General features: G+C 62.3%; 111 protein-coding genes and 2 pseudogenes (1 of these 113 cut by a window edge). 91 read left to right on the forward strand and 22 right to left on the reverse strand.

The features are described from left to right. Positions 1 to 374: the 5' portion of a flavin reductase family protein gene (locus tag AB1E34_RS05435; protein WP_372571319.1), read on the reverse strand. Its footprint begins 232 nt before the window's first position; the window shows 374 of its 606 coding nt (coding positions 1–374); the start codon lies at positions 372 to 374; the stop codon falls past the left edge of the window. An 82-nt stretch (positions 375 to 456) separates the two neighbouring features. Between AB1E34_RS05435 and AB1E34_RS05440 the strand changes: the two genes are divergently transcribed. The 4 genes from AB1E34_RS05440 to AB1E34_RS05455 all read left to right on the forward strand — a co-directional run bounded on the left by AB1E34_RS05440 (position 457) and on the right by AB1E34_RS05455 (position 2973). After that, positions 457 to 945, forward strand: a complete 489-nt coding sequence (locus AB1E34_RS05440; protein WP_372571320.1) for a GNAT family N-acetyltransferase — start codon at positions 457 to 459, stop codon at positions 943 to 945. A gap of 53 nt (positions 946 to 998) precedes the next feature. Beyond that, positions 999 to 1763, forward strand: a complete 765-nt coding sequence (locus tag AB1E34_RS05445; protein ID WP_372571321.1) for an EcsC family protein — start codon at positions 999 to 1001, stop codon at positions 1761 to 1763. A 111-nt stretch (positions 1764 to 1874) separates the two neighbouring features. Continuing rightward, the gene (locus AB1E34_RS05450; RefSeq protein WP_372571322.1) at positions 1875 to 2333 is read left to right on the forward strand and encodes a DUF1178 family protein; all 459 of its coding nucleotides are present in this window, start codon (positions 1875 to 1877) and stop codon (positions 2331 to 2333) included. Position 2334: 1 nt separating this feature from the next. Continuing rightward, positions 2335 to 2973, forward strand: a complete 639-nt coding sequence (locus AB1E34_RS05455) for an SDR family oxidoreductase (protein ID WP_372571323.1) — start codon at positions 2335 to 2337, stop codon at positions 2971 to 2973. Here the strand turns inward: AB1E34_RS05455 and AB1E34_RS05460 are convergent. Further along, on the reverse strand, positions 2967 to 3323 hold the full coding sequence (locus tag AB1E34_RS05460) for a hypothetical protein (RefSeq protein ID WP_372571324.1): 357 nt from the start codon (positions 3321 to 3323) through the stop codon (positions 2967 to 2969). The genes AB1E34_RS05455 and AB1E34_RS05460 overlap by 7 nt on opposite strands. Positions 3324 to 3513: 190 nt before the next feature. Between AB1E34_RS05460 and AB1E34_RS05465 the strand changes: the two genes are divergently transcribed. The 5 genes from AB1E34_RS05465 to eda all read left to right on the forward strand — a co-directional run bounded on the left by AB1E34_RS05465 (position 3514) and on the right by eda (position 11093). Beyond that, positions 3514 to 4752 carry an aspartate kinase gene (locus AB1E34_RS05465; RefSeq protein WP_372571325.1) on the forward strand — a complete coding sequence of 413 codons (1239 nt, stop codon included), beginning with the start codon at positions 3514 to 3516 and terminating at the stop codon, positions 4750 to 4752. A gap of 48 nt (positions 4753 to 4800) precedes the next feature. Further along, positions 4801 to 7044 (forward strand): phosphoenolpyruvate--protein phosphotransferase, encoded by a 2244-nt coding sequence (gene ptsP, locus AB1E34_RS05470; RefSeq protein ID WP_372571326.1) that lies wholly within the window; start codon positions 4801 to 4803, stop codon positions 7042 to 7044. Between the two features lie 152 nt (positions 7045 to 7196). After that, complete coding sequence (gene zwf / locus AB1E34_RS05475) at positions 7197 to 8648, forward strand: glucose-6-phosphate dehydrogenase (RefSeq protein ID WP_372571437.1); 1452 nt, start codon at positions 7197 to 7199, stop codon at positions 8646 to 8648. A gap of 1 nt (position 8649) precedes the next feature. Then, on the forward strand, positions 8650 to 10461 hold the full coding sequence (gene edd, locus AB1E34_RS05480) for a phosphogluconate dehydratase (RefSeq protein ID WP_372571327.1): 1812 nt from the start codon (positions 8650 to 8652) through the stop codon (positions 10459 to 10461). Then, positions 10461 to 11093 (forward strand): bifunctional 4-hydroxy-2-oxoglutarate aldolase/2-dehydro-3-deoxy-phosphogluconate aldolase, encoded by a 633-nt coding sequence (gene eda / locus AB1E34_RS05485; protein WP_372571328.1) that lies wholly within the window; start codon positions 10461 to 10463, stop codon positions 11091 to 11093. The genes edd and eda overlap by 1 nt, the downstream gene beginning before the upstream one ends. 7 nt (positions 11094 to 11100) lie before the next feature. Here eda and AB1E34_RS05490 read toward each other — a convergent pair whose 3' ends face one another. Further along, positions 11101 to 12957: an ABC transporter ATP-binding protein gene (locus tag AB1E34_RS05490; protein ID WP_372571329.1), complete on the reverse strand. Its 1857-nt coding sequence runs from the start codon at positions 12955 to 12957 to the stop codon at positions 11101 to 11103. A 165-nt stretch (positions 12958 to 13122) separates the two neighbouring features. Between AB1E34_RS05490 and AB1E34_RS05495 the strand changes: the two are divergent. Then, a pseudogene (locus tag AB1E34_RS05495) lies at positions 13123 to 14331 on the forward strand (pyridoxal-phosphate-dependent aminotransferase family protein). Here AB1E34_RS05495 and AB1E34_RS05500 read toward each other — a convergent pair. Both AB1E34_RS05500 and AB1E34_RS05505 read right to left on the reverse strand, forming a co-directional pair. Beyond that, on the reverse strand, positions 14328 to 14510 hold the full coding sequence (locus AB1E34_RS05500; RefSeq protein ID WP_372571330.1) for a hypothetical protein: 183 nt from the start codon (positions 14508 to 14510) through the stop codon (positions 14328 to 14330). The pseudogene AB1E34_RS05495 and the gene AB1E34_RS05500 sit on opposite strands and share 4 nt — an antisense overlap. Positions 14511 to 14552: 42 nt before the next feature. Then, positions 14553 to 15674: a pyridoxal phosphate-dependent aminotransferase gene (locus tag AB1E34_RS05505; RefSeq protein ID WP_372571331.1), complete on the reverse strand. Its 1122-nt coding sequence runs from the start codon at positions 15672 to 15674 to the stop codon at positions 14553 to 14555. Between the two features lie 100 nt (positions 15675 to 15774). On the opposite strand from AB1E34_RS05505, the gene AB1E34_RS05510 reads away from it, so the two are divergent. Genes AB1E34_RS05510 through AB1E34_RS05520 form a run of 3 tightly spaced genes read left to right on the forward strand, consistent with a single transcriptional unit; the run spans position 15775 to position 18068 of the window. Continuing rightward, a complete protein-coding gene (locus AB1E34_RS05510) occupies positions 15775 to 16851 on the forward strand; it encodes an SMP-30/gluconolactonase/LRE family protein (RefSeq protein ID WP_372571332.1) in 1077 nt (358 codons plus the stop codon). A gap of 57 nt (positions 16852 to 16908) precedes the next feature. Next, positions 16909 to 17691, forward strand: coding sequence for a crotonase/enoyl-CoA hydratase family protein (locus AB1E34_RS05515; RefSeq protein ID WP_372571333.1), 783 nt, complete (start codon positions 16909 to 16911; stop codon positions 17689 to 17691). Between the two features lie 11 nt (positions 17692 to 17702). Next, positions 17703 to 18068, forward strand: coding sequence for a VOC family protein (locus AB1E34_RS05520; RefSeq protein WP_372571334.1), 366 nt, complete (start codon positions 17703 to 17705; stop codon positions 18066 to 18068). Here the strand turns inward: AB1E34_RS05520 and AB1E34_RS05525 are convergent. The 4 genes from AB1E34_RS05525 to AB1E34_RS05540 all read right to left on the reverse strand — a co-directional run bounded on the left by AB1E34_RS05525 (position 18065) and on the right by AB1E34_RS05540 (position 24479). Further along, positions 18065 to 18397 (reverse strand): DnaJ family domain-containing protein, encoded by a 333-nt coding sequence (locus AB1E34_RS05525; protein WP_372571335.1) that lies wholly within the window; start codon positions 18395 to 18397, stop codon positions 18065 to 18067. The genes AB1E34_RS05520 and AB1E34_RS05525 overlap by 4 nt on opposite strands. Positions 18398 to 18474: 77 nt before the next feature. After that, positions 18475 to 21630, reverse strand: coding sequence for a valine--tRNA ligase (locus AB1E34_RS05530; protein WP_372571336.1), 3156 nt, complete (start codon positions 21628 to 21630; stop codon positions 18475 to 18477). A gap of 143 nt (positions 21631 to 21773) precedes the next feature. Further along, a complete protein-coding gene (locus AB1E34_RS05535) occupies positions 21774 to 24011 on the reverse strand; it encodes a xanthine dehydrogenase family protein molybdopterin-binding subunit (protein WP_372571337.1) in 2238 nt (745 codons plus the stop codon). Positions 24012 to 24014: 3 nt separating this feature from the next. Further along, entirely contained in the window at positions 24015 to 24479 is a 465-nt protein-coding gene (locus AB1E34_RS05540; RefSeq protein ID WP_372571338.1) for a (2Fe-2S)-binding protein, read from the reverse strand. A 98-nt stretch (positions 24480 to 24577) separates the two neighbouring features. On the opposite strand from AB1E34_RS05540, the gene AB1E34_RS05545 reads away from it, so the two are divergent. Further along, on the forward strand, positions 24578 to 25156 hold the full coding sequence (locus tag AB1E34_RS05545; protein ID WP_372571339.1) for a TetR/AcrR family transcriptional regulator: 579 nt from the start codon (positions 24578 to 24580) through the stop codon (positions 25154 to 25156). A gap of 1 nt (position 25157) precedes the next feature. On the opposite strand, the gene kynU is transcribed toward AB1E34_RS05545, so the two are convergent. Further along, a complete protein-coding gene (kynU, locus tag AB1E34_RS05550) occupies positions 25158 to 26351 on the reverse strand; it encodes a kynureninase (protein ID WP_372571340.1) in 1194 nt (397 codons plus the stop codon). Positions 26352 to 26490: 139 nt separating this feature from the next. Here kynU and AB1E34_RS05555 point away from each other — a divergent pair, with 139 nt between their 5' ends. The 8 genes from AB1E34_RS05555 (at position 26491) to AB1E34_RS05590 (ending at position 36698) form a co-directional block, all read left to right on the forward strand. After that, on the forward strand, positions 26491 to 26940 hold the full coding sequence (locus tag AB1E34_RS05555) for a methyltransferase family protein (RefSeq protein WP_372571341.1): 450 nt from the start codon (positions 26491 to 26493) through the stop codon (positions 26938 to 26940). A gap of 127 nt (positions 26941 to 27067) precedes the next feature. Then, entirely contained in the window at positions 27068 to 28639 is a 1572-nt protein-coding gene (locus AB1E34_RS05560) for a Re/Si-specific NAD(P)(+) transhydrogenase subunit alpha (RefSeq protein WP_372571342.1), read from the forward strand. Positions 28640 to 28652: 13 nt separating this feature from the next. Further along, positions 28653 to 30107 carry an NAD(P)(+) transhydrogenase (Re/Si-specific) subunit beta gene (locus AB1E34_RS05565; RefSeq protein ID WP_372571343.1) on the forward strand — a complete coding sequence of 485 codons (1455 nt, stop codon included), beginning with the start codon at positions 28653 to 28655 and terminating at the stop codon, positions 30105 to 30107. A 242-nt stretch (positions 30108 to 30349) separates the two neighbouring features. Then, entirely contained in the window at positions 30350 to 31627 is a 1278-nt protein-coding gene (locus AB1E34_RS05570) for a DUF3422 family protein (RefSeq protein WP_372571344.1), read from the forward strand. A 115-nt stretch (positions 31628 to 31742) separates the two neighbouring features. Next, the gene (locus AB1E34_RS05575; RefSeq protein WP_372571345.1) at positions 31743 to 32843 is read left to right on the forward strand and encodes an MFS transporter; all 1101 of its coding nucleotides are present in this window, start codon (positions 31743 to 31745) and stop codon (positions 32841 to 32843) included. Positions 32844 to 32924: 81 nt separating this feature from the next. Next, positions 32925 to 34091, forward strand: a complete 1167-nt coding sequence (argE, locus tag AB1E34_RS05580) for an acetylornithine deacetylase (protein WP_372571346.1) — start codon at positions 32925 to 32927, stop codon at positions 34089 to 34091. After that, complete coding sequence (locus AB1E34_RS05585) at positions 34088 to 35434, forward strand: NAD(P)/FAD-dependent oxidoreductase (RefSeq protein WP_372571347.1); 1347 nt, start codon at positions 34088 to 34090, stop codon at positions 35432 to 35434. The genes argE and AB1E34_RS05585 overlap by 4 nt, the downstream gene beginning before the upstream one ends. A gap of 100 nt (positions 35435 to 35534) precedes the next feature. Further along, positions 35535 to 36698, forward strand: a complete 1164-nt coding sequence (locus tag AB1E34_RS05590) for a M20 aminoacylase family protein (RefSeq protein WP_372571348.1) — start codon at positions 35535 to 35537, stop codon at positions 36696 to 36698. Positions 36699 to 36760: 62 nt separating this feature from the next. On the opposite strand, the gene AB1E34_RS05595 is transcribed toward AB1E34_RS05590, so the two are convergent. Both AB1E34_RS05595 and moaA read right to left on the reverse strand, forming a co-directional pair. After that, complete coding sequence (locus AB1E34_RS05595) at positions 36761 to 38077, reverse strand: 3-deoxy-D-manno-octulosonic acid transferase (protein WP_372571349.1); 1317 nt, start codon at positions 38075 to 38077, stop codon at positions 36761 to 36763. Between the two features lies 1 nt (position 38078). After that, positions 38079 to 39086, reverse strand: coding sequence for a GTP 3',8-cyclase MoaA (gene moaA, locus AB1E34_RS05600; RefSeq protein WP_372571350.1), 1008 nt, complete (start codon positions 39084 to 39086; stop codon positions 38079 to 38081). 93 nt (positions 39087 to 39179) lie between these two features. Here moaA and AB1E34_RS05605 point away from each other — a divergent pair, with 93 nt between their 5' ends. Together AB1E34_RS05605 and AB1E34_RS26115 are read left to right on the forward strand one after the other, a co-directional pair. Beyond that, complete coding sequence (locus AB1E34_RS05605) at positions 39180 to 39614, forward strand: hypothetical protein (protein ID WP_372571351.1); 435 nt, start codon at positions 39180 to 39182, stop codon at positions 39612 to 39614. Positions 39615 to 39659: 45 nt separating this feature from the next. Further along, positions 39660 to 39881: pseudogene (locus tag AB1E34_RS26115) on the forward strand (GFA family protein); the annotation flags it as partial. A gap of 232 nt (positions 39882 to 40113) precedes the next feature. Here AB1E34_RS26115 and AB1E34_RS05610 read toward each other — a convergent pair. The 5 genes from AB1E34_RS05610 to glmU form a co-directional block, all read right to left on the reverse strand. Continuing rightward, on the reverse strand, positions 40114 to 40878 hold the full coding sequence (locus AB1E34_RS05610; protein WP_372571352.1) for a nuclear transport factor 2 family protein: 765 nt from the start codon (positions 40876 to 40878) through the stop codon (positions 40114 to 40116). 97 nt (positions 40879 to 40975) lie between these two features. Then, positions 40976 to 41653 (reverse strand): DNA alkylation repair protein, encoded by a 678-nt coding sequence (locus AB1E34_RS05615; RefSeq protein WP_372571353.1) that lies wholly within the window; start codon positions 41651 to 41653, stop codon positions 40976 to 40978. Between the two features lie 8 nt (positions 41654 to 41661). Next, the gene (locus AB1E34_RS05620) at positions 41662 to 42204 is read right to left on the reverse strand and encodes a pyridoxamine 5'-phosphate oxidase family protein (protein ID WP_372571354.1); all 543 of its coding nucleotides are present in this window, start codon (positions 42202 to 42204) and stop codon (positions 41662 to 41664) included. A gap of 3 nt (positions 42205 to 42207) precedes the next feature. Next, a complete protein-coding gene (gene glmS, locus AB1E34_RS05625) occupies positions 42208 to 44031 on the reverse strand; it encodes a glutamine--fructose-6-phosphate transaminase (isomerizing) (RefSeq protein ID WP_372571355.1) in 1824 nt (607 codons plus the stop codon). 2 nt (positions 44032 to 44033) lie between these two features. Continuing rightward, positions 44034 to 45386 carry a bifunctional UDP-N-acetylglucosamine diphosphorylase/glucosamine-1-phosphate N-acetyltransferase GlmU gene (glmU, locus tag AB1E34_RS05630; RefSeq protein WP_372571356.1) on the reverse strand — a complete coding sequence of 451 codons (1353 nt, stop codon included), beginning with the start codon at positions 45384 to 45386 and terminating at the stop codon, positions 44034 to 44036. A gap of 133 nt (positions 45387 to 45519) precedes the next feature. Between glmU and AB1E34_RS05635 the strand changes: the two genes are divergently transcribed. The 5 genes from AB1E34_RS05635 to AB1E34_RS05655 all read left to right on the forward strand — a co-directional run bounded on the left by AB1E34_RS05635 (position 45520) and on the right by AB1E34_RS05655 (position 49728). Then, a complete protein-coding gene (locus tag AB1E34_RS05635; RefSeq protein ID WP_372571357.1) occupies positions 45520 to 46215 on the forward strand; it encodes an HAD-IA family hydrolase in 696 nt (231 codons plus the stop codon). 31 nt (positions 46216 to 46246) lie between these two features. Continuing rightward, the gene (locus tag AB1E34_RS05640; RefSeq protein WP_372571358.1) at positions 46247 to 47440 is read left to right on the forward strand and encodes a DegT/DnrJ/EryC1/StrS family aminotransferase; all 1194 of its coding nucleotides are present in this window, start codon (positions 46247 to 46249) and stop codon (positions 47438 to 47440) included. Positions 47441 to 47491: 51 nt separating this feature from the next. Then, positions 47492 to 47971 carry a hypothetical protein gene (locus AB1E34_RS05645; protein ID WP_372571359.1) on the forward strand — a complete coding sequence of 160 codons (480 nt, stop codon included), beginning with the start codon at positions 47492 to 47494 and terminating at the stop codon, positions 47969 to 47971. A 90-nt stretch (positions 47972 to 48061) separates the two neighbouring features. After that, a complete protein-coding gene (locus AB1E34_RS05650; protein WP_372571360.1) occupies positions 48062 to 49222 on the forward strand; it encodes an isovaleryl-CoA dehydrogenase in 1161 nt (386 codons plus the stop codon). Next, the gene (locus tag AB1E34_RS05655; RefSeq protein WP_372571361.1) at positions 49222 to 49728 is read left to right on the forward strand and encodes a lysozyme inhibitor LprI family protein; all 507 of its coding nucleotides are present in this window, start codon (positions 49222 to 49224) and stop codon (positions 49726 to 49728) included. The genes AB1E34_RS05650 and AB1E34_RS05655 overlap by 1 nt, the downstream gene beginning before the upstream one ends. A gap of 30 nt (positions 49729 to 49758) precedes the next feature. On the opposite strand, the gene AB1E34_RS05660 is transcribed toward AB1E34_RS05655, so the two are convergent. Next, positions 49759 to 50364: an OmpW/AlkL family protein gene (locus tag AB1E34_RS05660; RefSeq protein WP_372571362.1), complete on the reverse strand. Its 606-nt coding sequence runs from the start codon at positions 50362 to 50364 to the stop codon at positions 49759 to 49761. 139 nt (positions 50365 to 50503) lie between these two features. Here AB1E34_RS05660 and AB1E34_RS05665 point away from each other — a divergent pair, with 139 nt between their 5' ends. The 42 genes from AB1E34_RS05665 to AB1E34_RS05870 all read left to right on the forward strand — a co-directional run bounded on the left by AB1E34_RS05665 (position 50504) and on the right by AB1E34_RS05870 (position 84200). Then, positions 50504 to 52030 carry an AMP-binding protein gene (locus tag AB1E34_RS05665; RefSeq protein WP_372571363.1) on the forward strand — a complete coding sequence of 509 codons (1527 nt, stop codon included), beginning with the start codon at positions 50504 to 50506 and terminating at the stop codon, positions 52028 to 52030. Then, positions 52027 to 52506, forward strand: a complete 480-nt coding sequence (locus tag AB1E34_RS05670) for a hypothetical protein (protein ID WP_372571364.1) — start codon at positions 52027 to 52029, stop codon at positions 52504 to 52506. The genes AB1E34_RS05665 and AB1E34_RS05670 overlap by 4 nt, the downstream gene beginning before the upstream one ends. Positions 52507 to 52511: 5 nt before the next feature. Beyond that, positions 52512 to 54116, forward strand: a complete 1605-nt coding sequence (locus AB1E34_RS05675) for a carboxyl transferase domain-containing protein (protein WP_372571365.1) — start codon at positions 52512 to 52514, stop codon at positions 54114 to 54116. Between the two features lie 10 nt (positions 54117 to 54126). Then, positions 54127 to 54552, forward strand: coding sequence for an ASCH domain-containing protein (locus tag AB1E34_RS05680; RefSeq protein ID WP_372571366.1), 426 nt, complete (start codon positions 54127 to 54129; stop codon positions 54550 to 54552). Positions 54553 to 54597: 45 nt separating this feature from the next. Further along, positions 54598 to 55101 carry an O-acetyl-ADP-ribose deacetylase gene (locus AB1E34_RS05685; protein ID WP_372571367.1) on the forward strand — a complete coding sequence of 168 codons (504 nt, stop codon included), beginning with the start codon at positions 54598 to 54600 and terminating at the stop codon, positions 55099 to 55101. Then, entirely contained in the window at positions 55094 to 57025 is a 1932-nt protein-coding gene (locus tag AB1E34_RS05690; RefSeq protein ID WP_372571368.1) for an acetyl/propionyl/methylcrotonyl-CoA carboxylase subunit alpha, read from the forward strand. Before AB1E34_RS05685 ends, AB1E34_RS05690 begins: the two co-directional genes overlap by 8 nt. 85 nt (positions 57026 to 57110) lie before the next feature. After that, positions 57111 to 57965 carry a hydroxymethylglutaryl-CoA lyase gene (locus tag AB1E34_RS05695; RefSeq protein WP_372571369.1) on the forward strand — a complete coding sequence of 285 codons (855 nt, stop codon included), beginning with the start codon at positions 57111 to 57113 and terminating at the stop codon, positions 57963 to 57965. A 63-nt stretch (positions 57966 to 58028) separates the two neighbouring features. Continuing rightward, entirely contained in the window at positions 58029 to 58817 is a 789-nt protein-coding gene (locus tag AB1E34_RS05700) for a crotonase/enoyl-CoA hydratase family protein (protein WP_372571370.1), read from the forward strand. Positions 58818 to 58874: 57 nt separating this feature from the next. Then, positions 58875 to 59312: a VOC family protein gene (locus AB1E34_RS05705; protein ID WP_372571371.1), complete on the forward strand. Its 438-nt coding sequence runs from the start codon at positions 58875 to 58877 to the stop codon at positions 59310 to 59312. A 241-nt stretch (positions 59313 to 59553) separates the two neighbouring features. Then, a complete protein-coding gene (locus tag AB1E34_RS05710) occupies positions 59554 to 59919 on the forward strand; it encodes an NADH-quinone oxidoreductase subunit A (protein ID WP_306193327.1) in 366 nt (121 codons plus the stop codon). Beyond that, positions 59910 to 60443 (forward strand): NuoB/complex I 20 kDa subunit family protein, encoded by a 534-nt coding sequence (locus tag AB1E34_RS05715; RefSeq protein ID WP_306193328.1) that lies wholly within the window; start codon positions 59910 to 59912, stop codon positions 60441 to 60443. Before AB1E34_RS05710 ends, AB1E34_RS05715 begins: the two co-directional genes overlap by 10 nt. Then, positions 60440 to 60763, forward strand: a complete 324-nt coding sequence (locus AB1E34_RS05720; protein ID WP_372571372.1) for an antibiotic biosynthesis monooxygenase — start codon at positions 60440 to 60442, stop codon at positions 60761 to 60763. Before AB1E34_RS05715 ends, AB1E34_RS05720 begins: the two co-directional genes overlap by 4 nt. Beyond that, positions 60760 to 61368, forward strand: a complete 609-nt coding sequence (locus AB1E34_RS05725) for an NADH-quinone oxidoreductase subunit C (protein ID WP_372571373.1) — start codon at positions 60760 to 60762, stop codon at positions 61366 to 61368. The genes AB1E34_RS05720 and AB1E34_RS05725 overlap by 4 nt, the downstream gene beginning before the upstream one ends. Then, the gene (locus tag AB1E34_RS05730) at positions 61368 to 61541 is read left to right on the forward strand and encodes a hypothetical protein (RefSeq protein ID WP_372571374.1); all 174 of its coding nucleotides are present in this window, start codon (positions 61368 to 61370) and stop codon (positions 61539 to 61541) included. The genes AB1E34_RS05725 and AB1E34_RS05730 overlap by 1 nt, the downstream gene beginning before the upstream one ends. A 190-nt stretch (positions 61542 to 61731) precedes the next feature. Beyond that, positions 61732 to 62946, forward strand: coding sequence for an NADH-quinone oxidoreductase subunit D (locus AB1E34_RS05735; RefSeq protein WP_372571375.1), 1215 nt, complete (start codon positions 61732 to 61734; stop codon positions 62944 to 62946). After that, positions 62943 to 63392 carry a hypothetical protein gene (locus tag AB1E34_RS05740; protein WP_372571376.1) on the forward strand — a complete coding sequence of 150 codons (450 nt, stop codon included), beginning with the start codon at positions 62943 to 62945 and terminating at the stop codon, positions 63390 to 63392. Before AB1E34_RS05735 ends, AB1E34_RS05740 begins: the two co-directional genes overlap by 4 nt. A gap of 28 nt (positions 63393 to 63420) precedes the next feature. Further along, entirely contained in the window at positions 63421 to 63690 is a 270-nt protein-coding gene (locus tag AB1E34_RS05745; RefSeq protein WP_372571377.1) for a hypothetical protein, read from the forward strand. Beyond that, the gene (locus AB1E34_RS05750; protein WP_372571378.1) at positions 63690 to 63956 is read left to right on the forward strand and encodes a hypothetical protein; all 267 of its coding nucleotides are present in this window, start codon (positions 63690 to 63692) and stop codon (positions 63954 to 63956) included. Before AB1E34_RS05745 ends, AB1E34_RS05750 begins: the two co-directional genes overlap by 1 nt. After that, positions 63957 to 65093 (forward strand): NADH-quinone oxidoreductase subunit NuoE, encoded by a 1137-nt coding sequence (gene nuoE, locus AB1E34_RS05755; protein ID WP_372571379.1) that lies wholly within the window; start codon positions 63957 to 63959, stop codon positions 65091 to 65093. Positions 65094 to 65114: 21 nt separating this feature from the next. Then, positions 65115 to 65627, forward strand: coding sequence for a hypothetical protein (locus tag AB1E34_RS05760; RefSeq protein WP_372571380.1), 513 nt, complete (start codon positions 65115 to 65117; stop codon positions 65625 to 65627). Positions 65628 to 65641: 14 nt separating this feature from the next. Continuing rightward, entirely contained in the window at positions 65642 to 65863 is a 222-nt protein-coding gene (locus AB1E34_RS05765; protein WP_372571381.1) for a DUF5337 domain-containing protein, read from the forward strand. A gap of 6 nt (positions 65864 to 65869) precedes the next feature. Then, complete coding sequence (gene nuoF / locus AB1E34_RS05770) at positions 65870 to 67168, forward strand: NADH-quinone oxidoreductase subunit NuoF (RefSeq protein WP_372571382.1); 1299 nt, start codon at positions 65870 to 65872, stop codon at positions 67166 to 67168. 68 nt (positions 67169 to 67236) lie between these two features. Continuing rightward, positions 67237 to 67572: a hypothetical protein gene (locus tag AB1E34_RS05775; protein ID WP_372571383.1), complete on the forward strand. Its 336-nt coding sequence runs from the start codon at positions 67237 to 67239 to the stop codon at positions 67570 to 67572. Between the two features lie 4 nt (positions 67573 to 67576). Continuing rightward, positions 67577 to 67993, forward strand: coding sequence for an MAPEG family protein (locus AB1E34_RS05780; RefSeq protein WP_372571384.1), 417 nt, complete (start codon positions 67577 to 67579; stop codon positions 67991 to 67993). Further along, positions 67993 to 68493 (forward strand): DUF3291 domain-containing protein, encoded by a 501-nt coding sequence (locus AB1E34_RS05785; RefSeq protein WP_372571385.1) that lies wholly within the window; start codon positions 67993 to 67995, stop codon positions 68491 to 68493. Before AB1E34_RS05780 ends, AB1E34_RS05785 begins: the two co-directional genes overlap by 1 nt. Before the next feature lie 9 nt (positions 68494 to 68502). Continuing rightward, positions 68503 to 68868, forward strand: a complete 366-nt coding sequence (locus AB1E34_RS05790; protein ID WP_372571386.1) for a hypothetical protein — start codon at positions 68503 to 68505, stop codon at positions 68866 to 68868. Between the two features lie 98 nt (positions 68869 to 68966). Then, complete coding sequence (locus AB1E34_RS05795) at positions 68967 to 69371, forward strand: DUF5333 domain-containing protein (protein WP_372571387.1); 405 nt, start codon at positions 68967 to 68969, stop codon at positions 69369 to 69371. 32 nt (positions 69372 to 69403) lie between these two features. Further along, positions 69404 to 69817: a DUF5333 family protein gene (locus AB1E34_RS05800; protein WP_372571388.1), complete on the forward strand. Its 414-nt coding sequence runs from the start codon at positions 69404 to 69406 to the stop codon at positions 69815 to 69817. Positions 69818 to 70088: 271 nt separating this feature from the next. Then, the gene (gene nuoG / locus AB1E34_RS05805; RefSeq protein ID WP_372571389.1) at positions 70089 to 72122 is read left to right on the forward strand and encodes an NADH-quinone oxidoreductase subunit NuoG; all 2034 of its coding nucleotides are present in this window, start codon (positions 70089 to 70091) and stop codon (positions 72120 to 72122) included. Next, on the forward strand, positions 72119 to 72505 hold the full coding sequence (locus AB1E34_RS05810; RefSeq protein ID WP_372571390.1) for a YNQ4 family lipoprotein: 387 nt from the start codon (positions 72119 to 72121) through the stop codon (positions 72503 to 72505). The genes nuoG and AB1E34_RS05810 overlap by 4 nt, the downstream gene beginning before the upstream one ends. A 6-nt stretch (positions 72506 to 72511) precedes the next feature. Next, positions 72512 to 73549: an NADH-quinone oxidoreductase subunit NuoH gene (gene nuoH, locus AB1E34_RS05815; RefSeq protein ID WP_372571391.1), complete on the forward strand. Its 1038-nt coding sequence runs from the start codon at positions 72512 to 72514 to the stop codon at positions 73547 to 73549. A 1-nt stretch (position 73550) separates the two neighbouring features. Then, positions 73551 to 74045 (forward strand): NADH-quinone oxidoreductase subunit NuoI, encoded by a 495-nt coding sequence (nuoI, locus tag AB1E34_RS05820; protein WP_372571392.1) that lies wholly within the window; start codon positions 73551 to 73553, stop codon positions 74043 to 74045. After that, positions 74042 to 74452, forward strand: coding sequence for a carboxymuconolactone decarboxylase family protein (locus AB1E34_RS05825; RefSeq protein ID WP_372571393.1), 411 nt, complete (start codon positions 74042 to 74044; stop codon positions 74450 to 74452). The genes nuoI and AB1E34_RS05825 overlap by 4 nt, the downstream gene beginning before the upstream one ends. Next, on the forward strand, positions 74449 to 75051 hold the full coding sequence (locus tag AB1E34_RS05830; RefSeq protein ID WP_372571394.1) for an NADH-quinone oxidoreductase subunit J: 603 nt from the start codon (positions 74449 to 74451) through the stop codon (positions 75049 to 75051). Before AB1E34_RS05825 ends, AB1E34_RS05830 begins: the two co-directional genes overlap by 4 nt. A gap of 2 nt (positions 75052 to 75053) precedes the next feature. Then, positions 75054 to 75440: a hypothetical protein gene (locus tag AB1E34_RS05835; RefSeq protein WP_372571395.1), complete on the forward strand. Its 387-nt coding sequence runs from the start codon at positions 75054 to 75056 to the stop codon at positions 75438 to 75440. 4 nt (positions 75441 to 75444) lie between these two features. Beyond that, the gene (nuoK, locus tag AB1E34_RS05840) at positions 75445 to 75750 is read left to right on the forward strand and encodes an NADH-quinone oxidoreductase subunit NuoK (RefSeq protein ID WP_024090650.1); all 306 of its coding nucleotides are present in this window, start codon (positions 75445 to 75447) and stop codon (positions 75748 to 75750) included. 7 nt (positions 75751 to 75757) lie between these two features. Then, positions 75758 to 77944, forward strand: coding sequence for an NADH-quinone oxidoreductase subunit L (gene nuoL, locus AB1E34_RS05845; RefSeq protein WP_372571396.1), 2187 nt, complete (start codon positions 75758 to 75760; stop codon positions 77942 to 77944). Beyond that, on the forward strand, positions 77944 to 79485 hold the full coding sequence (locus AB1E34_RS05850) for an NADH-quinone oxidoreductase subunit M (RefSeq protein WP_372571397.1): 1542 nt from the start codon (positions 77944 to 77946) through the stop codon (positions 79483 to 79485). The genes nuoL and AB1E34_RS05850 overlap by 1 nt, the downstream gene beginning before the upstream one ends. 11 nt (positions 79486 to 79496) lie before the next feature. Then, complete coding sequence (gene nuoN, locus AB1E34_RS05855) at positions 79497 to 80939, forward strand: NADH-quinone oxidoreductase subunit NuoN (protein ID WP_372571398.1); 1443 nt, start codon at positions 79497 to 79499, stop codon at positions 80937 to 80939. Positions 80940 to 80993: 54 nt separating this feature from the next. Then, entirely contained in the window at positions 80994 to 81743 is a 750-nt protein-coding gene (locus tag AB1E34_RS05860; protein ID WP_372571399.1) for a biotin--[acetyl-CoA-carboxylase] ligase, read from the forward strand. A 13-nt stretch (positions 81744 to 81756) separates the two neighbouring features. Continuing rightward, a complete protein-coding gene (locus tag AB1E34_RS05865) occupies positions 81757 to 82536 on the forward strand; it encodes a type III pantothenate kinase (RefSeq protein WP_372571400.1) in 780 nt (259 codons plus the stop codon). Beyond that, a complete protein-coding gene (locus AB1E34_RS05870) occupies positions 82533 to 84200 on the forward strand; it encodes a ribonuclease J (protein WP_372571401.1) in 1668 nt (555 codons plus the stop codon). The genes AB1E34_RS05865 and AB1E34_RS05870 overlap by 4 nt, the downstream gene beginning before the upstream one ends. 116 nt (positions 84201 to 84316) lie before the next feature. Here the strand turns inward: AB1E34_RS05870 and AB1E34_RS05875 are convergent, their stop codons facing one another. Together AB1E34_RS05875 and AB1E34_RS05880 are read right to left on the reverse strand one after the other, a co-directional pair. After that, on the reverse strand, positions 84317 to 85039 hold the full coding sequence (locus AB1E34_RS05875; protein WP_372571402.1) for an NUDIX hydrolase: 723 nt from the start codon (positions 85037 to 85039) through the stop codon (positions 84317 to 84319). Positions 85040 to 85061: 22 nt separating this feature from the next. Next, positions 85062 to 85463: a DUF983 domain-containing protein gene (locus AB1E34_RS05880; protein WP_372571403.1), complete on the reverse strand. Its 402-nt coding sequence runs from the start codon at positions 85461 to 85463 to the stop codon at positions 85062 to 85064. 232 nt (positions 85464 to 85695) lie between these two features. On the opposite strand from AB1E34_RS05880, the gene AB1E34_RS05885 reads away from it, so the two are divergent. Genes AB1E34_RS05885 through AB1E34_RS05900 form a run of 4 tightly spaced genes read left to right on the forward strand, consistent with a single transcriptional unit; the run spans position 85696 to position 87603 of the window. Continuing rightward, the gene (locus AB1E34_RS05885; protein WP_372571404.1) at positions 85696 to 86157 is read left to right on the forward strand and encodes an EF-hand domain-containing protein; all 462 of its coding nucleotides are present in this window, start codon (positions 85696 to 85698) and stop codon (positions 86155 to 86157) included. 14 nt (positions 86158 to 86171) lie between these two features. After that, positions 86172 to 86777 (forward strand): RNA polymerase sigma factor, encoded by a 606-nt coding sequence (locus tag AB1E34_RS05890; RefSeq protein WP_372571438.1) that lies wholly within the window; start codon positions 86172 to 86174, stop codon positions 86775 to 86777. Then, positions 86770 to 87129, forward strand: a complete 360-nt coding sequence (locus tag AB1E34_RS05895) for a hypothetical protein (RefSeq protein WP_372571405.1) — start codon at positions 86770 to 86772, stop codon at positions 87127 to 87129. Before AB1E34_RS05890 ends, AB1E34_RS05895 begins: the two co-directional genes overlap by 8 nt. After that, entirely contained in the window at positions 87130 to 87603 is a 474-nt protein-coding gene (locus AB1E34_RS05900; protein WP_372571406.1) for a periplasmic heavy metal sensor, read from the forward strand. Positions 87604 to 87605: 2 nt separating this feature from the next. Here AB1E34_RS05900 and AB1E34_RS05905 read toward each other — a convergent pair whose 3' ends face one another. Next, positions 87606 to 88991, reverse strand: coding sequence for a diguanylate cyclase (locus AB1E34_RS05905; protein ID WP_372571407.1), 1386 nt, complete (start codon positions 88989 to 88991; stop codon positions 87606 to 87608). A gap of 96 nt (positions 88992 to 89087) precedes the next feature. Between AB1E34_RS05905 and AB1E34_RS05910 the strand changes: the two genes are divergently transcribed. The 16 genes from AB1E34_RS05910 (at position 89088) to AB1E34_RS05985 (ending at position 110480) form a co-directional block, all read left to right on the forward strand. Beyond that, positions 89088 to 89372, forward strand: a complete 285-nt coding sequence (locus AB1E34_RS05910) for a DUF3572 domain-containing protein (protein ID WP_372571408.1) — start codon at positions 89088 to 89090, stop codon at positions 89370 to 89372. 24 nt (positions 89373 to 89396) lie between these two features. Beyond that, positions 89397 to 90086, forward strand: coding sequence for an HAD family hydrolase (locus AB1E34_RS05915; protein WP_372571409.1), 690 nt, complete (start codon positions 89397 to 89399; stop codon positions 90084 to 90086). Between the two features lie 120 nt (positions 90087 to 90206). Further along, the gene (locus AB1E34_RS05920; RefSeq protein WP_372571410.1) at positions 90207 to 91766 is read left to right on the forward strand and encodes a trimethylamine methyltransferase family protein; all 1560 of its coding nucleotides are present in this window, start codon (positions 90207 to 90209) and stop codon (positions 91764 to 91766) included. An 88-nt stretch (positions 91767 to 91854) separates the two neighbouring features. Next, positions 91855 to 92442, forward strand: coding sequence for a heme NO-binding domain-containing protein (locus tag AB1E34_RS05925; RefSeq protein WP_372571411.1), 588 nt, complete (start codon positions 91855 to 91857; stop codon positions 92440 to 92442). Next, positions 92439 to 93458, forward strand: coding sequence for a diguanylate cyclase domain-containing protein (locus AB1E34_RS05930; protein WP_372571412.1), 1020 nt, complete (start codon positions 92439 to 92441; stop codon positions 93456 to 93458). Before AB1E34_RS05925 ends, AB1E34_RS05930 begins: the two co-directional genes overlap by 4 nt. Positions 93459 to 93614: 156 nt before the next feature. Continuing rightward, positions 93615 to 94322, forward strand: coding sequence for a hypothetical protein (locus AB1E34_RS05935; protein WP_372571413.1), 708 nt, complete (start codon positions 93615 to 93617; stop codon positions 94320 to 94322). A gap of 4 nt (positions 94323 to 94326) precedes the next feature. Beyond that, positions 94327 to 96000 carry a S1 family peptidase gene (locus AB1E34_RS05940; RefSeq protein WP_372571414.1) on the forward strand — a complete coding sequence of 558 codons (1674 nt, stop codon included), beginning with the start codon at positions 94327 to 94329 and terminating at the stop codon, positions 95998 to 96000. A gap of 6 nt (positions 96001 to 96006) precedes the next feature. After that, the gene (locus tag AB1E34_RS05945; protein ID WP_372571415.1) at positions 96007 to 96927 is read left to right on the forward strand and encodes a hypothetical protein; all 921 of its coding nucleotides are present in this window, start codon (positions 96007 to 96009) and stop codon (positions 96925 to 96927) included. A 21-nt stretch (positions 96928 to 96948) separates the two neighbouring features. Further along, positions 96949 to 100023 carry a virulence factor SrfB gene (locus AB1E34_RS05950; RefSeq protein WP_372571416.1) on the forward strand — a complete coding sequence of 1025 codons (3075 nt, stop codon included), beginning with the start codon at positions 96949 to 96951 and terminating at the stop codon, positions 100021 to 100023. A gap of 9 nt (positions 100024 to 100032) precedes the next feature. Further along, positions 100033 to 102636 (forward strand): virulence factor SrfC family protein, encoded by a 2604-nt coding sequence (locus AB1E34_RS05955; RefSeq protein ID WP_372571417.1) that lies wholly within the window; start codon positions 100033 to 100035, stop codon positions 102634 to 102636. Beyond that, entirely contained in the window at positions 102633 to 103619 is a 987-nt protein-coding gene (locus AB1E34_RS05960) for an SEL1-like repeat protein (RefSeq protein WP_372571418.1), read from the forward strand. Before AB1E34_RS05955 ends, AB1E34_RS05960 begins: the two co-directional genes overlap by 4 nt. After that, complete coding sequence (locus AB1E34_RS05965; protein WP_372571419.1) at positions 103603 to 105516, forward strand: vWA domain-containing protein; 1914 nt, start codon at positions 103603 to 103605, stop codon at positions 105514 to 105516. Before AB1E34_RS05960 ends, AB1E34_RS05965 begins: the two co-directional genes overlap by 17 nt. After that, positions 105513 to 106232 carry an ABC transporter ATP-binding protein gene (locus AB1E34_RS05970; protein ID WP_372571420.1) on the forward strand — a complete coding sequence of 240 codons (720 nt, stop codon included), beginning with the start codon at positions 105513 to 105515 and terminating at the stop codon, positions 106230 to 106232. The genes AB1E34_RS05965 and AB1E34_RS05970 overlap by 4 nt, the downstream gene beginning before the upstream one ends. After that, positions 106226 to 107422, forward strand: a complete 1197-nt coding sequence (locus AB1E34_RS05975) for an FtsX-like permease family protein (protein ID WP_372571421.1) — start codon at positions 106226 to 106228, stop codon at positions 107420 to 107422. The genes AB1E34_RS05970 and AB1E34_RS05975 overlap by 7 nt, the downstream gene beginning before the upstream one ends. Further along, positions 107419 to 108987, forward strand: coding sequence for an SUMF1/EgtB/PvdO family nonheme iron enzyme (locus AB1E34_RS05980; protein WP_372571422.1), 1569 nt, complete (start codon positions 107419 to 107421; stop codon positions 108985 to 108987). The genes AB1E34_RS05975 and AB1E34_RS05980 overlap by 4 nt, the downstream gene beginning before the upstream one ends. Positions 108988 to 109184: 197 nt before the next feature. Further along, positions 109185 to 110480 (forward strand): peptidoglycan-binding domain-containing protein, encoded by a 1296-nt coding sequence (locus AB1E34_RS05985; protein ID WP_372571423.1) that lies wholly within the window; start codon positions 109185 to 109187, stop codon positions 110478 to 110480. Between the two features lie 199 nt (positions 110481 to 110679). Here AB1E34_RS05985 and AB1E34_RS05990 read toward each other — a convergent pair whose 3' ends face one another. Continuing rightward, complete coding sequence (locus tag AB1E34_RS05990) at positions 110680 to 111381, reverse strand: CbiX/SirB N-terminal domain-containing protein (RefSeq protein ID WP_372571424.1); 702 nt, start codon at positions 111379 to 111381, stop codon at positions 110680 to 110682. Positions 111382 to 111444 lie beyond the last annotated feature (63 nt).

Below are 111444 nucleotides of genomic sequence, written 5' to 3' on the forward strand. Positions count from 1 at the left end.
GCGCAGTCGATGGTCTCGCAGGGCTGAGCAATCAGGCCCGCATGGGCGAACTCATCCACATCATGCGGCAGTGCTGCGGAACTGGCATTCATGGCGTCGCGGGACGCGTACTCGACGATGTTGACACAGAACACGCCCGTCTGGCGGATGTTGGACAGGCTGTCCTTGCCCTGTTCCTGATCTTGCTTGCTGCCGGTTGACGCGAACATCACCTGTGGCGGTTCGTACGCGACACCGTTGAAGAAGGAATAAGGCGCGAGGTTGTTCACGCCCTGAGCATCCCGGCTGGAAATCCAGCCGATGGGGCGCGGTGTGATGATGGCATTGAACGGGTTGTGCGGCAGACCGTGGCCATCTTCGGGGCGATAGAACATTGTGTGCGTCTCCAAGCATTTGCCCAAGGGGTAGCGAAGTGATAGGGCGATTGCCACCGTTGAATGAGAGGCGCGCGGGCAGGTGATCGAAGTCAGGCCGGAACAACCCGATGACTGGTGGGAGGTCGAGGCTCTGCTCGACCTCTGTTTCGCGCCGGGCCGCGAGGCGCTGTCCTCGTACCGGTTGCGCGACGGGGTCGAACCGGTGCGCGGGTTGTCGCAAGTGGCGCGTGATTCTGATGGCACGCTGGCGGGCGCAATCCGGTTCTGGCCGGTGCATGTGGGGGCGGTGGATGCGTTGCTGCTGGGGCCGATTGCGGTGCACCCGACCCGCCAGGGCGAAGGTCTGGGCGGCTTTCTGATTCAGGAAGGGCTGGAGGCCGGGCGCGACAAGGGCTGGCAGCGGGTGATGTTGGTAGGCGACGCGCCTTATTATGGCCGCTTCGGCTTCGGCAGACTTGAGGCGGTAGAGATGCCGCCACCAACCAATCCGGAACGGGTTCTTGGTCATGATCTGGTTCCAGATGCGTGGCGGGGTATTTCTGGCATCGTTTCCCGCTGGAGTCGGTGAAGCATTGAATTCCGCAGGCTCACCCCCGATCTTTAGGGGCAGGAGAGTTTCGGATGCATGATGTCATTATCCCCGCACCGGTCGATCTGGATGCCGAACTGGATCGGATCGCGGCGCGGTACAAATCTGCCGGCGGGGCCGGGGTGCAGATGCTCAACCTCTTGGGCGGCAAGGCCGAAGGGTTGCTGGGCCGGCTGCCCGGACCGGTGCGCGCTGGGCTTTATGAAGGCACGGAACAGGCGCTCAAGGTGGCGATGCAGGCTGCGCAGGGCTCGCGCCGGGCGGTGCCGGACCAGAAACCCTGGGTCAATACCGCCGTGACCACCGCCATGGGCGCGGCAGGGGGCTTGGGCGGGATGCCGTCTGCTCTGGTGGAACTGCCGCTGACAACCACCATGCTGCTGCGCGCCATTCAGGGGGTTGCGGCGGCCGAGGGTTTCGATCCCGCTGCCGAAAATGTGCGGTTTGACTGCGTGCGCGTCTTTTCCGCCGCCGGACCGCTTGAGGTTGATGATGGGGCCGATCTGGGTTTCCTCTCGGTCCGTCTGACGCTGACCGGCACGGCGATGCAAAAGCTGATGTCGATGGTTGCGCCGCGGCTGGCGACCGTTCTGGGGCAGAAACTGGCGGCGCAGACCGTGCCGCTGCTTGGTGCCGTGGCCGGGGCGGGGACGAACTATGTTTACACGCGCTATTATCAGCAGGTGGCGCATGTGCATTTCGGGCTGCGCAGGCTGGCCATCCATGCGGATATGCCGCAGCAGGATCTGGTTGCACTTCTTGCCGAAAGGTTGAATCTTCCACCACCACGCCAGTAGAGGATGCTCAATTTTCGCTGCGTCAATTTTGAGTTATTCTCGGCAAGTTTATTTTGATGTTAAGCGCCGAGCCTGTATGACAATATCAGAGCCTCGGGTTTTGGAAGACAGATGATTCAATACGCGTTGAAATGCAGCCACGGCCATAGCTTTGACAGCTGGTTTCAGTCCGCAGCAGCCTATGACAAGCTGCAGGCAGCGGGCATGGTGGTCTGCGCGGTCTGTGGCGATGTGCAGGTGGAGAAGGCGATCATGACGCCCCGCGTCCGTCCTGCCCGCAACGCGGTTGATGCTCCGAATCCCACGCCAGAGACACAAGGTGATGCGGTACCGCTGAACGTGCCGCGCAACGCCGCCGAACAGGCGCTTGCAGAGCTGCGAAAACGGGTCGAGGACACATCCGACTATGTCGGGCGTGAATTTGTCAGCGAGGCGCGCAAGATGCATTTGGGCGACTCGCCCGCGCGTGCGATCTATGGCGAGGCCAAGCTGGACGAGGCGCGCGCGCTGGTCGAAGATGGTGTGCCGGTCGCCCCTCTACCCTTTGTTCCGAACCGCAAGTCTAACTGACATGCATGTCCTGATCACTGGCGCCAATCGCGGCATTGGCCGGGCCTTGGCCGAGCGCTATCGCGCGGACGGGCATGAGGTCACCGGGACGGCCCGTGACGGCAGTCAGGCCATTACTCTGGATGTCACCAACCCCGCGCAGCACGCAGATGTGGCTGAGGCGCTTTCCGGGCGCGCGATCGATCTGCTGATCTGCAATGCCGGGGTCTATCTGGACAAGGGGCATCGTTTTGAGGATTACGACAGCGACATCTGGGCACAGACATTTGCGGCCAATGTCACCGGCGTGTTCCTGACTGTTCAGACGCTGTTGCCGCATCTTCGCGCCGCCCAGGGCAAGATCGCAGTGCTGTCCTCGATCATGGCGTCGCATACGCGCGCGCCCGGTGGCAGTTATGTCTACCGGGCCTCGAAGGCAGCGGTGCTAAACCTGGGGCGCAACCTTGCGACGGACCTTGAGCCGCAAGGCATTGCGGTGGGCATCTACCATCCCGGCTGGGTACGCACGGATATGGGCGGAACCGGTGCCGACCTGCACGTGGATGAGGCCACATCAGGCCTCTTGGATCGGTTCAACGCGCTTTCGCTCGCGACGACGGGTTGTTTCGAAGCCTGGGACGGGTCGCCGATTGCCTATTGAGGTTTGACGGCGTTTGCCGGGACCTCGAACACCTCGTTAGGCTCGATGAAGATCATCATCACGCCGCCGCTGACCTCGTGGTTCATCGGCGAGGTGGAGCTGGACGAGGTCGGCTCACCATTCTCGAAATAGATCCGGCGCACCTCTCCGGTGGGCAGTTGCACCGCCAGAGTGGCCTCGCCATCGTCTTTCAGGCGCAATTCAGCGGGGCATTGTGCGATGGGCTGATCCGCGATGGCGGCGCAGGGAATGGTGCCCAGGGCGTTCTGGCCGTCGGTCCCGGATACGGTCGCGGATTGTGCCGCGACCTGCGTCGCGGTGAGGGTCAGGGCCAGGGTCAGAACGCGCATGAGAAATCCTTTGGTGTTTTGCTCGCCGGACGGTGGCAGCCACTCTGGCCAAAGTAAAGTTTGATATCGCGGCAACGCCGTTTCGCAGGGTCGCGGGGCTGACCGCACCGGGATGCCCACTTGCCCTTGCGCGCGGCCTCGCATAAGACCCCCCTGATCGGAAATCCAAGGCGCGGAGACGACAAGCCCTATGCCCACGCTCGTGATGAAATTCGGTGGCACTTCGGTGGCCAATCTCGACCGTATCCGCCGCGCGGCCAAACGCGTCGGCGTTGAAGTGGCCAAGGGCTATGACGTGATCGTCATCGTCTCGGCCATGTCTGGTAAGACCAACGAGTTGGTCGGCTGGGTCGACGAAACCTCGCCGCTCTATGATGCCCGCGAATATGATGCGGTTGTGTCCTCGGGCGAGAACGTGACCGCTGGTCTGATGGCGCTGACCCTGCAGGAAATGGATGTGCCTGCGCGCAGCTGGCAGGGCTGGCAGGTGCCGCTGCTGACCACCTCCGCCCATAGCCAGGCCCGGATCGAGGATATCCCGACCGAGAACATCAACGCCAAGTTCGCCGAAGGCATGAAGGTGGCTGTGGTTGCTGGCTTTCAGGGGCTCAGCCCCGAGGGTCGTATCACCACGCTGGGCCGGGGCGGCTCGGACACCACCGCCGTCGCCTTTGCCGCCGCCTTCGATGCGGAACGCTGCGACATCTATACGGATGTCGATGGCGTCTATACCACTGATCCGCGCATCTGCGAGAAGGCGCGCAAGCTGGACAAAATCTCGTTTGAGGAAATGCTGGAATTGGCCTCGCTCGGGGCCAAGGTGCTGCAGACCCGCTCGGTCGAGTTGGCCATGCGTTTTGGCGTGCGGCTGCGTGTGCTGTCCAGTTTCGAGGAACAATCCGATAATGCGGGCACGCTGGTCTGTGCCGAGGAGGATATTATGGAATCCAATGTCGTGGCCGGTGTGGCCTATTCCCGCGACGAAGCAAAAATGACGCTGGTGTCGGTCGCCGACCGCCCCGGTATCGCCGCCACCATCTTCACCGCGCTCAGCGAGGCGGGGGTGAATGTGGACATGATCGTGCAGAACATCTCGGATGAAGGGCGCACCGACATGACCTTCTCCTGCCCCACCGATCAGGTGGCGCGCTCGGAAAAGGCGTTGCAGGAAATCAAGGACGCCGGTGAGTTGAACTATGCCGAGCTGGTTGCCGACGAGGATGTTGCCAAGGTTTCGGTTGTGGGCATCGGCATGCGATCACAATCAGGGGTTGCGGCCAAGATGTTCAAGATTCTTTCTGATGAAGGAATCAACATCCGCGTCATCACAACCTCCGAGATAAAGATTTCGGTTCTGATTGATCGGAAATACATGGAACTTGCTGTTCAGGCGCTGCATGATGCGTTTGACTTGGACAAGGCAGCCTGAGGCAGACACGCCCAAAGGCCGCCGGTCAAATCAGATTGAACGGGGCCTATGGCGGATAGTACGGAAAGCGGATCCAGAAAACTCCTCGGGCGTCTGCGCGAGGCGATGGCCAGCGACTCTGCCGGTCAGGAACGTCTGGACAAGATCACCCATCTGATTGCCAGCAGCATGGGCACAGAGGTCTGTTCCATCTACTTGTTCCGGGATGAGGACACGCTGGAGCTTTGCGCAACCGAAGGCTTGAAAGCCGAGGCCGTGCACCAGACCCGGATGCGGATGGGCGAGGGGCTGGTCGGCCGGGTTGCCCGCTATGGCAAGGTTGTGAACACGCCTGATGCGCCTGCGGCAAAGGGCTTCCGCTTTATGCCGGAAACCGGCGAAGAGCGGTTTTCCTCTTTCCTTGGCATCCCGATCCAGCGGCTTGGTGAGAAGCTGGGCGTGCTGGTCGTTCAGTCCCGCGACACGCGTGAATACCTGGCCGACGAGGTCTATGCGCTGGAAGTGGTGGCCATGGTTCTGGCCGAGATGACCGAGCTAGGTGCCTTTGTTGGCGAAGGTGCGGCCCTGTCGCCCCTGCACCAGCAATCGGTGCTGCTGCGCGGTGGGACCGGCCAGGAAGGCACCGCCGAGGGCCATGTGTGGCTGCATGAACCGCGCGTCGTCATCACCAACCCGATCGCTGATGACCCCCACGTTGAACGGACCCGCCTCAAGGATGCGGTCGAAGAACTGCGCGTCGGCGTCAACAAGATGCTTGAGATGTCCCAGAACGGTGACAAGGAGCAATTACAGGTTCTCGAAGCCTATCGGATGTTTGCCAATTCCAAAGGCTGGATGCGCCGGATGGAAGAGGATATCGCGCGGGGGTTGAGTGCCGAGGCTGCCGTCGAAAAGGAACAATCGCAGGCGCGTGCGCGGATGGAGCAGGTGTCCGACGCCTATCTGCGCGAACGGCTGGCGGATCTGGATGACCTCAGCAACCGGTTGCTGCGCATTCTGACCGGGCAGGGCAAAGAAACTGGCGTCGACTTGCCGCCCGATCCGATCCTGATCGCGCGCAATATCGGGCCGGGCGAGTTGCTGGAATATGGCCGGTCGCTGCGTGGGATCGTGCTGGAGGAAGGCTCGGTTGGCAGTCACGCAACTATCGTCGCGCGTGCGCTGGCCATTCCGCTGGTGGTTCATGCCAAACGGATCACGACCGAGGCGCTGAATGGCGATCACATCATGGTCGATGGCGATCAGGGCATCGTGCATCTGCGCCCGGATGACACCGTGGTGACCGCTTTTCGCGACAAGATCGCGATGCAGGCCGAAGCACAGGAACGCTATGCCTCGATCCGCGACAAGCCTGCGGTGACCGTTGATGGCAAGCAGATCAGTCTGGTGATGAATGCCGGGTTGATGGCGGACCTGCCCTCGTTGCCCAGTTCCGGGGCCGAAGGTGTTGGGCTATTCCGGACCGAGCTGCAGTTTCTGGTGCGCAACCAGATGCCCAAACGATCGGAACTGGTGGCGCTTTACAGCCGGGTGTTGGACGCGGCGCGCGGTAAGCGCGTGGTGTTCCGGACGCTCGATATCGGGTCTGACAAGGTTCTGCCTTACATGAAACCCACGGATGAACCGAACCCTGCCTTGGGCTGGCGCGCGATCCGGGTTGGTTTGGACAAACCGGGCATCATGCGGATGCAATTGCAGGCACTGATCCGGGCAGCGGATGGCCGCCCTCTGACCATCATGTTCCCCTTCGTGGCGCAAGCCGAGGAATACCGCGCCGCCCGCGCCGAGGTGGACAAAACCATCGCACGCGAGGAACGGCTGGGCCATGTGCTGCCCGAAACGCTGGAGGTGGGCGCAATGTTGGAAACCCCCTCTCTCGCCTTCGCGCCACAGAAATTCTTTGACGAAGTTGGCTTCCTGTCCATTGGCGGCAATGACCTAAAGCAGTTCTTCTTCGCCGCCGACCGAGAGAACGAGCGCGTGCGCCGTCGCTATGATACACTGAACGCAAGCTTCCTCAGCCTGATCGAACGGATTGTGGAACGCTGCGCCATCTCGGGCACATCGCTGAGCTTTTGCGGCGAGGATGCGGGCCGCCCGGTCGAGGCGGTGTGTCTGGCCGCCATGGGCATACGGACGCTGTCCATGCGCCCGGCGTCCATCGGACCCGTCAAAAGTCTGCTGTTGCGGACAAACCTCGATGATCTGCGCAAGGTGATCCTGGATGCCCGCCACCGGGGCGAGCAAACCGTGCGACCGGCGGTAATGGAGTGGTTCCGACAAAACCGGTGACCCCTGCGCGTGCACGGTTTTGAGCCCTCTGAATGAGTTCACTCTTGCAATTCGGGTGCGGATCGGCAATTAAGCCGGTAAATGTTATCGCTAACAGTGGCCATTACGCGGGCGACAGCAACCCGCTTGCAGGCCAGAACTGGAGCCAAACCATGGTGTCGCGTGTCATCCCCGTGGATCCCTTTGATCTCGTCCTGTTCGGTGCGACCGGCGATCTGGCGAAACGCAAGATCCTGCCGGGTCTGTTTCACCGGTTCGAGGTTGGCCAGATGCCGCCCGAGGCGCGCATCATCGGTTCTGCCCGGACCGAGATGGACGCAGAGGCGTTTCGTCAGGCCACCAAGGACGCCATCGAACAGTTCACGCCGGACAGCCCCACACGCGCCAAGACCTTGGCGGCGTTCCTCGAACGTCTGGATTATGTGACGGTTGATGTCTCTTCTGATCAGGGTTGGCAGGCTTTGGCGCAGACGCTCAGGCCGGATGTGGTGCGCGCCTTTTATCTTTCGGTCGGCCCGTCGCTTTTTGCCGACATCGCAAACCGCTTGCATGAATGTGGTCTGGCCACGCCGGACAGCCGGATCGTCGTCGAAAAGCCCTTTGGCCGTGATCTGGCCTCGGCCCGCGCATTGAACGAAGGATTGCGGGCCTGTTTCGAAGAGCATCAGATTTACCGAATCGACCATTATCTGGGCAAGGAAACGGTGCAGAACCTGATGGCGCTGCGCTTTGCCAACTCGCTTTTTGAACCACTCTGGAATGCCACCCATGTGGATCACGTGCAGATCACCGTGGCAGAAAGCATCGGCATCGACGGGCGCGGCGCTTATTATGATCAGTCCGGCGCGATGCGCGACATGGTGCAGAACCATCTTGTGCAGCTTTTGTGCCTGACCGCGATGGAGCCGCCCTCGAAATTCACGCCCAACGCGGTGCGTGACGAGAAGGTCAAGGTGATCGAGGCGCTGGAGCCTGTTGACCCCGCTGATATCGCGCGCGGCCAGTACCGGGCCGATGGGGGCGGGGATGGCTATCGCGACCATGTCGGCAACCCCTCCAGCAGCACCGAGAGCTTCATTGCGATGAAGGTCAGCGTTGCCAATTGGCGCTGGTCGGGCACGCCTTTCTATTTGCGTACCGGTAAGCGGCTGCGGGCGCGGGAATCCGAGATTGCGGTGGTGTTCCGCGACCCGCCGCACACGATCTTTCCCAATGTTGGCCGGTTGCGTGGCAATGTGCTGGTGATCCGCCTGCAGCCGGATGAAGGGATCACCCTGCGCACGACGATCAAGGACCCCGGTCCGGGCGGTTTGCGCCTGTCCGAGGTGTCGCTGGACATGAGCTTTGCCGAGGCGCTGGGCGCGGATGTGCGCCAGCAGGACGCTTATGAGCGCCTGGTGATGGATGTGATCCGGGGCGATCAAACGCTCTTCATGCGCGGTGATGAGGTCGAGGCTGCCTGGGCCTGGGTTGATCCCATCATCCGAAACTGGGAAGAAACCGGCGATCAGCCTGCGGCGTATGATCCTGGCAGTTCCGGCCCGGAAGAAGCGCTGATGCTGATGCATCGTGACGATCGCCGCTGGCGCCATATAGGAGGGTGACATGGACGTGCACCGCACCATTCAGGATGTGACCCGACGCATCATCGAGCGCAGCGCCCCTTCTCGCGACCGCTATCTGGACCGGATGGATCAGGCCGCCAGCAAAGGCCCGGCGCGCGCCCATCTGAGTTGCAGCGGGCAGGCGCATGCCTATGCCGGGGCAGGATCGGATCAGCAGGCGCTGGCGACCGGTTCGGCAGGCAACCTGGGGATCGTCACGACCTATAACGACATGCTCTCTGCGCATCAGCCGTTTGAACGCTTCCCCGACCTGATCCGGGCGGCTGCCCGCGACGCAGGCGGCACGGCGCAGGTCGCGGGCGGTGTTCCGGCCATGTGCGACGGGGTCACGCAGGGCGAGGCGGGGATGGAGCTGTCGCTGTTTTCGCGCGATGCGATTGCGATGGCGACCGGCGTGGCGCTCAGCCACAACACGTTTGACGCGGCGGTGTTTCTGGGGGTTTGTGACAAAATCGTTCCCGGATTGGTCATTGCGGCGCAGAGCTTTGGCCATCTTCCGGCGGTCTTCCTGCCCGCCGGTCCCATGACCAGCGGCTTACCCAACGATGAGAAGGCCAAGGTGCGTCAGCAATTTGCCACCGGCGAGGTCGGGCGCGACGCGCTGATGGCCGCCGAAATGGCCGCGTATCACGGACCGGGCACCTGCACCTTCTATGGCACCGCCAATACCAACCAGATGCTGATGGAGTTCATGGGGTTGCACCTGCCGGGCGCGAGCTTTGTGAACCCGAACACGCCCTTGCGCGACGCGCTGACCGAAGAGGGTGCAAAACGCGCCCTGTCGCTGAGCGCGCTGGGCAACAACTATACGCCAGCCTCCAAGGTGCTGGACGAAAAGGCCTATGTGAACGGCATCGTGGGTTTGATGGCCACGGGGGGCTCCACCAACCTGCTCATTCACCTGCTGGCCATGGCGCGCGCGGGCGGCATCCACCTGGATTGGCAGGACTTCTCCGAGATTTCCGAAGTCGTGCCGCTGGTGGCGCGGGTCTATCCTAACGGGCTGGCCGATGTGAATCATTTCCATGCGGCAGGCGGGTTGGGCTACACCATTCATACCTTGATGGACGAAGGCCTGCTGCATCCCGACACCACCACCGTGGCGGGGCAGGGGCTGGCCGAATATACGCGTGAGCCCAAGCTGATCGACGGCGGACTGGTCTGGCAGGACGGCGCGGGCGCGTCGCTGAACGACAAGATTCTGCGCCCGGCAGCGGACCCGTTTCAGAACACCGGCGGTCTGTCGCGGCTGAGCGGATCGCTCGGCACCGGGGTCATGAAAGTTTCGGCAGTTGCGCCCGAACACCGGGTCGTTGAGGCGCCTGCGCGTATCTTCAACGATCAGGAAGAGGTGAAAGCAGCGTTCAAGGCCGGAGAGTTCACTGGCGACGTGGTCGTTGTCGTTCGCTTCCAGGGACCAAGGGCCAATGGCATGCCGGAGCTGCATTCGCTGACCCCGATGTTGTCGATCCTGCAAGGCCGCGGGCACAAGGTGGCGCTGGTCACCGATGGTCGGATGTCGGGCGCGTCAGGCAAGGTACCCGCCGCAATCCATGTCTGCCCCGAGGCGCTGGATGGCGGCCCGATTGCCCGGCTACAGGACGGCGATCTGGTTCGGGTCGATGCGGTGTCGGGCGATCTTGAGATTCTGACCGAAGGGGTGCTGGATCGTGATCCGGTACAGGCCGACCTGACCGGCAATGAGTTTGGCACCGGGCGCGAGATGTTCGCCCTGTTCCGCCGCAATGTAAGCCGGGCTGATGCCGGCGCTACCGTATTTGGAGATTTCTGATGGTATCGAAATCCACCCGCGCTCGTGAGATCTGCGCGCTTGCGCCCATCGTTCCGGTGTTGGTCGTCGATGACCTGGCCCATGCCGTTCCGCTGGCACAGGCCCTAGTGGCGGGAGGCCTTCCCGCGCTTGAGGTGACCTTGCGCACACCGGTGGCGCTCGACGTGATCCATGCCATGTCGCAGGTTGCAGGCGGCGTTGTCGGCGCGGGCACGCTGGTCACGCCCGAGGATGTGCGGGCGGCCAAGGCGGCGGGCGCGCAGTTCGGAGTGTCCCCCGGTGCGACCGATGCTTTGATCGCGGCCTGCGAGGCCGAAGGCCTGCCGCTGCTGCCAGGGGCCGCCACTGCCAGCGAGGCGATGCGCCTGCTGGAGGCGGGCTATGACATGCTCAAATTCTTCCCGGCCGAGGCGTCGGGCGGGGCGCCTGCGCTGAAAGCCATCGGCGCGCCGCTGCCGCAAATCTCGTTCTGTCCTACTGGCGGCGTCTCACCCGCCAACGCTGACAGCTATCTGTCGCTGTCCAATGTGGTCTGCGCCGGGGGCAGCTGGGTCGCCCCGAAAGACAAGGTTCAGGCCGGTGACTGGGCCGGGATCGAGGCGCTCGCCCGCGACGCCGCTGCGTTGGGCTGAGACAACCTCAGCCCGCCAGCTTGTTCACCATGCGCCGGAACCAGGTCTCCTTGGGCGCGTCGAGATGCGGGGCTTTTGGGGTCAGCGCGTCAACGCCTGCCTGATCCACGACCGTCAACCCGTCCTGGAACTGCAGCCGGTAGAGATCGGCATAGATGCCGCCCCGCGCCAGCATCTCGTCGTGGGTGCCATGATCCACGACGCGGCCGCGATCCATCACCACAATCTTGTCGGCGTTGCGAATGGTTGAGAGCCTGTGTGCGATCACAATGGTTGTGCGCCCGCCCGACAGACGGTCCAACGCCGCCTGCACCACTTTCTCCGATTGCGCATCCAACGCACTGGTCGCCTCGTCCAGAAGCAGGATCGGCGTGTCACGCAACAGCGCGCGCGCAATGACAACCCGCTGGCGCTGGCCCCCGGACAAGGCTGAGCCGCGCGGGCCGACCTGCGTGTCCAGACCATTGGCCAGCTTTGGGATGAAATCCGCGACATGCGCGGCCTCCAGCACTTTCTGCAGGGTCTCATCTGACACGTCGGTCCGGCCCAGCAGGATGTTCTCGCGCACGGATTCGTCAAACAGCAGCGCATCCTGCGTCACCACCGCAAAAAGCCCGCGCAGATCGGGAAAGCTCAACTCGTTGACCGGCACACCGCCGACGGTCACCGAGCCCTGCGCAGGATCAACAAGCCGGGTCAGTACATTGAAAACGGTGGATTTTCCGGCCCCTGATGCACCCACCAGCGCTGTGGTTTTGCCTGACTCGGCGACCAGCGACAACTCGCGCAACACCTGCGCATCACCATAGCTGAGAGAGACGTTTTTGAGTTCCACCCCCGGGCGACCTTTCGGAGCAGGCTTCGGATTGGCAGGCGGTAGCAGCTTGACCGGCGCATCCATCAGTTCCTTCACACGCTCCAGCGCGGCTGCGGCGGCCTGCCATTTGCCACTCATCGCCGCGATGCGCCGAGCCGGATCAAAAGCCAGGCCAATCGCCGTGAAAAAGCTCATGAACTGACCAACGGTCTTGTCCCCGTTGATGATCTCGGCCCCGCCATAAAGCAGCACGCCCATAAAGCCGACACCCGCCATGACGTCGATCAGGGCAGTGATCGAGGCCGTGCCAATTGTCGACTTGATGCCTGCGCGGACAAACTTTTCGTTGCCCTGGGCAAATCGGCTGACCTGATACTCTTCCAAGCTGTTCAGCTTGACCGGTGTGATCCCGTGAAAGGTTTCGTCCAGTCGCACCGCAAGCGACGCGCCAAGGTCGCGGACCTTTGAGGCCTGTTTCCTGACATAGCGCTGCGCTGCCCCGATAGGCAGGAACATCAGCGGAATGCCCACCAGCATGATCAAGGTCCAGATCACATCCACATTCATTGCAACACCCAGCAACACCACAAGTGAGATCACGTTCTTGCCCATGCCGGTGATGATCATCTGCCAGACCGCATTGACCGATCCAACATCGGTCTGAACGCGCTGGATCAGGTATCCGGGGGGATGGACCTGATGGAAGGACGTATCCTGCCGCACCATCTGCGCCAGCATGTCGATGCGCAGATTTGCGGCCATCTTCTGTGATACGCGGGCTAGCAGAATCTTCTGGGCGACACCGGCCAGACCGCGTGTTGTGAAGATCAGGAAAAACACAACACTGACCCAGACCAGCGCGTCTTCGTTGCCCTGAACGAAGACGTTGTCGAACATGGGCTGCATCATGTAGCTGAGCGCGCCAACCATACTGCCCTCGAGAATCATAAAAAACGAGGCAACCAACAATACCCAGCGATACCGCCGCAGATAGTCTGTCCAGACCCACGCGATGAGTTCGCGGGCGGTGTAGGTTGGTTTGCTCATAAAAGGGCCTTGTGAGGGAGAGGGTAGGAGAATGACGTATGATTGGTCATGACGGGCCCATTTAAGCAGGTGGGGGGCACGTTGCAAGCTGTTGGGGTCGCTGCTAGGGCATTGACGCAGCATCTCGGCTCCCTAGTGTGTACAAAAAACATCAGAGGTTTCAGCATGATCGACGGGTTCAGTCTGGCCCATGGGCGCAGCTATCTGGCTATTCCCGGCCCCTCGGTGATGCCCGACGCTGTGCTGCGCGCGATGCATCGGGCCTCGCCCAATATCTACGAAGGCGAACTGGTCGACCTGACCCATGCGCTGATCCCGGATCTGCTGCGGGTGGCGCGCAGCGATGGGGATGTGGCCATCTATATCGCGAATGGTCATGGTGTCTGGGAGGCGGCGCTTGCCAATGTCATCGCGCCCGGCGACCACGTTCTGAGCGTCGCCACCGGTGCATTTGGCCAGGGCTGGGCAGAGATGGCGCGCGGGCTTGGGGCCGAGGTCGAGGTGCTCGATTTCGGAACCCGCTAGGGTTGGGACCCGGAACAGGTGGTCGAGGCGCTGCGCGCAGACAAGGCGCATCGCATCAAGGCTGTGCTTGCGGTGCATGTGGATACGTCCAGCTCCGTGCGCAACGACATCCCGGCGCTGCGCAGGGCGCTGGATGAGGCCGGGCATCCGGCGCTTCTGATGGCGGATTGCATCGCCTCGCTGGGCTGCGACCGGTTCGAGATGGATGCCTGGGGCGTCGATATCACGGTGGCGGCCTGTCAGAAGGGCCTGATGGTGCCCGCCGGTGTCGGGTTTGTCTTTTTCAACGATAAGGCGGCCTCGGTTCGCAGCGGCATGGAGCGGGTCTCGCGCTACTGGGACTGGACCACGCGGGTCGATCCGCCCCTGTTCTATCAGTATTTCGGAGGCACGCCGCCGACACAGCATCTTTTTGGTCTCCGCGCTGCGCTGGACCTGATCCATGCGGAAGGGATAGAAAATGTCTGGCGGCGGCACGCGGTTCTCGCACAGGCAATCTGGGCGGCCTGCGACGTCTGGGGCAGCGCGGGCACGCTGAAATTCAATATATCCGATCCCGCGCAGCGCTCGCATGCGGTGACTGCGCTGCATCTGGACGGGGCGAATGGCACCCGCCTGCGGCACTGGGTCGAGCAGAACCTTGGCCTGACCCTCGGCATCGGGCTAGGGCTGGCCGAATACCGGACGCCGGAATGGGATGGCAATTTCCGGCTGGGGCATATGGGCCATGTGAACGGGCATATGATCCTGGGCTTGCTCGGCGGGATTGAGGCGGGCCTGACCGCGCTCGACATTCCCCATGGCGGCGGAGCGGTGGATGCTGCCGCACGCGTGATTGCAGGGCTCTAGGTGCCTCGTCTTGCGCGCAGGCGCGTGATCCCGTGGTTGAGCAGGGCCGCCAGCGCCAGCACCGCCAGCAACCCGTAAAGCGCCCAAATCACGATGAAAATCCATGTCAGGTTGATCCCGGCCATGATCAGGGCAGGCAGCGTGTAATCCGGTGCGCGGGGTATCCTGTGGTCGTCCATGCCGATCCTGTCGGGCTCCTGTGCCGTTGCTGGCGCAGGATATCAGCCCTTGGCGATCCGGTCCAATGCCCCCTCCAACGCGCGGGGCAGGGCGGCGGCAAAGGCGTCCAGATCAGCGTCGGTCCCGCAGCTGATGCGGATACAGCGGTTCTGGGGGGCGGAAAACGGCATGCGCACAAAAATGCCAAGCGCGATCAGGTTTTCCAGCACCTGCTTTGCAAATTCCGCATCACGCCCGCAATCTATGGCCACGAAATTGGCCGCAGAAGGCAGCGGTGTCAGCCCGTTTTGCCGCGCAATATCTGCGATCCGCGCACGCGACCCGGCGATCCGGGCCGTCACATGGCTAAGCCACGCGCCGTCCTGCAAGGCCGCAAGGGCCGCGATCTGGGCCGAGCGGTTCATGCCGAAATGATTGCGTACCTTGTTGAAGGCGGCGATCAGTTCCGGCGCGCCGATCGCATAGCCGACGCGCGCGCCCGCCAGCCCGTGCGCCTTGGAGAATGTGCGCATGCGGATCACCCGTGGATCATCGGCGGTTATCGCGGCCGCGGTCCCTTCGGGCGCGCATTCGATATAGGCCTCGTCCAGCACCAGCAGCGTGCCTTCGGGCAGCTGTTCCAGTGCCGCAACGATCCGGTCGCCGGAATGCCAGCTGCCCATGGGATTGTCGGGATTGGCCAGATAGACCAGCTTGGCATCCGTCTCGGCGGCCTTGCCGAACAGCGCCTCTGGGTCCTCATGATCGTCGCGATAGGGCACCTTGTGCAGCACCCCGCCAAAGCCCGCCACATGGTAGTTGAAGGTGGGATAGGCCCCGTCAGAGGTCACCACCGCATCGCCCGGCCCCACCATCAGACGCACCAGATAGCCCAGCAAGCCGTCGATGCCTTCGCCCACCACGATATTGTCGGGGCTCACGCCGTGATGCACGGCGAGCGCCCGCCGCAGATCGTGATTCTCCGGGTCGCCATACATCCACAAGCCGGCGGCGCTGTCCTGTAGCGCCGCGATGGCCTTGGGTGACGGGCCGAACACATTCTCATTCGCCCCGATCCGCGCCTCGAAAACCGCACCGCGTGCGCGCTCCTGCGTTTCCGGCCCGACAAAGGGAACGGTTGCGGGCAGGGATTGGGCAAGCGGGGTATAGCGCGGATAGGTCATGGCTGCAGATAAACGGATCGCAGGCCGGGGAACAAGCCTTGCCTCGGGTCGGGGCTTGCTCCAAGACTTGCCTGACCACAATGGGAAGGCAGGGATTGTGATGCGCATTTTGGGGTCGCTGGTGATAATCGCCATCGCCTATCTGTTGTTCTGGCCTGTCCCGGTGAACCCGGTTGCCTATGACCCGCCCAAAGCCCCGGGGTTCACGGGCGATTTCGCCATCAACCGGGTGTTGGACGAGATGGAGCTGATCTCGCTGCCCGATGGCGAGCTGGGACCCGAAGATGTTGCGGTCACGCCGGATGGCCATGTCTATACCACCAGCCTGTCTGGCGATCTGTTTCGCATTGACGGGGCGGAACCGGTGCGGGTGGACACGCTTGGCGGGCGTCCGCTGGGCCTGAGGGGCGGGCCCGATGGCGCGCTTTATATCGCCGACAGCTTTCGCGGCCTGATGCGCTGGTCCGGCCCCGGCACGCTGGAAGGGCTGGTGTCCGAGATCGACGGCAAACCGGTGGTCTATGCCAACAACCTTGATGTGGCCCGCGATGGCACGATCTATTTCTCGAACTCGACGGACCGGTTCGATCCCGAGACCATGGGCGGGACGAAGCCAACCTCGATCATGGCGATCTGGGAACAATCCGATACCGGATATGTCGCCCGCCGCGACCCGGATGGCACGGTCAAGAAGATCGCCGATGGCTTTGTCTATACCAATGGTGTGGCGCTATCCCCGGAGGAGGATTTCCTGCTGATCTCCGAGACCGGTCGCGCGCGGGTGCATCGGCTGTGGCTGACTGGCGAGAACGCGGGGCAGCGCGAGGTCTTTTTGGACAATCTGCCGGGCTATCCCGACAATCTCAAGGCGCAAGGCGACGGGACCTATTGGCTGGCTTTTGCGAGCCCGCGGGTGCCGTCGGAAAAGCTGATGCCATTCCCGTTCCTGCGCAAGGTGTTGTGGCGGCTGGGACCTCTGGTGCGCCCGGCCCCCATCCATCGCGGCATGGTCATCCAGTTTGATGGCGAGGGCAACATCCTGCGCAATCTGCAGGACCCGGAGGGGCGGCTGGGGATCACCACCAGCGCCAAGAAGATCAATGATACCTTCTATGTCATGACGCTGACCTCTCCCTGGTACGCGCGCATGCCCGCCGACAACCTGCCGCCGCGTTAGAATGGACCCCCCCTCAGAACCCCATCATAGTAAGTGAACACCAAACCGGAGGATGAAATGGCGCGCGTATCCGTCGAATATGAGAACCATGTCGCACATGTGACGCTGACCCGTAGCGACAAGATGAACGCGCTGGATGATGCAATGGTCAAGGCCATCATTGCCGCCGGTCAGGAGGTCGCCGCCTCGGATGCGCGTGCGGTGGTGCTGTCGGGCGAGGGGCCGAGCTTTTGCGCCGGTCTGGATGTGGCCAGTTTCGCAGCCGCGGCCGGGCGCGATAACGAGGCCTGGTTGAATGCGCGGGACTATCACGACGCCAACGAGATGCAGGAAGTGGCGCTGGTCTGGCGGCGCGTCCCCGTGCCGGTGATCGCAGCGCTCAAGGGCGCGGTTTATGGCGGCGGGCTGCAACTGGCGCTGGGTGCCGATATTCGTATCGCTGCACCGGACACCAAACTGGCGATCATGGAGATGAAATGGGGCCTGATTCCCGATATGGGCGGCATGGTATTGTTGCCGCATCTGATGCGCTCGGACGTGCTGCGTCAGATGGTCTATACTGCCCGCCCCGTCTCGGCCGAGCGCGGCGCGGAATGGGGGCTGGTGACTGAAATTCATGACGATCCGCTTTCAGTGGCGCGCGCGCTGGCCGAAGAGATCGCCAGAAAATCGCCCTCCGCCATTCGCGCCGCCAAGCGGCTGATCGATCTGGCAGAGCAAGCCGGGCGTCAGGATGTATTGCTGGCCGAAACCGCCGAGCAGCTTTCGCTGATCGGCAAGGCGGATCAGATAGAGGTCATCGCCTCCAACATGCAGGGCCGCAAGCCAGCATTCAAATAGAGGCCGGATCATTGCATCCGCCGCTGTCACGCCTCGTGCTCTATACCAAGCGCATGGAGGAAATGGTTGCGTTCTACACGCTGCATTTCGGGTATCGCGCGGATCGGCGTGACGGTGATCGGATCGTCGAACTGATCCCGCTAGGGCCGGGTGCTCACCTGATGCTGCACCCCGCGGGGAAGGCCACGCGAGAGGGGCAGGTCGTGGTCAAACTGGTCTTCGATGTGCCCGATGTGGCGGCGTTCTGCGCGCAGGCGCGGGAGCGGGGTCTGGAATTCGGCGCGATCCACAAGGCTGACGGGTATGAGTTCGCAAATGCCAAAGACCCGTCGAAAAATGCGATCTCGGTATCCAGCCGCGCCTTTGCCGTGCGCTAGCGCATGAAGCTGCGGCGCGCGTCGCGGGCCATGTTATAGCGCATCTCCAGCTCTGCGATCCGCGCCATCGCCGCTTTGCGCGCGGCGGGATCGGTCAGGTTCGAATAATCCGCCCGCGCGGCATCCAGTTCCTTTTTGAGTGTGAACTCTTCCGGCAGAACGCCCGCCTGCGCCATGATCCTGTGGCCTGCAGCCAGCGCCGGGTCGCTCATTGCCTCGCCCGAGCGGTCGGGCAGGGGCTGGCCTTCGCCTTGCAGCCCGTCAAGCTGACCCTCGGCCCTGGCCTTGAGGATCTGACGTTCGGCGAGGTTTCGTGTGGTCCGTGTCATGCCGGCAGCCTAACGCAAAACCCCGCCGGGCGCGAGCGCGGCGGGGCTGAAAGGACGTGTTGCGGCAACGAAACCGGTCAGGCGATCTCGGCCAGACGGGCGAGAGCTTCGTTCAGCTTGGCCTCTTCTTCTTCGCGGGCGGCGAGATTGGCCTTGGCCTCCGCCACAACCTCTTCCGGGGCCGAGGCCGCGAATTTCGGGTTGTTCAGACGCCCGCGCAATCCACCCAATTCCTTGGCCAGCTTGCCTTTGGCTTTCTCCAGCCGTTCCTTTTCCGCACCGATATCAATGATATCTGCCAGTGGCAGGCCGAAGGACGCACCGGGAGCGGCGATCGAGATGGTGCCTTTGGGCAGGTCTTCGGCTTTGGTCAGGCTGTCGATCCGCGCGAGGCGTTTGATCAGCGTCTCGTTGCGGTCCCAGGCGGCCTGGCCGTTGGCGTCTATCTCCGTCACCAGCATCGGCACATAGAGGCCAGCCGGAACCCGCATCTGCGCACGGGCTGAGCGGGTGTTTTCGATCACCGAGATCACCCAGGTCATCTCTCGATCCGCATCCGCCTCCACCAGATCAGCGGCGGCGTAGGACGGCCAGTCAGCGTGAACGATCATCTTGGAGCGGTTGGCAGTCAGGCCCCACAGCTCTTCGGTGACAAAGGGCATGATCGGATGCAGCAACACCATGCATTGATCCAGAACCCAGCGCATGGTGGCGCGGGTCTCGGCCTGTGCCTCGGCATCATCCCCCTGCAGCAGCGGTTTGGAGAGTTCTACATACCAGTCGCAGACCTTGCCCCAGACAAAGGCATAGAGCCCGTTGGCGGCATCATTGAAGCGATAGCTCTCCAGCGCCGCGTCGACCTCTTCCCGCACGCGGGCAGTCTCGCCAATGATCCAGCGGTTCACGGCGGCCTTGGGTTTCAGATCGGCCACGTCCAGTTGCGGGACGGCGTCAGTGAAGACCTCGTTCATCTCGGCAAAGCGGACAGCGTTCCACAGCTTGGTGCCGAAATTGCGATAACCGGTGATGCGTTCGCGCGACAGTTTCAGCACGCCGCCAATCGCCGCCATCGAGGCGTTGGTAAAGCGCAGCGCGTCGGCACCGAATTCATCCACGATTTCCAGCGGGTCGATGACATTGCCGGTGGTCTTGGACATCTTCTTGCCCTTCTCGTCGCGGACGAGCTGGTGCAGGTAGACGGTGTGGAACGGGATCTGATCGACCACGGCCAGCTGCATCATCATCATCCGGGCGACCCAGAAGAACAGGATGTCGAACCCGGTGACCAGAACATCCGTAGGGAAGTAACGTTCCAGTTCCTCGGTCTGCTCGGGCCAGCCCAGCGTGCCGATGGGCCAGAGGCCGGAAGAGAACCAGGTGTCGAGCACGTCGGGGTCGCGCCAGACCGGATAGACCAGCTTGGTGGGGTCCTGTTCGACTGCGTATTGCGCAAGGCTTTCGGCGAATTGATGGATCGCCTCGTGCTTGTCGGCAACCTCGATAACGCTTGCATGACTCAGCGGGCTGGGAATGTTGGCGTTGTCGTCGAAGAATTTCTCGGTGACAGCCTCAAGGCTTGCCGCGCATTCCATGACATTGCCACGATGCAGCATGCCGCCTTCGTTCAGCAGGCGACCGAGTTCGACCAGATCAAGCGCGCCCTCATCCTCGTCGCCCTTGAAGTCCTCGGCGGACAGATCGAGCCCATACCAGACCGGTATCTGATGCCCCCACCAAAGCTGGCGCGAGATGCACCAGGGTTCGATGTTTTCCAGCCAGTGGTAATAGGTCTTCTCGCCCGACTCGGGGATGATCTTGACCGTGCCATCCTTGACCGCATCCAGCGCAGGGCCAACGACTTTTTCCGCGTCAACGAACCACTGGTCGGTGAACATCGGCTCGATCACGACCTTCGAACGGTCGCCAAAGGGCTGCATGATCGGCTTGCTCTCGACCAGCGGAACCAGCGCGGCGGGATCGTCCTCCTCTCCGAGCTTGGTGCCCAGAACCGGATCATCGGCACGGGTCATCACGGCCAGACCGTCGGCGGTGATCTCTTCGACGACCTTTGTGCGCGCCTCGAACCGGTCGAGCCCGCGCAGGTGATCGGGGACGAGATTGATCGCGTCGATCTCGTTCTCGGTGAAGGCGCGCCCGCGTGCAAATTCCTGCGCCTTGCCAGCTTCGTCGGCATAAGGCGCACCATCGGCCCGCATCGCGCCGCGCGTATCCATCAGGCGGTACATCGGGATACCGCCACGCTTGGCCACCATGTTGTCGTTGAAGTCATGCGCGCCGGTGATCTTCACCGCGCCCGAGCCGAAATCGGGATCGGGGTAGTCATCGGTGATAATCGGAATCTGACGGCGATGCTCTTTCGGGCCAACCGGGATTTCGCAGAGTTTCCCGACAATTGGCGCATACCGCTCGTCCGAGGGATGAACCGCCACCGCGCCGTCGCCCAGCATGGTTTCGGGGCGCGTGGTTGCGATCGAGATATAGTCGCGCTCTTCCTCAAGCACGATATTCCCGTCCTCGTCTTTCTCAACGTAAGTGTAGGTCTCGCCCCCCGCCAGCGGATACTTGAAGTGCCACATAGACCCAGGCGTTTCGATATTCTCGACTTCAAGATCCGAGATCGCGGTTTCGAAATGCGGGTCCCAGTTGACCAGCCGCTTGCCGCGATAGATCAGGCCCTTGTTGTACATCTCAACAAAGACCTTGATCACCGCGTCATGGAAATTGGCCGAGTTCTCATGCCCCGTGCGCGGATCACCCGCCGCACCGGCCATGGTGAACGCGTTGCGTGACCAGTCGCAGGAGGCGCCCAGACGTTTCAGCTGTTCAATGATCGTGCCGCCGTATTCGCCCTTCCACTCCCAGACTTTCTCAAGGAATTTCTCGCGGCCCAACTCGCGCCGACCGGGCTGTTGGGTCAGCATCAGCATCTTTTCCACCTGCATCTGCGTGGCGATGCCTGCATGGTCCTGACCGGGCTGCCACAGCGTGTCGAAGCCGCGCATGCGGTGCCAGCGGATCAGGATATCCTGCAGCGTGTTGTTGAACGCATGGCCCACATGCAGGGCACCCGTCACGTTGGGCGGCGGGATCATGACGGTAAAGCTCTCGTCGCGCGATCTGTTCGCGCCTGCCTTGAAGGCTCCGGCCTGTTCCCAGGCCTCATAGATGCGGGCCTCGGCCTCGGCCGCGTTGAATGTCTTTTCCATCGCCATGGGATGCGTCCTGCGTCAACGAATTCGGGTCAGCGACTGCAATAGCGAATGGGGTCGGGAAGGGGAAGGGCACATGCCGCTTTTGCGCAGGCAAACGCACCGCCAGAGGTCCGGCGGTGCGTTCAACTTACCTGTGGGACGCCTCAGATCAGCAGATCGAAGCTGTGGGACAGGGGCAGGGTGCGTGCCCGTTGACCGGTCAGGTCAAAGAGAGCATTGCCAAGCGCGGGCATCGCAGGCGGGGTGCCGGGCTCGCCCGCGCCACCGAGATGGCGGTTGGTTTCCAGCACCCGCACCTCGGTCACCGGGGCCGTGTGCATGCGGATCGCGTCATAATCGGGGAAGTTATATTGCTCGACCTCGCCATCCGCGAAGGTGATCTCGCCATAGGCCGCCGCCGACAGGCCATAGATCATGCCACCGACCATCTGCGCCTCGACCGTGTTGGGATCAAGCGCGATGCCCATATCGCAGGCAATCCAGGCCTTGTTGATGCGGATGGTCCCGTCCTCGTCCACCACCTCAATCACCTGTGCCACCGGCGTGCCGAAACTGTAGCAGAACCCGACGCCGCGCCCGACGCCATCTGGTGTCTTGCCGGTCCAGCCCGACATCTCGCGCACCGCTTCAAGACACCCGGCCGAGGGGGCGTGTTCGTCTTTCATCAACTCCAGCCGAAACTCCAGCGGATCACGCCTGGCGGCATGGGCCATCTCATCCAGGAAGGTGTCGTGGAAGAAACCGTTGAAGCTGTTGCCGACCGAGCGCCAGAACCCGACCGGAACTGCCAGGTCGGTCACATAGCCGCGCATCCGGTAGTTGGGGATCGCATAGGGCTGGTTGAACGCGCCTTCGACCAACACCTTGTCCGGCCCGCCTGAGGGCACGCCGATCCGATCCATGGACTGATAGACCGCAGATTGCGCGGCGATCTGACCGTCATAGAGCACTGCTTTGCCGTCCCTGATGGCGCCGCGCATCCGGGCCATCGCGCCGGGGCGGTAGAAGTCATGGCGCATGTCCTCTTCGCGCGACCATGTGGTCTGCACCGGCACGTTGGGCATCGCCATGGCGATCTGTGTGGCGATCACCGTGTAGTCGGACTCGCCCTTGCGGCCAAACCCACCGCCCAGGTAGGTGGTGTGCACATTGACCGCCTCAGTGTCGAGATTGGCCACTTCGGCCGCTTTGGACTGGATGATCGTGGGGGCCTGATTGCCTGCCCAGATGTCCAGCGTTGTGCCGGTGAAGAGCGCGGTGGCGTTCATCGGCTCCATCGTGGCATGGGCCAGATAGGGCAGCTTGTATTCTGCCGTGATCTCGGTCGCGCCCTCCGGCATCACGCTGACATCACCATCGTCGCGCATGGCGGAGTTGGCCTTACCGTCGAAACTCGCGGCGATGACGTCGAACAGAGCGTCAGTTTCCGGCGGGTAGGGTGCCTCGCCCCAATCCACCTCGATCGCTTCGACCGCCTGCAGAGCCAGCCAGGTGTTGGAGGCGACAACCGCAACGCCATTGCCCAGATCGACGATCTTTTCGACGCCGGGCATGGATTCGGCGGCGCTGGCGTCGAAACTGTTCATCTTGCCACCGAGTTTCGGGTTTACCCGCACGCTGGCGAATTTGAGACCCTCGGGGCGCACATCGATGGCATATTCGGCGGTGCCGGTCGATTTGCCCACCATGTCCACACGCGGGTGATGCTTGCCCAGAATGCGCCATTGCGATGGATCGCGCAGTTCAACATGGGGCGGGTCGATCTGACCAGCGGCCACGGCCAATTCAGTATAGGGAATGGTCGTGCCGTCCGGCGCGATCACCGCGCCCTTTTCGGTCTTGAGCAGGCCGCGGTCGACGCCAAGCTGCTCGGCCGCCGCCTGTTTCAGCGTCTCGCGGGCGGTGGCTCCGGCCTCGCGCATGCGCTCGAACCCGTCTTTCATCGAGGTTGATCCACCGGTGACTTGCAGGCTCAGCACCTTGCCCAGCATACCAAGCGCCTCGGCCAGATTGTGCTGGAAATCCGAGATGTCATAGCCTTTGTTGGGCAGCGCCTCACCCAGCATGGCGCTGTTGTAATAGGCGGCAGCGGCGGGTCCGTGCAAAACCCGGACATCGTCCAGTTCCACATCCAGTTCTTCGGCGATCAGGGCCGCCCATGTGGTCATCACGCCCTGACCCATCTCGGCACGGGGCGCAAAGAGCGTGACGCCTTCCTGATCGATCAGGACAAAGGGGTTCAGCGCGGTTTCGCCCTCCTGCGGCTTCAGCGGGTTGGGGGCGGGGCGGTTGACGTAATAGACGCCAAAGGCCACGCCGCCAACGATGGCTGCTGATCCGATCAGGAAAGTGCGGCGGAGGATTTTTGCAACAGATGCCATGATTTACGCCTCCTTCAGCTTACCAGCAGCGGTATGAATCGCGGCGCGGATACGGGGATAGGTGCCACAGCGGCAGAGATTGCCCTGCATCGCCTCGTCAATCTCGGCATCCGAGGGGCTGGGGTTTTCAGCAAGCAGCGCGGCGGCCTGCATGATCTGACCCGACTGGCAATAGCCGCATTGCGCGACCTGATGTTCGACCCAGGCTTGCTGGATCTTGGCCATCGCCTCGGGCGTGCCGACGCCTTCGATCGTGGTGACATCGCCCCAGACATCCGACAGGGCGACCTGACAGGACCGCACCGCTTCGCCGTCGATATGCACCGTGCAGGCGCCGCAGGCAGCAACCCCGCAGCCGAATTTGGTGCCGGTCAGACCGACCTCATCGCGCAACGCCCAAAGCAGGGGCACGTCCTCGGGCAGATCGATTTCATGGGCTGTTCCGTTGATCGTCAGGGATGTTGGCATGGCGCGTTTCTCCGCATCAGCTGATTTCTGACATAAATAGCTTATTTTGTCAGAGTGTCAATTGACAATATCGACACAAACTGTCAAATGCTGAAGATATGAAAGACCTCGATATCGATCCCAAGCAGAAAGCCATCCTCGAAGCGGCGTGGAGTGCCTTTGCGAGCTATGGCTATCGCAAGACCTCGATGGATGACATCGCGCGTGGGGCGAACATGTCGCGGGCGGCAGTCTATCTGCATTACCGAAACAAGGATCATATCTTTCAGACACTTGTGCGGTTTTGCTATGACATGTGCACCGCCGCTCTTAGCGAAGCGCTGTCGCGCGATGGTGCGGTTTCAGACGTGCTGGAGGCGGCCTTTCTTGCGCAGGGTGAGATTATCGTGAAGCCGATGCTCAGCTCAGCCCATGGGATGGAATTGCTTGAGGCGGGGAACACAACCTCGTCGGAGATGGTGCATGACGGCGAGGCAAGGCTGCGCGAGATCTATGCAAGTTGGCTAACCCAGCGCGTAGATGCCGGAGGCGCAACATTGCCGGGCAGTGCCGAAGACACCGCCGCCCTGATCACATCATCCCTGAAGGGCGCCAAGGTGACGGCCGGGTCTTACGAGGACTATTGCAGATCGGCGAAGCTCCTTGCGTCCGTGCTGGGCGCAGGGATCGCCAGGTAGATCAAGTCACCCGTTTTCGGACCTTGTAGTCGTCGCGATCCCACAGGGCTTCGCGCATGATCTCGGACAGGATCGCAACTGCCCCGTCGATGTCATTTTCATCCAGAAACAGGGGCGCAATGCCAAAGCGCATGATGTCAGGCTCGCGGAAATCGCCGATAACGCCGCGTGCGATCAACGCCTGAACGACCGCATACCCTTCGGCAAACCGGAACGAGACCTGACTGCCGCGCAGATCGGGATCGCGCGGGCTGGCAAGCTGCAGGTCAGGGCAATGCGCTTCGACCTTGGCGATGAACCTTTCGCTCAACTCAACCGATCTGGCCCGGACATCCGCCAGATCAACACGATCCCAGATGTCCAGCGCCGCATCAAGCGCGGCCATCTGCAGAACCGGTGGGGTGCCGACCCGCATCCGTTCAATGCCCGGCCCGGCGCGATAGTCCAGATCAAAGGCAAAGGGCGCTTCATGGCCCAGCCAGCCAGACAGGGCAGGCAGCGCGTTATGCGCATGACGTGGTGCGACATAGATGAAGGCAGGCGCGCCGGGGCCTGCATTGAGATATTTATAGGTGCAACCAACCGCAAAATCCGCCCCGACACGCGTGACATCAACTGCGTCGGCTCCGGCTGTATGCGCCAGATCCCAGATGGTTACGATGCCAAGCTCATGTGCTTTTGCGGTCAGGGCCTGCATGTCATGACGACGACCGGTGCAGAAATCAACCTCGGTCAGCATCAGCACTGCAACCTCCTCGCTGAGCGCGGAGTCGATCTGTTCTGGGGCCACCAATCTCAGTTCGTGCCCCTTGTCCAGCGTATCCAACAACCCTTTCGCCATATAGAGATCGGTCGGAAAGTTGCCGGTATCCGACAGAACCACACGCCGGTCTGGGGTTAGCTCCAGCGCGGCGGCGAGTGCCTGGTAGACCTTGATCGACAGTGTGTCACCCACCACCACATGGCCGGGTTCGGCCCCGATCAAGCGACCGATCCGATCGCCCAGATGCGTGGGTTGCGCCATCCAGCCTGCCTTGTTCCAGCCGGTGATCAGCATCTCGCCCCATTGCCCGCGCATGACCTCATTCATGCGGTCCGTGGCGGCAATCGGCAGCGGACCCAGTGAGTTGCCATCCAGATAGATCATGCCCTCTGGCAGATGGAACAGGGCTTTGGTGGCGGCGAAATCGGTCATATGTGATCCTGTCGGCAGTGATTGCCAGGACGATGGCCTGCCCGGCGCCGGTGGGCAAGGGGTGCTGCGGCGTTGCGTCTTGGCGAAGCCGGGCAACAGATGTGGCAGGTTGCGCACAAATCACCCCGGAGGCCGAAAGATGAAATGGCTCGATATCCCACCGATCTGGCTGGTCGGCTTCATCCTGATCGCCTGGGCGCAGGCGCGCTGGGCTGCGTTCGGGTTCAGCCTTGGCGGGGCCTGGTCCGATCTGCTGGGCGGGCTTTGTGTGGGGGCGGGGATTTTGCTGATGGTGCTGGCGCTGATGGAGTTGCGACGCTATCGCACCACGCCGATCCCGCACCAAACGGCTTCGGCTCTGGTCACCAGCGGAATATTCTCGCGTACCCGCAACCCGATCTACCTCGGCGATGCGCTGATCCTGCTGGGGCTGATCCTGCGTTTTGACGCGGTCCTGTCGCTGCCACTGCTCCCGATTTTCGTCTGGGTGCTGGAGCGCCGTTTCATCCTTCCCGAGGAAAAAGCGCTGCGCCGTGCGTTCCGTGCAGGCTTTGCGCGATACGAGCAAAAAACCCGGCGCTGGGTCTGAGAGAAATGTGACCCAGCGGCCAATACCAATGCTGCGCTTGCGAAATTTTGTTGCGCAATATAGGTCATGGCACCGCAAACCGTTTCAATCTGCGTCCGGATGCAGACAGCCAAAGGGGGCCTGACAGGTGAAGATAGGCACACCAAAAGAGAAGTTTGACGGCGAGGCGCGCGTTGCGATGACGCCCGACTCGGCACGTCAGTTGCAAAAGCTGGGCTTTGACTGCGCCATCGAAAGCGGCGCAGGTGCTGCTGCCGGTTTTTCGGATGCAAGCTACGAAGAGGCCGGGGTCGAGGTCATCAAGACCGCCGCCGCGCTTTGGAAGGCCGCTGACATTGTTGCCAAGGTGCGCCAGCCCGATGCGACCGAGCTCAAGCGCCTGACCAAGGACAAGACGCTGATTTCCTTCTTCAATCCTGCCGGAAACGAAGAAGGGATGGAGGCTGCTAAATCCAAGGGTGCGACTGTGATCGCCATGGAAATGGTGCCGCGCATCAGCCGGGCGCAGAAGATGGACGCGCTGTCCTCGATGGCCAATATCGCCGGATATCGCGCGGTGATCGAGGCGGGCAACAACTTTGGCCGCTTCTTCACCGGTCAGGTGACGGCAGCCGGTAAAGTGCCGCCTGCCAAGGTTCTGGTCGTGGGGGCGGGCGTTGCCGGTCTGGCCGCCATCGGCACCTCGACCTCGCTGGGGGCGATCACGCTGGCCTTTGACGTGCGCCCCGAAGTGGCCGAACAGGTCGAATCGATGGGCGCGGAGTTCGTCTATCTCGATTTCGAGGATGAGCAGCAGGACGGCGCGGCGACCGGCGGCTATGCCTCGGTCCAGTCCGATGAGTTCCGCGAAGCGCAGCTTGCCAAGTTCCGCGAGCTTGCTCCGGAAGTCGATATCGTCATCACCACCGCCCTGATCCCCAACCGCGAGGCGCCCGAGCTTTGGACCAAGGACATGGTCGAAGCGATGAAGCCGGGCTCGGTGATTGTCGATCTGGCGGCGGAAAAGGGCGGCAACTGCAAGCTGACCGTGGCGGACGAGAAGATCGTGACCGACAATGGCGTGACCATCATCGGCTATACCGACTTCCCCAGCCGGATGGCGGCGCAGGCCTCGACGCTTTATGCCACCAATATCCGCCACATGATGACCGATCTGACCCCCGAGAAGGACGGTCAGGTCAATCATGACATGGAAGATGACGTGATCCGCGGCGCGACCGTGACCCATCAGGGCGAGATCACCTTCCCGCCGCCGCCGCCCAAGGTGCAGGCGATCGCCGCGCAGAAGAAACCGGAAGTCAAGGAACTGACCCCGGAAGAGAAGCGCGCCAAGGAAGTGGCCGAGTTCAAGGCGCAGACCAAGCAGCAGGTGACCCTGCTGGCGGTTGGTGGCCTTCTGACGCTGTTGGTAGGTCTGATTGCGCCTGCAAGCTTCATGCAGCATTTCATCGTCTTCGTGTTGGCGGTCTTCGTGGGCTTCCAGGTGATCTGGGGCGTGGCGCACAGCCTGCACACGCCGCTGATGGCGATCACCAACGCGATCTCGTCGATCATCATCCTCGGCGCCTTGATGCAGATCGGATCAGGCAGCTTCCTGGTGATCCTGCTGGCGGGGCTATCGGTGTTCATGGCCGGGATCAACATCTTCGGCGGTTTCCTCGTCACACGGCGCATGCTCGCCATGTTCCAGAAATCCTAAGGGGGGCCGAGAGATGGAATTTGGCTTTACCACTGCCGCTTATGTCGTTGCGGCTGTTCTCTTCATCCTGTCCCTTGGCGGTCTGTCGAACCAGGAAAGCGCCAAGCGCGCGGTCTGGTACGGGATCGTTGGCATGGCGCTGGCGGTCTTTGCCACCCTTATCGGACCCGGTTCGGGCCTGTGGCTGCTGTCGCTTCTGTTGATTGCAGGTGGCGGCACCATCGGTGTTTATGTGGCGCAGCGCGTCCAGATGACCGAGATGCCGCAGCTTGTGGCGGCGATGCACTCGCTGGTTGGTCTGGCAGCGGTCTTTGTGGGCTTCAACGCGCATTTCGAGATCAAGAACGTGGCCGAAGTGATGGCCATTGTGGATTCCGCGAGAGAGGCCGACCTCAGCGATCTGGGCGCGTTCGCCAAGCTGATCGCCAAGAAGACCTCGGCAGAGCTTGCGATCCTGCATGTGGAACTGTTCCTCGGCATCTTCATCGGTGCGATCACCTTCACCGGGTCTGTCATTGCCTATGGCAAGCTGGCGGGCAAGGTGACCTCGGCGGCGACCAAGCTGCCGGGCGGGCATATGCTGAACGCGGGTGCTGCGGCGCTCTCACTGATCTGCCTGATCTGGTACACCAGCTCTGGTAGCTTCTTCCCGCTGTTCCTGATGACGCTGGCCGCGCTTTTTATCGGCTATCACCTGATCATGGGCATCGGCGGTGCTGACATGCCAGTGGTTGTGTCGATGCTGAACAGCTACTCGGGCTGGGCCGCGGCGGCGATTGGTTTCTCGCTGGGCAATGACCTGCTGATCGTTGTGGGTGCGCTGGTTGGCTCGTCTGGTGCGATCCTGTCCTACATCATGTGCAAGGCGATGAACCGTCACTTTGTCAGCGTGATCCTTGGCGGCTTTGGTGGTCCGCAGGGTGAGCAGATGGCTGTCGAGGGCGAGCAGATCGCCATCGAGGCCGATGGTGTGGCAGCGGCGCTGAACGATGCCGACAGTGTCATTATCATCCCCGGCTACGGGATGGCGGTGGCGCAGGCGCAGCAGGCTGTGTCCGAACTGGTGCGCAAGCTGCGCGCGGCGGGCAAGAATGTGCGTTTCGCCATCCACCCGGTTGCGGGCCGTCTGCCCGGCCACATGAACGTGCTGCTGGCCGAGGCGAAGGTGCCTTATGATATCGTGATGGAGATGGACGAGATCAATGATGACTTCCCCGACACGGATGTTGCCATCGTTATCGGCTCCAACGACATCGTGAACCCGGCTGCACAGGACGACCCCAACAGCCCCATCGCCGGGATGCCGGTTCTGGAATGCTGGAAGGCCAAGCAGGTCTTTGTGTCCAAGCGCGGTCAGGGTACCGGTTATTCCGGCATCGAGAACCCGCTGTTCTTCAAGGAAAACACCCGCATGTTCTACGGCGATGCCAAAGCCTCGCTCGACAAGCTGCTGCCGATGATCGAGTGAGCACGGGTTTGATCCAATTGCAAAGGGCGCCTGCGGGCGCCCTTTTCTTTTTTGTTTTTGGTTAGGGGGCTTTGCCCCCTCGGCCTTCGGCCTCACCCCCAAGATATTTTTTACCAGATGAAGCGCGGATCAGAGGTGGTTCTGGATGTATACGGCGGTATTCCGATAACATATTGAAATAAAAAGATATTTGATGTCTTTGGTAGGGTGGCTATAGTAGAGCGGATCAATCGGAGCCCGACATGCCGCCCATCCAGGACCACCCGCTGCGCTATGCGATTGCAAATGAGCTGCATGCACGCCCTTTCCCGGTCGCCACAGCGCCGGGAACAGCGGTCTATCTTGCCATCAAACATCCCGATGGGTCGAATGGTGCGGCGCGTGAGGATGCGCATGCCCATCTGCTCGATTTGCTCGACCGGCATGGCGCGCAACACCCGCAACCCGGTGCCACGCATTTCTCGGGCTCCCTCGGTCGTCATCATCTGAAATGGGAACAGCATACCGAGTTTGTGGCCTATACTGCCTTCTTTGATGGCGTGAGCAGTCGGCCCTTTGATCCGGCGGATTTCGAGGTGTTTCCTGCCGATTGGCTGGCGAGCGCACCGGGGCAGAGGATCACCTCGATCGCATTGCGTGTCATGGCGCGCCCCGACATGCCGAGGATCATCACATCGCTACGCGACTGGTTTGTGCCCGAAAGCCTGGCGGTCGCGCATGTGCTGGATGATGCGGCTGTCGTCGCTGGGGATTTCCGCATCGACCCGGCAGGTCATGTCCGGCTGGCGGTCTTTGTGTCTGACGGGACCGACAAGCGGCGGGTGGGACGAATCGTACAGCGTCTGTGCGAGATTGAGACCTATAAAGCGATGTCGATGCTGGGCTTTGCAGAGGCCCGCAAGATGGGCTCCCGGCTGGGCGAATTGGATACGAAGCTGACGGAACTGGCCGGAGAGATGGCCGATGAGGCCGCCCCGGCTGAAGAGACGCTGCCAAAGCTGCTGACTGCTGCGGCCGAGCTGGAGACGATGGCAGCGCGTGCCTCGTTCCGGTTCGGCGCGACCGGCGCTTATGAGGCCATCGTGAACCAGCGCATCCAGCTTTTGCGGGAGGAGCGGTTTCTGGGTCGCCAGACCCTGTCGGATTTCATGGTCCGCCGCTATGACCCGGCGATGCGAACAGTCAAATCCACACAGCGGCGGTTGCAAAGCCTGTCGGATCGGGCGATGCGGGCGGGCGAGTTGCTGCGGACGCGTGTGGATGTGCAGCGCAGCGCGCAGAATCAGGCGCTGCTGGAGAGCATGGATCGCCGCGCCGATCTGGCCTTGCGTCTGCAGCACACGGTCGAGGGGTTGTCGGTGGTCGCGATCAGCTATTATGCGGTGTCGCTGGCGGTCTACCTGTTGGGGCCGCTGACCAAGCTGGGCCTCTCCAAAACCACGCTGACCGCCGGTGTGACCCTGCCGGTGATCCTGCTGGTCTGGCTGATGGTGAAGCGCATCCGCAAACATCTGGAATGACCGGCTGTTCAGGTCACGCTTTCGTCGCTAGGACTTATCGAAAGAGTCGTTGGCCGTCTCGAACAAAGGTCGTCACATGGTCGGGTTTCCCAGAGCGTGGAGCGCGGTTGCCTCCATGTTTGTCCTCAACGGTGCCTATTTCGGCATCTGGGCGTCGCGCATCCCGGCGGTGAGCGATGCATTGTCATTATCGCATGAGACCTTGGGGCTGGCACTGTTGTTTCTGGCGGCGGGTGCGGTCTGTTCCTTTCCGATCACCGGGCGGTTGGTGGACCGGTTCGGGGCATATGGGGTCACGCTGGTTGTGGGCGTGCTCTATGCGCTCAGCCTGATCCTGCTGGGCGTGGCGGGCAGCTACGCGTTTCTGTGTCTCGCGCTGTTTCTGTTCGGGGCCTCTCACGGGTCGATGGATGTGGCCATGAATGCCTGGGGCGCGGAAGTGGACCGGCAGTACAAGAAAGCCGCGATGTCGTCGTTCCATGCCATGTGGAGCCTCGGGGCCGGGCTGGGCGCGCTCAGCGGGTTTGCAGCGATTCAGGCACAGATGTCGGTGCTGGCGCATTTTCTGGTGTCGGGTGCCATCGTAGCGGTGCTGACGCTGGCAATCGCGCGTATCGGGTGGACCTCACAACGCTCGAATCTGTCACGGGGCAAGGTCTTTGCCTTCCCCACCGGGGTGCTTGTGCTGGTTGGGCTCTCCGCCTTTTGCGGCGCCATGGGCGAGGGCGCGGTGGCGGATTGGAGCGCGATTTACCTGCGTGACAGCATCGGCGCGGCAGAGAGCGTTTCGACACTGGGGTATGCAGTGTTTTCGGTGGCCATGGTGGCGGTGCGCTTTATGGGCGGCTGGTTGATCGGCGCGCTGGGTCCGGTCCTTGCGGCGCGATTGGGCGGGGCCTTTGCCACTGTTGGGGCCATTGCGGTTGTCGCCGCCGCCGTTCCATCGACCGTCTTGATCGGGCTTGGACTGATGGGAGTCGGCTATGCCGTGGTGATGCCGCTGGCCTTCACCCGTGCGGCCAATGACCCGGACATACCACAGGGACAGGGGATCGCCAGCGTGGCGACGCTGGGCTATGGCGGGCTGCTGATCGGACCGCCGGTGATCGGGTTTCTGGCGCATCTGGCGTCGCTGCGGCTCGCGCTGGCGGTGCTGGTGCCGCTGGCTCTGTTGATCGTGCTGCTGGCCGGGGCGCTTCGCCCGCGCACGCACTAGGGTGCAATCGGTTTGACAGCGGCAAGCTCTGCGACTTAGCGTGCGCACACCCCCTCGGACCGAATTGCCAAGAGGCGCTACATGACCGAGAAACTGTCCCCGCGTGCGTTGATGGAAAAGCTGGTGTCTTTTCCAACTGTCAGCCGCGACACCAACTTGCCGCTGATCGACTGGGTTGAGGAGTATCTGACGGCCCATCGTGTGGGCGTGCACCGGATGGAGGCACCGGGTCAGCCGGAAAAGGCCGCACTTTTTGCCCATGTCGGGCCTTGGCAAGAGGGCGCGGTGGTTCTTTCGGGCCATACCGATGTTGTGCCGGTCGATGGGCAGGCATGGGAGACCGATCCCTTCGAGGTGGTCGAAGCGGATGGCCGCTATTACGGGCGCGGCACTTGCGACATGAAAGGTTTCGACGCGCTGGCGATCTGGGCGATGGTCGAGGCGCAGGGCCGAGACCTCGCCACGCCGCTGCAACTGGCGCTGAGCTATGACGAAGAGGTGGGCTGTATCTGCCCGCCGCATCTGATCCGGGCGATGGACCCTGTCGTGCCCAGGGGACGGATCGTGATTGTGGGCGAGCCCTCGATGATGCAGGTCGTGACCGGGCACAAGGGTGATATCGGGCTCAGTGTCCATGTGCATGGGTTCGAAGTGCACAGCTCGTTGCTGCATATGGGTGTAAGCGCGGTGCATGAGGCCGCGCGGCTGATCGAGTGGGCCAATCAACGCAACCGCCAGAACCGCGCCGCCCCGCGCGACGAGATCGCAGCGCTATTTGATCCGCCCTGGACCACCACCCATGTCGGCACCATCGAAGGTGGTACTGCCAGCAACATCACTGCGAAGGATTGCCGCTTCTTTATCGAATGCCGCACCTTGCCGGGGGCATCGCTGGACGACTGGAAGGCGGAGTTTCAGGCTTTTGCAGGTGAGGTCGAGGCCGAGATGCAAGAGGTGCACCCCGACGCACGGATCGAGATCAGCGAGGTCTTCAAGGTTTCCGGGTTGGTGCCCGAAGAACAAGGCGCGGCGGAGGCGCTGACCCGCGCGCTAACCGGCGACAATGGCACCCATGTGGTCAGCTACGGCACCGAAGCCGGGCAGTTTCAGGAAGCCGGGTATTCCGTGATCATCTGCGGCCCCGGCGACATCGCACAGGCGCATCAGGCGAATGAATTTCTGTCGGTTGACCAATTGCAGGCCGGGCAAGACTTCATGAGCGCGTTGTTGGATCATCTCTCGGGATGAAGGGCATTCCGATCACCGCCACGTCGCCGGTCGAACATGACGCGGCGCTGCCCTCAGCCGCGCCGGTTGTCATCATTGGTGGTGGCATCATCGGGGTGATGACCGCCTATTTCCTCGCACAAAAAGGCCTGCGACCGGTGCTGCTGGAAAAGGGGCGGATCGCGGGCGAGCAATCGGCGCGCAACTGGGGCTGGGTGCGCCAGATGGGTCGCGACCCCGCCGAGTTGCCCATCATGGTCGAGGCCAACCGGATCTGGCGTCAATTGCAGGCGGAGGGCTCGGACGATCTGGGTCTGCGCCAATGCGGCCTGACCTATGTGGCGCGATGCGACAAGGACCTGGCCGGGTTCGAGGCATGGTTGCCCCATGCGCGCGAAAACGGTGTCGATACGCGGATGCTGAGCAGCGCGGAGTTGTACGATCTCATCCCGCAGGCGCAGGGCAGCTGGCCCGGCGCGATGCACACAGCTTCAGACATGCGGGCTGAGCCCTGGGTGGCGGTCCCGGCGCTGGCGCGGGCAGCGGTGGCGGCGGGCGCCGTGATCCGCGAGAGTTGCGCGGCGCGGCTGCTGGATGTGCAGGCCGGACGTATCGCGGGTGTCGTGACCGAGGCCGGGCGCATCGTCACATCTGATGTCGTGGTGGCGGGCGGGGCCTGGTCCAACCTGTTCCTGCGGCGTCACGGGGTCGACATCCCGCAGCTTTCGGTACGCGCCACTGTGGTGGCCACAACCGCGGTCCCGGACATCTATGCAGGCGGGGCGGATTTTGGCGAGATCGCCCTGCGGCGGCGCGTCGATGGCGGCTATTCGCTGGCCGAGGGGGACGCGCATGATTTCTGGGTCGGGCCGGATGCCTTTCGGGCCGCACGCGCCTTCTGGCCGCAATTGCGGGCGGACCCGTTCGGGCGGCGTTATCTGCCCGCCGCGCCGCGCGGGTTCCCTGATGCCTGGGGCACGCCACGGCGCTGGACGGGGGACGAAACCTCCCCCTTCGAGCACTGCCGCGTGCTGAATCCCGCGCCGAACCATCGCAAAGTGGAGCAGATTCTCGACCGGTTTCAGCAGCTTTTCCCATCGCTTGGTGCAGTGCAGGCCGCTGCCGCCTGGGCGGGGATGATCGACACGATGCCCGATGTGGTGCCTGTTGTGGACCGGGCCGAAGCGCTGCCCGGCCTGTCAATCTGCACCGGGATGAGCGGTCATGGTTTCGGGATCGGACCCGCCTTTGGGCGCATCATGGCCGATCTGGTGACGGGGGACGCGCCCGGCCACGATCTCAGCAGGTTCCGTCTGTCGCGGTTCAGCGACGGGTCGGCGTTGGAGCTGGGGCCGGCGCTCTGAATCTATTGGCCGCGTTCTGCTCTGGAAGAACGGGCCGGGGCGTATATGTAGGTGGGATAAGACATGCCGGTCTGCGGACCGCAAAACGGAGGAGCAAGAGATGCCAGTCAAGAACCGCTTTGCGGAGCTGCAGGATGAAATCACCGCATGGCGCCGGGATATCCACGCAAACCCCGAGATCCTGTTCGACACGCACCGCACCAGCGCGCTGGTGGCCGAAAAGCTGCGTGAGTTCGGCTGCGATGACGTGGTGACCGGCATCGGCCGCACCGGCGTGGTTGGCGTCATCAAGGGCAAGACAGATACCGCGGGCAAAGTGATCGGCTTGCGCGCCGATATGGATGCGTTGCCGATCCACGAGGCGACGGGCTTGGACTATGCCTCGAAAACGCCCGGCGCGATGCACGCCTGCGGCCATGACGGGCATACCGCCATGCTGCTGGGCGCGGCGAAATACCTGGCCGAGACCCGCAACTTCGACGGCACCGCCGTCATCATCTTCCAGCCTGCCGAAGAAGGCGGCGGCGGCGGTCGCGAGATGTGCGAGGACGGCATGATGGACCGCTGGGGCATTCAGGAAGTCTATGGCATGCACAATTGGCCGGGTCAGCCGGTGGGCAGTTTTGCCATCCGCCCCGGCGCGTTCTTTGCCGCCACCGACCAGTTCGAGATCACGCTGGAGGGCAAGGGCGGCCACGCGGCCAAGCCGCAAACCACCGTCGACAGCACGGTGATGGCCTCCAAGGTGGTTCTGGCCCTGCAGACCATCGTCAGCCGCAATGCCGATCCGACCGATCAGCTGGTGGTGTCGGTCACCTCGTTCGAAACCTCCTCCAACGCCTTCAACGTGATTCCGCAGAAGGTCTTTCTGAAAGGCACGGTGCGCACCATGAGCACCGAAATGCGTGATCTGGCCGAACAACGGATCAAGGAGATTTGCGCCGGTATCGCGACGACCTTTGGTGGCACGGCTGAGGTGACCTATCACAGGGGCTATCCGGTGATGGTGAACTCCGAAGCGCAGACCGAATTTGCGGCAAGCGTGGCGCGCGATGTCTCTGGCAGTTGCAATGACGCGCCGCTGGTCATGGGAGGCGAGGATTTCGCCTTCATGCTGGAGGAACGGCCCGGCGCCTATATCCTCGTGGGCAATGGTGACACGGCGATGGTCCATCACCCCGAATATAATTTCAACGACGAGGCCATTCCCGCCGGGTGCAGCTGGTGGGCCGAAATCGTCGAACAGCGGATGCCAGTGGCGTGAGTTGAAAGCAGGCAGGGGACGTCGTCGTGCTTGGTTCTGACCGCTTTGCCGGTCTGAAGCTGTCAGCCGGTTGCGCTGGGATTGGTCAATTCGAGTTCCTTGCAGAGGTTGTCGATGACAGCCTCCAAAGCATTTTGCTGCGTGGCGACATAGGCTGAGGCGGCTTGCCGGGCGCTGGTGAAGCGCTCTGCGTCGTCCAGCCAGTCCGCTACGGCATGGGCGAGGCTGTCAGCGTCGTGAACCTCGCGCGCGCCGCCATCCTGTTTCATCTGGGCGTAGGTCTCGGCGAAATTGTAATATCCTGGCCCGGTGATTACTGCCGCGCCCGCTTGCGCCGGTTCAAAGGGGTTGTGACCACCGATTTCCTGCAGCGAGCCGCCGAGAAAAACCAACTGGCAAAGCGCATACCAGGTGCCGGTCTCGCCAAGTGTGTCGGCCATATAAACTTGGGTCCGTGCGGTGATCTGTTCCTGCGCGCTGCGGCGGGCGCAGCTGAGACCAGCGGCTTTCACCAGCCCCTGAACCTCATCGCCGCGTTCGGGGTGGCGGGGAACCAGCAGCAAAAGCAGGTCGGGATGGGTAATGAGCAGGCGCTTATGGGCCTGTAGCACCTGTTCTTCTTCTCCCTTATGGGTCGAGCTTGCAACCCAGACCGGGCGATTCCCGATGGCTTTCGTCAGCATGTCGCGTGTGGCTTCATCCACCGGCAGCGGGGCCGAGGTCGCCTTGAGATTGCTGCCGGGGCGCACCCGGCACGGATCAGCGCCCATGGCGATCAGATTGTCGGCAGTCTGCCGGTTCTGGGTCAGAAACAGCGTGAAACAGTCGAGGATGAACCGCGCCGTGCCCGGGGACCTCTGCCAGCCCTCCACCGATTTCTGCGAGAGGCGGGCGTTGAGCAGGGCCAGTTTGATGCCGCGCCGGTCAGCCTCGACCAGCATGCGGGGCCAGAGCTCGCTTTCGACGAAGATACCCGCCTGCGGGCGCCAGTGATCATAGAAACGTGTTACGGCAGCGCCGGTGTCAAGTGGGACGAACTGGTGCCGCGTGCGCGGCGGCAGGCGTCTTGCAACCAGCTCGGCCGAGGTCGGCGTGCCGGAGGTGATCAGAAACTCCGCCTTTGGCAGCACCGCGCCCAGGCGGGTGATCAAGGTGAGGACCGACAGGCTTTCGCCCACGCTGGCTGCATGAAACCAGATCAACCGGCCGTCAGGGCGGGGCAGGGTGGCGTGGCCCAGCCGTTCGCGCTGCCGCTCTGGCGCGACCCCGGCGGCGTCCAGTTTGCGGCGCACGGAACGCCAAGCCAGCGGGCCAAGCGCACCGGTTACGACAGAGTATAGCCGGTATAGCGGCGTCGGGGCGACACCCTGTCCGGGCATCTCAGCCGCCCGTATGGCTCATATGCCTAGGCATCTGGCCATCGAGCGTTTGCCGGGAATAGTCGAAATCATGGCCCTTGGGCTTGTGGCTGATGGCGGCGCGGATGGCCTCTTGCAGCGGTTCTTCACTGTCGGGGTGATCGCGCAGGGGCGCGCGCAGATCGGCCATATCCTCTTGCCCGAGGCACATATAAAGCTCGCCGGTGCAGGTCAGGCGCACGCGGTTGCAGCTTTCGCAGAAATTATGGGAAAGCGGCGTGATGAAGCCGATCTTTTGTCCAGTCTCTTCCAGCCGCACATAGCGGGCCGGGCCGCCGGTGCGCTCGGCCAGGTCGCTGACCTGATAGTGGTTTTCGTACTCGGCGCGCACGTCCTTGAGCGACCAGTACTGGCCCAGCCGGTCCTCATTGCCGATATCGCCCATCGGCATAACCTCGATCCAGGTCAGGTCCATGTCACGCTCCGCGCACCATCGGGTGATCGTGGGCAGTTCGTCCTCGTTGAAACCCTTGAGCGCCACCGCATTGATCTTGACCCGCAGCCCGGCTTTCTGCGCCGCGTCGATGCCGCGCAGCACCTGTTTCAGACGGCCCCAGCGGGTGATATCGGCGAATTTGGTCTCATCCAGCGTGTCGAGCGAGACATTCACCCGCCGCACGCCCGCTGCATAAAGCTGATCAGCAAACCGTTCCAGCTGCGAGCCATTGGTGGTGAGCGTCAGTTCCTCCAACGCGCCGCTATCCAGATGCCGGGTCATGCCGTTGAAGAAGGTCATGATATCGCGTCGCACCAGCGGCTCGCCTCCGGTGATGCGCAGCTTGCGCACGCCAAGCCCCACAAAGGTCGAGCACATGCGATCCAGCTCTTCCAGCGTCAGCAGCTCTTTCTTGGGCAGAAAGGTCATGTTCTCGGACATGCAATAGACACAGCGGAAATCGCAGCGATCGGTAACCGAAACGCGGAGATAGGTGATGGCGCGGGCGAATGGATCAATCAGGGGTGCGGTCATGGCGATATAGCTAAAGCGGAGCCCTGCCTGCGGCAAGGGGGATCATGGTATTTGGGTCTGGCATGGCCGGGCGCAGATAGCTAGGGTTTCGGTATGAGACATATTGCCCTGACCTCATTGATCCTCATCGCGGGATGCGCGCAGATCCGCGACACCACCGATGGTTTGTTTAGCGGACCCTCATCTTCCTCTGCATCTGAAGCCGCAGAAGCGCCAGAGTCGGACGGCTCTGAACAGGTCGAAGAGGTGGTCGCAACCGAAGAGTTCGATCCGGGCTGGACCGGCGCCAAGCAGACGATTGCGGGTCTGGGCGATGTTGCGAAACCCGGTATCTGGCTGGAAACGCCTCTGGTCAGCAAGGAACGCTCGGGCCGGGTGGTGTTTCGCAAGACCGGGGCCTCGGCCTTTGTGACGCTGATCCCGATCGAGGGCGCAGAGACGGCGGGTAGCCGGTTGTCGCTGGAGGCGATGCGGACGCTGCTGGCACCCATTGACCAGTTGATCGAACTGGATGTCTATACCAACTGATCCGCCATCTGACGGCCGGTCAGAGAAGGTTTCGGAGATTTGCGCATGTTGAGCGGAACGTGCCATTGCGGTGAGGTCGGCTGGACACTCGAAACGTTGCCAGACAAGGTCACGGCTTGCAATTGCACCATATGTCGGCGTTATGGTGCCCTTTGGGCGTATGGACACATCGGCCATGATGTTCAAACGACTGGTCAAACACGCCCCTACAGGCGTCGTGATAGCGGGGACATCGACTTCCACTTTTGCGTCATTTGTGGCTGCGTGGCGCATTACATCGCCTGCGCTGCGGATGAACACGGCCGCAAGCGGGTCGGAGTGAATACTCGGATGGCCGACCCATCATTGATTGGCGAGCTTCCGATCCGTCATTTCGAGGGGCATGACAGCTTCAAAACCCTGCCGCCTGATGGAAGAACCGTGGCTGATATGTGGTTCTGAAACAGGTGCCAGCAATGCGCGGCGATGCGGCGAGAGATAGCCTCGTTTGCAATACTCGTCAGAACTTGCCGTTGTTGTTCTTCCATTCCGAGCGTGGAGAGATCTTTTCGGTCGTGTCCCAGTGTTCGACAAATTGTCCAACTTCCGCACGGAACAGATCAAAGAAAGCGCAATGCTGGCCGGCATATGCGCCTTCGCTGACGCAAAGTACGAAATTGCCCTCGGCCACGACCCGGTGCAGGTGATGGTAGTCGATCACGCGTTGGCCATCCTCGGCCTCTTCCAGCGCTGACATCAGGGATGCGCGACCATCGGTGAGGCGGGGATTGTGTTCGATATAGCCCTGTTCTGGGATGAATTCGGCGATCCGGTTCACCGCGCCGCCTATCAGTACGGTTTCGACAAAGCTGCGCGCGAGGCTGCGGTTGGTCTCGGTCAGGGCGTGATCGCTGGCCTCGGTCGGACCATCCACCATGCTGCGCCCCGAGGGATTCGGTCCCAATCGGGGCTGGATATTGTCCCAATGTTCGACCGCTTGACCCTCTTCGAACCGGAACAGCTCGAACCCGATGCGCCTTGTGGCGAAATCATATTCGGTATGGGCAAAGACAAAATCGCCATCCTCAAAGGCCCGCACGATGTTCACGCGTGGTGAGGTTTTTGACAGGCGCTGGAACAAGGCCGCCAGCCCTTCGCTGCCCTCATGGGTTTGCGGGTTGTGCTGGATGTATTTGGCTTCGTTCACCACCGAGATCGGCTCGGGATCGCCGGTCTCGATGCTTTTCAGCAAGGCGCGGATTCGATGTTTGTTGGCTTGCGGCATTGGCTTGGCAATCTGTTGTTTCGGGCATGGCTCGCCGCTTCAGACTGCGCGCAATTGGCCGGGTCAGCAAGGGCAAGGTTCCTGCCACCGGTGGAGCTCAGCGATCCAGATACTTTGCCGCCTCGCGCCGGGCAAAGGGTTTCATTGCCTCACCATGTTCGGCCAGAAAGGCGCGCACCCGTGGGGCGTCGTGTTTGGACAGGTCGCGCAGCCACCAGGCCACCGCTTTCTGAATGAACCAGTCGCGGTCGGGCACGTAAGCAGCGGCCCAGCCCAGAATACGGTCGCGACGGTCCAGATCGTCATCCTTGGGATTGTTCTGTTTGGTCCAAGGCAGGGTGGAGACGAGCGCGGCGCGGCGGGTCCACATGTGATCGGACCGCGTCCAGCCCTCCACCTGATCCAGACGCGCCGGATCGGCCACCAGCCGTTTCGAGATGGCGCCGCAGGCGTGATCCGCAATGGCCCAGCTGTCGAAGTCCGGCACCCAGCTCTGCAGCATCTCCCAGACCGCCTCATCAGGGCGGATGCGGGCTTGCGTCAGCAGCTTGCCGGCGGCGATGCGGGCCTCGAAGATATCGCTTTGCCAGAGCGCATCGGCCAGCGCGACCCGTTCCGGCACGCTCAAGGCCTGTCGCCACGCCTTTGTCAGATCGTTGATCGCCGGGTTGGGAACCCCCAGCACGACTCGGCTCTGCTTGTGATAGGCCGCTTTCTGTTCGGCGCGACCCGGTTCGATATGAGCCTTGAGCTGGTCGAGATGGTCTGTAAGCATCCCGACCCTCAGACCGGAACGCCGGTTGGCTTGCCGTCAAGGGTGGTCTGGTTTCTGTCGGCCCAATATTTGCGGATATCCTCGTCGGATTTCCCGTCGACCCATTTCTGCATCGTGTCGCGATCGGCGCGATAGTCCATGAAGGGCACGGTATAGCCGCAGGAGGTCTGCACCATCTCGATCTCGACATCGAAAATCTGTCGCGCGCTGCGATGGGGCGGGAAGTGGTGATCAAGCTCCGCCCAGTCGGGGTCTTCCGTATGAACGGTGCGGGCCGTGCCATAGGCGCGCAGGATCAGCGGGCGGGTCTCGAACGAGCACCACATCAGCGTCATGCGCGTGTTTTCCAGCAGGTGGCCTGCGGTTTCATTGCCGCTGCCGGTCAGGTTCATCCACAAGATGCGGTTCGGCCCCATCACGCGCAGTGAGTCCATCCCTTTGGGTGAGATGTTGACCCGCCCCTCTGGCCCCGCCGAGCCGGTGAAGAACATGTGCTGCGCTTCGATGAAATTGCGATGGGCGTCGTCAAGCGCCGGAAACTGCTTTCCCATGGGTTACTCCACTGTGACCGATTTCGCGAGATTGCGCGGCTGATCCACATCGGTGCCCTTGGCGACCGCAGTATGATAGGCCAGCAACTGCGCCGGGACTGCGTAAAGGATCGGCGTCAGGCTGGGATGGGAATGTGGCATCCGCACCGTGGACCAGACACCATCCTGCGCCTCGGCGATGCCATCATCATCCGAGATCAGCAGCACCTTGCCTTTGCGCGCCATCACCTCCTGCATGTTCGAGATGCTCTTGTCGAACAGCGCATCGCGCGGGGCCATCACAACCACCGGCATATGCTTGTCTATCAGCGCGATGGGGCCGTGTTTCAGCTCACCAGATGCGTAAGCTTCGGCGTGTATATAGCTGATTTCTTTCAGTTTCAGCGCTCCTTCATGGGCAAGCGGGTACATCACGCCGCGCCCGAGGAACAGCACGTCGCGCGCTTCGCTCAGCTTCTGCGCGGCGGCGCGGATCGCGTCCTCCTGATCCAGCGCAGCGTTTAGCAGCGCGGGCAGCCCGCGCAGCGCTGATATGTGATCGGCGATCTGTTCCGGCGTCAGCGTGCCCCGATCCTGCGCCGCCTTCAGCGCCAGCATCAACAGCACGCTAAGCTGGCAGGTGAAGGCCTTGGTCGAAGCCACGCCAATCTCGACCCCGGCATGGATTTCCAACGCCAACTGGCTTTCCCGCGCGATTGAGCTTTCGGGGACATTGACCACCGACACGATCTTGTCCGCCTTGCCTTCGCAATAGCGCAGCGCGGCCAGCGTGTCGGCGGTTTCGCCCGATTGGCTGACGAACAGCGCCACGGTGCGGTCCGGGATCGGAGGCTCGCGGTACCGGAACTCAGAGGCGATATCGACCTCGACCGGAATGCGCGCCAGTTGCTCGAACCAGTATTTTGCAGTGAGGCAGGCAAAATAGGCGGTGCCGCAGGCCACCATGGTCAGCCGGTCGATCTGACTGAAATCGAGCCCCTCGCCGGGCAGGTGCACGTCGTCAGAGCCAGAGGGCAGGTAGGCGCGGATGGCCTCGGCGATCACCGTGGGTTGCTCGGCGATTTCCTTGGCCATGAAGTGTTTGTGCCCGGCCTTGTCGGTGCGGGTCCGGTCGGCGGCGATCTTGCGCATCTCGCGGTTGGCGAGTTCACCCTGCGCATCGCGGATCTCCAGCGAAGTGCGGGTCAGAACGGCGCGGTCGCCTTCTTCAAGATAGGTGATCCGATCGGTCAGCGGCGCCAATGCGATCGCGTCCGAACCTACGAACATCTCACCGTCACCATGGCCGATGGCCAGCGGCGAGCCCTTGCGGGCGGCAACGATCAGGTCTTCTTCGCCATCAAAGAGGAAGGCCAGCGCAAAGGCCCCTTCCAGCCGGTCAATGGCGCGGTTGGCCGCCGTAACCGGATCAAGCCCAGAGCGCAGGAAATACTCGGTCAGCAGGGCGACTGTTTCGGTGTCGGTTTCGGTCTGGAATTCGATGCCGTGCTCGGCCAGTTCGGCGCGCAATTCGCGGTAATTCTCGACAATGCCGTTATGCACTACGGCCACCGATCCGGCGCGATGCGGATGGGCATTGCCGACCGAAGGGGCGCCATGGGTGGCCCAGCGGGTATGGCCGATACCGGACTTGCCTTGCAGGGGTTCATGCACCAGCAGGTCGCTGAGATTGACCAGCTTGCCGACCGCGCGACGGCGATCCAGCGCGCCCTTGTTCACGGTGGCGATCCCGGCGCTGTCATAGCCGCGATATTCCAGCCGTTTCAGCGCCTCAACCAGAATGGGGGCGGCTTCATGATCCCCAAGAACACCTACAATTCCACACATCTCTACTGACCTTTCGACAGGTTTTCTTTCTTCTTCCGTAGTATGGAGAAGAGTTTTTTGGCATAGCCCGGCTTGTTGTCCTGTTTGGCGCGCGCAACGGCCAGCGCATCCGGCTCGATGTTGCGGGTCACCACCGTGCCCGTTGCAGTCATCGCGCCATCGCCAACAGTGACGGGGGCCACCAGCATCGTGTTCGAGCCGATGAAGACACCTTCGCCAATCTCGGTCCGGTGCTTCATGAAGCCATCATAGTTGCAGGTAATGGTGCCTGCGCCGATATTGCTTTTGGCTCCGATGCTGGCATCGCCGACATAGCTCAGATGGTTGACCTTGGCCCCTTCGGCGATCTCTGCATTCTTGATCTCGACGAAATTGCCGACCTTTGCGTCTTCGGCCAGTTCAGCACCCGGTCGCAAGCGGGCATAAGGCCCGACCACGGCGCCCCGGCTGACATGGCAGCCCTCCAGATGCGAAAAGGCGCGGATCTGCGCGCCGCTTTCCACTGTTACGCCGGGGCCGAAGACCACATTGGGTTCGATCACGCTATCACGCCCGATCACGGTGTCGGCGGCAAGATAGACGGTCTCGGGGGCCATCAGCGTCACGCCCTGTTCCAGCAGCGCCGCGCGGGCGGCGGCCTGAAACACCGCATCTGCCTGCGCCAGATCAGCGCGCGAGTTCACGCCCAGCGTCTCAGCCTCGGCGCAGGCCACGGCGGTGACATTCAGGTTGCGGGCGCGGGCCAGTTCGACCACATCGGTCAGGTAATATTCGCCCGAGGCGTTGTCGTTGCCGACCGCCGCGATCAAGTCGAACAGCGTGCCGGCGTCACAGGCCAGCAGGCCGGAATTGCAGAAGCTGATCGCGCGTTCGGCCTCGCTCGCGTCCTTGAATTCCACGATGCGCTCCAACCGGTCGCCATTCATCACCAACCGTCCGTAGCGGGCCGGATCGGCAGCCTCAAAGCCCAGGATGACAAGATCATTCTCGGCGCGAGCGGCAATCATCCGCTCCAGCGTTTGAGGTTGAATGAAGGGGGTATCGCCATAAAGCACCACCACATCGCCCTCGAAACCGTCGAGCGCCGCGCGCGCCTGATCGACCGCGTGGGCGGTGCCAAGCTGTTCCTCCTGCAGGACAACCTGCGCGGTGTCATCCTCGGATAGCGCGGCCTTCGTCACCGACTCCGCCCCATGTCCGGCAACGATGACGGTGCGTTCGGGGGCGAGCGCGCGGCCTGCGCGCATGGCGTGAACCAGCATCGGGGTCTGAGCGATGGGATGTAGGACCTTGGGCATATCCGAGTTCATCCGGGTGCCCTTGCCTGCGGCAAGAATGACGAGAGCGCTGCTCATGAAAAGTGATTTCTCTTTGTATTTTCCTTGTGCCCGTTTTATCCGCTGGGGGCAGGGGCGCAAGCGCTGGTGCGATCAAATGAGATTGCGGGCTGCAACAGTGCGCGGCAGATACGCGCCGACAGGAGGCAGGATGCGGACGGTTATATTCGATCTCGATGGCACGCTGGCCGACACATCCGGCGACTTGCTGGAGGCGGCAAATGCCTGTTTCAGAATGATGGGCCATGGCGATGTGCTGGTACATGGAGCGGACGCGGGCGTTGCCGTGCGCGGCGGGCGGATGATGCTGACACATGGGCTGCACCGTGTTGGCCAGTTCGATGCGGAGACGGTCGACAGCTATTATCCCGTGCTGCTGGAGGCCTATGCCGACAAGATCAATGTTCACACATTCCTCTACCCTTCGGCGATGGACGCGGTCGAGCGTCTGAAAACCGCAGGCTATGGCGTGGGCATCTGTACCAACAAACCCGAGGGCCATGCCGATCTGCTGCTGCAGCGCCTTGGCATACGCGACGCCTTTGCCGCACTGGTGGGGGCTGACACGCTGCCGGTGCGCAAACCTGATCCCGCGCCTCTGCGCGAGGCGGCAAAGCGTGCAGGCGGGCATCCGGATCACTGCTTGCTGGTGGGCGATTCCGATACCGACCGCAACACCGCGCGTGCTGCTGGTGTGCCTTCGATTCTGGTGACCTTCGGGCCATCCGGCGAGGATATGTCGGCGCTGGAGCCCGAGGCGCTGTTGCATGATTTTGCGCACCTGCCGGATCTGGTGCCGGACCTGATCGGGCATCCGGGTGCGCCTGCAAAGGCCGCGCGGGCTTGACCGGGTCGCGCACGCGCTCCACAAACGCCGCATGACAGAGAGATTTACCGGCAGTTTCACCCAACAGGAACCCATCCCTGACGACGCCATCGCGGCAGCGCTGGATGTGCTGCGCCATGGGCGCTTGCATCGCTACAACGTGGCCGAGGGCGAAGCGGGCGAAACCGCGCTGCTGGAACAGGAATTCGCCGCACAGACCGGCGCACGCTACTGCCTCGCCGTGGCCTCGGGCGGATATGCGATGGCAACGGCGCTGCGGGCCGTGGGCGTTAAGCCCGGTGATCGGGTCCTGTCCAACGCTTTCACGCTTGCCCCAGTGCCCGGTGCGATCGCCTCGGTTGGGGCGGTGCCGGAATTTGTCGGCGTGACCGAAGGCCTGACCATCGATCTGGACGATCTGGCGGCCAAGCTGGACCGCGCCAGCGTGCTGCTGCTCAGTCATATGCGCGGGCATATCTGCGACATGGACCGGTTGATGGCCATGTGCGACGCCGCTCAGGTCACGGTGATCGAGGATTGCGCGCATACGATGGGGGCAAGCTGGCGCGAGGTGCCTTCGGGACGACACGGGGCGGTGGGCTGTTATTCCTGTCAGACCTACAAACATGTGAATTCCGGCGAAGGCGGCTTGCTGGTCACTGATGACGAAGAGCTTGCGGCGCGGGCCGTGATGCTGTCGGGGTCTTACATGCTCTATGGGCGTCACAAGGCGGCGCCATCGCCGGAGGTGTTCGAGCGGGTCAAATACGTGACCCCCAACATTTCTGGCCGGATGGACAATCTGCGCGCCGCGATTCTGCGCCCGCAACTGCGCAATCTGGGCACGCAGGTGGCCCGCTGGAACGAACGCTACCGGGCGCTGGAAGACGGGCTTCGCGACACGCCGGGCCTGACGGTTATCGATCGGCCCGAGGAGGAAAGTTATGTCGGTTCGTCGATCCAGTTTCTGTTGCTCGACTGGCAGGACGAGGCGCTGTGTGATGTGATCGATCGCTGTGCCGCGCGCGGGGTCGAGCTGAAATGGTTCGGCGCGCCGGAGCCGGTGGCCTTTACCTCGCGCTATGACAGCTGGCGCTATGCGCCGTCTGAGCCAATGCCCGCGACCGACCGGGTTTTGGCGGGCATTGTCGATATGCGCGTGCCGCTGACTTTCAGTGCCGAGGATTGCGCGCTGATCGCGCGGATCATCCGCTCGGAAGTGACCCGCGCCCATAACGCGGCCTAGCGCCGCCCGGCGAACATGTTAGGCTGCCCTCATTTGAGGGAGCTTTTGGCCATGGCAAAACCGCAACGCGGTGGGAAATCCGTTGATCACAAGAAGGAAAAGATCAAGGTCACGACCGCAAAGGCTGATGAAAAGAAGAAATTCGCCGAAGAGGTGAAAAAGCGCAAACTGGCGCTGACTCTGGTGAAACAGGCGGAAGCCAAGGTGGTTGCCGCGATCAAGAACGCCAAGAAGGGCGAGGATGCCATCGAGAAACTCGATGCCGGTATCCTGCAGATCGATACCAAGATCGAGGCCCTGAAGGTTGAGCGCGAGAAGCGGCTGAAGCAGCGCCAGGAATTGCACACCAATGTGCAGCGCCTTGGCCGTGCTGCCGTGAAAGAGATGCAGCAGCATTACGCGCAAGTGAAGGTCAACGTGCCGGGGCAACTGCCGCCCCCGCCACCGGTGAATGTCGGCACGGCGGGATTCGTGATGCTGCTCGCTGCGTGGCCCGTGCTCTGGAAGAAGATCAAATCGAAACTGTCATGACGTTCTGAACACTTGTTCAGTTCTTCTTTGACGGGCGCATTTTTGGGTGTTATATGAACGCCTGTTCAATAATCGGAAGGGAGGCCGGTGATGTTCAACGCGACCATGCAATTCGACCTGGGTGAGGATGTGAATGCCCTGCGCGAAATGGTCCATCGCTGGGCGCAGGAACGGGTTCGCCCCATGGCGAGCGAGATCGATGCCTCCAACGCTTTCCCGAACGAGCTTTGGCGTGAAATGGGCGAGCTGGGCCTCTTGGGCATCACGGTTCCCGAAGAATATGGCGGGGCGGGGATGGGCTATCTTGCCCATGCTGTCGCGGTCGAGGAGATCGCGCGGGCCAGTGCCTCGGTCTCACTGTCTTATGGCGCGCATTCGAACTTGTGTGTGAACCAGATCAATCTGAACGGCACCGAGGCACAGAAACGCAAATACCTGCCGGGCCTGCTTTCGGGCGAGAACGTGGGCGCGCTGGCCATGTCCGAGGCGGGGGCGGGGTCCGACGTGGTCTCAATGAAACTGCGCGCCGAGAAGCGCAATGACCATTACCGTCTGAACGGCAACAAATACTGGATCACCAACGGCCCGGATGCGGACACGCTGGTGGTCTATGCCAAGACCGACCCCGAGGCCGGGCCAAAAGGTATCACCGCCTTTCTGATCGAAAAAGAGATGACGGGTTTCTCGACCTCGCCGCATTTCGACAAGCTGGGCATGCGCGGCTCGAACACGGCTGAGCTGATCTTCGAGGATGTCGAAGTGCCGTTCGAGAATGTGCTGGGCGAAGAGGGCAAGGGCGTTCAGGTGCTGATGTCTGGCCTCGACTATGAACGCGTGGTGCTGGCGGCCATCGGGCCCGGTATCATCGCAAGCTGCATGGATGAGGTGATGCCCTACCTGGTCGAGCGTAAGCAGTTCGGCCAGCCGATCGGGAATTTCCAGCTTATGCAGGGCAAGATCGCCGATATGTATACCGCGATGAACTCGTCGCGCGCTTACGTCTACGAGGTTGCCAAGGCCTGTGACCGGGGCGACGTGACCCGTCAGGACGCCGCCGCTTGCTGCCTTTATGCCAGCGAACAGGGTATGGCGCAGGCGCATCAGGCGGTGCAGGCGCTGGGCGGGGCGGGCTTTCTGGCCGACGCACCGGTCAGCCGCATCTTCCGCGACGCCAAGCTGATGGAGATCGGGGCCGGGACCTCCGAGATTCGCCGAATGCTGGTCGGGCGCGAATTGATGGGGGCAATGTGATGCGCCGGGTTCTGGCCGTGGCAGTGGCCCTGCTTGGTCCAGTATCGGTTGTGCAGGCGCAAGACCTGAACTTCTCGATCGCGCCGACGCAATCCTGTCTTGCCGCAACTGCCGATCCGGCGGCGCGCCGGGCTTGTGCGGGCAAGGCGGCCGAGGCCTGTATGACCAACAACCCAGGTGGTGAGACCACGGTAGGCATGAGCTCTTGCCTCGATCAGGAGGTAAAGCAATGGGATGGCTGGCTGAACGCGGCCTATGGCACTTTGCTGTCAAAGGCGCAGGCCTCGGATGCCGAGTCTGCGAAATGGGGCACCAGCGCACCGAAGATCACCCCGGTATTGCGCGAGATGCAGCGCAAATGGATCGCCTTTCGCGACACCACCTGCGATTTCGAGATGTCGCAATGGGGCGGTGGCAGCGGCACCGGCCCTGCCGGGCTGAATTGCCTGCTGCGCCTGACCGCCGATCAGGCGATCTATCTTGAACGGGCGTGGCTGGGGGACTGACCCATGACCACGCCCGCAAGGATTAGCGGCTTAGAACCGGTGCACGTAAGTCAGGCCAACCAGCCAGGGGTCGATCTCGGCCTCGCCGACCTTGGCGCCGTCCAGCCTGACATCAGAGTCGATGTCGAACCAGCGCACGTTCAGACGCATCGCGCCTGCATCGGTGATCTGGTAATCCACACCCGCCTGCAGCGAGACACCCCAGGAATTGTCGATCTTCAGATCGCCCAGCGGCGAGCTCTCGTCGAAGAAGACCGTATAGTTCAGGCCCGCGCCAACGTAGGGCGTGAACTTGGACTGGGTCGGGAAGTGATAGTTCAGCGACAGCGTGGGCGGCAGGTGCTTGGTGCTGCCGATCTTGCCGACACCCGACAGCGACAGATCGTGGTCGAACGGGGTCGCGGCCAGCAGCTCGATCCCCAGATTGTCGCGGACGAAGTATTCTGCGGTAAAGATCGGGCGGGTGTCGGAATCGACACTCAACTCGGCTCCGGCAACGGTGCCATTGTCGGATTTGGGATCAAGGTAGCCAACACCGACACCAACCGTCCAGTCGCCCTGCGATTGCGCAAAGGCGGGACCGGCGATGGCGGCCATGGCGACAGCGGATGTCAAAACGGCAGTTCTGAGTTTCATTTTTCGTCTCTTGTGTTTGAAATGAGTGATGGGCAGATTTTCTCTGCTGCGCCGCAGAAACGCTCTGATCTGGATCAAGAAAATGCGTTTTGCGTCCCGGGGAGCTGCGACAAAACGTCAATGAATGCAGGGGGATGTGATGGGTTCCGCTAGGCGCATAGCTGGTTTGCGCCCCGACGGAAGCTGGGACCTGCCAGACCGGTTGAACATGGCCGATCAGTGCCTGTCGCACCCTGAGGATCAGATAGCGATCATCGACCTGACAGGGGCGCAGCGGCGCGACATCTGTTACGGCGAACTCGCCGCGATGAGCGATGGCATCGCGCGCGCTCTCGCGCCGCAGGTTCAGCGCGGCGACCGGGTTGGCGTGCTGCTCGGCCAGTCGCCCTGGTGCGCGGCGGCGCATCTGGCAATTTGGACGCTGGGCGCGATCTCGGTGCCGCTGTTCAAGCTCTTTCAGCAGGACGCGCTGCGCAGCCGGGTGCAGGATGCCGGGTTGTCCCTCGTCCTGACAGACCCTGGCGGGGCCGCGCTGCTGGGCGGGTTGGCTACGCCGCTGATTGCTTCCGAGATTGGCCAGGACGGTCCACCGGTGGCCCGCGCTGAAACCGGTCCGGAGGACCCGGCGGTGCTGATTTACACGTCGGGCACTACGGGCAAACCCAAGGGCGCGTTGCACGGTCATCGGGTGCTGACCGGTCATCTGCCGGGTGTTTCGATCAGCCACAATCACCTGCGCGCGGGTGACTGCCTCTGGACGCCCGCCGACTGGGCCTGGATCGGCGGGCTGTTCGATGTGCTGATGCCGGGGCTGGCGCTGGGCATTCCGGTGGTGGCCGCGCGGCTCGACAAGTTCAGCCCGCAAGCCTGCGCCGATGTGATTGCGCAGGGCGGCGTGCGCAACGTCTTCTTCCCGCCCACCGCGCTGCGGATGCTCAAGGTGGCGGATCAGGCCATTCCCGGCCTGCGCTCGGTCGCCTCGGGTGGCGAGCCGCTGGGGGCCGAGATGCTGGCCTGGGGGCAGAAGGCCTTCGGTCTGACGATCAACGAGTTCTACGGTCAGACCGAATGCAACATGGTGGTCTCCTCCTGCGCCGAGGATTTCCCCGTGCACCCCGGCTGCATCGGCAAAGTGGTGCCGGGGCATCAGGTGGCGGTGATCGACGACACAGGTGAGCCGACGGCCGAAGAGGGCGACGTGGCCATCCGGCGCGGCTCGGCCTCGATGCTGCTGGAATACTGGAACAACCCGCAGGCGACCTCAGAGAAGTTCCGCGGTGATTGGCTGATCACCGGCGACCGGGGCGTGTGGGAGGGCGACTACTTGCGCTTCGTGGGCCGCGAGGATGACGTCATCACCTCGTCGGGCTACCGCATCGGCCCGGCAGAGATCGAGGATTGCCTGCTGACCCACCCGGCGGTGGCGACGGTGGGCGTGGTCGGCAAACCCGATCCACTCAGGACCGAGATCGTGAAGGCTTTTGTAGTGCTGAAACCGGGGCGCGCGGCGTCAGAGATGGAACTGCAAGACTGGGTCAAGCATCGGTTGGCGCAATACTCTTACCCACGCGAAGTGGCGTTTCTGGAGGACCTGCCGATGACGGTGACGGGCAAGGTCATCCGTAAGGAATTGAAACGCAAAGCAGCAAGGGAATGTAAGAAATGAACTTGCAATTGTTTTTGGGAAGCATAGGACTTGCTTTGTTGGCTCTCCCCGGATTTGCTAGGGCTAATGACGCCGAAAGACTCGTCGATTGTCTCAACCAACCACCAACCTATGCTGACATGCAGCAGCAGTGTTGGGATGCGTTCTTTCGGTCCTGTATAACGCCCTACGAGTCAGATGATTGGGCATCACAGACGGCTTGCTTCCTTTCTTTCAAGGAAGTTACGGACGGCATTGCATCGCGTTCGCATATAGCGGCACAGAAACACCCCCACGATTTTGGGAAACGATTTGTCGCAGCTGCTTGGAAACTAGCGCTACGAGAGGCTGAAGCCGGATGTGATTTCGTCGTTGAAACGTCGCGTGAATTTGGTGCCGATACACAATACGATCAGATGCTATTTGCGCAGTGTTACGCCGGTGAAATTGCTAAGGCCATACCCAACATCAACGCTTGGCAGGGAAATAGAGACTAGCTCAAATGAAACTCACATCCAAAGCCATTCCCACCTCTGAGGGTTTCAAGGCAAACTGTATGGCCCATCTCGGCGCTCTGTCTCCGATCGCTGAGGCCGCAGAAGCCGCCCGCATGGGCGGAGGCGAGAAATCCCGTGCGCGGCATGAGAGCCGGGGCAAGATGCTGCCGCGTCGGCGAGTGGCAAATCTGCTCGATCCGGGCTCTCCGTTTCTGGAAATCGGCGCGACGGCGGCGCATGGGATGTATGATGGCGCGGCGCCTTGTGCGGGCGTGGTTGCAGGCATTGGGCGCGTGCAGGGGCACGAGGTCATGGTGGTTTGCAACGACGCCACCGTGAAGGGCGGTACTTATTACCCGATGACGGTCAAGAAACACCTGCGCGCGCAGGAGATCGCCGAGGAAAACCATCTGCCCTGTATCTATCTGGTCGATAGCGGCGGTGCGAACCTGCCCAATCAGGATGAGGTCTTTCCCGACCGCGATCACTTTGGCCGCATCTTCTACAATCAGGCGCGGATGAGCGCCAAAGGCATCCCTCAGATCGCCGTTGTGATGGGGTCGTGTACGGCGGGCGGAGCCTATGTTCCGGCAATGTCCGATGTCACGATCATCGTGAAGGAACAGGGCACGATCTTCCTCGCCGGCCCGCCGCTGGTCAAGGCCGCAACCGGCGAGGTAGTCAGCGCCGAAGACCTCGGCGGCGGCGATGTCCATACGCGCCTGTCCGGCGTGGCGGATTATCTGGCCGAGGATGATGCCCATGCGCTGGCGCTGGCGCGGCGCGCGGTCCAAAGCCTCAACCGCCGCAAGCCGCAAACTGTGGATTGGGCCAGCCCCGAAGAGCCCGCCTATGACCCCGAGGAAATCCTCGGCGTGGTTCCGGGCGATCTGCGCACGCCTTACGACATTCGCGAGGTGATCGCGCGGCTGGTCGATGGCTCACGCTTTGACGAGTTCAAACCGCGTTTTGGCGAGACGCTGGTGACCGGGTTCGCCCATCTCAAAGGCTGCCCCATCGGCATCATCGCCAATAACGGCGTGCTGTTTTCCGAGGCCGCCCAGAAAGGCGCGCATTTCGTGGAACTGTGTTCACAGCGCAAAATCCCGCTGGTTTTCTTACAGAACATCACCGGCTTTATGGTGGGTCGCAAATACGAAAACGAGGGCATCGCGCGGCACGGGGCCAAGATGGTGACGGCGGTGGCCTCGACCAATGTCCCCAAGATCACCATGCTTGTGGGCGGGTCATTCGGAGCGGGCAATTACGGTATGGCGGGGCGCGCCTATCAGCCGCGTTTCCTGTGGACCTGGCCCAATAGCCGTATCTCGGTCATGGGCGGCGAACAGGCGGCAGGGGTTCTGGCCACCGTCAAACGCGACGGGATCGAGCGGCAGGGCGGCACATGGTCCCCTGAAGAGGAAGCCGAGTTCAAACGCCCCACCATCGAGATGTTCGAGGAACAGTCCCACCCGCTCTACGCCTCGGCCCGGCTCTGGGATGACGGCATCATCGATCCGCGCAAGTCCCGCCATGTGCTGGCCCTGTCGCTGAGCGCGGCATTGAGCGCGCCGATAGAGGAGACACGCTTCGGCGTGTTTCGGATGTGAGGGCTGCGACATGAAACTCGAAGAGGCCCAAGCACTCTATCCCGACGCCGAAATCTTCACCTTTGGTGACAACCGGGCGCTCTGCGACGAGTTGTTGTTCCTGGTTCGGCAGGGGCGCAAAACCGCCACTTGCGGCGCTTTGCGCGATTACGGCGAGAGGGGCGACGCGCTGCCGGTGGTCGGACGTCAGGACATCGCTTTGGACTGGGACGGCAACGCGGCACTGGTGATCGAAACCATCGAGGTTACCCGGCGGCGGTATTGTGATGTGGATGCCGATTTTGCGCTGGCCGAGGGTGAGAACGATGACCTGGCAGGCTGGCAAGTGGCCCACCGCGGCTATTTCGAGCGTAATGGCGGCTGGTCCGCTGAGATGGAACTGATCTGCGAGCGGTTCCGACTGGTCGAGGATTTCGGGGAGGATAGGGATGTATAGCAAAACTCTGTTCGGCGCGCGTCTTGCCATGTTTTGGAGGCCTTCGTGAGTTTTCATGTTGTGCGGGCCGATATTACGCAGCTGCCGGTGGATGCGATCGTGAATGCTGCCAACCGGTCCCTGCTTGGCGGAGGCGGCGTGGATGGGGCCATCCATCGTGTCGCCGGGCCGAAACTGCTGGCAGAGTGCCGTGGTCTCGGTGGGTGCGAGACCGGAGAGGCCAAGGTAACGGGTGCCTACGACCTGACAGCGCGTATCGTGATTCACACGGTAGGCCCGGTCTGGCGCGACGGTGCCTCCGGCGAGGACGAGCTACTGGCGCGCTGCTACGCCAACTGCCTGCGTCTGGCCGAGGAGTACAACTGCCAGAGCATTGCGTTCCCCGCAATCTCCACCGGTGCCTATGGATTTCCGCATGACCGCGCAGCGGAGATTGCGATGACCTCGGTTGCGGGTAGCCGACTGGATGTAAGACTCGTCGCGCTTGATGCGCGCACCGAGCGGCACCTGAACAATGCCGTCCGAAAATGGGAGCGAGGCAATGTTTAGCAAAATCCTGATCGCCAATCGGGGCGAGATCGCCTGTCGGATCATGGAAACCGCGCAGCGCATGGGCGTGGCCTGTGTTGCGGTCTATTCCGACGCAGATGCCGCGGCCAAGCACGTTGCGATGGCGGATGAGGCGGTGCATATCGGCGGCTCTGCCCCGGTAGAGAGTTACCTCAGGGGCGATGTGATCATCGAGGCAGCGCTGGAGAGCGGCGCGCAGGCGATCCATCCCGGTTATGGGTTTCTCAGTGAGAACCCCGACTTTGTTGATCTGGTCGAGGCGGCGGGTCTGACCTTCATCGGGCCGTCTGCAGACGCGATCCGCAAGATGGGCCTCAAGGACGCCGCCAAGGTGCTGATGGAGGCAGCGGGCGTGCCCGTGGTGCCGGGCTATCATGGCGACAATCAGGACCCGGGACATCTGGCCGGGGAGGCAGATGCGATCGGGTATCCGGTCCTGATCAAGGCGGTTGCGGGCGGCGGCGGTAAGGGCATGCGGCTGGTCGAACAGCCGCAGGATTTCCTTGCCGCGCTGGACAGCGCCCGGAGCGAGGCGCGCACAGCCTTTGGCAATGATGCGGTGCTGGTCGAGAAATTCGTCGCCAAGCCGCGCCATATCGAGGTGCAGGTCTTCGGCGATGGCACCCATGCAGTGCATCTGTTCGAGCGGGATTGCTCGCTGCAACGCCGCCACCAGAAGGTGATCGAAGAGGCCCCCGCGCCGGGCATGACGCCCGAGATGCGCGAAGCGATGGGGCAGGCGGGCGTGCGCGCGGCCGAGGCCATTGGCTACAAGGGTGCGGGCACGGTGGAATTCATCGTCGACGCTTCCGACGGGCTGCGCCCGGACCGGTTCTGGTTCATGGAGATGAACACCCGCCTACAGGTCGAGCACCCCGTCACCGAGGCGATCACCGGCATTGATCTGGTCGCATGGCAATTGCGCGTGGCCTCGGGCGAGGCGCTGCCGATGCGGCAGGACGACCTCTCGATCACCGGTCACGCCTTTGAGGCACGGCTTTATGCCGAGGATGTGCCTAAGGGCTTCCTGCCCGCGACCGGAACGCTGACCCATCTGTCCTTCCCGGAAGGGTGTCGCGCCGATAGCGGTGTGCGGGCAGGGGATACGATCAGCCCCTGGTACGACCCGATGATCGCCAAGGTGGTGGTGCATGGACCGACCCGCGCGGTGGCGCTGGCCCGGCTGGATCGTGCTCTGCGTGGCACGCAGGTGGGCGGCACCGTGACCAACCTGGGTTTCCTGGGTGCATTGTCCTCGCACGCCGGCTTTGCGGCGGGCGATGTCGACACCGGGCTGATCGCGCGCGATCTTGACCAGTTGGTCTCTGCGGCGGAGCCCGAACCGCGCCATGTGGTTGCGGCGGCGATGCGCGCCTTGGAATTGATTACGCTACGTGATGATTCCGGCTTCACCCTTTGGGCACCACTGCACCGGGCCGCGCATTTGAGCTGGCGGGGGGAGCCTATTGCTGCGGATGTGCAGGTCGAGGGCCCTGATCATCAGCTCTGGAAGATCGGGCCCGATCAGGTCCGCGCCACGCGCCATCAGGGTCAGTGGCGGATCGCCGGGCAGGTGATGCCCGATACCGCGCTTTCGGGTGCCACGGTCACCGTGTTTGATGCCTATGGGTTGGCTTTCGAGATGCTCGACCCGCTGGATCGCGATGCCTCGGGCGGTGGCGATACCAATGTGATCGAGGCGCCGATGCCGGGTCTGGTCAAGGCAGTCTTTGCGGAACCCGGACAGCACGTCCGCGAAGGCGACCGGCTGGCCGTGCTTGAGGCGATGAAGATGGAACATGCGCTGCTGGCCGCGCGCGATGGCGTGGTGGCCGAGGTGCTGTCATCCGAAGGCGCGCAGGTCGAGGCAGGTGCGGCACTGGTGCGCCTGCAGGAGGAATGAGGTTGCGTCCCAACAACGCGCGGCGCAGGCTGCGGTGACAAATGCCGCGCATGTTGCGCGGAAAGAACAAAGGAAGGATGCCGGGATGAGCGAGCGGGTCGAGATTTTCGAGGTCGGACCTCGGGATGGGTTACAGAACGAGGCGCGCGATATTCCGGTTGCCGACAAGATCGCGCTGGTCGACTGCCTCAGCCGGGCCGGGTTTTCGCGGATTGAAATGGCCAGCTTTGTCTCGCCCGAACGGGTGCCGCAGATGGCCGGGTCCGGCGAGGTGCTGAACGGGATCAATCGCGCCGAGGGCATCCGCTATGCGGCCTTGGTACCGAACATGCGTGGCTATGAGGATGCGCTGGCAGCCGGTGCCGATGAGATCGCAGTGTTCGCTTCGGCTTCCGAGGGGTTCTCCAAGGCCAATATCAACGCCTCGATCGACGAGTCGATTGCGCGGTTCGAACCCATACTGGAAGCCGCGCGCCATATCGACCTGCCGGTGCGGGGCTATGTCTCCTGCGTGACCGATTGCCCCTATGATGGGCCGACGCCCCCCGACAAAGTGGCAGAGGTGGCAGACCGGCTGTTTGGTCTGGGCTGTTATGAGATTTCGCTGGGCGATACGTTGGGAAAAGGCACGCCGGATAGCATCGTGCGGATGCTGCTGGCGGTGCGCGAGGCGGTGCCGGTGACCCGTCTGGCCGGACACTACCATGACACCGGCGGTCATGCGCTGGACAATATCGATGCCTCCCTGTCGCTGGGGGTCCGTGTCTTTGACGCTGCTGCGGGTGGCCTGGGCGGCTGTCCCTTTGCGCCGGGGGCCGCAGGCAATGTGGCAACCGAGGCGGTTGCGGCGCACCTGGAACGGTTGGGCTATCAGACCGGTCTGGACAGCGCCATTCTTGCTGAGGCGGCGGATATGGCGCGCGCGATGCGGACCGGGTGATACAAGGGGCTTCGAAACCCCTTGCAAAATTCTCGCAAGAATTTTGGCGCGAAAGGAGAGCGGATGTTTGAGACACTCAAGCTGGAAACAGATGCGCGCGGCGTGGCAACCCTGACGCTGAACCGGCCCGAGAAACACAACGCGATGTCCGGGCAGATGCTCGCGGACCTGTCTGCGGCAGCGGCGAAACTGGCGCAGGACGATGCCGTGCGGGTGGTTGTGCTGACCGCTGCGGGTAAATCCTTCTGCGCGGGCGGCGATCTGGGCTGGATGCAGGCGCAGATGGCGGCCGAGCGTGACACGCGCTTCACCGAAGCCCGCAAGCTGGCCGAGATGCTGCAGGCGCTCAATACACTGCCCAAACCGCTGATCGGCGCGCTGCAGGGCAATGCGTTCGGTGGCGGTGTCGGGTTGGCTTCGGTCTGCGATGTGGCCATTGGCGTGGAGAGCCTGAAGATGGGTCTGACCGAAACGCGTCTGGGCCTGATCCCGGCTACGATCGGACCTTACGTGATCGCGCGCATGGGCGAAGCGCGGGCGCGGCGGGTCTTCATGTCGGCGCGGTTGTTTGGGGCAGCAGAGGCGGTGGAGCTGGGCCTGCTTGCCCGCGCCGTGCCAGAGGATGCGCTGAGCGCTGCTGTCGAAGCCGAGGTCGTGCCATATCTGGCATGCGCGCCGGGTGCCGTGGCCTCGGCCAAGGCGCTGGCCCGCAGTCTTGGGCCGCGCATTGACGACGCGGTTATCGACGCCACCATCGAGGCTCTTGTCGCGCGCTGGGAAACCGCAGAGGCAAGCGAAGGGATCGCCGCCTTTTTCGACCGCAGACCTGCGCCATTTGTCACCAAGCCTTAACTCGGATTTGAGAATTCCCGCATGCTCGCTCCACGGCCCCCTGCGGAGGAGACATTCATGCCCCTGACACCCAACCACATGCCCATCGTCGTGAACGAGGTCGAACCCGCGAAAGAGTTCCTGTCCCTGCTTGGGTTTGAGGAAACACTCACCAAAGTCATCTCGGGGCCGATCATGGAGGAATATCTTGGCGTTCCGGGGATCGAAGCCGAACACATCACGATGGTGCTGAAGGGGGCGGACCCCTATTTCGATATCCAACTGCTGAAATATCACGCGCCCGCCTCGCCGCAGAACGAGCATATCCGGGATCTTTCAGCCATTGGCTTCAACCACTTTGCCTTTTCGGTCGATGATCTGGACGCAACGCTTGCCCGCCTCAAACGGGCAGGCGTGAAGATGCGTAACACCGAAATGGATTACCGCGGCTATAAGATGGCTTTCATCTGGGGGCCGGAGGGGCTGACATTCGAACTGGTCGAGCATGGCGGTTAGCAACAGGGTATACCGGCCAACCGGTAGCGTCGCCCTACGCACAGACGGGTATTGCGGTGTTTTTCGGTAACGCGGTGCAACTCCGATTGTTTACGGAAAATCCCATGCTTATGCGTCGATAATACGCGGAAGACACCCCCGCGCTTGGTTGACGCCCCTAGGGTGCGGCGCTACAGAATGACGCGTCAACTCGCCAATTGACGGCGTGCCCGATGCGGGCCGCGCGGGAAAGGAGCCATTCGTGGAAGAGCTGTTGCGGGAATACCTCCCGATTCTGGTGTTTCTGGCCGTTGCGACAGGTTTGGGCATCGTTCTGATTCTCGCCGCTGTCGTGCTGGCCGTCCGCAACCCCGATCCCGAAAAGGTCAGCGCTTATGAATGCGGCTTCAACGCCTTCGATGATGCGCGGATGAAGTTCGATGTCCGGTTCTATCTGGTTGCGATCCTGTTCATCATTTTCGATCTGGAGATCGCCTTCCTGTTCCCATGGGCCGTGGGTTTCAAGGACATCTCCGATGTGGGCTTCTGGTCGATGATGGTGTTCCTGGGCGTTCTGACCATCGGCTTCGCCTATGAATGGAAGAAGGGGGCGCTGGAATGGGATTGATGACCGGAGCGAACACCGCAGGCGTCGACAAAGAGGTCGCAACCCAGGCCCTGAATGCCGAGTTGCAGGACAAGGGTTTCCTGCTGACCTCGACCGAGGACATCATCAACTGGGCGCGCACCGGCAGTCTGCACTGGATGACCTTCGGTCTGGCCTGCTGCGCGGTCGAGATGATGCACACCTCGATGCCGCGTTATGACGCCGAACGCTTTGGCATTGCGCCCCGCGCCAGCCCGCGCCAATCGGATGTGATGATCGTGGCCGGGACACTCACCAACAAGATGGCACCGGCCCTGCGCAAGGTCTATGATCAGATGCCCGAGCCTCGCTACGTGGTCTCGATGGGGTCCTGCGCCAATGGCGGCGGCTACTACCACTACTCCTATTCCGTTGTGCGCGGCTGCGACCGGATCGTACCGGTCGACATCTACGTGCCCGGCTGCCCGCCCACCGCCGAGGCGCTGCTTTACGGCTTGATGCAATTGCAACGCAAAATCCGCCGCACCGGGACAATTGTTCGATGAGCGTTCCGGTGATCCGCAAATGGCAGGCGACAATCGCGCGTGACGATGTCGCGGCCTGGAAAGAGACGTTTGAGAGGCGCGTGCTACCCAACATGCGCGCCGTCGACGGGTTTCGCGGTATCACCGTTCTGACCGAGCGGGGCGGGGAGCCCTGCCGGATGACGGTGCTGACCGCGTGGGAAGACATGGAGGCGGTGCAGCGCTTTGCAGGCGAAAACCCCGCGCGCACGGTGATGCCCGATTTCATGGCGCCCTTCTTTCCGACCTATGATGCCGAGGCGAGCTTCCACGACGAGATCATGGCGGAGGCCTCGATATGAACGAAGACGCACTTCAGGAACTCGGAACCCATATCGAGCTCAAACGCTCTGACTGTGTGCTGTCCTGGGAGATCAGCCATGGCGAGTTGAACATGGATGTGGCCCCGTCCAACATCCTGGGGCTGATCGAGTTTCTCAAATCCGACCCGACCTGCCGATTCTCGACCCTGGTCGATATTACGGCGGTGGATTACCCGGAACGGCCGCAGCGCTTCGATGTGGTCTATCACCTGCTCAGCATGTACCAGAACCAGCGCATCCGGCTGCGCGTGTCGATCCGTGAACAGGACATGGTCGCCTCGATCATCGAGGTCCACCCCTCGGCCAACTGGTTCGAGCGTGAGGTGTTCGACATGTTCGGCATCCTGTTCTCGGGCCACCCGGACCTGCGCCGTATCCTGACGGATTATGGCTTTCGCGGCCATCCGCTGCGCAAGGATTTCCCGACCACTGGCTATACCGAGGTGCGCTATGACGAGGCGCAGAAACGCGTAGTCTATGAGCCGGTCTCACTGGTGCAGGAGTACCGCCAGTTCGATTTCATGAGCCCGTGGGAGGGTGCGGAATACATCCTTCCCGGCGATGAGAAACAGGAGGCAGAATAATGGGAACCCTTTGGTGGCTGATCCTGTCGGCCCTGACCGCGATCCCGATGGTCAAACTGCTGCCGTTCTTTGGCATCAACAAATACTGGGCGGCGGCCTGCCTGATCCCGCTTGGCCCCGTGGCTCTGCTCTGGTGGATGGGGCTGAAGCTCCAGGAACTGGAGAAGCGGTGATGTGGTTTGAGTTCTTAGGCGAACTTGGTGCTTTCTTGGCTGGCCTGTCAGCGTTTAGCGCGATTGCTTTTGAGCAATATAAAAAAAATCTCAAATTGGCTGGCAGGGGACACCGAGTCCCGCGGAAAGTGAGCAAAATCAATGATCACGTTACACATACTCCCACAAATTTAGTCTGGAGAGTGCGCTAATGGACGGCTCCAGAGGATATGAAGACGCCCTGACGGGCGAGCAGAAGATCCGCAATTTCAACATCAATTTCGGCCCCCAGCACCCCGCCGCCCATGGCGTGTTGCGGATGGTGCTGGAGCTGGATGGCGAGATTGTCGAACGCGCTGACCCGCATATCGGCTTGCTGCACCGTGGCACCGAAAAGCTGATGGAAAGCCGGACTTACCTGCAGAACCTGCCCTATTTTGACCGGCTCGACTATGTGGCGCCGATGAACCAGGAACATGCCTGGTGTCTGGCCATCGAAAAGCTGACCGGTGTCGAAGTGCCCCGCCGCGCCTCGCTGATCCGGGTGCTGTACTCCGAAATCGGCCGCGTCCTGAACCATCTGCTGAACGTGACCACGCAGGCGATGGATGTCGGAGCGCTGACCCCGCCGCTCTGGGGTTTTGAAGAACGCGAAAAGCTGATGGTGTTCTATGAACGCGCCTGTGGCGCGCGCTTGCACGCGGCCTATTTCCGCCCCGGCGGCGTGCATCAGGACCTGCCCGATGCGCTGCTCGATGATATCGAGACATGGAGCCACGAGTTTCCTGCCGTGATGGACGATATCGACGGGTTGCTGACCGAGAACCGCATCTTTAAGCAGCGCAACTGCGATATCGGCGTCGTGACCGAAGAAGACATCCAGCTTTATGGTTTTTCCGGTGTGATGGTGCGCGGGTCGGGCCTCGCCTGGGACCTACGCCGCGCGCAGCCCTATGAATGCTACAACGAGTTCGAGTTTCAGGTACCGGTGGGCAAGAATGGCGATTGCTACGACCGCTATCTGGTCCGTATGGAAGAGATGCGCCAGTCGCTGCACATCATCCGTCAGGCCATCGCCAAAATCCGCGACTGCCCCGGAGATATTCTGGCACGCGGCAAGATCACGCCGCCCTCGCGGTCTGACATGAAGACCTCAATGGAAAGCCTGATCCATCACTTCAAACTATACACCGAGGGCTTCCACGTCCCCGCAGGCGAGGTCTATGCCGCCGTCGAGGCCCCCAAGGGCGAGTTCGGCGTCTATCTGGTGGCCGACGGCACAAACAAGCCGTATCGGGCCAAACTGCGCGCGCCGGGCTTCCTGCACCTGCAGGCGATGGACCATGTCGCAGGCGGGCACCAACTGGCCGATGTCGCAGCCATCATTGGTACCATGGATGTAGTGTTTGGGGAGATTGATCGTTGATTCGTTGGTTTTTTCTGTTTTGTTTTTCTTGGCTTCCAATGATGGTGTCCGCTCAGCCAATGGCCGAACAGAAAACGCTATTCCTTTGTGTAGTTCTGAAAACGGACGTCGGAAAACCCATCGCTGTCTCTGGTGATGGTGGGCCTTGGTGTCAGATCACTGAAACTACCACTTCGCCGGCGTTTCTAGATCAACCGGAAAGCGTTTCTTCGCAGATATTGTATAAAGGAAACTCCGGCGCTGTTCTTGAGTTTCTTAATAGGGGCAATTCTCCGGCCGCGCGGTATCTCGTGAGAGTTTGTCCAACCATGTTCTCAGCGTTGCTTGACGAGATTAAAGTTAATGATGCGCTCATGGCGGCCGCTGAACTGCCTCAATCTAAAGAGCATATCGCCGTAACCTGCTCATTTTCTTTGCCTGTCAAGGAAGAACGTAGCCTTGACTAACGTAGCACATGAAAGACTGATCTGAACCATGCTCTGCCGTCTGCATCCCGACCAAGCCGATAGCTTCGCGTTCTTGCCCGCCATTCTGGCTTTGTCAGATGTGCAGATCGCCAAATATCCCGATGGGCGGCGGACCCAAGCGGGTATTCTGTCTATCGGACAAGTGAATGAGCAGCGATTTCAACGGTCTCACCTTGCGACCGACCCCATCGGCGGCGTTTTGAAGCTTGGCTCAAGCCCGTCGGATTTCGCGACGGTTGCTGAAGCAAGTTTTATGCTGGGGGAGATTGACCACTGATGCGTGCGTTCTTTGTACCGGTTGTGTTGTGTCTTGCGGGTCCGGTCTGGGCCGAGCAGCCAGCCATCAGCGATCTTGTTGCTGATAGCGCTGTGCTGACCAGCATTCGCCCAAGCGTTGTTTTGCTTGAGGGCAAGACGATGGGCACCTTTGTCTGTCGTTTCAGAGTTACGGATGAAGACTTTGCCGCCTATGTGGCGGATGGCGAGATCGACCAATCCGCTGATCGCGTGGTCTGCATTCCGATCGAGGAGCTAAACAACTAAATGCTGCGCCGTCTTCATCCCGAGCAACCCGAAAGCTTCGCCTTCACGCCCGCCAATCTGGCCTGGGCCGAGGGGCAGATCACCAAATATCCCGACGATCGGCAGGCCTCGGCGATCATCCCGCTTCTGTGGCGTGCGCAAGAACAGGAGGGGTGGCTCAGCCGTCCAGCCATCGAAGCGGTCGCCGATATGCTGGGCATGGCTTATATCCGAGCGCTGGAAGTGGCCTCGTTCTACTTCATGTTCCAGCTGCAACCGGTTGGGTCCGTTGCGCATATCCAGATCTGCGGCACCACATCCTGCATGATTTGCGGGGCTGAAGACCTGGTCGCGGTCTGCAAGGAAAAGATCGCCGAGAAACCGCATGTGGTTTCTGCCGATGGCAAGTTTTCCTGGGAAGAGGTGGAGTGCCTCGGGTCTTGCACCAACGCGCCGATGGCGCAGATCGGCAAGGACTATTACGAGGATCTGACCACCGAAAGCCTGGCCCGGATCATTGACGAGATGGCGGCGGGCAAGGTGCCCACGCCGGGGCCGCAGAACGGGCGCTATGCTTGCGAGCCGTTGAGCGGGCTGACCAACCTGACCGAGCATGAGGCCGGCAAACCCGCCCAGAACGCCTCGGTCGCGCTGGCCACGGATATCGGCGACACGATCAAGCGGATCGATGGTACCGAGGTGCCGCTGCTGACCCCTTGGGTGGGCAAGGATGGCAAGGTCGTCAGCCGCGACGCCAAGGACATGCCGCCGCCCGCGCCCGAGGCGCCGAAACCGGCGGTGAAGCAGGCGGCGGAGGCAAAACCCGCAAAGCCCGAACCTGCGAAAGCCGCATCGGATACCACCAAGGAAGAGGCGCCGGAAACGCTGGAGGGCGCACGCGGGGGCAAGCCGGATGACCTCAAGCTGCTCAAGGGGGTCGGGCCGAAACTGGAACAGACGCTAAATGAACTTGGGTTCTATCATTTCGACCAGATCGCCGCATGGACGCCGATCCATATCGCCTGGGTCGACAGCCGCTTGAAATTCAAGGGCCGGATCGAACGGGATGGCTGGATCGCCCAGGCTGCTGATCTGGCCGCGGGCAAAGAAACCGAATTCGCAAAACGCGCCAAGAAAGACGGGAAGAACGAAGACTGAGCACGATAAGGGAGACGACAGATGACCGGTACAAGCAATCAGAAAAGCTGCGCAGCGCGCGGCTGGCGCGCGGCGGCCTTTGGGGGCGTCGGCTTTGCGGTGTTGTACATGGTCATCGGCGGTGCGGGGCTGATCGGTGCAGTGATCGCCGGGCTGGTGGTGTTTGGCGCGATCGGCTTTGTGGTGTCGCGTTTCCTTTGTCCGGATGCGAAAGAGGAAAACACCCCTGCGCCCGCGCCGAAACCTGCGGCCAAACCTACTCCAGCGCCCGAGGCTGCGGCACCCGTGCCCGCGCCTGAGCCAGAGGCGCCATCGCCCGCACCTGAGCCAGCGCCTGCTCCGGTGGCAGAGGCTCCGGTAGCAGCGGCGGTGGAGCCCGAACCGGTTGCCGCTGCGGCGCCCGCCGAGGCGCCCGCTCCGACGGCAAATGCACCGGTGGAAGCTGTCGTGAAACCCTCGACCGTACTGGCCGGGGAACAGGAACTTGCCAGCCGCAAGGGCAGCTGGCGCTACGAAGGAAAAGCCGCCGGTTAGGTGGCAAGACGTGAATGGACAAGGAACAGGCCATCGCCCGCAAGGGCCGCCATATCGGGATAGTTATCGCCGTCACCATGGTGGCGTGGCTGGCGCTGACCCTGTTCATTGGTCCGGCGATCGGTTTGCCGGGCCGTTATGCGCTGCTGTTTGACCTCGCCGCTCTGGCCGGGTTCGTCTATGCGGGCGTCAATATTTTGCAACTCTGGCGCATGCGCCGGGACAGTCAGGGATAACCGGCGATGCTGAAAGATCAGGACCGCATCTTTACCAACCTCTACGGGATGCATGACCGCACGCTGAAGGGCGCTCAGGCGCGCGGCCACTGGGATGGCACCGCAGGTATTATCCAGAAGGGCCGCGACTGGATCATTCAGAACATGAAGGATAGCGGCTTGCGCGGACGCGGTGGCGCGGGCTTTCCCACCGGTCTGAAATGGTCTTTCATGCCCAAGGAAAGCGATGGACGGCCTGCCTATCTTGTGGTCAATGCCGATGAATCCGAGCCCGGCACCTGCAAAGACCGCGAGATCATGCGCCATGATCCGCACACGCTGATCGAAGGCTGCCTGATCGCGTCTTTCGCGATGAACGCCCATGCCTGCTATATCTACATTCGCGGCGAGTATATCCGCGAGAAAGAGGCGCTGCAGGCCGCGATTGACGAGGCCTATGATGCCGGTCTTGTCGGGCGCAACGCGGCAGGCTCGGGTTGGGATTTCGACATCTTCCTGCATCACGGGGCGGGCGCCTATATCTGCGGCGAGGAAACCGCGCTGCTGGAAAGCCTTGAGGGGCGAAAGGGCATGCCGCGGATGAAGCCTCCGTTTCCTGCCGGGGCGGGGCTTTATGGCTGCCCGACCACGGTGAACAACGTGGAATCCATCGCCGTTGTGCCCACCATTCTGCGGCGCGGGCCGGACTGGTTCAGCGGGTTTGGTCGGCAGAACAATGCGGGCACCAAGCTCTTTGCGATCTCGGGCCATGTGAACAACCCCTGCGTCGTCGAAGAGGCGATGTCGATCCCGTTCGAGCAGTTGATCGAGACCCATTGCGGCGGCATTCGCGGTGGTTGGGACAACTTGCTGGCGGTGATCCCCGGCGGCTCGTCCGTGCCTTGCGTGCGCGGTGAGAACATGCGCGACGCGATCATGGATTTCGACCATCTGCGCAACGATCTGGGCTCGGGCCTGGGCACGGCGGCGGTGATCGTGATGGACAAATCCACCGATATCATCAAGGCGATCTGGCGGCTGTCGAAATTCTACAAACACGAAAGCTGCGGCCAGTGTACGCCCTGCCGTGAGGGCACCGGCTGGATGATGCGGGTGATGGACCGTCTGGTGCGGGGTGAGGCCGAGTTGGAAGAAATCGACATGCTGTTCGACGTGACCAAACAGGTCGAGGGCCACACGATCTGCGCTCTGGGCGATGCGGCGGCTTGGCCGATCCAGGGCCTGATCCGCAACTTCCGCGAAGAGATTGAGGACCGCATCAAGGCGCAGAAATCCGGGCGTATGGGCGCGATGGCGGCAGAATGAAAGCTAAAAATCAAGACATAGTACTTGTGGCCGCTATGACCGTGAGCATTGTGACATGTGCGACAACCGTGACCGCAGCACCCAAGGTGGCCTATGAACAAGCTGTAGGGGAGGCCGCCGCGGCGTGGTGGATGAGCGACGAGTGCACGGGCATCGGCCATTTGGGCAAGGATTATCAACAGTTTGTTTTTGCCGTATCCGACGCGACCGTTGCGCAGGGGCTGCGCCGGCAAAAGATGCGGCGCTTGTTGTTTTACGGACAGACAGAATGGCAGCAGCAGATGGGAAAGGCCGTTTTGGCTGATCGCGGCATCTTGCATAAGGGAAGCAAGGAATTTTGCGCGTTTGCGCAGAAAGTTGCCGGGACTAATGATGCGATCGGGCGTTTTCTGATCAAGGAGTAACTTAATGGAACCGTTTCTCGCATATTCCCACGCAATCGCCTCGCTGGTGATCTTTACCTTGATCATTCTGATCATGGCGCCCTTCACCGCGCTGGCCAAGCAGGCCAAGGGGTTGGCCCCGGGTGCGACACCCGAGCAGGACTATTCCGACCGCGCCTACCGCATGAACCGGGCCTATCTGAACTGTACCGAGACGCTGCCCGCCTATCTTACCGTTGTGGTCGCGGCGATCCTGGTGGGGGCAAGCCCGTTCTGGGTGAACCTGCTGGCCTCGCTGGCACTGTTGGCGCGCATCCTGATGCTGGTCATCCATGTGCAGGGGCTGGGCGGCCCGAATATGAGCCTGCGCTCTTTCGCTTATGTGGGCGGTTGGCTCTGCATGATCCTGATCGGCCTCATGGCATTGGTGAGGCTGTTTTGATGCAACCTGACGGATATCATCTGGCCGAGCTCAATATCGGCCGCCTTCTGGCGCCCACCGACGACCCGCGCGTGGCCGATTTCATGGCCAATCTCGACCGGATCAATGGGCTGGGCAAACGGATGCCGGGCTTTGTCTGGATGATGGAAGGGTCGGGCGAGCCGGGAACCGGCAATACCGAGAACGCCATTGAGGGTGATCCGCAACTGGTGTCCAATCTGACCGTCTGGGAAGACGTGACCAGCCTGGAACGCTTTGTCTGGGGCACGGTCCACAAGCAGTTCTACGAGCGCCGGGCCGAGTGGTTCGAACTGCTGGGCAAGATGCATTTCGTGATGTGGTGGGTGCCTGCGGGGCATGAACCCACGCTGGACGAGGCGCTTGACCGGTTGGATCATTTGAACGCGCAGGGGGCCAGTGAACATGCCTTCGACTGGGCCTATCTGGCTGATGCCAAGATGTGGCGTAGCCACGGCTGTATGCCGGTCGCGGCGGAATAGGGAACAAGAATGTCTGCACCAGGTCTCCTCCACCGATCTTTGAAGCCTGCGCTGGTCCTGTGTCTTGCCGGGGCGCTTGCCGCCTGCGGCCAAAGCGAGAAGGACCAGATCCTGTTTGACGGCCAAGCCTTCCGTACCAAGGCCTCTGCGGTGGACAAGCGCAGAACTCGGGCGGAGTTCACGGTGACCATCGATGATGTCACCCGTTCGCTGGATGGCGCGCGCGAGGCGGGGCGCTATCAGGGCACGCGGTATTGCATCGAGAATTACGGCAATTCCGATATCAAATGGGCCGTCGGGCCGGATACAGACCCGGCACAGTTGCGGGTGGTGGATGGTCGGCTGACCTTTCAGGGAATCTGTCAGCGCCCATGAGCATGTCTGGGGCATATCCTCGCCAATGGCGGTTGCTGTTATTGAATAGCACACGCGCAGTTGTTCGTTCTGGTGCGTCTGGAACGAAAGGAAATCCCATGACCTATTGCAAAGCGGCCCTGATTGCTCTGGCCCTGACCCTGCCAACGATGGTTTGGGCAAAACCGCCCCTGCGCGACGTGCCCGAGATCGACAACGAGCTTTATTTCATCGCCATCGCCAATGAGATCGACAAGCAATGCGACAGCATCAGCGGTCGTAGGCTGAAGGCGATCGGGGTGATCTGGGACCTGAAATCCAAGGCCAACGCGCTTGGTTACTCGGATCGCGAAATCCGCGCCTATGTGGATTCGGACACCGAAAAGGCCCGCATGCGCCGCAAGGGCGAGGCCTACCTGGCGCAGAATGGCGTCAGCTATGACAAGCCGGAAAGCTTCTGCGTGCTTGGTCGCGCGGAGATCGACAGAAACAGCGCCGTTGGCGTGTATTTGAGGGCGCGGTGACTATGAGCATCAGACTATGCAAGAAAAGGTGGATGGGTGCCTTAGCAGGTGCTCTTTGTCTGCTTTTTGCAACCGAATCAGCCATTGCTCAAGCAGCGAAAGTCGACTTAGTGATTGCAAAAGTTGATGAAGTGGCAGAAGTGAGGAACGCCGCGTATTGGATTTCATTATTTTGCCCTGACATGACCGAAAATGGCGCGGTGGTTAACAAGACCTTCTCAAGCCTAGACAAAGAGCTTCATGCGGCGGGCGTGAAACCTAGAAAAAAGCGCCAGAAAATTCTTCAAGACGCTTTAGAAAGCACACAATCAGCGGACGCTGCTGACGCTTATTTGGCCAAGTATGGAATGACTCTGCACAAGAAACACTTGGATAAGATCTGTCCCTTGATGCGTCAGGAAATCAAAGACCGGACACTGCTCGGCTCATTCATGAAGGCGGATTGATTGGTGTCTGGTACGGGTGGCCTCAGAACGTGTCGAGAAAAATCCGTTGGGCGATGTCTCGGTATGAGAGCTCGCGTAATAGGGACTTTCAAGCTCGCAGTACCTGCGATCCATTCGTCCCGTCAGATATCGACCAGCGGCTCGGCACGGTTCGGTGTTCAGACCAGCGCGGTCAAACCCACACTACGCGACGAACGCGGCATCCGGCGCTTCGCGAACAAGATTGCAAACGTGATGCCTAAGCAGGCATTGCCGAAAGGACAAATGATCCATGTCTGACCTTCGCAAAATCAATATCGATGGCACCGAGATTGAGGTGGACGGGGCCATGACCCTGATCCAGGCCTGTGAACAGGCGGGGGTGGAAATCCCGCGCTTCTGTTATCACGAGCGGCTCTCCATCGCGGGCAATTGCCGGATGTGTCTGGTTGAGGTTGTGGGCGGTCCGCCCAAGCCTGCTGCCTCCTGCGCCATGCAGGTGCGCGACCTGCGCCCTGGACCCGAGGGGCAGGCGCCACAGGTCAAGACCAACTCGCCCATGGTCAAGAAGGCCCGCGAAGGCGTGATGGAGTTCCTGCTGATCAACCACCCGCTCGACTGCCCGATCTGTGATCAGGGTGGGGAATGTGATTTGCAAGATCAGGCAATGGCTTATGGCGTGGACTTCAGCCGGTTTCGCGAGGCCAAGCGCGCCGTCGATGACCTCGATCTGGGGCCTTTGGTCGAGACTCACATGACTCGCTGCATCTCCTGCACCCGTTGTGTGCGCTTCACCAGCGAAGTGGCGGGGATCACCCAGATGGGCCAGACCGGGCGCGGCGAAGATGCCGAGATCACGTCTTATCTGGGCGAAACGCTGGCCAGCAACCTGCAAGGCAACATCATCGACCTTTGCCCGGTGGGCGCGCTGACCTCGAAGCCTTATGCGTTCACCGCCCGGCCGTGGGAACTGACCAAGACCGAGAGCATCGATGTGATGGATGCTCTGGGCTCGAACATCCGGGTCGACACCAAGGGCCGCGAGGTGATGCGGATGCTGCCGCGCAACCACGATGGCGTGAACGAAGAATGGATATCTGACAAGACCCGTTTCGTCTGGGACGGGCTGCGTCGCCAGCGGCTGGACCGGCCTTATGTGCGGGTTGATGGCAAGCTGAAACCGGCCACATGGCCCGAGGCTTTGGCGGCAGCGGCCAAGGCGATCAACGGGGCGCGGAAACTGGCTGGGATCGTGGGCGATCTGGCCTCGGTCGAGGCGGCCTTTGCTCTTAAACAGATGGTCGAGGGCAAGGGCGGTGTCGTGGAATGCCGCACCGATGGCGCGAAGCTGCCCGCAGGCAACCGCGCGGGCTATGTCGGCACCGCTGCCATCGCGGATATCGACAGTGCCGAGCGTATCCTGCTCATCGGCACCAACCCGCGCGACGAAGCGCCGGTGCTGAATGCGCGCATCCGCAAAGCGTGGTCTCATGGCGCGCAGGTGGCTCTGGTCGGGCCGTCGGTTGATCTGACCTATGATTATTATCATGCGGGCGATGACCGGGCGGCGCTGCAAAAGGTCGTCGATATGGGCGGTGATGACGAGATCCGGGGCAAACGCTCGCTGGTGATCGTCGGGCAGGGCGCCTTGCAGGAGGCCGACGGTGCCGCCGTTCTGGCCGCCGCGCAAACCGTTGCTGCCAATACCGAAAGCGGGCTGTTGATCCTGCACACCGCTGCGGGTCGCGTCGGCGCGCTGGATGTTGATGCCACCAATGATCGTGACATGGACGCGGTTGCAGAGGCCGACGTGATCTACAATCTCGGCGCTGACGAGGTCGAGATCGGTGCCAAAGATGACGGGGGCGCCTTCGTCATCTATCAGGGCAGCCATGGAGACCGGGGCGCGCATCGCGCCGATGTGATCCTGCCCGGCGCGGCCTATACCGAAGAGGCGGGCCTGTTTGTCAACACCGAAGGCCGCCCGCAGTTGGCCATGCGCGCGGGCTTTGCGCCGGGTGATGCCAAGGAAAACTGGGCCATCCTGCGGGCACTCTCGGCAGAACTTGGCGAGGCGCTGCCTTATGACACCCTGGCGCAACTCCGCCAGACGCTGGTCAAGGCGGTGCCGCATCTGAAACAGGTCGATCAGGTTATCGAAAACGAAGGCGAAGCATTGCCGCCTGGCGCGCTCGGGCAGGCCAGCTTCCGCAGTGCGCTGCGCGATTTCTACCTGACCAACCCGATCGCGCGGGCCAGCCAGTTGATGGCAGAACTGTCGGCGCAAGCCAAAGCGCGAGACGGCGAGAAAATCGCCGCCGAATGATCCGTCCCGCGCTCATATCGCTGGCCCTTCTGGTCGCCTGCGCGCCTCAGCCGCAAGACGAGGTGTCGCAATTCGCGCCCGACTATCTGGGTGTCGAGGCGGTTTCGCTCGACAGCGATCTGGTGCAGATCGATCTCAGCATGCGTGGCGCGCGCGGCCCCGAGGATGTGGATCGCTATGGCGAATGCGCCGTGGCGGGATACACGCTGAGCCAGGGCTATGGTTTTGCGCGGCATTTACGCACGAATATCGATGAAAAGGGTGGCGTGTGGACGGCGGATGCTGTTTACACCATCTCGCCAACCCTGCCACGCGGTTTCAACACCATCGACGCAGAGGTCATGGTCGCGGATTGCGCGGAAAACGGAATACCCACGGTGTGAGGACGCATGGCAGATTTCTTTAGCACCCCAGGCGGCATAGCCCTGATCATCCTGGCGCAAGTCATTGCGGTTGTGGCCTTCGTGATGATCTCGCTGCTGTTTCTGGTTTATGGCGACCGCAAGATCTGGGCCGCCGTGCAGATGCGCCGGGGGCCGAACGTGGTGGGTGTCTATGGCCTGCTGCAATCGGTGGCCGATGCGCTGAAATACGTGGTGAAAGAGGTGGTCATCCCCGCCGGGGCCGACCGCACCGTCTTCATCCTCGCGCCGCTGACGTCCTTCGTGCTCGCGATGATCGCCTGGGCGGTGATCCCGTTCAACGATGGCTGGGTCCTGAGCGATATCAACGTCGCCATCCTCTATGTCTTCGCGGTTTCCTCGCTGGAGGTTTATGGCGTGATCATGGGCGGCTGGGCGTCGAACTCGAAATACCCCTTCTTGGGCTCGCTGCGCTCCGCGGCGCAAATGATCTCTTATGAGGTCTCCATCGGCCTCATCATCATCGGTGTGATCATCTCCACCGGAAGCATGAATTTCGGGGCCATCGTGCAGGCGCAGGACGGCAATCTGGGCCTCTTCAACTGGTACTGGCTGCCGCATTTCCCGATGGTGTTCCTGTTCTTCATCTCGGCGCTGGCCGAAACCAACCGCCCGCCCTTTGACTTGCCCGAGGCGGAATCGGAACTGGTCGCGGGGTATCAGGTGGAATACTCCGCGACGCCCTTCCTGCTGTTCATGGCGGGCGAGTACATCGCCATCTTCCTGATGTGCGCGCTGACCTCGCTGCTGTTCTTCGGAGGCTGGCTGTCGCCCATTCCGGGTCTGCCCGACGGGGTGCTGTGGATGGTCGCCAAGATGGCGTTCTTCTTCTTCCTCTTTGCAATGGTCAAGGCGATCACGCCGCGCTACCGCTATGACCAGCTGATGCGGCTGGGCTGGAAAGTCTTCCTGCCGTTCTCGCTGGGCTGGGTGGTCTTCGTGGCTTTCGCCGCCAAATTCGACTGGTTCTGGGGCGCGTTTGCGCGCTGGAGCACCGGAGGCTGATATGACCCAGATCGACTATACCCGCGCTGCCAAATACTTCCTGCTGCAGGATTTCTGGAAGGGCTTCAAGCTGGGCATGAAGTATTTCTTTGCGCCCAAGGCCACCGTGAACTACCCGCATGAAAAAGGCCCACTCAGCCCCCGCTTCCGAGGCGAGCATGCGCTGCGCCGCTATCCCAATGGCGAGGAGCGCTGCATTGCCTGCAAGCTCTGCGAGGCGATCTGCCCGGCGCAGGCCATCACCATCGATGCCGAACCGCGCGAGGATGGCAGCCGCCGCACCACGCGCTATGACATCGACATGACCAAATGTATCTATTGCGGCTTCTGCCAGGAGGCCTGCCCGGTCGATGCCATTGTCGAAGGCCCGAATTTCGAATTCGCCACCGAAACCCGTGAAGAGCTGTTTTATGACAAGGAAAAGCTCCTTGATAACGGCGAACGCTGGGAGGCCGAGATTGCCCGTAATCTGGAACTGGACGCGCCGTACCGATGACTGACACGCCCAATAACCCGTTCGAAGCGATGATGGCGCAGGCGCAGGAGATGGCCAAGGCGCTGAACCCGGCGTTGGAAAGCTTCTCGCCCAAGGGGTTCGAGGCGCTGTGGCCGACCATGCCCAAGGAAGCCATGGAACTGATGTTCGGCAATGCGGTAAACAAGGACGGGCTGGACGCCAAGACCCGTCTGTTGCTGACGCTGGCCGGGCTGACCATGCAGGGCGCGCAGGCCGACACGGCGGTGCGCCAGACCGTGCGCCACGCGCTGGAGGCGGGCGCAGGCAAACAAGAGATCGTCGAAACGATCGGTCAGATGTCGGTGTTTGCCGGCATCCCGGCCATGACCCGTGCGCTGGATCTGGCCAAAGAGGTCATGGGCGATAGTGAGGAAGACGAGACATGACCGCATTTGCCTTCTACCTCTTTGCAATCTGCGCCATTGCAGGCGGGCTGTTCACCGTGATCAGCCGCCAGCCGGTCCATTCGGTGCTGTGGCTGATCCTGTCCTTCCTGTCTTCGGCGGGGCTGTTCGTGCTGCTGGGGGCCGAGTTCGTCGCCATGCTGCTGATCATCGTCTATGTCGGCGCGGTCGCGGTGCTATTCCTGTTTGTGGTGATGATGCTGGACGTGGATTTCGCCGAGTTGAAGGCCGAGATGGCGCGCTATATGCCGCTGGCGCTGCTGATCGGGCTGGTCATCCTGATGCAGTTCGTCATGGCCTTCGGGGCCTGGGAAAGCGCCCAGGCTGCCGAAAGCCTGCGGGCGCAGGTGACCCCCACCGACATGCATAATACGCAGGCGCTGGGAGTGATCCTCTATGACCAGTATTTCCTGCTGTTCCAGCTTGCGGGGCTGATCCTGCTGGTCGCCATGATTGGCGCCATCGTGCTGACCCTGCGCCACCGTCAGGACATCAAACGCCAGGACATCATCGCCCAGATGATGCGCGACCCGGCGCAGGCGATGGAGTTGAAAGACGTGAAACCGGGGCAGGGGCTGTGATCATGCGCGGGTGGACAAGGAACACAACTGGGGTTGCTGCCTGTGGCCTGCTGCTCATCGCAAGCGGTGCGAGCGCGGCAGAGAATGAGATCGAAAACCCGCTCGACACGGTGAACAAGCATTTTGAAGTGGCGAGCAAGGATTTTGGCGGCGGCGTCACGCAGTTGCATGCCCGCAAGGAAGGGGCGGGTGGCACCGAGCACCTGATCTACCACTTCGATTGTTCGAACAAGAAATACGACCTGTTCTATAACAGCGCGGAAACGCCCGACAGCCGGCCAGATATGGTGGACGCGCCGTTTGTAGAACCGCTCGAACCGGAAGACATTGTTGGGCCCTTGGCTCAACACACCTGTACGAAATACGGCTACCCGCTGCTGGAATGGTGAGGATATGATCGGACTTGAACACTACCTGACCGTTGCGGCGACGCTGTTCGTCATTGGCATCTTTGGCCTGTTCCTGAACCGCAAGAACGTGATCATTCTGTTGATGAGCATCGAGTTGATGCTGCTGGCGGTGAATATCAACCTTGTGGCCTTCTCCAGTTTCCTCGGCGATCTGGTGGGGCAGGTGTTCACGCTGTTTGTGCTGACCGTGGCCGCAGCCGAGGCCGCCATTGGCCTCGCCATTCTGGTCTGTTTCTTCCGCAACCGCGGCTCCATCGCCGTCGAAGACGTTAACGTAATGAAGGGCTGAGGAACTCATGGAAACCACAATCCTCTTTGCCCCGCTGGTGGGGGCCATCCTGTGCGGGTTTGGCTGGAAGTTCATCGGCGAGAAGGCGGCGATGTGGACCGCTACCGGCCTGTTGTTCCTGGCCTGTATCCTCAGCTGGATCGTGTTCTTCAGCTTTGACGGGGTGACGCAGCAGATACCCGTGATGCGCTTCATCGAAAGCGGGTCGCTCAGCACCGAATGGGCGATCCGGCTGGACCGGCTGACGGCGATCATGCTGATCGTGGTGACGACCGTCTCGGCGCTCGTGCATCTTTACAGCTTTGGCTACATGGATCACGACCCCGCCTTCCGCGAGGGCGAAAGCTACAAGCCGCGTTTCTTTGCCTATCTCAGCTTCTTCACCTTCTCGATGCTGGCGCTGGTGACCTCGGACAATCTGGTGCAGATGTTCTTTGGCTGGGAGGGCGTGGGCGTCGCCTCCTACCTTCTGATCGGGTTCTATTACCGTAAACCCACCGCCAATGCGGCGGCGATCAAAGCCTTTGTGGTCAACCGGGTTGGCGATTTCGGTTTTGCGCTGGGCATCTTTGCGCTGTTCTTTCTGGTCGACAGCATCAATTTCGAGGACGTCTTTGTCTCCGGCCCGAAACTGGCCGAAACGCAACTGACCTTCCTCTGGGGCGAATGGTCGGCGATTGAGGTGATCTGCGTGCTGCTCTTTATCGGGGCGATGGGCAAATCGGCGCAATTGATACTGCACACCTGGCTGCCCGACGCGATGGAAGGCCCGACACCGGTTTCGGCGCTGATCCATGCGGCAACCATGGTGACGGCGGGGGTGTTCCTCGTCTGCCGCATGTCGCCGCTGATGGAGTTTGCACCGAACGCCACCGCCTTCATCACCTTCCTCGGGGCGGCGACGGCGTTTTTTGCCGCCACCATCGGTCTGGTACAGACCGACATCAAACGCGTCATCGCTTATTCGACCTGTTCGCAGCTGGGTTACATGTTCGTGGCCGCTGGTGTCGGCATGTATTCGGCGGCGATGTTCCACCTGCTGACGCACGCGTTTTTCAAGGCGCTTTTGTTCCTCGGTGCGGGCTCGGTCATCCACGCCATGCACCATGAGCAGGACATGATGAACTATGGCGGGCTGCGTAAGAAGATTCCCTATACCTATTGGGGCATGATGTTCGGCACGCTGGCGATCACCGGGGTGGGTATTCCGCTGACCGGCATCGGCTTTGCAGGGTTCCTGTCCAAGGATGCGATCATCGAAAGCGCCTGGGCCGGTGGCACCGGGTTTGCCTTCTGGTCGCTGGTGATCGCGGCGGCCTTCACCGCCTTCTATAGCTGGCGGCTGATCTTCCTGACCTTCTATGGCGAGGCGCGCGGCAACAAGCACACGCATGACCACGCCCATGAAAGCCCGATGACCATGCTGGTGCCGCTGGGCGTGCTGAGCCTGGGGGCGATCTTTGCTGGCATGCTCTGGTATGGCGCGTTCTTCGGGCATGCCGATAAGGTCGGCAAGTTCTATGGTATCCCGGTGGCCGAGGCCTCGGAACATGCCGAGGGGCATGATGCGGAAACCCATGCTGAACATGTGGCCGACGGTACCGCCGAGGAGCATCACGATACCGCAGAGGGCGACGCGCACGCGGCTGATGCGGCGCATGGCGATGACGCCCATGGCGATAGCGAAACAGGCGACGCCGCGCATGGCGGTGATCATCACTATGTCTTCGCGGGTGAGCCGGGGCAGGGCGCCATCTATATCGCGCCGGACAACCATGTGCTGGACGATGCCCATGCCGCGCCGAAATGGGTCAAGGTTTCGCCTTTCGTGGCGATGGCGATTGGTTTCCTGCTGGCCTATCTCTTCTACATCGTGAACCCGTCGCTGCCCGGACGTCTGGCAGAGAACCAGCGCCCGCTTTATCTGTTCCTGCTGAACAAATGGTATTTCGACGAGATCTATGACGCGATCTTCGTGCGTCCGACCCTGGCGCTGGGCCGCTTCCTGTGGAGGCGTGGCGACGGCAACACCATTGATGGCTTCCTGAACGGGGTTGCGATGGGTGTTGTGCCGTTCTTTACCCGGCTCGCGGGCAAGGCGCAGTCTGGCTACATCTTCACCTATGCCTTCTACATGGTGCTGGGCATCGCGGCCCTTGTTACCTGGATGTCGATCGGCGGGGGGGCGCAGTAATGGACAATATTCTCTCCATTATTCTCGTCATTCCGGCGATTGCCGCGCTGATCCTGCTGATCTTTCTGCGCGGAGAGGACGCCGCTGCGCAGCGCAATGCCAAGATGGTGGCGCTATTCGCAACCACGATCACCTTTCTGGTGTCCATCGGCGTCTATACCGGCTTTGATCCGGAAAACACCGGCTTCCAGATGGTGGAAGAACACGCCTGGCTGATGGGTCTGAAATACAAGGTGGGTGTGGACGGGATCAGCGTTCTCTTTGTGCTGCTGACCACTTTCATCATGCCGCTGACCATTCTCGCCAGTTGGGGCGTGACCGACCGGGTGAAGGAATACATGATCGCCTTCCTGCTGCTGGAAACGCTGATGCTGGGCGTGTTCATGGCGCTGGATCTGGTGCTGTTCTACCTGTTCTTCGAGGCGGGTCTGATCCCGATGTTCCTAATCATCGGCATCTGGGGCGGCAAGGAACGGATCTACGCCAGCTTCAAGTTCTTCCTCTACACCTTCCTCGGCTCGGTGCTGATGCTGGTGGCGATGGTGGCGATGTATGCGGATGCGCAGACCACGGATATCGTTGCGCTGATGGGGCATCAGTTCTCATCCGAGAGCTTCAGCGTGCTGGGTGTTTATATCGTTGGTGGTATGCAGACGCTGATGTTCCTGGCCTTCTTCGCCAGCTTCGCAGTCAAGATGCCGATGTGGCCGGTCCATACCTGGTTGCCGGATGCCCACGTGCAGGCGCCCACCGCCGGGTCCGTGGTGCTGGCCGCGATCCTGCTGAAGATGGGCGGCTACGGTTTCCTGCGGTTTTCACTGCCGATGTTCCCGGTCGGGTCCGAGGTGATGACGCCGCTGGTCCTGTGGATGTCGGCCATCGCGGTTGTCTACACCTCGCTGGTCGCGCTGGTGCAGGAGGATATGAAAAAGCTGATCGCCTATTCCTCGGTCGCGCATATGGGCTTTGTCACCATGGGCATCTTTGCGGCGAACCAGCAGGGCGTTGATGGCGCGATTTTCCAGATGCTCAGCCACGGCTTCATCTCGGCCGCGCTCTTCCTTTGTGTTGGCGTGATCTATGACCGGATGCATACCCGTGATATCGAGGCCTATGGCGGGCTTGTGAACCGGATGCCTGCCTATGCGCTCGTATTCATGCTGTTCACCATGGCCAATGTGGGCCTGCCGGGCACCTCCGGGTTCATCGGGGAATTCCTGACGCTCATGGGTGCCTTCCAGGTCAATACCTGGGTGACGGCGGTGGCGGCGACCGGTGTGATTTTCTCGGCGGCTTATGCGCTCTGGCTTTATCGCCGGGTGGTCTTTGGCGACCTGATCAAAGAGAGCCTGAAGTCGATCCGCGACATGAACTCGCGCGAGCGGCTGATCTTTGCGCCGCTGATCGCGATGACGCTGCTGCTGGGGGTCTACCCGTCGCTGGTGACCGATATCATCGGCCCGTCGACGACGGCGCTGATCTCGAATTATGACACGGCGCTGGCCGCGGCCGAGGCCGCCACCCAGTTTGCCGCGAACTGAGGAGGCCGGAGATGATCCAGGCTGATCTGACCGTAATCCTGCCCGAGATTGTGCTGGCCGTCTATGCGATGGCCGCGCTGCTGGGCGCCGTCTATACGCGCAAGGACGCGCTGGGGCCGCTCTTGGTCTGGACCACCGCCGGGCTGATGGCGGCGCTGGCGATCTGGATCGCGGCACAGCCGAATGCCACACAGGTGGCGTTCAACGGCATGTTCATCAATGATGGCTTCGCGCGGTTCTCGAAGGTTGCGGTGCTGCTCTCGGCGGCGGTGATCCTGGTGATGAGCCAGGACTACATGTCGCGCCGGGGGCTGTTGCGGTTCGAATACCCGCTGCTGATTGCGCTGGCTGCGGTTGGCATGATGATGATGGTCAGTGCCGGGGACCTCATGTCGCTTTATATGGGGCTGGAGCTGCAATCGCTGTCGCTTTATGTGGTGGCCGCCCTGCGTCGCGACAGCGCGAAATCGACCGAAGCCGGCCTGAAATACTTCGTGCTGGGCGCGCTGAGTTCCGGTCTGCTGCTTTATGGCGCATCGCTGGTCTATGGCTTTGCAGGCACCACGCTCTTCACCGGGATCGTGCAGGTGGCGACCCATGGCGATATGTCGCTGGGCATGCTCTTTGGCCTGATCTTCCTGATCTCGGGTATGGCCTTCAAGGTCTCCGCCGTGCCCTTCCACATGTGGACGCCGGACGTCTACGAGGGCTCACCCACGCCGATCACTGCCTTCTTTGCCACCGCGCCGAAGGTGGCCGCGATGGCGCTGTTTGCACGTGTGATGCACGATGCCTTTGGCGGCGCAGTGACCGATTGGCAGCAGGTGATCGTTCTGCTCTCGGTCCTGTCGATGTTCCTCGGCGCGATCGCCGCGATCGGGCAGCGCAATATCAAGCGGCTGATGGCGTTTTCGTCGATCGCGCATATGGGGTATGGGCTGATCGGCCTGGCCGCCGGGACCGAGATGGGCATCAAGGCGATGCTGATGTATCTGGCGATCTATGTGACCATGAATGTGGGCACCTTCGCTTTCATCCTGATGATGGAGCGCGACGGCCAGCCGGTCACCGATATCGACGCGCTGCGTCAGTATTCGCGCCGCGAACCGGCCAAGGCGCTGGCGGTGCTGATCCTGATGTTCAGCCTTGCAGGTGTGCCCCCGATGCTGGGCTTCTTCGCCAAATTCGGCGTCTGGCAGGCGGGCATCTCGGCCGATCTGTTTGGTCTTGTGGTGGCCTCGGCCATCGCTTCGGTAATCGGTGCGTTCTATTACCTGCGTATCGTCTTCTACATGTATTTCGGGGCTGAGAACGAGGATCAGCTCGACACCAACTCCTCGCCCGTGCTTTGGGGCGCGCTGATGGCCTCGGCGGCGCTGATGATTGTTGGCGTCTTCTACCAGTTCGGCGTTGAAGGTGCGGCGGCAGCGGCGGCGGCAACCCTTGTCAACTGATCGCAGTTCTCAGCGGATAAAAGGGGCCCGGTTGCTGAACCGGGCCTTTTTGCCATGAGCATCTGGCCCGAAGCCTATGGCAAGCGGGTGCTGGACGAGGTCGACAGCACCCTGAACGAGGCCGCGCGGATCGCGCCTTCGCTGGCCGGACCGGAATGGATTCTGGCCCATCGCCAGAGTGCCGCGCGCGGCCGTCGCGGGCGGGCCTGGGCCAATCCGACCGGCAATCTGGCGGCGACCCTGGTGATGCGCCCCTTTGGCAGCACGGAAAACGCAGCACTGCGCAGCTTTGTTGCCGCGCTTGCACTGTTTGATGCCTGTGTTGCGGTGACCGGGCGGGCGGATGGGCTGGCGCTGAAATGGCCCAATGACGTGTTGCTCAACGGTGGCAAGCTGGCGGGCATCCTTCTGGAAAGCGCAGGTCAAGGGCAGGGTGTCACCTATCTGGCGATCGGTATCGGCGTTAATCTGGCGGAGGCCCCGAGTGCGACGCAGGTCGAGGCTGGCGCCGTGCGTCCCGTCTCGCTGTTCTCCGAGACCGGCGCGCTGGTTGCGCCAGAGGATTTCCTGACCGAGCTTGCCGTCGCCTATGCAAGCTACGAGACGCAATTCCAGAGCTACGGGTTTGAGCCGATCCGGCAGGCCTGGCTGGCCCGCGCGGCGCGGCTGGGCGAGGTGATCACTGCGCGGACCTCCACCAGCGAGACGGTCGGCACGTTCGAGACGGTGGACGGGCAGGGCAATCTTGTCTTATTGACCGCCAAAGGCCGCGTCAGCATACCCGCCGCCGACATCTATTTCTGAGGAGCCGAAGCACATGCTACTGGCCATCGATTGCGGCAACACCAACACCGTGTTCTCGATCTGGGACGGGCAGGAGTTCCTGTGCACCCTGCGCACCTCGACCCATCATGCGCGCACGGCGGATGCCTATTTCACCTGGTATTCCACGCTGGTGAAACATTACGGGATCGACGTGGAAATCACCGATGTGGTGATCTCGTCCACGGTGCCGCGCGTGGTGTTCAACCTGCGCGTCTTTGCCGATCGGTTCTTTGGCTGCCGCCCTCTGGTGGTGGGCAAACCCGATTGTCTGCTGCCCGCGCAGCCGCGCGTCGATGAGGGGACGCAGGTCGGCCCCGACCGGTTGGTCAATACCGCAGGTGCGTTTGACCGCCATGGCGGCGACCTGATCGTTGTGGATTTCGGCACCGCGACCACGTTTGACGTTGTGGCCCATGACGGGGCCTATGTCGGCGGCGTGATTTCCCCTGGCGTCAACCTCAGCCTCGAAGCGCTGCACCTGGCGGCGGCGGCATTGCCGCATGTGGATATTTCCAAGCCGCAAAAGGTGATCGGAACCAATACCGTGGAGTGCATTCAATCCGGCGTGTTCTGGGGCTATGTCGGGCTGGTGCGTGAGGTCTGCGACCGTATACGGGGCGAATACGGTACCCCGATGAAAATCGTCGCAACCGGCGGGCTGGCACCTCTGTTCCAGCAATCCGCCCAGTTGTTTGATGCTTTCGAAGATGATCTGACGATGCACGGACTGACCGTGATTCATCGCTATAACAAGGAAAATGGCTCTCAATGAGCAATGAACGTTTGATTTACCTGCCCCTTGGTGGGGCGGGCGAGATAGGCATGAACGCCTATGTGTATGGCTACGGAAAACCTGGCAAGGAACGGCTGATCCTGGTCGATCTGGGTGTGGCCTTTCCCGATATGGACACGACGCCGGGCGTCGACCTGATCTTTGCCGATCTTACATGGCTGAAGGAACGTGCCGACCAATTGGAGGCGATTTTCGTCACCCATGCGCATGAAGACCATGTGGGCGCGGTCTCGCTCAACTATGCAGCGCTGAACGTGCCGGTCTATGCCCGCGCCTTCACCGCCAATATCGCACGCCGCAAGATGGAGGAGCGTGGACATGCGCCGGAAGCCGTGCGCACCGCCTCGTCCTGGCCCGAGCAGATCGAGGCTGGGCCGTTCAAGGTGGGATTTTTGCCGGTGTCGCACTCGATCCCGGAAAGCGCGGGGCTGGTTATCGACACGCCGGGCGGCCGGATCGTGCATTCGGGCGATTTCAAGCTGGACACCGACCCGGTGGTGGGTGAGGCGTTTGATCCCGATCTCTGGGGTGATGTGGCGAAATCCGGGGTCAAGGCGCTGGTTTGCGACAGCACCAATGTGTTCTCCACCCATCCGGGCCGCTCCGAATCCGAAGTGGGGCCTGAGATCACCAAGCTGGTGGCCGGGGCCAAGGGCATGGTGGTTGCCACCACCTTCGCCTCGAACGTGGCACGGGTGAAGACGCTGGCCGAGGCGGGCGCGCGGGCAGGGCGGTCGGTCGTGCTGCTGGGCCGCGCCATGCGACGGATGATCGAGGCGGCGGTCGAGACCGGCGTGCTCAGCGATTTTCCCAAGGTGATCAGCCCGGAAGAGGCACAGGATGTGCCGCGTGGCAACCTGATGCTGATCGTGACCGGCAGCCAGGGCGAGCGTCGCGCCGCCAGCGCGCAGCTGGCCCGCGGCAAGTATCGCGGGCTGTCGCTGGCCGAGGGCGACCTGTTCCTGTTCTCGTCCAAGACCATACCGGGCAACGAGAAGGGTGTGATCCGCATCATCAACCAGCTCAGCGAAATGGGCGTGGATGTGGTGGATGACAGCTCTGGGCTCTATCACGTTTCGGGCCACGCCAACCGCCCCGATCTGGAGCGGGTGCATCAGATCGTTGATCCGCAGATGGTGATCCCGATGCATGGCGAACACCGCCACCTGCGCGAGCATGCGAAACTGGCCGAGGCCGCAGGCCGCGCCGGGATTGTCGCGGTCAACGGCATGATGCTGGACCTCAGCGGCAATGCGCCCAAGGTCGCCGATTATATCGAGACCGGCCGCACCTATCTGGATGGCAGCGTCCAGATTGGGGCGCTGGACGGGGTGGTGCGCGACCGTATCCGCATGGCGTTGAACGGCCACGTGATCGTGACCGCCATTCTCGATGAAGAGGATGAGCCGCTGGGCGAACCCTGGTGCGACACCAAGGGCTTGCCGGAAACCGGAAGCTCTCGCGCGGCGCTGATCGAGGTGCTGGAAGAGGATTTGAACCAGTTTCTGATGCGGGCCGACAAGAAGACCCTGCGCGATGACGACAAGCTGGAAGAGGCGTTGCGTCGGATCACCCGCCAATCAGCGCTGACCGAGATCGGCCGCAAACCCGAAGTGACAGTGGTGGTCAGCCGGATGCGGTAAGCGTAATCCAAAAAGCGGGAACCGGTTTTTGGGTCAAATTGCGCGTCACCAAGAATGCGCAATCCAAAAGTGGGAACCGGTTTTTGGGCCAAATAGCGTGTCTATGAAAAGTGGGCTCAGTCACTGGTCATGGGGTGACCGCGCAGACGCAGGAACAGGCTCTGTTCGTCATCATTGCGGAAAAACGGAACCGAGACGGGCGGGGTCAGGTCCTGCGCCCGCTCGGTGATCTCGGCCAGCACCACCTCTGTGATCTCGGCCAGCACCACCTCTGTGATGAAAGGCAGGTCGAAGGTTCGCACCTCGCTCAACGGAATCCATTGCAGATGCGACAGCTCGTCCGAGGCGCGCGAGAAATCGTCGGGGTCGCCCATGATATGGGCCGCATCGATCAGAAAGAAGCGCGCGTCGAAACGGCGCGGACGGCCCGGCGGGGTGATGGCGCGAAAGACAAATTGCAGGTTCTGCGCGTCAGGCAGATGCCCGGTCGCGGCGTAACCCTGCCAATCCTCGGGCACCGGCTCGTCCCATGCGCCGGGCTGGCCCAGGATCAGCCCTGTTTCCTCCCACAGCTCGCGGATCGCGGCGATGGCCAGCGCGCTGCTGATATCTTCGGAGACGTCTTCGGTGAGCCGGTTCTGACACAGAGCGGGCAGCGGCGCGGCCAGCGCGATCTCGCGGTCGGCGGCATCGACGGCACCACCGGGAAAAACGAACTTGTTGGGCATGAAGGCCGCCTTGGCCCCGCGCTGCCCCATCAGCACTGACGGCACCGTCTCACGATCCCGCAATACGATGACCGTCGCTGCGTTCCGGATTGCTGTCTTGTCTTCGCTCATGCCCCAGCCTGCTTCGGAGGGCTCAGTCCGCGCGCCCGAAACCGTGCATGCGCCGCGCCCATTGATAGGCGACAACCGCGCCCTTCAGTCTGGGCAGAAGGTAGAGCGAGAGCGCCAGGCAACCAACCGCAAAAATCAGAAACAGTGTCAGAGGTTCCGGACGCCATTGCACGAAAGCCACGTGCAGCGCAGGCGCCATCAGGTGGCCAACCAGCAGAATGGTCAGATAGGCGGGCCCGTCATCGGCGCGGTGATGAAAGAACTCCTGACCACATTCGCCACACGTGTCATGCACCTTGAGGAAATTGAACAGCAGCGGCCCCTTGCCACAACGCGGACATTTGCGCCGGAACCCTCTGGCCAGCGCAGGCCAGGTCGGGCGGTCCGAGACGGGTTGGGTCGCTTCAATGGCTTGATCGGTCATGGTGCCCTCAATGCAAATCACCCGCTCTTTTGCCCTGAATCCGTGCAGCAGAAAAGAGGACGCGTTCGTCTTGCGTCCCCATGCCGCAAAAGGTGACAGGTTTAGGCATCTTAGCATGAACTTGCGGGGGCTGAAAAAACTTTGCCTGATCGGCGACGGATTCCCGATTGGCCTGCGTTTGAGTTGCATGATCGGCGGCAGGGGGCCGTCGCAAAAGAAAAGGAAGACCAAGATGAAACATGCAGGCTTTATCGGCGGAGTTGTGGTTCTGGCGACGGCAATTGCCGCAAGCGGTGCAATGGCCAAGGGGCCGGGCAAAGGCGTCGCCTTCGAGGTGCTGGATGCCGATGGCGACGGTCAGGTTACAATCGAAGAGGTACAGGCATGGCAGGAACAGCGATTCACCTCCGTTGACACCGATGGCAGCGGCACGCTGAGCCTCGAAGAGCTGCAGGCCGCAGGTCAGACACGCGCCAATGAAAAAGCGGCAAAGATGCTTGAACGTCGCGACGCCAACGGTGATGGTCAGTTGAGCCAGGACGAGATGCCGAAACGGCGCGACCCGTCCAGGATGTTCGACCGGATGGATGCCAATGATGACGGTTCCATCTCGCAGCAGGAATTTGCGGATGCGAGCCAGAAGATGGGCAAGAAACGCGGCAAGCACAAGCACGGCGACGCGCAACAGAACTGATCCGTGTGAAAGATCTGCCGGTGATATCTTCGGCCGGGCCCGGTGACGATGCAATCGTGACCGGGCTCAGCGACGATACCCTGCTTGTGATGTTCGCCAGGGGCGACAGGCAGGCGGCGGCCGAGCTGACGGATCGGCTCGGCCCCCGGACCTATGCGGTGGCGCTGCGAGTGCTGGGCAACCGGGCCGAGGCCGAGGATGTGGCGCAGGAGGCGATGATCCGGCTCTGGCGTATGGCCCCGGACTGGCAGCAGGGGCAGGCCAAAGTCTCGACCTGGCTCTATCGGGTGACGCTGAACCTGTGCCTCGACATCAAGCGGCGCAAGAAGCCGCTGAATATCGACGCGGTGCCGGAACCCGAAGACAGCGCGCCGGGCCCGGCGGACCGGCTGCAGGATGCGGCCCGCCATGACGCCTTGCAGGGCGCGCTGATGCAACTGCCTGACCGGCAGCGCGAGGCGGTGGTGTTGCGCCACATAGAAGAGCTGTCAAACCCCGAGATCGCGGGGATCATGGACATCAGCGTCGAGGCGGTCGAAAGTCTGACCGCCCGGGGCAAAAGAGCACTTGCCAAGGCCTTGGCCGACCGGCGTGCGGAATTGGGATATGGCGATGACTAAGACTGACAAGGATCTGGAAGCACTGTTCGCCGCAGCGCGCAGCACGCGGGACGAGATGCCTGAGGGTTTGGCCGCGCGGATGATGGCGGATGCCGACCGCTTTCGGCAGGACCAAATGACACCGGTCGCGCCGGTCCGGCGACGCCGGGGTCTCTGGGATCAGCTTCAGTCCCTGCTTGGCGGCTGGGCCGGGATGGGTGGGCTTGTTGCGGCAAGTGCTGCCGGGGTCTGGATCGGTCTGGCCCCGCCGGAATTCCTGCCGGACCCTGCCGGGCTGGTGTTCCAGCAGGAAGAGGATCTGGAGCTGTTCCAGAGCTTTGCCTTCAATGATGTCGCGCTGGAGGAGGGTTAAATGGCAGAAACCGTTTACAGAACCCGGACCTGGGTCAAACTGCTGCTGGGGGTCTCGCTGGCGCTGAACTTGGCGGTTGCGGGGCTGGCTGTGGGGGCGATGCTGCGCTTTGGCGGGGATGATCACAAACGGCCAATGCCCAAAACGGTGGGCTCCATGCTTTACCGGGCCTTGCCCGATGACGACCGCAAGTCTCTACGCAACCAGACGCGCGATATTCACAAAGCTAGGCGCGGCGCCAAAGAGAGTGATCTTAAGGCGGTGATTGCCGTGCTGGATGCCGACCCCTTTGATCCACAGGCGTTGCAGGATGTGATCCGTGAACAGGCCAAGGCCCGCAGCGCGGTGTTCATGGCGATGCAGACCGCCTGGATCGAGCAGGTGCTGAGCATGGATGACGCGGAACGGCAGGCCTATGCCGACCGGCTGGAAGAGCTGGCGCAGCGCAAACGCCACAAGGGCGGCAAGAACTAACATCAGGCAGCCTGCTGCAGCATGTAGCAGTTTCGACCGGCATGTTTGGCGTCATAAAGCGCCTTGTCGGCCTGCGCGATCAGGTGTTCGATGTCGCTCTGACCCGATGCCGCGCTTTCCGGCTCGCCGACCACGACACCGATGCTGGCCGTGACATGGATGGGGGCGGTGCCTGCCCCCAGTTTGAAGGGCTGCCCGTTGATTTCCCGGCACAGGCGCGCTGCCACCCGGTCCGCGTCTTCGCGCGGCGTGTTGGGCAGCGCGACCATAAACTCTTCGCCACCGATCCGGGCGATCAGGTCCTGCGCGCGCAGGTTGCCGCGCAGGCGGCGCGCGGTTTCGATCAGCACCGCATCCCCCGCCGCATGCCCATAGGTGTCGTTGACCGACTTGAAGTGATCGAGATCGACCATCATCACCGCAAACCCCGCATCCGGTGTCTTGGGCCCGCGCAATAGCCGGCCCAGGGCGGGCAGCGCATAGCGCCGGTTGTAGAGCCCGGTCATCGAATCGCGCGTTGCTGCCCTCAGCCCTGCTTGCACGCTGTCGCGATAGCGGTCGGCACGGGCCTTGCGCCGCAAGAGCGTTTCGAGCCGCAGGGCAACCTCGCGGGGGCAGAACCCTGCCATCAACACGTCATCGGCTCCCAGATCAAGGGCTGTTGCGGCCCGTTGCGTGCTGGGCAGTTTGGGCACCGCGATCACGGCGGCGTTGCGGGTCAGCCCGCGGGCGCGCAGATCGGCCAGCAGGCGCAGGCCCGCCGCGCCTTCGGACAGCTCCACGATCAGCGCATCTGGCGCTCCCTGACCGGGCAGGCCGTGCAGCCCGTTGCAGGTGACCAGATCCAGCCGGTGGCCCACCTGCTCGCGCAGTTGCGTGCGCCAAACCGCGCCGGTTCCGCAGCTCTGCGCAATCACCGCAACTGAGGCGGCTCTCTCTGCCGGGGCAAAGGGGCTGGGCGCCTCGTCAAAACCCACCGCCTGCGAGGCGGATTGACGCTGCAACTCGCCCAGATTGCCATGGATGCGGATCAGGCTGCGGATACGCGCCAGCAGGATCACGTCATTGCAGGGCTGGCACAGCACGTCGTGAATCCCCGCCGCCAGCGCCCGCAGCTTGGCGCCACGATCGTTTTGGCGCGCGATTGCGATCATCGGGATATTGGCCGTCGCGGTTTCGGCCTGCAGCATCCGATGCAACTCCAGCGCGTCGCCATCGGGCAGGTCCATCGCCGAGATGATCAGATCGGGATGGGTGCGGTGGATCAGTGCCATCACCCCGTCAAGGGTTGCGGCCTGCACCACATGATACCAGGCGGCCGACAGCTGAACCTTCAGCATGATCCGGTTGGTGGACACGCCGTCCAGTATCAAAATTGTTCCCTGCATCGAAACATCCCATCGACAACTGCTTTTCATTCCTTCCGATATGTTTAAGAAACTGGTTAAGAATCCCTTTCCGCAGCCGCAAAGACCCGAGGTTTCATGTCCTTTTCCGCCCCTGCCGCTGAAACGCTGGCCCTGCGCGCGCTGGCCTGGCTGGTTGGAAATGATGAATTGCTGCCGGTCTTTCTGGGCTCGACGGGTGCGGATGAGGCGCAGCTGCGTGAAAATGCCGGTGACCCGGACTTTCTGCTTTCGGTGCTGGATTTCCTGATGATGGACGATGCCTGGATCGTCGCGTTTTGCGACGCCTGCGCCGTTCCGTATGATCAACCGATGCAGGCCCGTGCCGCCCTTGCGGGCGAGGCCGGAATGCACTGGACCTGAGTGCCAAACCAAACGGAGTTTTTCATGCAGATCGACGCCATCCTGTTCGACAAGGACGGAACCCTGTTCGACTTTGCTGCCACCTGGGAGGCATTCGCGCGCGCCCTCATGATCAAACTGGCAGAGGGTGACCTTGTCCGCGCGGCGCAACTGGGCGAGGTGGTCGGCTTTGACCTGCACGCTGGTCGCTATCATCCCGACAGTATCGTGATCGCCGGAACGCCTGCCGAGATTGTCGAGGTCCTCGCGCCATGGGTGCCCGGCATGACCAAACCCGCCCTTATCGACATGCTGAACCACGAGGCATCGCAGGCCCCACAGGCCGAGGCGGTGCCGCTGGGCCCATTTCTGGACCACCTGCGCGGCCATGGTCTGAAGCTGGGCGTCGCCACCAATGACGCCGAGGCTCCCGCGCGCGTGCATCTGGGCGGGGCCGGGGTGCAGGACAGGTTCGATTTCATCGCCGGGTCCGACAGCGGCCACGGGGCCAAGCCCGGACCCGGTCAGTTGCTGGCTTTTGCCGCCCATGTTGATGTCGCACCCGAGCGTGTCGCCATGGTGGGCGACAGCACCCATGACCTGTTGGCCGGTCGTGCTGCCGGGATGCGAACCGTGGCTGTGCTGACCGGCATGGCCCCTGCGGATCAGCTTGCGCCTCATGCCGATGTGGTTCTGGAGCATATCGGCGAGATACCGGGCTGGCTGGGGCTCTAGGCCATTCAAACGCGCAAATCCGCCCGTAGAGGATTGAAAAGCGACCTATCAGGTCGCGGACAGAGCGGCGGTGCGCAGCGCATCTGAGGCTTCCTTGCAGGCAGCGAGGGGAGATGTGCCATGAACCAGAGCGCCACACGCAGAAAACGAGGCGGCGGGCGCGCCGGTGCCGCCGCAAGGCGGGGATCGGCGGTCATCGATCAGATGTCCTGGCGCATCCCCGTCAATATCGACCACCCCATCGAACCGCTGAATCCCGAGGGCGTGCAGGCCATCCACGAAGGTGCGATGCGCATCCTTGAAGAGATCGGCATCGCGTTCCTCAATGAAGAGGCGCTGGGCATCCTGCGCGAGGCCGGATGCTCGGTCGAGGGCGAAGTGGTGCGGATGGGCCGCGATTTCGTCATGGAGATGATCGGCAAAGCCCCCAGCCAGTTCACGCTCACCCCGCGCAACCTCGACCGGCAATTGACGGTTGGGGGCAATGCCATGCTGTTCGGCAATGTGTCATCGCCGCCGAATTACTGGGACATGGAGATCGGCAAGAAGGTCTCGGGCAATCGGGAACAATGCCGGAATCTGCTGAAACTGACGCAGTATTTCAATTGCATCCACTTTGCGGGCGGCTATCCAGTGGAACCGGTCGATATCCATGCCTCGGTGCGGCATCTGGATGTGCTCTATGACAAGCTGACGCTCAGCGACAAGGTGATGCACGCCTATTCGCTGGGCAAGGAACGCGTCGAGGACGTGATGGAGATGGTGCGCATCGCGGGTGGGCTGAGCCACGAGGAATTCGAGGCCTCACCCCGCATGTATACCAACATCAACTCGACCTCGCCGCTGAAACACGACCACCCGATGATCGATGGCTGTCTGCGGCTGGCGCGGCGCGGGCAGGCGATTGTGGTGACTCCCTTCACGCTGGCAGGCGCGATGGCGCCGGTGACCATGGCGGGCGCGGTGGCGCAATCTCTGGCCGAGTCGCTCTGCGCGATCGCGTTGTTCCAATATGTCCGGCCGGGAGTTCCCTGTGTTATCGGGACCTTCACGTCAAATGTTGACATGAAATCGGGTGCGCCAGCCTTTGGTACGCCGGAATATATGCGCTCGACCCAGATGACCGGACAGATGGCGCGTTTTTATGGCTTGCCGATGCGTTCATCGGGGGTTTGCGCGGCAAATGTGCCCGATGGTCAGGCGATGTGGGAAACCTCGAATTCGCTCTGGGCGGCGGTGCAGTCGGGGACCAACATGGTCTACCATGCTGCCGGATGGCTGGAGGGCGGGCTGATCGCCAGCCCCGAGAAATTCATCATGGATTGCGAGATTTTACAGCATATTCAGCGGTATATGGAGCCTTCTGTAACTGCGACGACGCCCCAGGACATCGCGCTGGAGGCGATCAGCGAGGTCGGCAATGACGGCCATTTCTTTGGCATCCAGCATACGCAGGACCGCTACAGCACGGCGTTCTATCAGCCTTATCTGAGCGACTGGCGCAATTTCGAAGCCTGGGAAGAGGCGGGCGCGGTCTGGACGGCGGAACGGGCGCATCACATGTTCAAGGAAATCGTCGGCGCGTTCGAGGCCCCGCCAATGGATGCAGGCATCCAAGACGAGTTGGCGGATTTCGTGGCGCGCCGAAAGGCCGAAGGCGGTGCGCCCACCGATTTCTGACCTGAATATTTTCCATTCACCCTGTCGCGTTGGCAATTTCTTAATCCTTTCGGCGCGACACTGTGTCGACGCAGATTAGGGTGAGGCCATGCATGGGCTGATAAACAGGGCGATCCAGTCTTTCGTATGCCACAATTACGGTCGTGAATGCTGGCTCCGGGTGACCGAAGCCGCCGAGCTTGGGTTCGTCGAATTCGAACCGATGCTGATTTATGAAAACGAGATGACCGACAGGGTGTTGGTCGAAATTGTGCGCGATCTTGGCCGCAACCGACGCGATCTGCTGGAAGATCTGGGGACTTATCTGGTTTCGAACCTCAATACCGAATCCCTGCGGCGGCTGTTGCGGTTCGGAGGGGTGACCTATGTGGAATTTCTGCACTCGCTGGATGATCTGCCTGATCGGGCCCGCATGGCGGTGTCCGACCTGACCTTGCCCGCGCTGGAATTGCGGGAATACGCCCTTGGCCATTATACGCTGACCTGCCAGCCGGGGTTGCCGGGCTACGCCGATGTCATGACCGGTGTGTTGCGAGCCATGGCGGATGATTACGGTGCGCTGGCGATTCTCGACCACAAGGGTGCCACCGGGAGCGCTGAAATCATCGAGATCACCCTGATCGAAAGCTCCTTCGCCGAAGGGCGCAGTTTCGAATTGGGGGCGCGTGCGGGATGACGGAAGAAGAGTTCGCAGACGTGCTGGACCGACTATGTCCCATGCATCTGATGCTGAGTGCCACAGGGCATGTGGTCGAAGCCGGAGGCACGCTCTGCAAGCTGCGCCCGGATCGCAGCGTCGTGGGCGGGCGGTTTCTGGACCTGTTCGAGGTTTTGCGCCCCCGCCGCGTCATGTCGATGGAAGAGTTGCTGGACGTGCCGGACGGGCGGCTGCACCTGCGCTTTCGCGACAGCCCACAAACCTCGTTCAAGGCGAGCCTTGCACCCTTTGGGGACGGGGCGGTGGTGAACATGTCCTTTGGTATCTCGCTGTTGGATGGGGTGGGTCAATACGGGCTCAGCGCCGCCGATTTCGCGCATACCGATCTAGCGATCGAACTGCTCTACCTGATCGAGGCCAAATCCGCCGCGATGGAGGCATCGCGCAATCTCAATGTCCGGCTTCAGGGCGCCAAGATCGCAGCCGAGGAACAGGCCTTCACCGATACGCTCACCGGATTGAAGAATCGCCGCGCGCTGGACCTGATTCTGCAGCGTTATCTGGCCGCGTCGGTGCCCTTTGCGCTGATGCATGTGGATCTGGATTATTTCAAGGCCGTGAACGATACGCTGGGCCATGCGGCGGGCGACCATGTGCTGCAGGAGGTGGCGCGCATCATGGTGGATGTGACCCGCAGCGACGATACCGTGGCACGGGTCGGAGGGGATGAGTTCGTGATCGTCTTTCCCAAGCTGCGCGTCCGCAAACAACTGGACGCGATCGCAAAGCGGCTGATCGAACGTCTGGAAACCCCGATCGGCTATAATGGCGAAGAATGCCGCATCTCTGGCAGCATGGGCACCGTGCTGTCCGATCAGCAGGCCGGGGTCGAAGCGGGCGAGCTGCTGCATGCGGCCGATCTTGCGCTTTATGCCGCCAAACATGGGGGTCGCGCCGGGCATCGCTTCTTTGACCCGTCCATGACCGCGCCGCCTGCCATCACCAGCACCGATTCGAGGGGCCGGATGAACTGAGCCTGCGCGAAGCCGCCGCCGGACCGGCGGAAACCCACGACCCCACGGTTACGTGCAAAGACGGGGGCTTGCGGCCCGCAAAGCCTGCGTCATAAACTCGCCCAAAGTGGTTTGGAGGCGGACCCGATCTGACAAAGGACGGACGCCTGGGTGATTATGCGGTTTCTCGTTGCGGCTTTCGCAGTAGTGCTTGTCGCCCTGATCGGTGCCTCTGCCGCGTTGCTTTTGCAATCCTGTGGCGTGCGCCTGCCGTTCACGGATCGCGTCATTTCATTCTGCGAAGACCCCGAGGCCGAGCGCCTGCGCGCCGATCTGGCCCGAAGCGATGTCACCAATGCTGATCTGGTGGCGCGGGTGAACGAGTTGGAAAGCGAGCTGGCGCTTTATCACTGCAAGGCTGATCCGCCGCCGCCCCCTCCGCCGCCGCCACCCCCTCCGCCACCGCCGCCGCCGGAACCTCAGACCCCCAGCGGGTTGGACCCGGACGCGTTCGACGATGATGATATCTCGGTGATGGAAGGCTGTTGGGAACTCTCGTCGGATTACGCGGTGCGTGAGATCAACACCGGCAAGATCGAACGGTTCCGCTATTGGCGCATCTGTTTCGACCGCAATGGCAATGGTACGCAGGTGATGCGCTCGACCGGGGGTATTCGCTGCGAGGGGCGCCTGTCGGGGCAGTTGCCGGGCAATGGCCGCCTGACCATGCGCGAGCCGGGCAACCTGCAATGCGACAATGGCTCGTCGATTTTCCGCCGCGATATCAATTGCAGTATCGACAATCGCGGCAACGCCAATTGCGACACGTATCAACCGGAAACCAACGGCCGCAGTTCTGCGACACTGCGGCGGGCGCGGAGGTAACCTCATGGCCAATCAGTTCCTGTCCAAGATCCGCGTGGCCCCGGATGACTTCGTGCGCGCCGCTGATGCGCCGGTGCTGGAGCGACATGCCGACTTGCAAGCGCTGCTGTCGGAACGGGCCGGGCCCGAAGTGGCGGCTTTGTTCGCCGAGCCGCTGATCAGCCGCGGCAATGACGAGGCCGCCCCAACCGTGGCCTGGTATGCGGACGCGGCCGGCGAGGCGCAGCCGCTCAGCCGGTTGAGCCCTGCCGAGCAGGACCGAATCTCGGCCTATCTGTCCGATCACCTGCGCCCCTTGCGGACCCTGGCTGAAGATCCGGCGCAGAGCGATCTGGCCTGGGGTGCGCTGACCACCTATGGGGCGGACGATGTGATGGTGGCGGATGGCCGCCCCTTCATCGTGAACTGGGGTCTGATGCCGGACGGGCGCGGGGCCAGCGCAGCAGCGCGGCCTGCACATTTCGAGGCTACGCTGGGCCGCTTCATGCGCCAGCCCACCGCCGCCGCGAAGCCCTCCGTTGCGCCTGCGGTTGCCGCAGCGCCGGTTCCCGCACCGCCCCCGATCGACGAGCCCGAACCTCGCGCGCGCCTGTCGCTGCTTGCCTGGGTGCCGCTGCTGGTGCTGCTGCTGATCGCCGCGGCGGTGCTGTTCTGGCTCTTGCAGCCGGGCACGCGGCTCTTGCCGGAAGAGCCGCCGCGCATCACCGAGGCCGGGACGCTTGATGCGCAAAACGCGCTCAACGCCAGCCTGCGGGAACGCATCGCCTCGTTGGAAACCGCGTTGGACGGAGCGGTCTGCCGCGCTGACGGCGTGCTGATCCTGCCCGGTGGCCTGACGCCCGAAGGGTTGCTGCCACCCGCCGAGGGCACCGCATTCCCCGAACAGGCCGCCGCCGCGCCTGACGCGCTGCTGCCCAACAAGGCTGATCGCGTTCTGGTGCCGAACCCGGAGGCGCCGGACCAGCCCGACGATCTGGTCACCCATCTCGACAACCGCACGGTGCTGGTGCTGGCCGAAGGGCCATCCGGCGTCGCGGCAGGGTCGGGTTTTTCCATCGGCAATGGCCATATCCTGACCAACCAGCATGTCATCGACCTGGGCCCCGAAACCCGCGTCGTGGTGATCGGCAAGGCCTTGCCCGAGCCTCTGGCGGCCGATGTGCTCAAAGCCTCCGGCCCGCTGGCCGAGACCGGGGATGATTTTGCACTTTTGCAGGTCGAGGCGAATGATCTGCCCGGTTTCACCCTGCATCAACCGCCCGGATCGCTGCGCCTGAGCAATGTGATTGCAGCAGGGTTTCCCGGTGACGTTCTGGAACTGGACCTTGATTTCGCCGGTCTGATGCGTGGCGATGCCGGTGCGGTGCCTGCGCTGACGGTGACCGATGGCATCGTGAATACCGAACAGCAATTGGCGCCGGATACCAATGTGCTGATGCATTCCGCGCCGCTCAGCACCGGAAATTCCGGCGGTCCGCTGGTGGATATGTGCGGGCGGGTCGTGGGGATCAACAGTTTCGTGCGCAAAGGGCCACTGCAAAATCGCAGCTATGCGCTGGCGATGTCAGATGTGCTGGAATTCCTGCAGGGTACACCCGCCCAGCCGGTCCTGACCGAGGAGGCCTGCGCGCCGCAGGTCCGCCCGCAAGTCGCCCAATCGGTCCCGGCAGAGGAGTGATGTCGGGTGTTTGAGGCGCTGCTCACAACCACCACCTCGGAAGGGTTGCAACCGCTGGGCACGGCGGCGCAGCGCTCCTACGAGCTGGTAACCGGGGCGCTGCGGCAACGGCTGGGGGCTGACTATGCCAATCTTCTGGCCGAACCGGTCAGCACGCCCCATGGCGACCGCATCGACTGGCACGCGCCGATGGCCGGGCGACCCATGCGCCTGTCTGATCTCGCGCCCGAGGAACAGGACGTGCTCAAGGCTCGGCTGGGCGAGATGATCTCCGCGATTCTGGCCGAGGCGGAGACACTGGATGCGGGACCGGGCTCGGACGATCACCGTTTGGGCGAGGCGCTGCGCAACGCGGTCGAGATCCCCTCCGAAGACATGATCCACGTGGTCCGCAGCGCTGATGGCGATCACCCGGTGCTGGTGCATTGGGCCTGGGTCAGTGGCGAACGCATGGCGGTGCGCGGCGTGCTGACCAAGATGGTGCCACGCGCGCAGCCGCTGAGTGCGGTGCAATCCGGCCCGGTGGCCAGTGTCTGGACCAGCCCGGTCTGGTGGTGGCTGATCCTGCTGGGCTGGCTATTGCTGGCGGCGCTTTTGGGGCTGATCCTCTATCTGATGATCCATCCCTGCGGGCTGAGCCCGTTTGGCCCCGATCATTGCCATGAAGACACGGCGGAACTGTCGGCGGCCTATTCCGAATATCAGGTGCTGAACGACCGCGTCGCGCGCCTGCAACATGAGATCGCGCTGACCGACCGCGCCTGCAAGCCGGTGGTGCCAATTGCTCCTGCCGAGGCAGCGCCCGCAGAACCACTCGCGCCGCAGCCCGAGAAAGAAGGCGGGCTGTTGCCTGATCTCATCCAGAAAATCAAGCGCTTGGCAGGGCTGGAGGATGCGTCCTACACTGTGCCCGAAGCGCCGAACTGAGGCCCGAATTGAGAGACGTGAATGCAAAGCAGTGAACATCTGGCCCGGTTGGTCGATTGGCGCGACGAGGTGACGCTTGTGCCCTATTCGGGCGTGCAGATCCTCGATTTCGGATTCCGGCTGGATCAGGTGGAGGTCAAGAACGCTCGTTTCATCGAACGCCAGGTCGGTGGCGATGACGCCAACGAGGAATGGGCGCTGATGCCGCTCACCGGTGATGCCGAAACCGATGAGGCGATCGAGGATGCCGCTCGTGACGATGACGATCCCTATTCGGTGCGTCCTGTCGCCGCTTTGGAGCCGTTCCTGTCGAAATGGGTGCCGGTTCCGGTGCTGCGCATCAAGACGGATCGCGGCCCTGGTGGCGAAGAACGCTTCGATCCCGGCCCCTCAACTTGGGCGCGGATGCGGGTGGTGGAACTGGACAGTCCCGAGGGCGAAGACGGCAATACCCATCGCGTGCAACTGGCCATCGACACCGCGCTGATCGAGGCCGCGCAGGCGGATCGCTATCTGGCACCCGAGCGCGCGGATGCCGAAAAATCGCGTGAATTCCGTTTTGTCTCCGATCCCGCCCATATGGATTGGTTCCTGCGCCGACTGGACAGCGACGGCGACGGGCAGGCGCTTGATCTGCAGAAATGGGTGTCCGACTGGCTGGAGGAGGCCTTCATCGCCTTCAAGCGCGCTGAACGGCCCGGCAGGCGGATTACCTCTGACACGCTGCCGCACAAATTCGAACATTGGGCGCGTTACCTGGCCTATCTGCGGTTGGTCAATCACGCGGTTTGCGTGCCGCGTCTGCGGCTGGCCAATACCGTCTCAACGCGTGATGGGCTGACGCCGGTGGATGTGGAACTGGTGCTGGACGTGGGCAATTCACGCACCTGCGGTATCCTGATCGAACGGTTCCCCGGTGAGACACGATTGGATCTGGCGCGATCCTACCCGCTGGAAATCCGTGATCTGTCGCAGCCGGAGCGGACCTATTCCGGCCTTTTTGAAAGCCGAGTGGAGTTTTCCGAGTTCCGCATGGGCGACGAACGCTTCGCCAGCCGGTCCGGGCGGCGCAACGCCTTCATCTGGCCCAGCTTTGTGCGCACTGGACCCGAGGCGTTGCGACTTGTCGCAGGTGAGGAGGGGACCGAGACCGCCTCGGGGCTGTCCAGCCCCAAACGCTACCTCTGGGATGACACGCCTTTGCAGCAGGACTGGCGGTTCCATCACCATTCCGATCCCAACAACCTGCCGAAATCGCTGCGGGCTGGGATGCGGTTTCTGAACGAAAATGGCGATGTGCTGGAACAGATCGCTGCGGATGAGAAGGCGCGATTGCGCCCGCGTGGCAAATCGCAGACCAACCCGGCGATCCGGCCGCGGTTTGCGCGCGCCTCGCTCTTTGGGTTCATGCTGGCCGAGATCATCGCGCATGCGCTGATCCAGGTGAACGCGCCAGCCAGCCGGGCGCGGCGGGCGCAATCGGAACTGCCGCGCCGCCTTGACCGGATCATCCTGACCCTGCCGACTGCAACGACGGCGCAGGAACAGGCGATTATCCGGTCCAAGGCCAAGGGCGCGCTGGCGCTGGTCTGGTCGCTGATGGGTCTCAGCACAGGCGAAAGCGCGATCTCGCAACCGCCTGAACTGATCGTGGAATGGGATGAGGCCAGCTGCACCCAGCTTGTCTATCTCTATTCCGAACTCACCCAGAAATTCGATGGTCGCATCGACCGGTTTCTGGAACTCAAGGGCCGCCTGCGGGCGCGGTCCGACGGGGCCGATCCGACGCCCTCGCTGCGTCTGGCTTCCATCGACATTGGCGGCGGCACCACCGATCTGATGGTCACCACCTATTGGGGCGAGGCGGGGCGCGTGCTGCATCCGCGCCAGACCTTCCGCGAGGGGTTTCGGGTTGCGGGTGACGAGTTGTTGCAGCGGGTCATCGCCTCGATCATCCTGCCGGGGCTGCAATCGGCAATCGAGGAGGGAGGCGGGCGCTATGCCGCCGAGAAGATCCGCGAGCTTTTTGCAGGCGACACCGGCGGCCTCGATCAGCAGAGCATCCAGAAACGGCGGCAATTTGCACTGCGGGTGCTGATGCCGCTGGCGGTAGCGATTCTGGAGGCCTGCGAGACCGCCGATGAGTTTGCCCCGCTTGATCTGACGATTGCCGATATCCTGCCGCTGTCGGATGGTGGTGATGCCAGCCTGCCGGATGTGCTGACCGACTATATCGAACAGCCCGCCCGCACACTCGGCGCCGAGACGTTCCATCTGCGCGATGTCGTCCTGTCCTTCAGCCGGGATGAGGTGGATGCCATCGCGCGCGAGGTGTTGCAAAAGGCGCTGGGCAACATGGGCGAGGTGATCGCGCATCTGGGTGTTGATGTCGTGCTGATCACCGGGCGTCCTTCGCGCCTGCCAGCGGTGCGGGCGATCCTGCAGGAGATGATGGTGGTGCCGCCGCACCGGCTGATCCCGATGCACAGCTACAAGACCGGGCGCTGGTACCCGTTCCGCGATCCGGTGACCCAGCGCATCGGCGATCCCAAATCGACCGTGGCGGTGGGGGGTATGCTGATTGCGCTGAGTGAGGCGCGGATACCTAACTTCAAAGTGATGACCGGTGCGTTCCGCATGCAGTCTACAGCACGCTATATCGGCGAGATGGATACTTCGGGCCAAATCCTGACGGACCGCATTCTGTTTTCTGATGTCGACCTAGACGACCGAAAGTCGGCCAGCGATCTGGAAGCCAGCGTGAAGATGTATACCCCCATCCATCTGGGCGCGCGGCAATTGCCGCTGGAACGTTGGACCACCACGCCGCTCTATCGGCTGGATTTCGCGACCCAGTCGGCGCAGGGCCGGGCGCCCTTGAATGTCACGTTTGAGCGCACAGAGTTTGACGGGGACAGCGACGTGGAAACCTCTGACACCGTGTTGCGCCGCGAAGCCATGCGTGAGGCCTTCTCGGTCACCGAGGTCGAGGATGCCGAGGGCGACAGCATGAAGCCCGGCGAAGTGCAACTACGCCTGCATACGCTGGGGTTCGAGGATGAATATTGGATCGATACCGGACTTTTCCGGCTGTAGGTTGAAAAGATGAGTAAAGAGGCACAGGAACAGCTTGCACAGGAATGCGCCCGCATCGCCTCGGTCTGCGGTGAGGCGCTGACCTGGGTGCAGGACCCCGGCAATGGCGATCTGCTGGGGGCCGAGGCGCGCTCGCTGATCCGCCTGATGCGGCAATCGGCGCGGCGTTCGCGGCGGCTCAGCCGGTCGGCCCGGACCCGCATGTCGGTCAGCGTGTTTGGCCCCAGCCAGGCGGGCAAGTCCTTTCTGGTTTCGGTACTGGCGCGGCCCGAGAATGGGCGTCTGGTGGCGGATTTCGACGGGCCGGACGGGCAGCTGGATTACATCCGCCAGATCAACCCCGAGGGCGAGGGTGAAAGCACCGGTCTGGTGACGCGCTTCACCATGGAACGTGCGCCGAGCCCGGCAGGCTTTCCGATCCGGCTGAACCTGCTGTCTGAAGCGGATATCGCCCGCACCTTAATCAACTCTTTCTTTATGGATGGCGACCGCTCGGAACCGGTGCCGGAACCGGGCGACATTGCTGCCCATCTGGACCAGTTCAAAACGCGCGCCGGGGCGGCGCAGCCGGGGCTCGACGAAGATGATGTGCATGAGATCGCCGAATATATCGACAGCCATTTCGGGCGCGAGGCTTATGCTGCCGCTCTGCGCCCGCTCTGGGAAGAGGCGGCGCAGATTCTGCCGGGCCTGTCGCGCGGGGATCGCGCTCAGTTCCTGTCGCTGCTCTGGGGTGGGCACGCGCCGTTTTCCGATCTCTACCTGACACTTGCCGATGCGCTTGCGCAGCTTGATCATGCAGGACATGTCTTTGCCGGGCTGGATGCGCTGGTGCCGCGCGAAAGCTCGATCATCGACGTCAAGACACTGAGCGGGGCGGCGGATGACACACCGTTGACCTTGACCACTGAGCAGGGGCGGCAGGCAACGCTGCCGCGCTCGGTCATCTGCGGGCTGGCCGCGGAACTGGTGCTGCCGATGCGCGATCTGCCCTCGCAGATGTTTGCTGATACCGACCTGCTGGACTTTCCTGGCGCGCGCAACCGGTTCGAGCAGGACCTGTCGAAAGCCTTTGAGAGCCCGGACAAACTGCTGCCCGAACTGCTCTTGCGCGGCAAGGTGGCCTATCTCTTCGACCGTTACGTCGAGGATCAGGAAATCACCTCAATGCTGCTCTGCATCCCCGACAGCAATATGGAGACGGTGGACCTGCCCGGTCTGGTGCAGAACTGGATCACCAAGACCCATGGCCCGACGCCCGAGGCCCGGCGCGCCGCCGATTGCGTGTTGTTCATGGTGCTGACCAAGTTTGACAAGCACCTGTCCGACAGTGCCGCCGAGGGTGGGGATGAGACCCGGTTCGACCGGCGGATGCAGGCGTCACTGCTGGAAAAATTCGGCAAGGGCAGCGATCCGTGGGTCAATGAATGGCAGCCGGGCCAGAGCTTTGACAACTGCTTCTGGCTGCGCAATCCCAACTATTACGTCGATGGGCTGATCGACTACGACGAGGACCGTCGCGAGCTGCGCCTGCGCCCCGAGAAAGAGGCGCGACTGGCTGAGTTGCGCGCGGGCTGCGTGCAGGCCCCGGCGGTGCGGCGGCATTTCGCATCCCCCGAGGCGGCCTGGGACGCGGCGCTGGCGCTGAATGATGGCGGGGTGAGCTACCTCGCGCAACATATTGAAAAAGTGTGCAAACCCGATAGCAAGTTGATGCAGATCAGTGCACAGTTGCAGCAGGTCATAGACGAACTTGAGCGCGCCATGGCGCCGTTCCATGTCTCCGATGATGTGGAAAAGCGCATCGCCGAGAAACAGGAATCAGCCGCGCGTGTCATCGACGATCTGGAGCAGGTGCTCGCCCGGCATCGCTTTGGCGCGCTGGTGTCGGCCCTGATGGTCGATCAGGAAGAGATCGAGGGCCGGATCAGCCGGGTGCCCAGTTCGATCCGCATCACCAATGCGGTGAATGCGGCGGAAGGCGGCAGTGCCGGGTTGCAACGTCCCGGCCGCCCGGCGCAGCGCTCGGAAGAGGCGGGTGATGGCATCCGCACCATGACGCTGGAACAGTTTCAGGCGGAAACCGCGATGGAGGCCTGGATCGAAGGCATGAAAGCCCTGCGCAGCGATGCGATGCGGCTGCGGGCCTATGGGATCGGCGAGGGAACGTCAGGCGATCTGGTTGCTGAACTGATCCAGGCGGCGCGCCGCACCGATTTGAGTGATCGCACGGCGGATATGCTGCGCGAGGTGAATTTTGGCCTCACGGTCGAAAAACAGGCGCAACCGGCCTCGATTCTGGGGGCCGAGGCGATCAATGGCTTTGTCTCGAACCTGGGCATGCAGGATGTGGCCGAGGCCGACCGGCCCCAGGTGCAGAATAGCGACGGTAGCGCGCGCGCGATCTTTGTGACGCCCGCACCATCAGACAGCGCTGATGATCTGCCGCAGCAGCCGCGCCCGACGGCGCAGAGCTTCTGGACCGATTGGGTCTTTGGGCTGGATGCGATGTTTGTCGCCAATGCCAAGGACGGTCTGAGCGGGCAGGTCGATGTGGATCAGAACTTGGCGCTGGGCCGCATTCTCGGTGCGTTGAACGGGCAGGGCGGATGAGGATCAAAGTCCACCCGGACCCCCAGCACCCCTCGGGCGGGTATGCCTTTCTGGAACTGCCCGGCGGGTCGATGCCGGACCGCGTGACCACGGCCGTGCAGGACGCCTATTCCGGGCGATGGCTGCATCCGGATGCGGGCGCAACGGACGAGCCGAACTGGCAGCCCCAGATGCAGGAGCTGGGTCCGTTTGACATTTTCCGCCATGAGGGGGCCGACTGGCTGCGGCTGGGACCCGAGGTGGTGAACCGGCTGGAGGAATACACTGCGATTCAGTTCCAGATCGACGGCAAATCCTACGAGGCGATCTGGCCAGACACGATCGCGCCGCGCACAGAAAAAGCGGTGCCGGGCGCGTTGCGGGTCACCACCCGCGCGCAGCCGGTCAAAGAGCCGGTCGAGGTGAAGTTGCCTCCGGAACCTGTTGAACAGGAAGTGGAAATTGTTGAGCCGGAGCGAGAGACGGCACCGCCAAAGCGACGCGGCTATGCGCTTTGGCTGGTTGCGTTGTTGTTGCTTTGCGCGGCGGGTGCAGCGGCGTGGTACATGCTGTCCGAAGAGACTGCCTCGACCACCCCGGACAGCCTGACGCCGGTTGCCGAGACCAGCGGCTCGCCCTGTGCCTTGCCCGCGCTTCAGGCGCTGGGCGGGTTTGATGCACAGATCGCGGCGGTGCGCGACTGCGGTTCGGATGTGTCGCCGGATGCAGCGCTGACCCTGATCGAGGCTGCCGCCAAACAGGGCAACCCGCAGGCGCTGACGTTGTTCGGAACGCTCTATGACGGTGACGAACTGGCCCCGCGGATCGAGAACCTGACCGGGCTCACCTTTGCCGACGACCCGGCGCAGGCGGCGGAATATTACGCTGGCGCGGTGGCCGCGGGCTCGGATGAGGCTCAGGCGCGCCTTGATGTGACCTGCGCGCGGCTTGATGGGTCTTCGCTGACGCTGGAAAAGGGGGCATTTGATGATTTCTGCCGTTAAATCCGCCGCTGTTGCCCTTGGCCTTGCGATGATGGTGACGACCCCGTCCGGTGCCGTGGCCGCAGACCGACCCTTGCTGGCCGAGGGGCGAAAGACCGTCTATCAGCGGGTTCTGACCCGTCCGGGCGCGCTGCAATTCTCGGAACCAGATGGTGGCGTCATCCGCCAATATCCCGCGTTTCAGCCGCTCTATGTCTATGCGACCCAGCCCGGATGGTATCAGGTCGGATCGTCAATCTCGAAAGGCCCCGAAGGCTGGCTGCGCGCCGATCAGGCGGTGGAGTGGAAGCAGAATATCGTCGCCGCCTTCACCAATGCCGCCGGGCGGCAACGCCAAGTGATGTTTGACAGCGAAGAGGCGCTGCGCGAGCTGATGGAAAGCGAGGCGCTGCAGGCCGAACAGGCCGAGATTCTGGATGAGGTCGCCAAGGACTCCCTTGCCCCCGAACGTGGCGTGGTAGCGGCGGAGCCCGAGGAATATATCAACATCGTCGAACGGCTCTACCTGATGCCGATCCTCGATTTCACGCAGGACCTGCACCCGCTGAATTACGAGGATAACCTGCTGATGCAGGTCGCCTCGGTGCCACTGCGCGAAGATGGCGCGCAGGCGGGCATGATTGCCGACAATTTTGATGCGGGCATCGTCTTTGTCCTCGATACCACCAGCTCCATGGACCCCTATATCCAGCGCACGCAGGCGGCGGTGGAAAAGATCATCGGCGATATTCAGGGCACCGAGGTTGGCTCACGCGTGCATTTCGGTGTTGTGGCCTTTCGCGACAATGAGGCCGCGGCCCCCGGTCTTGAATATCGCACCAGAACGCTGCTGCCGCTGGAACGGCGCGCGGATCAGGGGCAGGTGGTCTCGACCATCCGCGCGGCGGCCAATGTGGCCCGCGCCAACTCGCCCGGCTTTAACGAGGACAGCTTGGCCGGGGTCGAGGATGCGCTGGAAGGCACCGACTGGTCTGGCGGTGACGGCGATCCGTTTGATGCGCGGATCGTGGTGCTGATCACCGATGCCGGACCCAAGGATGCCCGCGACCCCGACGCCCGTTCCGAGATCGGGCCTGCCGAGTTGCAGCGGGTGGCGCAGGACAAGGGCGTTGCGGTGATGACGCTGCATTTGCAGACCCCGGCCGGGGGTGCGGCGCAACACGCCTATGCCGAAAACCAGTACCGCCAGCTGTCGCGCTTCAATGACGAGACCTTTTACTACGGAATCGCCGACGGCTCCGAGGCGGCGTTTGAGCAGGAGGTGACGCAGCTTGTCACCGCGCTGACCGATGTGATCCGCGTGGCGCGCGATGAGAAGCCGCTGCTCAGCCCGGATGAGGCGGGCAAGGTGGCCAATCTGGGGCTGGCGATGCAACTGGCCTATCTGGGTCGGCTGACGGACCGGCAGGCCCCTGATGTGATCGAAGGCTGGGTGTCGGAAAAGGCGGTCGAAGACCCGACGCGACTGGCCATCGAACCCCGGCTGCTGGTCACCAAGAACGAGATGGCGACCATGGCCGATCTGCTGGAACAGTTGCTGGAACTGGGCGAGCAGAGCCGCAATGCCGAGGATGCAGATACGTTCTTTGCGCAGGTGCGTGATGTGGTGGCGCGGATGGCGCGCAACCCGGACCGGCTGGTGAACACCGACGCGGAAACCCTTGGCGGGGCTTTGGAATTTCTCGAAGACCTGCCTTATGAAAGCCAGCTGATGCTGACCACGCCCGCGCGATGGCAGCAAAGCGCGATGATCCGGCGGCAGATTCTGGACGGCATGCGACAAAAGCTGACGCAATACCGCAAATGGCTGCTCGACCCGGCGGTCTGGACCGCGCTTTCCGATGATGCACCGGATGGTGAACATGTCTTTGCCATGCCGTTTGATGTTCTGCCATGACGGCGCAGGGCGGGCTGACGGTTCGCAATGGTGCCATCGAGGTCGCGGATGTCGACCGCGTGTTCCGGGTCGAGATCGACGCGCTTGATTTGCCGCCCGGCGGGGTGATTGCCCTGTCCGGGGCCAGCGGGTCCGGCAAGACGTTGATCCTTGAGGTTTTGGGCCTGCTGCGCCCCCCTGCGAGCGGCACGCTTTATGCGGCAGCGGGCAATGATCTGGCCGCGCTCTGGTCGCACGGGGCGGCTGGGGATGAGTTGGCGCATATGCGGGCGACATTGTTTGGATTCGTTCCGCAAACCGGCGGGTTGCTGCCCTTTCTGGATGTTGCCGACAATATTGCCTTGCCGCAACGGATCTGCGACCGGCCCGATGCCGCTTGGTGCACCGAACTGATGGAACGGCTGGGCCTCGTCGAGCTGCGCGGGCTGATGCCGGACGCGCTGTCCATCGGTCAACGCCAGCGGGTCACCATCGCCCGTGCGCTGGCCCACCGCCCGGCCTTCGTGATCGCGGATGAGCCGACCGCTGCGCTGGATGCCCAAAGCGCCGATCAGGTGATGGCGCTGTTGCTGGAAGTGGCCCGCGATACCGGTGCGGGGTTGCTGCTGTCCTCGCATGATAGCGAGCGGGTCGCGCGCTTCGAGATCGAGATGCAGCGGCTCGCTCCGCTCGGGGACAAGCCTTGCACCACACGGTTGGAGGCCGCCCCATGCTGATCACCTGGCTGGCCCTCAAGGATCTCTGGCGCGAGCGGTTCTACCTGTTCTGCAATTGCGCCCTGCTGGTGGGAATTTTGGTGCCGCTTCTGGTGCTGTTTGGGGTCAAGAACGGCGTCTATTCTGCCCTGATCGGCGAGATGATGGAAAACCCAGCATACCTGCAGATCGACACGGCGGGCAATGTGACGCTTAGCGAAGACGATCTCGCGCCGCTGCGGGGCTGGACCGAGATCGCCTTCATGACCCCCAAGGTCCGCACCCAGTTCGACTACATGAATGTCCGCCAGAGCAATGGTCGGCGTATCCGGCAGGCGGTTATCGTGCCCTCGGGTACGGGTGATCCGACGCTGCCGAATGGGGTGCGGCTCGACAACAGCAACGTCGCCGTCAGCGCGCTGCTGGCGCGGCAGTTGGAGCTTGCGCCCGGTGCCTCCGTTCAACTGATCAGCCAGGCCGAGGGGCGGCCGCGGCAGCTGGTGTTGGATATGCGGGTCGGTCTGGTGCTGGAGGACCGCGCGCTCGGCGGTCGCGCGGTTCTGGTCCCGTTCGAGACGCTGGACCTGATCGAGGCCTTTTATGATGCTTATGCCTTGCCCGATCACGGGATCGAGGCGGGCAAGGATATCGCTGCGCGGGTCCCGGCCTATTCTGGCGCGCGAATCTATGCCCGCGACCTTGAGGCGCTGCCGGGGCTTCAGACCCGGATCGAGGATCAGCTTGGTGTGACCACCCATGCCCGCACCGCCGATGTCACCTCGCTTTTGGAACTGGGGCGCAATCTGACGCTCGCGCTGAGCCTGACAGCGGCGATTGCGACACTGGGGCTTGCCGCCGCGCTGACGCTCAGCTTCTGGTCCGAGGTGGCGCGCAAGCGGCGGGTGCTGGCCAGCCTAGCGATGCTGGGGCTGACACGCCGCCAATTGGCGCTGTTTCCGGTAGTGCAGGCGCTGGTGGCGGCGGCGCTTGGCCTGCTGCTGTCCTTCCTGCTATATGGGATCGCTGGCCGCATGGCGCAGCATTGGTTTGGGCAGGGATTGCCGGGCGGTCGCAGCCTGTCGGTGATCTCGATGGGGCAGGCCGTGATGATCTCGCTTGCGGTATTTATCGTGGTGGCGCTTGCCGCCGCAATCGCCGCCTGGCGCGCGCAGCAATCAGATCCGGCGCTGGTCCTGCGGGAGGTCTCATGATCAGGCGCATTCTGGCAGTGACCCTGCTTGCCGCAACACCGGCCCTGGCGCAGGCCACGCCGCAGACCGCTCCCGAGACAGACGGGTGGCAGATTGAACTTTATGACCCCGGCGCGGATGAGGCGCCGGCTGATCTGCTTTTGCCGATGCCCTGCGGTGGGTCGATGGCGTTTCAGAAGGTGGTGGTGCCGCTGGATGCGGCTGATCCGCTTGCTGACCGGCGGCTGCGGCTGGGGCAATCTTCTGAGCGGGCGGGGTATTCCGATTATCTGCGCACGGCATTCCTGCGGGGGCCGTTCAGCGATGACCCTTCCAGTACGCATTACTACATCTCGCGCTATGAGTTGACGCAGGGCCAGTTTCGCGCCCTGCAAGGTGATTGCGGCGAGCGGACGCGCGCCGACCGGATCGCGCGGGGCGGGTTCAGCTGGTTTGACGCGGTAACGCTGGCTCAAAACTATACCGCGTGGCTCTATCGGAACGCACCTGACGCGCTGCCCCGAAGCGGTGATGCGCCCGGCTTCCTGCGTCTGCCGACCGAGGCCGAATGGGAATATGCGACGCGTGGTGGAGCCAAGGCGGACCCCAGCGCCTTTTCCGATCCGCGTTATTTTACCGATGGCGACCCGCGCGAGCATGCCTTCTATCAGGGTGGTGGCGCGCGCGGGCGGCTAGGGCCGGTGGGGCTGCGACAACCAAACCCGCTTGGGCTTTACGATGTCTACGGCAATGCCGAGGAACTGATGCTGGAACCCTACCGCATGAACGCGGCCGGTCGTGCCCATGGTCAGGTGGGCGGTGTGGTGACGCGCGGCGGCTCGGTCCTGTCATCCGAGGGCGATCTCTATTCGGCGCAGCGGACCGAGTATCCGCCGCATGACACCCGCACGGGGCGGCCCTTGCGGGGCGAAACATTTGGTCTGCGTCTGGTGATCGGCGCGCATGTCTCGACATCTCAGGCCCGGCTGGGCGAGATCGAGGACAGCTGGCGTGCGCTGGCCGCAGAGGGTGGGGATGCGCAGGGTGATCCCGATCGCACCCTGTCCGACCTGATCCGGGCAGAGCCGGATACGAGGCGCCAGCAGGAACTGGATGCCCTGCAGCTTGAGCTGCGCCAGAACCGCGACCGGATTCAGACCGCACTGGACCAGTCGGCGCGCGCCGCACTGCTCTCGGGCGCGGTGTTTGTCGAGGCTTTGCGCGACAGCGCCGCCCAGATTGACGCCAAGGCCGCCAGCATTCGGATGCTAGTCGAACTGCAGCGCACCGGCGGTGGCAGCGGGTTGATGGAGCGGCAATTGCGCGGCCACGTGGACGAGATCGAGCAGATGCGGCGGCAGCGTCAGTTCTATCTGCTGTCCTATCAGACCGCGCTGGACACTTTGGCGACGGATTATGCGCCGGAAGAAACAGAGCGGCTGCGCGGGGTGCTGAAGGAGGATCTGACACAGGCCGGACAGACCCGTCTGGCGGAAGCACTGGACAGATTCTCTCAAGATCTGGGCATTTATGCGCAGACACCCGATATGAGCGAACAGGCCCTGATGAACCTCGCGCTGCAGTGAAACAATCGGCCCAGTCTGTCACGATCCGTAACCCAAGTTCACTTTTAGGGGCATATGGGCAGCGGAAAGGCGCTGAAACTTGACAAGTGAGTGCTGGTTTGGTGGGCTGTGTGGGTCTGTTCATTTAGTCTCGACACGAAATCTGTCGATCCGGGTTCTCTTTGTTATGGACCCGCAGCTTCAACGAGGTTGTTGAAATGTATACCAAACATATCTGCATGGCGGTGCTGGCCTCCAGCGTCGCACTGATTCCCGCAAAAGAGGCCCCCGCGGACGAGGCGGCGGCTCTGATTGGTGGTGCGCTTCTGGGGGGCATCATCGTCAACGAGGTTCATAAGAACAAGCAACGCCAAAGGGCAGCCACCCAGCGCCAGCGCTCCAGCGCGCCCAGATATTCGGGCATCTCTTCGGCGCAGCGTCAGCAAAACCGCGATGTGCAAGCCGCCCTGAACTATTTCGGCTATAATGTCGGGGCCGTTGATGGCTCGTTGGGCCGCAACAGCCGCGCCGGTATTTCGCGCTATCAGGCCGATATGGGCTATCCGATTGACGGCTATCTCAATGATTACGAGCGCAGCTTCCTGCTGAACTCGCAACAGCGCGCGCTGGCCAGCTCGCATGTGGCGCCCTATAACCAGATCCTTGCGACGCAGGGACGCGGCGGTCTGCTGCGCACCTATCGCAATGAGCAACTGGGTATCCAGACCCCGCAGGTACAGCCTGCAACGGCTCCGGCTCCGGTTGCGCCAGCCCCGACGCCAGCTCCAACCCCTGCGCCTGCTCCGGCCCCGACACCGGTCAAGACCGATGATGCGGAACTGCCGGACTTCACCTTTGGCCAGACCGCGCGCTCGCCCAACGAGCATTGCAACGAGGTCAATGTGCTGACTGCGGCTAATGGCGGCCTGACGCAATCCGGTCAGGTGACCGATGCGGAATTTGCGCTGAACGAACAGTTCTGCGTGGCCCGGACCCAGGCCATGGCGCAAAGCTCGCGGCTTGAGGCAACGATCCCGAACATGACCAGCGCCCAGATTCAGGCACAGTGTGATGGTCTGGCACAGGCGGTTGCGCCGCAGATCAAAGGGATCGACAGGGAACCGCCCGCGCGGGTGATCGCCAAGACCAAGACCTTCCTGGAAGGCTCGGGTCGCTCGATGGACCAGCTGCAATCAGCGGGCGAGGTCTGCCTTGGTATCGGCTACCGGACCGATGAACCCAAGCTGGCTCTGGCCTCTGCCGTGTTGCTGACCGCAACGGGCGAGCTTGGCTATGGTGAGCTGGTCAGCCACCAGCTGCGCGAGGGGTTCGGCGTTGCCAAACCCACGGGCCAGCAAGCGGCCGAATGGATGAAACTGGCGGTGAGTGCGGCGCAGAATGGCAATGCGGTTCTGGGGCAGAACCCGGATCGGCTGGCGATTCTGAGTGCCGCGAGCAATGGCGCTGGGACCGGAACGGCGGGGCTGCCGATCTTCCCGACCACCGAAAACTGACCGCCGCAAGGCACATAGAAAAAGAAAACGCCCGTCCGTTCTACGCGGATGGGCGTTCCTTTTGTCCCTCGGTCAGACCTTGCGATCCGGATGTCAAACCCGGCCTGTCCTATTTATGGCTTCTTAGTTCGGCTATTCGGGGCGCTCGGTCAATGCGCGGCGGCAGTCGGGTTTTTGGGTGTGGCGGGAATGCCTCAGATCAGCCCGCGTTGGCGAGCTGCGCCATCAATTGTTTGGCGATCCGGACCTTTATGGGCGGCAACTCGCCAAGGACCGGCAGCAGCAGGCCTTGAAACCCGACCGCCTCCAGTGCTTGCGGCACGTCCTCGTTGGCGTGGCCACCCTGACAGGCGAAGAAGGGCAGGCAGATTGACTGCGCTCCGACCCCGCGCGCCGCATCTTCGATTGAGGGCGGCTCTTCGACAAAACCGGTGCGAATCTCAGGTCCACCGATCTGGTTCTGCAATGCCTCGGCAAAGGCGGCGGCAACAGCGGACGGGTTGCGGCTGCGCCCGGAGCCATGCGCGGCAAGCACAATCGTGGTGTCCTGTGCAGCCCATCCGCGTTGCGCCATGGCCTCTGTCAGCGCCTGCGCGGCGAGGCGCGGTAGTTCCGGGTCAACGCCCAGCGGGTCGAGAATACGCAGCTCCTGTGAGCCCAGCCTGCGCGGCAGCACATCGGTCACGAACCACCCCCGCGCCATGAAAAGCGGATAGACCGGCGCATGATCCGGTAACGTTTGCAGGGCTGCGTCCAACTCTCCGGGCGCGGCCAGCGTGGCGCTCGCCAGCGACAGGCCCGGCGCGTGGCTTTCCACATCGCGCGCGAAAGCGGCCAGCGCTGCCGAGGCCGGTTCTGGGTCGGAGGGTTGTCCGTGGGCGACGATCAGGGCATCGGGCATGGCGTATCCTATTGCGGCTAAGACCATAAATGTCGCGGCAACGGGCGAAGTCAATCCAACCCG

Origin of the sequence: Ruegeria jejuensis (assembly GCF_041537905.1) — a bacterium.
Classification (GTDB): Bacteria; Pseudomonadota; Alphaproteobacteria; order Rhodobacterales; family Rhodobacteraceae; genus Ruegeria_C.

What these genes read in the sequence shown, in the direction of transcription:
- AB1E34_RS05445 (WP_372571321.1), top strand. Translation starts at nt 999, where the DNA reads ATGCATGATGTCATTATCCCCGCACCGGTCGATCTGGATGCCGAACTG.
- AB1E34_RS05450 (WP_372571322.1), top strand. Translation starts at nt 1,875, where the DNA reads ATGATTCAATACGCGTTGAAATGCAGCCACGGCCATAGCTTTGACAGC.
- AB1E34_RS05455 (WP_372571323.1), top strand. Translation starts at nt 2,335, where the DNA reads ATGCATGTCCTGATCACTGGCGCCAATCGCGGCATTGGCCGGGCCTTG.
- AB1E34_RS05460 (WP_372571324.1), bottom strand. Translation starts at nt 3,323, where the DNA reads ATGCGCGTTCTGACCCTGGCCCTGACCCTCACCGCGACGCAGGTCGCG.
- AB1E34_RS05465 (WP_372571325.1), top strand. Translation starts at nt 3,514, where the DNA reads ATGCCCACGCTCGTGATGAAATTCGGTGGCACTTCGGTGGCCAATCTC.
- ptsP (WP_372571326.1), top strand. Translation starts at nt 4,801, where the DNA reads ATGGCGGATAGTACGGAAAGCGGATCCAGAAAACTCCTCGGGCGTCTG.
- zwf (WP_372571437.1), top strand. Translation starts at nt 7,197, where the DNA reads ATGGTGTCGCGTGTCATCCCCGTGGATCCCTTTGATCTCGTCCTGTTC.
- edd (WP_372571327.1), top strand. Translation starts at nt 8,650, where the DNA reads ATGGACGTGCACCGCACCATTCAGGATGTGACCCGACGCATCATCGAG.
- eda (WP_372571328.1), top strand. Translation starts at nt 10,461, where the DNA reads ATGGTATCGAAATCCACCCGCGCTCGTGAGATCTGCGCGCTTGCGCCC.
- AB1E34_RS05490 (WP_372571329.1), bottom strand. Translation starts at nt 12,957, where the DNA reads ATGAGCAAACCAACCTACACCGCCCGCGAACTCATCGCGTGGGTCTGG.
- AB1E34_RS05500 (WP_372571330.1), bottom strand. Translation starts at nt 14,510, where the DNA reads ATGGACGACCACAGGATACCCCGCGCACCGGATTACACGCTGCCTGCC.
- AB1E34_RS05505 (WP_372571331.1), bottom strand. Translation starts at nt 15,674, where the DNA reads ATGACCTATCCGCGCTATACCCCGCTTGCCCAATCCCTGCCCGCAACC.
- AB1E34_RS05510 (WP_372571332.1), top strand. Translation starts at nt 15,775, where the DNA reads ATGCGCATTTTGGGGTCGCTGGTGATAATCGCCATCGCCTATCTGTTG.
- AB1E34_RS05515 (WP_372571333.1), top strand. Translation starts at nt 16,909, where the DNA reads ATGGCGCGCGTATCCGTCGAATATGAGAACCATGTCGCACATGTGACG.
- AB1E34_RS05525 (WP_372571335.1), bottom strand. Translation starts at nt 18,397, where the DNA reads ATGACACGGACCACACGAAACCTCGCCGAACGTCAGATCCTCAAGGCC.
- AB1E34_RS05530 (WP_372571336.1), bottom strand. Translation starts at nt 21,630, where the DNA reads ATGGCGATGGAAAAGACATTCAACGCGGCCGAGGCCGAGGCCCGCATC.
- AB1E34_RS05535 (WP_372571337.1), bottom strand. Translation starts at nt 24,011, where the DNA reads ATGGCATCTGTTGCAAAAATCCTCCGCCGCACTTTCCTGATCGGATCA.
- AB1E34_RS05540 (WP_372571338.1), bottom strand. Translation starts at nt 24,479, where the DNA reads ATGCCAACATCCCTGACGATCAACGGAACAGCCCATGAAATCGATCTG.
- AB1E34_RS05545 (WP_372571339.1), top strand. Translation starts at nt 24,578, where the DNA reads ATGAAAGACCTCGATATCGATCCCAAGCAGAAAGCCATCCTCGAAGCG.
- kynU (WP_372571340.1), bottom strand. Translation starts at nt 26,351, where the DNA reads ATGACCGATTTCGCCGCCACCAAAGCCCTGTTCCATCTGCCAGAGGGC.
- AB1E34_RS05555 (WP_372571341.1), top strand. Translation starts at nt 26,491, where the DNA reads ATGAAATGGCTCGATATCCCACCGATCTGGCTGGTCGGCTTCATCCTG.
- AB1E34_RS05565 (WP_372571343.1), top strand. Translation starts at nt 28,653, where the DNA reads ATGGAATTTGGCTTTACCACTGCCGCTTATGTCGTTGCGGCTGTTCTC.
- AB1E34_RS05570 (WP_372571344.1), top strand. Translation starts at nt 30,350, where the DNA reads ATGCCGCCCATCCAGGACCACCCGCTGCGCTATGCGATTGCAAATGAG.
- AB1E34_RS05575 (WP_372571345.1), top strand. Translation starts at nt 31,743, where the DNA reads ATGTTTGTCCTCAACGGTGCCTATTTCGGCATCTGGGCGTCGCGCATC.
- argE (WP_372571346.1), top strand. Translation starts at nt 32,925, where the DNA reads ATGACCGAGAAACTGTCCCCGCGTGCGTTGATGGAAAAGCTGGTGTCT.
- AB1E34_RS05585 (WP_372571347.1), top strand. Translation starts at nt 34,088, where the DNA reads ATGAAGGGCATTCCGATCACCGCCACGTCGCCGGTCGAACATGACGCG.
- AB1E34_RS05590 (WP_372571348.1), top strand. Translation starts at nt 35,535, where the DNA reads ATGCCAGTCAAGAACCGCTTTGCGGAGCTGCAGGATGAAATCACCGCA.
- AB1E34_RS05595 (WP_372571349.1), bottom strand. Translation starts at nt 38,077, where the DNA reads ATGCCCGGACAGGGTGTCGCCCCGACGCCGCTATACCGGCTATACTCT.
- moaA (WP_372571350.1), bottom strand. Translation starts at nt 39,086, where the DNA reads ATGACCGCACCCCTGATTGATCCATTCGCCCGCGCCATCACCTATCTC.
- AB1E34_RS05605 (WP_372571351.1), top strand. Translation starts at nt 39,180, where the DNA reads ATGAGACATATTGCCCTGACCTCATTGATCCTCATCGCGGGATGCGCG.
- AB1E34_RS05610 (WP_372571352.1), bottom strand. Translation starts at nt 40,878, where the DNA reads ATGCCGCAAGCCAACAAACATCGAATCCGCGCCTTGCTGAAAAGCATC.
- AB1E34_RS05615 (WP_372571353.1), bottom strand. Translation starts at nt 41,653, where the DNA reads ATGCTTACAGACCATCTCGACCAGCTCAAGGCTCATATCGAACCGGGT.
- AB1E34_RS05620 (WP_372571354.1), bottom strand. Translation starts at nt 42,204, where the DNA reads ATGGGAAAGCAGTTTCCGGCGCTTGACGACGCCCATCGCAATTTCATC.
- glmS (WP_372571355.1), bottom strand. Translation starts at nt 44,031, where the DNA reads ATGTGTGGAATTGTAGGTGTTCTTGGGGATCATGAAGCCGCCCCCATT.
- glmU (WP_372571356.1), bottom strand. Translation starts at nt 45,386, where the DNA reads ATGAGCAGCGCTCTCGTCATTCTTGCCGCAGGCAAGGGCACCCGGATG.
- AB1E34_RS05635 (WP_372571357.1), top strand. Translation starts at nt 45,520, where the DNA reads ATGCGGACGGTTATATTCGATCTCGATGGCACGCTGGCCGACACATCC.
- AB1E34_RS05640 (WP_372571358.1), top strand. Translation starts at nt 46,247, where the DNA reads ATGACAGAGAGATTTACCGGCAGTTTCACCCAACAGGAACCCATCCCT.
- AB1E34_RS05645 (WP_372571359.1), top strand. Translation starts at nt 47,492, where the DNA reads ATGGCAAAACCGCAACGCGGTGGGAAATCCGTTGATCACAAGAAGGAA.
- AB1E34_RS05650 (WP_372571360.1), top strand. Translation starts at nt 48,062, where the DNA reads ATGTTCAACGCGACCATGCAATTCGACCTGGGTGAGGATGTGAATGCC.
- AB1E34_RS05655 (WP_372571361.1), top strand. Translation starts at nt 49,222, where the DNA reads ATGCGCCGGGTTCTGGCCGTGGCAGTGGCCCTGCTTGGTCCAGTATCG.
- AB1E34_RS05660 (WP_372571362.1), bottom strand. Translation starts at nt 50,364, where the DNA reads ATGAAACTCAGAACTGCCGTTTTGACATCCGCTGTCGCCATGGCCGCC.
- AB1E34_RS05665 (WP_372571363.1), top strand. Translation starts at nt 50,504, where the DNA reads ATGGGTTCCGCTAGGCGCATAGCTGGTTTGCGCCCCGACGGAAGCTGG.
- AB1E34_RS05670 (WP_372571364.1), top strand. Translation starts at nt 52,027, where the DNA reads ATGAACTTGCAATTGTTTTTGGGAAGCATAGGACTTGCTTTGTTGGCT.
- AB1E34_RS05675 (WP_372571365.1), top strand. Translation starts at nt 52,512, where the DNA reads ATGAAACTCACATCCAAAGCCATTCCCACCTCTGAGGGTTTCAAGGCA.
- AB1E34_RS05680 (WP_372571366.1), top strand. Translation starts at nt 54,127, where the DNA reads ATGAAACTCGAAGAGGCCCAAGCACTCTATCCCGACGCCGAAATCTTC.
- AB1E34_RS05690 (WP_372571368.1), top strand. Translation starts at nt 55,094, where the DNA reads ATGTTTAGCAAAATCCTGATCGCCAATCGGGGCGAGATCGCCTGTCGG.
- AB1E34_RS05695 (WP_372571369.1), top strand. Translation starts at nt 57,111, where the DNA reads ATGAGCGAGCGGGTCGAGATTTTCGAGGTCGGACCTCGGGATGGGTTA.
- AB1E34_RS05700 (WP_372571370.1), top strand. Translation starts at nt 58,029, where the DNA reads ATGTTTGAGACACTCAAGCTGGAAACAGATGCGCGCGGCGTGGCAACC.
- AB1E34_RS05705 (WP_372571371.1), top strand. Translation starts at nt 58,875, where the DNA reads ATGCCCCTGACACCCAACCACATGCCCATCGTCGTGAACGAGGTCGAA.
- AB1E34_RS05715 (WP_306193328.1), top strand. Translation starts at nt 59,910, where the DNA reads ATGGGATTGATGACCGGAGCGAACACCGCAGGCGTCGACAAAGAGGTC.
- AB1E34_RS05720 (WP_372571372.1), top strand. Translation starts at nt 60,440, where the DNA reads ATGAGCGTTCCGGTGATCCGCAAATGGCAGGCGACAATCGCGCGTGAC.
- AB1E34_RS05725 (WP_372571373.1), top strand. Translation starts at nt 60,760, where the DNA reads ATGAACGAAGACGCACTTCAGGAACTCGGAACCCATATCGAGCTCAAA.
- AB1E34_RS05730 (WP_372571374.1), top strand. Translation starts at nt 61,368, where the DNA reads ATGGGAACCCTTTGGTGGCTGATCCTGTCGGCCCTGACCGCGATCCCG.
- AB1E34_RS05735 (WP_372571375.1), top strand. Translation starts at nt 61,732, where the DNA reads ATGGACGGCTCCAGAGGATATGAAGACGCCCTGACGGGCGAGCAGAAG.
- AB1E34_RS05745 (WP_372571377.1), top strand. Translation starts at nt 63,421, where the DNA reads ATGCTCTGCCGTCTGCATCCCGACCAAGCCGATAGCTTCGCGTTCTTG.
- AB1E34_RS05750 (WP_372571378.1), top strand. Translation starts at nt 63,690, where the DNA reads ATGCGTGCGTTCTTTGTACCGGTTGTGTTGTGTCTTGCGGGTCCGGTC.
- nuoE (WP_372571379.1), top strand. Translation starts at nt 63,957, where the DNA reads ATGCTGCGCCGTCTTCATCCCGAGCAACCCGAAAGCTTCGCCTTCACG.
- AB1E34_RS05760 (WP_372571380.1), top strand. Translation starts at nt 65,115, where the DNA reads ATGACCGGTACAAGCAATCAGAAAAGCTGCGCAGCGCGCGGCTGGCGC.
- AB1E34_RS05765 (WP_372571381.1), top strand. Translation starts at nt 65,642, where the DNA reads ATGGACAAGGAACAGGCCATCGCCCGCAAGGGCCGCCATATCGGGATA.
- nuoF (WP_372571382.1), top strand. Translation starts at nt 65,870, where the DNA reads ATGCTGAAAGATCAGGACCGCATCTTTACCAACCTCTACGGGATGCAT.
- AB1E34_RS05780 (WP_372571384.1), top strand. Translation starts at nt 67,577, where the DNA reads ATGGAACCGTTTCTCGCATATTCCCACGCAATCGCCTCGCTGGTGATC.
- AB1E34_RS05785 (WP_372571385.1), top strand. Translation starts at nt 67,993, where the DNA reads ATGCAACCTGACGGATATCATCTGGCCGAGCTCAATATCGGCCGCCTT.
- AB1E34_RS05790 (WP_372571386.1), top strand. Translation starts at nt 68,503, where the DNA reads ATGTCTGCACCAGGTCTCCTCCACCGATCTTTGAAGCCTGCGCTGGTC.
- AB1E34_RS05795 (WP_372571387.1), top strand. Translation starts at nt 68,967, where the DNA reads ATGACCTATTGCAAAGCGGCCCTGATTGCTCTGGCCCTGACCCTGCCA.
- AB1E34_RS05800 (WP_372571388.1), top strand. Translation starts at nt 69,404, where the DNA reads ATGGGTGCCTTAGCAGGTGCTCTTTGTCTGCTTTTTGCAACCGAATCA.
- nuoG (WP_372571389.1), top strand. Translation starts at nt 70,089, where the DNA reads ATGTCTGACCTTCGCAAAATCAATATCGATGGCACCGAGATTGAGGTG.
- AB1E34_RS05810 (WP_372571390.1), top strand. Translation starts at nt 72,119, where the DNA reads ATGATCCGTCCCGCGCTCATATCGCTGGCCCTTCTGGTCGCCTGCGCG.
- nuoH (WP_372571391.1), top strand. Translation starts at nt 72,512, where the DNA reads ATGGCAGATTTCTTTAGCACCCCAGGCGGCATAGCCCTGATCATCCTG.
- nuoI (WP_372571392.1), top strand. Translation starts at nt 73,551, where the DNA reads ATGACCCAGATCGACTATACCCGCGCTGCCAAATACTTCCTGCTGCAG.
- AB1E34_RS05825 (WP_372571393.1), top strand. Translation starts at nt 74,042, where the DNA reads ATGACTGACACGCCCAATAACCCGTTCGAAGCGATGATGGCGCAGGCG.
- AB1E34_RS05830 (WP_372571394.1), top strand. Translation starts at nt 74,449, where the DNA reads ATGACCGCATTTGCCTTCTACCTCTTTGCAATCTGCGCCATTGCAGGC.
- AB1E34_RS05835 (WP_372571395.1), top strand. Translation starts at nt 75,054, where the DNA reads ATGCGCGGGTGGACAAGGAACACAACTGGGGTTGCTGCCTGTGGCCTG.
- nuoK (WP_024090650.1), top strand. Translation starts at nt 75,445, where the DNA reads ATGATCGGACTTGAACACTACCTGACCGTTGCGGCGACGCTGTTCGTC.
- nuoL (WP_372571396.1), top strand. Translation starts at nt 75,758, where the DNA reads ATGGAAACCACAATCCTCTTTGCCCCGCTGGTGGGGGCCATCCTGTGC.
- AB1E34_RS05850 (WP_372571397.1), top strand. Translation starts at nt 77,944, where the DNA reads ATGGACAATATTCTCTCCATTATTCTCGTCATTCCGGCGATTGCCGCG.
- nuoN (WP_372571398.1), top strand. Translation starts at nt 79,497, where the DNA reads ATGATCCAGGCTGATCTGACCGTAATCCTGCCCGAGATTGTGCTGGCC.
- AB1E34_RS05860 (WP_372571399.1), top strand. Translation starts at nt 80,994, where the DNA reads ATGAGCATCTGGCCCGAAGCCTATGGCAAGCGGGTGCTGGACGAGGTC.
- AB1E34_RS05865 (WP_372571400.1), top strand. Translation starts at nt 81,757, where the DNA reads ATGCTACTGGCCATCGATTGCGGCAACACCAACACCGTGTTCTCGATC.
- AB1E34_RS05870 (WP_372571401.1), top strand. Translation starts at nt 82,533, where the DNA reads ATGAGCAATGAACGTTTGATTTACCTGCCCCTTGGTGGGGCGGGCGAG.
- AB1E34_RS05875 (WP_372571402.1), bottom strand. Translation starts at nt 85,039, where the DNA reads ATGAGCGAAGACAAGACAGCAATCCGGAACGCAGCGACGGTCATCGTA.
- AB1E34_RS05880 (WP_372571403.1), bottom strand. Translation starts at nt 85,463, where the DNA reads ATGACCGATCAAGCCATTGAAGCGACCCAACCCGTCTCGGACCGCCCG.
- AB1E34_RS05885 (WP_372571404.1), top strand. Translation starts at nt 85,696, where the DNA reads ATGAAACATGCAGGCTTTATCGGCGGAGTTGTGGTTCTGGCGACGGCA.
- AB1E34_RS05895 (WP_372571405.1), top strand. Translation starts at nt 86,770, where the DNA reads ATGACTAAGACTGACAAGGATCTGGAAGCACTGTTCGCCGCAGCGCGC.
- AB1E34_RS05900 (WP_372571406.1), top strand. Translation starts at nt 87,130, where the DNA reads ATGGCAGAAACCGTTTACAGAACCCGGACCTGGGTCAAACTGCTGCTG.
- AB1E34_RS05905 (WP_372571407.1), bottom strand. Translation starts at nt 88,991, where the DNA reads ATGCAGGGAACAATTTTGATACTGGACGGCGTGTCCACCAACCGGATC.
- AB1E34_RS05910 (WP_372571408.1), top strand. Translation starts at nt 89,088, where the DNA reads ATGTCCTTTTCCGCCCCTGCCGCTGAAACGCTGGCCCTGCGCGCGCTG.
- AB1E34_RS05915 (WP_372571409.1), top strand. Translation starts at nt 89,397, where the DNA reads ATGCAGATCGACGCCATCCTGTTCGACAAGGACGGAACCCTGTTCGAC.
- AB1E34_RS05920 (WP_372571410.1), top strand. Translation starts at nt 90,207, where the DNA reads ATGAACCAGAGCGCCACACGCAGAAAACGAGGCGGCGGGCGCGCCGGT.
- AB1E34_RS05925 (WP_372571411.1), top strand. Translation starts at nt 91,855, where the DNA reads ATGCATGGGCTGATAAACAGGGCGATCCAGTCTTTCGTATGCCACAAT.
- AB1E34_RS05930 (WP_372571412.1), top strand. Translation starts at nt 92,439, where the DNA reads ATGACGGAAGAAGAGTTCGCAGACGTGCTGGACCGACTATGTCCCATG.
- AB1E34_RS05935 (WP_372571413.1), top strand. Translation starts at nt 93,615, where the DNA reads ATGCGGTTTCTCGTTGCGGCTTTCGCAGTAGTGCTTGTCGCCCTGATC.
- AB1E34_RS05940 (WP_372571414.1), top strand. Translation starts at nt 94,327, where the DNA reads ATGGCCAATCAGTTCCTGTCCAAGATCCGCGTGGCCCCGGATGACTTC.
- AB1E34_RS05950 (WP_372571416.1), top strand. Translation starts at nt 96,949, where the DNA reads ATGCAAAGCAGTGAACATCTGGCCCGGTTGGTCGATTGGCGCGACGAG.
- AB1E34_RS05955 (WP_372571417.1), top strand. Translation starts at nt 100,033, where the DNA reads ATGAGTAAAGAGGCACAGGAACAGCTTGCACAGGAATGCGCCCGCATC.
- AB1E34_RS05960 (WP_372571418.1), top strand. Translation starts at nt 102,633, where the DNA reads ATGAGGATCAAAGTCCACCCGGACCCCCAGCACCCCTCGGGCGGGTAT.
- AB1E34_RS05965 (WP_372571419.1), top strand. Translation starts at nt 103,603, where the DNA reads ATGATTTCTGCCGTTAAATCCGCCGCTGTTGCCCTTGGCCTTGCGATG.
- AB1E34_RS05970 (WP_372571420.1), top strand. Translation starts at nt 105,513, where the DNA reads ATGACGGCGCAGGGCGGGCTGACGGTTCGCAATGGTGCCATCGAGGTC.
- AB1E34_RS05975 (WP_372571421.1), top strand. Translation starts at nt 106,226, where the DNA reads ATGCTGATCACCTGGCTGGCCCTCAAGGATCTCTGGCGCGAGCGGTTC.
- AB1E34_RS05980 (WP_372571422.1), top strand. Translation starts at nt 107,419, where the DNA reads ATGATCAGGCGCATTCTGGCAGTGACCCTGCTTGCCGCAACACCGGCC.
- AB1E34_RS05985 (WP_372571423.1), top strand. Translation starts at nt 109,185, where the DNA reads ATGTATACCAAACATATCTGCATGGCGGTGCTGGCCTCCAGCGTCGCA.
- AB1E34_RS05990 (WP_372571424.1), bottom strand. Translation starts at nt 111,381, where the DNA reads ATGCCCGATGCCCTGATCGTCGCCCACGGACAACCCTCCGACCCAGAA.